The sequence below is a fragment of the Desulfatibacillum alkenivorans DSM 16219 genome, from assembly GCF_900142135.1.
GTDB lineage: Bacteria > Desulfobacterota > Desulfobacteria > Desulfobacterales > Desulfatibacillaceae > Desulfatibacillum > Desulfatibacillum alkenivorans.
On the sequence record NZ_FQZU01000001.1, the window covers coordinates 276,995 to 392,337 of the forward strand.

Annotated in this window: 84 protein-coding genes and 1 tRNA gene (2 of these 85 running past the window's edge); 31 read left to right on the forward strand and 54 right to left on the reverse strand. The window is 56.1% G+C overall.

The window, feature by feature from the left end:
- Positions 1–867, forward strand: the 3' portion of a protein-coding gene (locus tag BUE18_RS01110; RefSeq protein WP_073472020.1) for an amidophosphoribosyltransferase. Its footprint begins 534 nt before the window's first position; the window shows 867 of its 1,401 coding nt (coding positions 535–1,401); its start codon lies off the left edge, out of view; its stop codon occupies positions 865–867.
- A 52-nt stretch (positions 868–919) separates the two neighbouring features.
- Positions 920–4,120: a carbamoyl-phosphate synthase large subunit gene (gene carB / locus BUE18_RS01115; RefSeq protein ID WP_073472021.1), complete on the forward strand. Its 3,201-nt coding sequence runs from the start codon at positions 920–922 to the stop codon at positions 4,118–4,120.
- Between the two features lie 70 nt (positions 4,121–4,190).
- Here carB and BUE18_RS01120 read toward each other — a convergent pair whose 3' ends face one another.
- Positions 4,191–5,210 carry a hypothetical protein gene (locus tag BUE18_RS01120; RefSeq protein ID WP_073472023.1) on the reverse strand — a complete coding sequence of 340 codons (1,020 nt, stop codon included), beginning with the start codon at positions 5,208–5,210 and terminating at the stop codon, positions 4,191–4,193.
- Positions 5,211–5,437: 227 nt separating this feature from the next.
- On the opposite strand from BUE18_RS01120, the gene BUE18_RS01125 reads away from it, so the two are divergent.
- Positions 5,438–5,773 carry a hypothetical protein gene (locus tag BUE18_RS01125; protein ID WP_073472025.1) on the forward strand — a complete coding sequence of 112 codons (336 nt, stop codon included), beginning with the start codon at positions 5,438–5,440 and terminating at the stop codon, positions 5,771–5,773.
- 404 nt (positions 5,774–6,177) lie between these two features.
- Here BUE18_RS01125 and BUE18_RS01135 read toward each other — a convergent pair whose 3' ends face one another.
- Positions 6,178–7,965: an ASKHA domain-containing protein gene (locus BUE18_RS01135; protein WP_083610688.1), complete on the reverse strand. Its 1,788-nt coding sequence runs from the start codon at positions 7,963–7,965 to the stop codon at positions 6,178–6,180.
- A 274-nt stretch (positions 7,966–8,239) separates the two neighbouring features.
- Here BUE18_RS01135 and BUE18_RS01145 point away from each other — a divergent pair, with 274 nt between their 5' ends.
- The gene (locus BUE18_RS01145) at positions 8,240–8,431 is read left to right on the forward strand and encodes a hypothetical protein (RefSeq protein WP_073472032.1); all 192 of its coding nucleotides are present in this window, start codon (positions 8,240–8,242) and stop codon (positions 8,429–8,431) included.
- 170 nt (positions 8,432–8,601) lie between these two features.
- Here BUE18_RS01145 and BUE18_RS01150 read toward each other — a convergent pair whose 3' ends face one another.
- From BUE18_RS01150 to BUE18_RS01160, 3 genes are all read right to left on the reverse strand, one after another.
- Positions 8,602–9,252 (reverse strand): cobalamin B12-binding domain-containing protein, encoded by a 651-nt coding sequence (locus tag BUE18_RS01150; protein WP_073472034.1) that lies wholly within the window; start codon positions 9,250–9,252, stop codon positions 8,602–8,604.
- 73 nt (positions 9,253–9,325) lie between these two features.
- Positions 9,326–10,090: a GntR family transcriptional regulator gene (locus tag BUE18_RS01155; RefSeq protein ID WP_073472035.1), complete on the reverse strand. Its 765-nt coding sequence runs from the start codon at positions 10,088–10,090 to the stop codon at positions 9,326–9,328.
- Positions 10,091–10,378: 288 nt separating this feature from the next.
- A complete protein-coding gene (locus BUE18_RS01160) occupies positions 10,379–11,404 on the reverse strand; it encodes a TRAP transporter substrate-binding protein (RefSeq protein WP_073472037.1) in 1,026 nt (341 codons plus the stop codon).
- Between the two features lie 329 nt (positions 11,405–11,733).
- Here BUE18_RS01160 and BUE18_RS01165 point away from each other — a divergent pair, with 329 nt between their 5' ends.
- The 5 genes from BUE18_RS01165 to BUE18_RS01185 are packed head-to-tail and all read left to right on the forward strand — an operon-like array spanning position 11,734 to position 17,464.
- Positions 11,734–12,009 carry an HU family DNA-binding protein gene (locus tag BUE18_RS01165; RefSeq protein WP_012609173.1) on the forward strand — a complete coding sequence of 92 codons (276 nt, stop codon included), beginning with the start codon at positions 11,734–11,736 and terminating at the stop codon, positions 12,007–12,009.
- Positions 12,010–12,037: 28 nt separating this feature from the next.
- The gene (gene holB / locus BUE18_RS01170; protein ID WP_073472038.1) at positions 12,038–13,030 is read left to right on the forward strand and encodes a DNA polymerase III subunit delta'; all 993 of its coding nucleotides are present in this window, start codon (positions 12,038–12,040) and stop codon (positions 13,028–13,030) included.
- Positions 13,031–14,167 carry a PSP1 domain-containing protein gene (locus BUE18_RS01175; protein ID WP_073472040.1) on the forward strand — a complete coding sequence of 379 codons (1,137 nt, stop codon included), beginning with the start codon at positions 13,031–13,033 and terminating at the stop codon, positions 14,165–14,167.
- Positions 14,168–14,213: 46 nt separating this feature from the next.
- On the forward strand, positions 14,214–16,145 hold the full coding sequence (metG, locus tag BUE18_RS01180) for a methionine--tRNA ligase (RefSeq protein WP_073472042.1): 1,932 nt from the start codon (positions 14,214–14,216) through the stop codon (positions 16,143–16,145).
- A gap of 2 nt (positions 16,146–16,147) precedes the next feature.
- A complete protein-coding gene (locus BUE18_RS01185; RefSeq protein ID WP_073472044.1) occupies positions 16,148–17,464 on the forward strand; it encodes a penicillin-binding transpeptidase domain-containing protein in 1,317 nt (438 codons plus the stop codon).
- A 452-nt stretch (positions 17,465–17,916) separates the two neighbouring features.
- On the opposite strand, the gene BUE18_RS01190 is transcribed toward BUE18_RS01185, so the two are convergent.
- Positions 17,917–19,305: a sigma-54 interaction domain-containing protein gene (locus BUE18_RS01190; protein WP_073472046.1), complete on the reverse strand. Its 1,389-nt coding sequence runs from the start codon at positions 19,303–19,305 to the stop codon at positions 17,917–17,919.
- 270 nt (positions 19,306–19,575) lie between these two features.
- Between BUE18_RS01190 and BUE18_RS01195 the strand changes: the two genes are divergently transcribed.
- From BUE18_RS01195 to BUE18_RS01220, 6 genes are all read left to right on the forward strand, one after another.
- The gene (locus BUE18_RS01195; protein ID WP_073472048.1) at positions 19,576–21,210 is read left to right on the forward strand and encodes an alginate export family protein; all 1,635 of its coding nucleotides are present in this window, start codon (positions 19,576–19,578) and stop codon (positions 21,208–21,210) included.
- Positions 21,211–21,443: 233 nt separating this feature from the next.
- The gene (locus tag BUE18_RS01200) at positions 21,444–22,382 is read left to right on the forward strand and encodes a 4Fe-4S dicluster domain-containing protein (RefSeq protein WP_073472049.1); all 939 of its coding nucleotides are present in this window, start codon (positions 21,444–21,446) and stop codon (positions 22,380–22,382) included.
- A complete protein-coding gene (gene nrfD, locus BUE18_RS01205; protein WP_073472051.1) occupies positions 22,375–23,538 on the forward strand; it encodes an NrfD/PsrC family molybdoenzyme membrane anchor subunit in 1,164 nt (387 codons plus the stop codon). The genes BUE18_RS01200 and nrfD overlap by 8 nt, the downstream gene beginning before the upstream one ends.
- 4 nt (positions 23,539–23,542) lie before the next feature.
- A complete protein-coding gene (locus BUE18_RS01210; RefSeq protein ID WP_244549255.1) occupies positions 23,543–25,681 on the forward strand; it encodes a tetrathionate reductase family octaheme c-type cytochrome in 2,139 nt (712 codons plus the stop codon).
- A complete protein-coding gene (locus BUE18_RS01215) occupies positions 25,678–26,154 on the forward strand; it encodes a flavodoxin family protein (RefSeq protein ID WP_073472052.1) in 477 nt (158 codons plus the stop codon). Before BUE18_RS01210 ends, BUE18_RS01215 begins: the two co-directional genes overlap by 4 nt.
- A 158-nt stretch (positions 26,155–26,312) precedes the next feature.
- The gene (locus BUE18_RS01220) at positions 26,313–26,966 is read left to right on the forward strand and encodes a DUF1638 domain-containing protein (RefSeq protein ID WP_073472054.1); all 654 of its coding nucleotides are present in this window, start codon (positions 26,313–26,315) and stop codon (positions 26,964–26,966) included.
- A 547-nt stretch (positions 26,967–27,513) separates the two neighbouring features.
- On the opposite strand, the gene BUE18_RS01225 is transcribed toward BUE18_RS01220, so the two are convergent.
- Positions 27,514–28,245, reverse strand: a complete 732-nt coding sequence (locus BUE18_RS01225) for a TM2 domain-containing protein (RefSeq protein ID WP_073472056.1) — start codon at positions 28,243–28,245, stop codon at positions 27,514–27,516.
- A gap of 390 nt (positions 28,246–28,635) precedes the next feature.
- Here BUE18_RS01225 and BUE18_RS01230 point away from each other — a divergent pair, with 390 nt between their 5' ends.
- From BUE18_RS01230 to BUE18_RS01250, 4 genes are all read left to right on the forward strand, one after another.
- The gene (locus tag BUE18_RS01230) at positions 28,636–31,131 is read left to right on the forward strand and encodes an efflux RND transporter permease subunit (protein WP_073472058.1); all 2,496 of its coding nucleotides are present in this window, start codon (positions 28,636–28,638) and stop codon (positions 31,129–31,131) included.
- The gene (locus BUE18_RS01235; protein WP_073472059.1) at positions 31,124–31,993 is read left to right on the forward strand and encodes an MBL fold metallo-hydrolase; all 870 of its coding nucleotides are present in this window, start codon (positions 31,124–31,126) and stop codon (positions 31,991–31,993) included. Before BUE18_RS01230 ends, BUE18_RS01235 begins: the two co-directional genes overlap by 8 nt.
- Positions 31,994–32,221: 228 nt before the next feature.
- On the forward strand, positions 32,222–33,865 hold the full coding sequence (gene ilvD, locus BUE18_RS01245; RefSeq protein WP_073472063.1) for a dihydroxy-acid dehydratase: 1,644 nt from the start codon (positions 32,222–32,224) through the stop codon (positions 33,863–33,865).
- 330 nt (positions 33,866–34,195) lie between these two features.
- Positions 34,196–34,522, forward strand: a complete 327-nt coding sequence (locus BUE18_RS01250) for a hypothetical protein (RefSeq protein WP_073472065.1) — start codon at positions 34,196–34,198, stop codon at positions 34,520–34,522.
- 111 nt (positions 34,523–34,633) lie between these two features.
- On the opposite strand, the gene BUE18_RS01255 is transcribed toward BUE18_RS01250, so the two are convergent.
- Positions 34,634–34,726 (reverse strand) — tRNA-Ser (locus tag BUE18_RS01255).
- Positions 34,727–35,612: 886 nt separating this feature from the next.
- On the opposite strand from BUE18_RS01255, the gene BUE18_RS01260 reads away from it, so the two are divergent.
- A complete protein-coding gene (locus BUE18_RS01260; protein WP_073472067.1) occupies positions 35,613–36,716 on the forward strand; it encodes an NAD-dependent epimerase/dehydratase family protein in 1,104 nt (367 codons plus the stop codon).
- Positions 36,706–37,710 (forward strand): lysophospholipid acyltransferase family protein, encoded by a 1,005-nt coding sequence (locus BUE18_RS01265; protein WP_073472069.1) that lies wholly within the window; start codon positions 36,706–36,708, stop codon positions 37,708–37,710. Before BUE18_RS01260 ends, BUE18_RS01265 begins: the two co-directional genes overlap by 11 nt.
- 988 nt (positions 37,711–38,698) lie before the next feature.
- On the opposite strand, the gene BUE18_RS01275 is transcribed toward BUE18_RS01265, so the two are convergent.
- Together BUE18_RS01275 and BUE18_RS01280 are read right to left on the reverse strand one after the other, a co-directional pair.
- Entirely contained in the window at positions 38,699–39,406 is a 708-nt protein-coding gene (locus tag BUE18_RS01275; RefSeq protein ID WP_073472072.1) for a glycosyltransferase family 2 protein, read from the reverse strand.
- Positions 39,403–42,252 carry a 6-pyruvoyl-tetrahydropterin synthase-related protein gene (locus tag BUE18_RS01280; RefSeq protein WP_170868228.1) on the reverse strand — a complete coding sequence of 950 codons (2,850 nt, stop codon included), beginning with the start codon at positions 42,250–42,252 and terminating at the stop codon, positions 39,403–39,405. The genes BUE18_RS01275 and BUE18_RS01280 overlap by 4 nt, the downstream gene beginning before the upstream one ends.
- A 471-nt stretch (positions 42,253–42,723) precedes the next feature.
- On the opposite strand from BUE18_RS01280, the gene BUE18_RS01285 reads away from it, so the two are divergent.
- From BUE18_RS01285 to BUE18_RS01295, 3 genes are all read left to right on the forward strand, one after another.
- The gene (locus BUE18_RS01285) at positions 42,724–44,259 is read left to right on the forward strand and encodes a tetratricopeptide repeat protein (protein WP_073472075.1); all 1,536 of its coding nucleotides are present in this window, start codon (positions 42,724–42,726) and stop codon (positions 44,257–44,259) included.
- A gap of 88 nt (positions 44,260–44,347) precedes the next feature.
- A complete protein-coding gene (locus tag BUE18_RS01290; RefSeq protein WP_073472077.1) occupies positions 44,348–45,238 on the forward strand; it encodes a FecR family protein in 891 nt (296 codons plus the stop codon).
- A 139-nt stretch (positions 45,239–45,377) separates the two neighbouring features.
- Positions 45,378–57,599, forward strand: coding sequence for a right-handed parallel beta-helix repeat-containing protein (locus BUE18_RS01295; RefSeq protein WP_170868229.1), 12,222 nt, complete (start codon positions 45,378–45,380; stop codon positions 57,597–57,599).
- A gap of 128 nt (positions 57,600–57,727) precedes the next feature.
- Here the strand turns inward: BUE18_RS01295 and BUE18_RS01300 are convergent, their stop codons facing one another.
- The 27 genes from BUE18_RS01300 to BUE18_RS01430 all read right to left on the reverse strand — a co-directional run bounded on the left by BUE18_RS01300 (position 57,728) and on the right by BUE18_RS01430 (position 90,801).
- The gene (locus BUE18_RS01300; protein ID WP_170868230.1) at positions 57,728–59,185 is read right to left on the reverse strand and encodes a glycosyltransferase family 2 protein; all 1,458 of its coding nucleotides are present in this window, start codon (positions 59,183–59,185) and stop codon (positions 57,728–57,730) included.
- Between the two features lie 144 nt (positions 59,186–59,329).
- Positions 59,330–61,462, reverse strand: a complete 2,133-nt coding sequence (locus BUE18_RS01305; protein ID WP_139264576.1) for a hypothetical protein — start codon at positions 61,460–61,462, stop codon at positions 59,330–59,332.
- Positions 61,455–63,599, reverse strand: coding sequence for a hypothetical protein (locus BUE18_RS01310; RefSeq protein WP_073472084.1), 2,145 nt, complete (start codon positions 63,597–63,599; stop codon positions 61,455–61,457). Before BUE18_RS01310 ends, BUE18_RS01305 begins: the two co-directional genes overlap by 8 nt.
- Positions 63,592–66,198 (reverse strand): spermine/spermidine synthase domain-containing protein, encoded by a 2,607-nt coding sequence (locus BUE18_RS01315; RefSeq protein ID WP_073472086.1) that lies wholly within the window; start codon positions 66,196–66,198, stop codon positions 63,592–63,594. Before BUE18_RS01315 ends, BUE18_RS01310 begins: the two co-directional genes overlap by 8 nt.
- Positions 66,199–66,260: 62 nt before the next feature.
- On the reverse strand, positions 66,261–66,620 hold the full coding sequence (locus BUE18_RS01320) for a MerR family transcriptional regulator (protein ID WP_073472087.1): 360 nt from the start codon (positions 66,618–66,620) through the stop codon (positions 66,261–66,263).
- A gap of 53 nt (positions 66,621–66,673) precedes the next feature.
- Complete coding sequence (pheT, locus tag BUE18_RS01325) at positions 66,674–69,079, reverse strand: phenylalanine--tRNA ligase subunit beta (protein WP_073472089.1); 2,406 nt, start codon at positions 69,077–69,079, stop codon at positions 66,674–66,676.
- 68 nt (positions 69,080–69,147) lie between these two features.
- Positions 69,148–70,152 carry a phenylalanine--tRNA ligase subunit alpha gene (gene pheS, locus BUE18_RS01330; protein WP_073472091.1) on the reverse strand — a complete coding sequence of 335 codons (1,005 nt, stop codon included), beginning with the start codon at positions 70,150–70,152 and terminating at the stop codon, positions 69,148–69,150.
- Between the two features lie 168 nt (positions 70,153–70,320).
- The gene (gene rplT, locus BUE18_RS01335) at positions 70,321–70,671 is read right to left on the reverse strand and encodes a 50S ribosomal protein L20 (RefSeq protein WP_073472093.1); all 351 of its coding nucleotides are present in this window, start codon (positions 70,669–70,671) and stop codon (positions 70,321–70,323) included.
- A 65-nt stretch (positions 70,672–70,736) separates the two neighbouring features.
- Complete coding sequence (rpmI, locus tag BUE18_RS01340; protein ID WP_073472095.1) at positions 70,737–70,934, reverse strand: 50S ribosomal protein L35; 198 nt, start codon at positions 70,932–70,934, stop codon at positions 70,737–70,739.
- Between the two features lie 123 nt (positions 70,935–71,057).
- The gene (infC, locus tag BUE18_RS01345) at positions 71,058–71,582 is read right to left on the reverse strand and encodes a translation initiation factor IF-3 (protein WP_244549256.1); all 525 of its coding nucleotides are present in this window, start codon (positions 71,580–71,582) and stop codon (positions 71,058–71,060) included.
- Between the two features lie 234 nt (positions 71,583–71,816).
- On the reverse strand, positions 71,817–72,545 hold the full coding sequence (locus tag BUE18_RS01350) for a dolichyl-phosphate beta-glucosyltransferase (RefSeq protein WP_073472098.1): 729 nt from the start codon (positions 72,543–72,545) through the stop codon (positions 71,817–71,819).
- A gap of 15 nt (positions 72,546–72,560) precedes the next feature.
- On the reverse strand, positions 72,561–74,321 hold the full coding sequence (gene msbA / locus BUE18_RS01355; RefSeq protein ID WP_073472100.1) for a lipid A export permease/ATP-binding protein MsbA: 1,761 nt from the start codon (positions 74,319–74,321) through the stop codon (positions 72,561–72,563).
- Positions 74,318–75,004, reverse strand: a complete 687-nt coding sequence (locus BUE18_RS01360) for a lysophospholipid acyltransferase family protein (protein ID WP_073472101.1) — start codon at positions 75,002–75,004, stop codon at positions 74,318–74,320. Before BUE18_RS01360 ends, msbA begins: the two co-directional genes overlap by 4 nt.
- Positions 75,001–76,149, reverse strand: a complete 1,149-nt coding sequence (gene lpxB, locus BUE18_RS01365) for a lipid-A-disaccharide synthase (RefSeq protein ID WP_139264577.1) — start codon at positions 76,147–76,149, stop codon at positions 75,001–75,003. Before lpxB ends, BUE18_RS01360 begins: the two co-directional genes overlap by 4 nt.
- A 29-nt stretch (positions 76,150–76,178) precedes the next feature.
- Positions 76,179–77,117: a Gfo/Idh/MocA family protein gene (locus tag BUE18_RS01370; RefSeq protein WP_073472105.1), complete on the reverse strand. Its 939-nt coding sequence runs from the start codon at positions 77,115–77,117 to the stop codon at positions 76,179–76,181.
- A 9-nt stretch (positions 77,118–77,126) separates the two neighbouring features.
- A complete protein-coding gene (locus BUE18_RS01375; protein WP_073472107.1) occupies positions 77,127–77,954 on the reverse strand; it encodes an LpxI family protein in 828 nt (275 codons plus the stop codon).
- A gap of 52 nt (positions 77,955–78,006) precedes the next feature.
- Entirely contained in the window at positions 78,007–78,795 is a 789-nt protein-coding gene (lpxA, locus tag BUE18_RS01380) for an acyl-ACP--UDP-N-acetylglucosamine O-acyltransferase (protein ID WP_073472109.1), read from the reverse strand.
- Positions 78,796–78,798: 3 nt separating this feature from the next.
- Positions 78,799–79,239, reverse strand: coding sequence for a 3-hydroxyacyl-ACP dehydratase FabZ (gene fabZ / locus BUE18_RS01385; RefSeq protein ID WP_073472111.1), 441 nt, complete (start codon positions 79,237–79,239; stop codon positions 78,799–78,801).
- The gene (lpxD, locus tag BUE18_RS01390; protein ID WP_073472112.1) at positions 79,236–80,267 is read right to left on the reverse strand and encodes a UDP-3-O-(3-hydroxymyristoyl)glucosamine N-acyltransferase; all 1,032 of its coding nucleotides are present in this window, start codon (positions 80,265–80,267) and stop codon (positions 79,236–79,238) included. Before lpxD ends, fabZ begins: the two co-directional genes overlap by 4 nt.
- A 4-nt stretch (positions 80,268–80,271) precedes the next feature.
- Complete coding sequence (locus BUE18_RS01395) at positions 80,272–80,790, reverse strand: OmpH/Skp family outer membrane protein (RefSeq protein ID WP_073472114.1); 519 nt, start codon at positions 80,788–80,790, stop codon at positions 80,272–80,274.
- 46 nt (positions 80,791–80,836) lie between these two features.
- Positions 80,837–83,494: an outer membrane protein assembly factor BamA gene (gene bamA / locus BUE18_RS01400; protein WP_073472116.1), complete on the reverse strand. Its 2,658-nt coding sequence runs from the start codon at positions 83,492–83,494 to the stop codon at positions 80,837–80,839.
- Between the two features lie 8 nt (positions 83,495–83,502).
- The gene (locus tag BUE18_RS01405) at positions 83,503–84,189 is read right to left on the reverse strand and encodes an ABC transporter ATP-binding protein (RefSeq protein ID WP_073472117.1); all 687 of its coding nucleotides are present in this window, start codon (positions 84,187–84,189) and stop codon (positions 83,503–83,505) included.
- A complete protein-coding gene (locus BUE18_RS01410; protein WP_073472119.1) occupies positions 84,182–85,429 on the reverse strand; it encodes a lipoprotein-releasing ABC transporter permease subunit in 1,248 nt (415 codons plus the stop codon). The genes BUE18_RS01405 and BUE18_RS01410 overlap by 8 nt, the downstream gene beginning before the upstream one ends.
- Positions 85,430–85,441: 12 nt before the next feature.
- Entirely contained in the window at positions 85,442–86,956 is a 1,515-nt protein-coding gene (gene lysS, locus BUE18_RS01415; protein WP_073472121.1) for a lysine--tRNA ligase, read from the reverse strand.
- Positions 86,957–87,236: 280 nt separating this feature from the next.
- Positions 87,237–88,577, reverse strand: a complete 1,341-nt coding sequence (locus tag BUE18_RS01420; protein WP_483188856.1) for a two-component system sensor histidine kinase NtrB — start codon at positions 88,575–88,577, stop codon at positions 87,237–87,239.
- Between the two features lie 22 nt (positions 88,578–88,599).
- Positions 88,600–89,811: a type II secretion system F family protein gene (locus BUE18_RS01425; RefSeq protein ID WP_073472124.1), complete on the reverse strand. Its 1,212-nt coding sequence runs from the start codon at positions 89,809–89,811 to the stop codon at positions 88,600–88,602.
- A gap of 57 nt (positions 89,812–89,868) precedes the next feature.
- Complete coding sequence (locus BUE18_RS01430) at positions 89,869–90,801, reverse strand: radical SAM protein (protein WP_073472126.1); 933 nt, start codon at positions 90,799–90,801, stop codon at positions 89,869–89,871.
- Between the two features lie 390 nt (positions 90,802–91,191).
- Here BUE18_RS01430 and BUE18_RS01435 point away from each other — a divergent pair, with 390 nt between their 5' ends.
- Positions 91,192–91,851: an OmpW/AlkL family protein gene (locus tag BUE18_RS01435; protein ID WP_073472128.1), complete on the forward strand. Its 660-nt coding sequence runs from the start codon at positions 91,192–91,194 to the stop codon at positions 91,849–91,851.
- An 820-nt stretch (positions 91,852–92,671) separates the two neighbouring features.
- Here the strand turns inward: BUE18_RS01435 and BUE18_RS01440 are convergent.
- The 5 genes from BUE18_RS01440 to BUE18_RS01460 all read right to left on the reverse strand — a co-directional run bounded on the left by BUE18_RS01440 (position 92,672) and on the right by BUE18_RS01460 (position 98,030).
- Positions 92,672–94,702, reverse strand: coding sequence for a PrsW family intramembrane metalloprotease (locus BUE18_RS01440; RefSeq protein WP_073472129.1), 2,031 nt, complete (start codon positions 94,700–94,702; stop codon positions 92,672–92,674).
- 202 nt (positions 94,703–94,904) lie between these two features.
- Positions 94,905–95,780 (reverse strand): methylenetetrahydrofolate reductase, encoded by an 876-nt coding sequence (locus BUE18_RS01445; RefSeq protein WP_073472131.1) that lies wholly within the window; start codon positions 95,778–95,780, stop codon positions 94,905–94,907.
- Positions 95,781–95,877: 97 nt separating this feature from the next.
- Entirely contained in the window at positions 95,878–96,750 is an 873-nt protein-coding gene (locus tag BUE18_RS01450; protein ID WP_073472133.1) for a Rossmann-like and DUF2520 domain-containing protein, read from the reverse strand.
- A 23-nt stretch (positions 96,751–96,773) separates the two neighbouring features.
- Positions 96,774–97,565 (reverse strand): 3-methyl-2-oxobutanoate hydroxymethyltransferase, encoded by a 792-nt coding sequence (gene panB / locus BUE18_RS01455; RefSeq protein WP_073472134.1) that lies wholly within the window; start codon positions 97,563–97,565, stop codon positions 96,774–96,776.
- Between the two features lie 66 nt (positions 97,566–97,631).
- Positions 97,632–98,030, reverse strand: a complete 399-nt coding sequence (locus tag BUE18_RS01460) for a molybdenum cofactor biosynthesis protein MoaE (RefSeq protein ID WP_073472136.1) — start codon at positions 98,028–98,030, stop codon at positions 97,632–97,634.
- A gap of 283 nt (positions 98,031–98,313) precedes the next feature.
- On the opposite strand from BUE18_RS01460, the gene BUE18_RS01465 reads away from it, so the two are divergent.
- Entirely contained in the window at positions 98,314–99,225 is a 912-nt protein-coding gene (locus BUE18_RS01465; RefSeq protein WP_073472138.1) for a LuxR C-terminal-related transcriptional regulator, read from the forward strand.
- Between the two features lie 460 nt (positions 99,226–99,685).
- On the opposite strand, the gene BUE18_RS01475 is transcribed toward BUE18_RS01465, so the two are convergent.
- The 8 genes from BUE18_RS01475 to BUE18_RS01510 all read right to left on the reverse strand — a co-directional run bounded on the left by BUE18_RS01475 (position 99,686) and on the right by BUE18_RS01510 (position 103,575).
- Positions 99,686–100,303 carry a LysE family translocator gene (locus BUE18_RS01475; RefSeq protein WP_073472141.1) on the reverse strand — a complete coding sequence of 206 codons (618 nt, stop codon included), beginning with the start codon at positions 100,301–100,303 and terminating at the stop codon, positions 99,686–99,688.
- On the reverse strand, positions 100,290–100,637 hold the full coding sequence (locus BUE18_RS01480) for a putative signal transducing protein (protein ID WP_073472142.1): 348 nt from the start codon (positions 100,635–100,637) through the stop codon (positions 100,290–100,292). The genes BUE18_RS01475 and BUE18_RS01480 overlap by 14 nt, the downstream gene beginning before the upstream one ends.
- A gap of 14 nt (positions 100,638–100,651) precedes the next feature.
- The gene (locus tag BUE18_RS01485; protein ID WP_073472144.1) at positions 100,652–101,230 is read right to left on the reverse strand and encodes a transglutaminase-like domain-containing protein; all 579 of its coding nucleotides are present in this window, start codon (positions 101,228–101,230) and stop codon (positions 100,652–100,654) included.
- A 1-nt stretch (position 101,231) separates the two neighbouring features.
- On the reverse strand, positions 101,232–101,567 hold the full coding sequence (locus tag BUE18_RS01490; protein WP_073472145.1) for a hypothetical protein: 336 nt from the start codon (positions 101,565–101,567) through the stop codon (positions 101,232–101,234).
- A 57-nt stretch (positions 101,568–101,624) separates the two neighbouring features.
- Positions 101,625–101,888: a Txe/YoeB family addiction module toxin gene (locus tag BUE18_RS01495; protein ID WP_073472147.1), complete on the reverse strand. Its 264-nt coding sequence runs from the start codon at positions 101,886–101,888 to the stop codon at positions 101,625–101,627.
- Positions 101,885–102,127: a type II toxin-antitoxin system Phd/YefM family antitoxin gene (locus BUE18_RS01500; protein ID WP_012610904.1), complete on the reverse strand. Its 243-nt coding sequence runs from the start codon at positions 102,125–102,127 to the stop codon at positions 101,885–101,887. The genes BUE18_RS01495 and BUE18_RS01500 overlap by 4 nt, the downstream gene beginning before the upstream one ends.
- Positions 102,128–102,197: 70 nt before the next feature.
- Positions 102,198–102,968: a TetR/AcrR family transcriptional regulator gene (locus tag BUE18_RS01505; protein WP_073472149.1), complete on the reverse strand. Its 771-nt coding sequence runs from the start codon at positions 102,966–102,968 to the stop codon at positions 102,198–102,200.
- 415 nt (positions 102,969–103,383) lie between these two features.
- The gene (locus tag BUE18_RS01510) at positions 103,384–103,575 is read right to left on the reverse strand and encodes a twin-arginine translocase TatA/TatE family subunit (protein ID WP_073472150.1); all 192 of its coding nucleotides are present in this window, start codon (positions 103,573–103,575) and stop codon (positions 103,384–103,386) included.
- 303 nt (positions 103,576–103,878) lie between these two features.
- Here BUE18_RS01510 and ileS point away from each other — a divergent pair, with 303 nt between their 5' ends.
- From ileS to holA, 4 genes are read left to right on the forward strand one after another with little or no spacing between them, the layout of a single operon-like run.
- Positions 103,879–106,677, forward strand: coding sequence for an isoleucine--tRNA ligase (gene ileS, locus BUE18_RS01515; RefSeq protein WP_073472152.1), 2,799 nt, complete (start codon positions 103,879–103,881; stop codon positions 106,675–106,677).
- 35 nt (positions 106,678–106,712) lie between these two features.
- Positions 106,713–107,213, forward strand: coding sequence for a signal peptidase II (gene lspA / locus BUE18_RS01520; RefSeq protein ID WP_244549257.1), 501 nt, complete (start codon positions 106,713–106,715; stop codon positions 107,211–107,213).
- Positions 107,214–107,238: 25 nt separating this feature from the next.
- On the forward strand, positions 107,239–108,006 hold the full coding sequence (gene lgt / locus BUE18_RS01525; protein WP_073472155.1) for a prolipoprotein diacylglyceryl transferase: 768 nt from the start codon (positions 107,239–107,241) through the stop codon (positions 108,004–108,006).
- On the forward strand, positions 108,006–109,466 hold the full coding sequence (gene holA, locus BUE18_RS01530; protein ID WP_073472157.1) for a DNA polymerase III subunit delta: 1,461 nt from the start codon (positions 108,006–108,008) through the stop codon (positions 109,464–109,466). The genes lgt and holA overlap by 1 nt, the downstream gene beginning before the upstream one ends.
- Before the next feature lie 200 nt (positions 109,467–109,666).
- Here holA and BUE18_RS01535 read toward each other — a convergent pair whose 3' ends face one another.
- From BUE18_RS01535 to BUE18_RS01550, 4 genes are all read right to left on the reverse strand, one after another.
- The gene (locus BUE18_RS01535; protein ID WP_139264578.1) at positions 109,667–111,793 is read right to left on the reverse strand and encodes a tetratricopeptide repeat protein; all 2,127 of its coding nucleotides are present in this window, start codon (positions 111,791–111,793) and stop codon (positions 109,667–109,669) included.
- A 103-nt stretch (positions 111,794–111,896) separates the two neighbouring features.
- Positions 111,897–112,739, reverse strand: coding sequence for a prephenate dehydrogenase/arogenate dehydrogenase family protein (locus BUE18_RS01540; RefSeq protein WP_139264579.1), 843 nt, complete (start codon positions 112,737–112,739; stop codon positions 111,897–111,899).
- Positions 112,740–112,753: 14 nt separating this feature from the next.
- Entirely contained in the window at positions 112,754–113,836 is a 1,083-nt protein-coding gene (aroC, locus tag BUE18_RS01545; protein ID WP_073472163.1) for a chorismate synthase, read from the reverse strand.
- A gap of 10 nt (positions 113,837–113,846) precedes the next feature.
- Positions 113,847–114,377: a shikimate kinase gene (locus BUE18_RS01550; RefSeq protein ID WP_073472164.1), complete on the reverse strand. Its 531-nt coding sequence runs from the start codon at positions 114,375–114,377 to the stop codon at positions 113,847–113,849.
- Between the two features lie 660 nt (positions 114,378–115,037).
- Between BUE18_RS01550 and BUE18_RS01555 the strand changes: the two genes are divergently transcribed.
- A protein-coding gene (locus BUE18_RS01555) for a polymorphic toxin-type HINT domain-containing protein (RefSeq protein WP_073472166.1) crosses the window boundary here: on the forward strand, positions 115,038–115,343 show its 5' end (the start). Its footprint extends 1,806 nt past the window's final position; only the first 306 of its 2,112 coding nucleotides appear in the window; its start codon is at positions 115,038–115,040; its stop codon lies beyond the right edge, outside the window.

Below are 115,343 nucleotides of genomic sequence, written 5' to 3' on the forward strand. Positions count from 1 at the left end.
ATCGGAAAGAAAGCCGGCGCCTATGCAGTCGCCTCGGAAAGCAGCTCCTTTCCAAACCTGGGCTTTGAGCTGGATTATTTCATCGGGCCTGGAGAGGCCGTGTTTATCGGCCCGGAAGGCTGGGAGCAAAAGCTGCCGCCGGGCGACAAGATGCAGGTTTGCTCCTTTTTATGGGTTTATTACGGATATCCCGCTTCGTCCTACGAAAATATCAATGTGGAGGCCGTGCGATACAAATGCGGCGCCGCCTTGGCGAAAAACGACGACGTAAGGCCCGATTACGCGGCCGGCATTCCCGACTCCGGCATCGGCCACGCCCTGGGCTACGCCAATGAAAAGCGCATCCCCTACCAAAGGCCTTTCGTCAAATACACCCCCACATGGCCCCGCTCTTTTATGCCTCAAAATCAAAAGGTCAGGGACCTTGTGGCTCAGATGAAGCTCATTCCGGTGGCGGAGCTCATCAAAGGGAAAGCCCCCTTGTTTTGCGACGACTCCGTGGTGCGGGGAACCCAGCTTAAAGGTATCATCCAGGGCATTTTCAGGGCCGGCGCCCGGGAGGTGCACATGCGCCTGGCCTGCCCCTGCCTTATCTTTCCCTGTGACTTTCTTAATTTTTCCACGTCCCAGTCCTCCATGGATCTTATTGGAAGAAGGGCGGTCATGGCCATGGACGGAAGCCTGGATAAGGTTCACGACTACGCCGTCTCCGGCAGAGGAAAAAAGCAGGCCCTCAATGAATGGATCGGCGGGGAGATCGGCCTGAACTCCCTCAAATACCAGAGGCTCGAGGATCTGGTGGAGGCCATCGGCCTGCCCAAATCCCGTCTTTGCACCCATTGCTGGGACGGCTCCAGTTATTTTTAATAATGCGATTTCAAATTCAAATATACTAATCCAAAGAAAAAGGGAGGCTCGTATGCCCAAACGGGATGACGTAAACAAGGTTCTCATTATCGGATCAGGCCCCATTATCATCGGCCAGGCCTGTGAGTTCGACTACTCAGGAACGCAGGCCTGCAAAGCCCTGCGGCAGGTGGGATACGAAATCGTCCTGGTCAATTCCAACCCGGCCACCATCATGACGGATCCGGGAATGGCGGACGCCACCTACATCGAGCCGTTGAACGTGGAAAGTCTGACTCGCATTATAGAAAAAGAGCGTCCGGACGCGCTTCTGCCCAATTTGGGCGGGCAGTCGGGCCTGAATCTTTCGTCCGAACTGGCGCAGCAGGGCGTCCTGAAAAAATACGGCGTAAAGATTATCGGCGTGCAGGAAGGCGCCATCAAGCGCGGCGAGGACCGGGACGAATTCAAAGCCGCCATGAATAAGCTGGGCATTGAGATGCCCAGGAACACCGTGGTCACCACCGTGGAGGACGCGCAAAAGGCGGCCGCCGAGTTAGGCTTCCCTGTAGTGGTCCGGCCCGCCTACACCATGGGCGGCACCGGCGGAGGCATGGTTTTCAATCGGGAGGAGCTGGAGGTCATCGCGGCCCGCGGGTTGTCCGCCAGCCGGGTGGGCCAGGTGCTTATTGAAGAGTCCGTCCTGGGCTGGGAGGAATTGGAGCTGGAAGTGGTGCGCGACGCCAAGAATCAGCGCATCACGGTCTGCTTTATCGAAAACGTGGACGCCATGGGCGTGCACACGGGCGACTCCTACTGCACCGCCCCCATGCTCACCATATCCCAGGAGCTTCAGGACCGTTTGCAGAAATACTCCTACGACATCGTGGAGGCCATCGAGGTCATTGGCGGAACCAACGTGCAGTTCGCCCACGATCCCGAAACCGGCCGGGTAGTGGTCATTGAAATCAACCCCCGGACCTCCCGCAGTTCGGCCCTGGCGTCCAAGGCCACGGGCTTTCCCATCGCCTATGTTTCAAGCCTCCTGGCCGCCGGCCTGACCTTGGACGAAATTCCCTATTGGCGGGACGGAACTTTGGAAAAATACACGCCTTCCGGGGATTACGTGGTGGTGAAATTCGCCCGCTGGGGCTTTGAAAAATTCCCCGACGCCCAGGATCAGTTGGGCACCCAGATGCGGGCCGTGGGCGAGGTTATGTCCATCGGCAAGAATTACAAGGAGGCCCTGCTCAAAGCGATCCGCTCCCTGGAAACCGGGCGCTACGGCCTGGGATTCGCCAAGGACTTCAACGGCGCCTCCCTGGAAAAGCTCATGGATATGCTGGCCCAGCCTACTTCGGAGCGTCAGTTCATCATGTACGAGGCTTTGCGCAAGGGCGCTTCCGTGGAGGACCTGCATAAAAAGACCTTTATCAAGGCCTGGTTTATCGAACAGATGAAGGAACTGGTGGAGCTGGAGGAGGAAATTCTCAAGTACAAGGGCCGGAGCCTGCCGGACGAACTGTTTTTGCAGGCCAAGAAAGACGGCTTTGCGGACAAGTATCTGGCCCAGCTGCTTGAGCTTGACGAGGCGGCAATCCGCGAAAAGCGCCTGGGACTCGGCCTGGCCGAGGCCTGGGAGCCGGTGCCCGTCTCGGGCGTGGAAGACGCGGCCTATTATTTTTCCACCTACAACGCCCCGGACAAGGTGGACTCGGCTCCCGGCCGGAAAATCATGGTCCTGGGCGGCGGCCCCAACCGCATTGGCCAGGGCATCGAATTCGACTATTGCTGCGTGCATGCGGCCTTTGCATTGCGGGACGAAGGATTGTCGTCCATCATGGTCAACTGCAACCCGGAAACCGTTTCCACGGATTACGATACGGCCGACCGCCTGTATTTCGAGCCTTTGACCTTGGAGGACGTGCTTTCCATTTACGAGAAGGAAAAACCCGAAGGCCTGATCGTTCAATTCGGAGGCCAAACTCCGTTGAATATCGCCGGAGAACTGGCAAAGGCGGGCGTTCCCATTTTGGGGACCCAGCCGGAATCCATTGACCTCGCCGAAGACAGGGACCGCTTCGCCTCCATGATGGCCGGGCTGAACATACCCATGCCCGAGGCCGGCATGGCGAGCAACCTGGACGATGCGCTTCAGGTCGCCTCCAAAATCGGCTATCCCCTCATGGTCCGGCCCTCCTATGTATTGGGCGGCCGGGGCATGGAAGTGGTGCACGATGAGGAAATGCTCAAACACTACGTGGCCAAGGCCGTGGGCGTCACGCCTGAACGGCCTATCCTCATTGACAAGTTTTTGCCCCACGCCATCGAGGCGGAGGCCGACGCCCTGTCCGACGGCGAGGACGTTTTCGTGCCGGCCGTCATGGAGCATATCGAGTTGGCCGGCATTCATTCCGGGGATTCCGCTTGCGTGATCCCTCCCATCAGCATTCCGGCCAAGCATCTGGAGACCATCAAGGAGTACACGAAGAAGATCGCCAAGGCTCTCAAGGTGGTGGGGCTCATGAACATCCAATACGCCATTTGCGAGGACAGGGTGTACGTCCTGGAGGCCAACCCCAGGGCTTCGCGGACCGTGCCCATCGTCTCCAAGGTGTGCAACGTGTCCATGGCCAGGCTGGCCACCCGCCTTATGCTGGGGCAAAAACTGTCGGACCTGAATCTGACGGAGAAGACCGTGCCCCATTTTGGGGTTAAGGAGTCGGTCTTTCCCTTTAACATGTTTCCGGAGGTGGATCCGGTCCTGGGGCCGGAAATGCGTTCCACCGGCGAGGTGCTGGGCATCGCCGATTCTTTTGGCAGGGCGTTTTACAAAGCCCAGGAGTCCACGGGAACGGCCCTGCCAACGTCCGGAAACGTCCTTTTAACCGTCACCGACGACAACAAATCCGAAGCCCTGGAAGCTGCAAAAAGGCTGAAAAGCATGGGATTCGGCATTTGGGCCACCAGAGGAACTTGCAATTATTTTAAGGAAAACGGCCTGGAAGCCAAATTGATCAACAAAATGCACGAGGGACGGCCCAATATCGCGGACGCCATAAAGAACGGTGAAATCCAATTGGTGATCAACACCCCGAGCAACCGGCTGAGCCAGTACGACGATTCCTATATCAGAAAGACGGCCATTAAATTCAAGACGCCGTACATCACCACCACGGCGGCGGCCATCGCAGCGGTCCGGGGAATTGCGGCCCACATTGAGGATCAGACGGAAGTCAAGCCTCTTCAACAATACCATCAGGACATTTGCTGATCTTTTGCACAAACCAGGGAAGGGGGGGGCTTTCCGCCCTTTCCCTCGTTTGTGATTTTTGACGAGGCTGTTAATCGTCGTACATTTTGATGTTTGGATAGAATTTTTTTGCGCATTCCGGGCAGACCCCATGGCTCAGTTCGACCTCGGAATGCTCCAAAAGGTAGGCCTCCAGACGATTCCAATAGCCTTGGTCGTCCCGGATGCTTTTGCAGTGGGCGCATATAGGCAGAAAGCCTCGGAGCGTTTTCACTTCGGAAAGGGCCTGCTGCAACTCCTCGATCAACTTGTCCCTTTCGGCCTCGGCTATTTTTCTTCTTTCAATTTCCTGCTGGGCCGCGCCCAACTCCACCTCGATTTCCGCCACCTGCTTGAGAATGGCCAGGACCGGCCGGTTTTCAATGGAGATGCCCTTTTTTTGGTTTTGCCAGTACAGATATCCGTATAAAAAGGGCAGGGCGAATAAAGATATAATAAATCTGCTGATTAGCGTGCCTTGAAGAATTCCGGTGTAATGGGGCGTTCCCGCAAAAGCGCCCGTGGAAAACAGGATGACGTCCAGCCACATGACTCCCAGCAAGGTGGTGTAGGCCCTAAGCCCGAGCTTTAACCCAAATCCGGGACGCCCAAGATACTCCCAGGCAATGCCTAAAAAAATCAGGTCTATCAAAGTGGTTATGACCGAGGCCGTATTTATCCTCAAACTGGGCAAGGGGATGTACGCCAGATGGGGCTTTCCGATCAACGCCATCTGGACGTGCAGAGCCACGGCGATTAACGGAACAAGAATGGAAACCCCGGCCACCGTGGAAATGGCGATGCGCGTTGCGCGGGGGCCGTCAAAAACATAGACGACAAAAACCCCCAACAAAAGCGAGGTGTAAAAAACCGTGGACCCGATAACAAAGGTGACTCCCCCAACCTGAACGCTTAAACCCGCGTCCGTAACCCAGGACATGATGGCGGTTATCCCTCCGATGATAGCGTAAAAATGCACAGGTCCGAATCGGTGGCGCAGGGAATGCGCCCATAGAACCAGAAAATACACCACCATGGCTTCCGCTATTAAAATAAGTGCTTCGTTTCCCATTAATCTCTGCTTTCTTCCAAGAACAAACGGCCAAGTTCCTTTTTATGCAATGACTATGCCGGATAGCAAGCCGCCTAAAGAGCGCCTTTTTGCTTTGTTGCTTGCTTTTCAAATCCTCCTTGCCATCTATTCGATAATGATTATTTTTTACTTACCTGGGCCGGGATTTTAACCTTTATGCGCCCTGTCTGTTCTTATACAAGATAAAGGGCCGGGAGGAAAATCCCATGAAAAACGAATTGCAGGAAGTCATCAAGAGCATCGGCGAGGAGTATGCGTCGGCCATCAGCCAGGATTCCACCTATTTGCTGGAAGTGGACCTGGCCGGAAAGGCCGAGAAACTGGGCTACGGCAAGGTCCGGGATAAATACCGGGGGGCGACGGCCTTTGCGCCCTTGAAAGATTCGGCGCCGGGCATGAAAGTCATGTTTGACGGGCGGGGATTCTCGCGCCACGCTCAGTTTGATTCCGGGATGATCGTCCCGGAGCATATCGCCAAGGAAGCGGGCTTGCCGCACAAGGCGTATATTCCTCATGAAAGCATGATTCGCATAATCGGATAGTTCCCATTGATATAGAGGGGACGAGGCATTTTAAAATGGGCGCGGCGGCCTTGGGCTTCCCGCCCATTTTTTTTGTTTGTAAGCCAAGAAGGGGGTCGCCCATCCCCGAAAACGGGGATGGGCGTCCTGGATGGAGAGAGGAGATCAGACTTTTCGCTTTTGGGGGCAGGGTTTGGGGACCCTGTGCGAAAAGTTCGTTCTGCCGGCCATGTAAAACAAGCGCAGGCCAAAAGTGTGAACGAAAGGGGGGGGATTGCGTTCTTTCGTCTTTGGCCTGCTATGTTTATTACGGCCTTGTATCTAGTCCTGCTGACAATGCAAGAACCAATACCGCCCGGCTAATCGCGGGCCGGGCCTTTTGCGCGCCCATTGAAATTGGCGTTTTTCGCGGGCGCGCAAAATCTTTATTCTGCAAACGCTTTGTTTTGGCCTCTATAAAGTCTGCAAGCAGCTTGATTATGGTCTTGCAGATGGTTGAGGCCGTGCGCCGCCGAGTTTCCAAAAGCATAAGGAAGCGCCGGGCTTGAACCCGCGTTTCCGGATTTCGCCCCGTGGCTTTGGGGGGGTGGAAAACGCAGGGACAAAGCGAAACGCCGGTTAAAGCCCGGATGCTTCTTTATGTTCAAGTGCTTAGCGGAGGAGGCGATGCGATCCGCCCGAAGCCTGTACTGCAATGATCCCAGCATCATACCGGCTCCGGCGCCTGCAGCGGCGCCCGCCCAAATTGGTCTTGCGCGGGGAAAATTGGGCGTTAAGCCGATTTCCGCAGCACTGGAAAGGTGTATATCGCTGCCGTAAGCTCCGGCCAGGAACACATGCTCAATGGATTCGGGGGCGGCTCCCGCCGCTTCCAAGAGGCATTCAATCCCGGTGCGAACAGCGCTTTTTGCAATCTGAATCTGCCTGACGTCTTTCTGGGTCAGCACGATATCCCGGCCGGACCCGCTTTGAGACCTGGGAACCAGGACGAACTCCAAGCCCTCTTCTCCCTGGCGCACGCCGCCGGCTTTTCTTTTAAGGCGGCCCATTTCATCCATGACTCCCAAGCGAAGCAGGGCGGCCGCTGCGTCCAATGCGCCGGACCCGCACAATCCGATGGGTTTGACGTTGCCGATTGTTTTTATAATCAGGCTATTGCCGGATAGAAAAACCCTTTCAACGGCGCCTTGCGCGGCCAACATGCCGTCTTTAATGCCGGCGCCTTCCAGAGCCGGGCCGGGCGGGCACGAAATGGTGTACAACCGATCACGCTGCGGCAGGTACAGGGCGGCTTCCGCGTCCACGCCCATGCTCAGGGCGAGGGCGGGCTTATCGGACCGATCCAGCCCCAAAGCCATGATCAGGGCGGTCAGGTCGGCGCCTGCCGATCCTCCCGGGGTGGGAGGCAGGAACGCCTTGGCCTGAGGCGAAACGTCCAACTCCAGGTCTTGGGCGGGCAGGATCACGGCCGGACTCGCAACCGAGCGGCCGGTTTCCGCTAAAAGACCGGGAAGGGGAAGCTCCCGCAACAACCGAATCATCCCAGGAGCGCCCACAAGGCAAATGCGCTTGATGTCCAAACGGGAGGCGCCGGCCTTGACGGCCGCGCCCTCGGCCAGAGCGTTAACTCCGGCGCGCAAAAAGCGGGACAGCATTTTAGCCCCTTGGGGATTGGAGGCCGCTTCGTTCAATTTTCCGGCGGCGTCCTCGCCAAAAGCAGCCGAAGGATTGATCATTCCCGCGTCAGCCAATTTTTCGCCCGTTTTCAAATCATACAAGCAGCCGCTGATCTGCGCGGCGCCCAAGTCCACTGCCAAGCCCAGACACGTCCCGTCTTCAGCAACGGGGTCGAAATCCTCCGGACGGACCAAAGGCGCCTTGGGGGGCTTCAACTCCCGGGGGCGGAGGGGCAATATCGAGGAGGCAGGAACGTAAACCCGCACGTCTCCCTGGACAATGCACTGGCAGGCCAGGCGAATGCCGGCGTCCAACTCATGCTGCGCCAGCAGGGACCGCTCCGCGTCAGTGATCCCGGACAGCCCCGGCCCGTTTGCCACGACCTTGCAAAGCCCGCAAGACCCGGTCTCGCAGTCAGACGCCAGGGCGACTCCGGCCTCCACCAGGGATTCATGCAAACCGGCGCCGTAAAAGGCGCAGGTTCGCAACCCCATGGGCTGGATTTCTATTTGGCATTCGGAGGCTATTTGGTTCATGACTCTGCCGGACCTGTCCGTTTTAAAAAATGTTCACAGGCCGGCTCTTTTCAGGATTCCCCCAAAAAAAAGGCCGTTTTCACCTGCTTATATAAAGTTCCGGACTCCCCTTTTTCCGGCGGGATCTTGGCGGAAGAGGGCCTGAAAGGCCTCACGCCGGAAAAAGGGAGCCGGTGGTTTTGCAAATGCGGCAGGTTGGTTAAGTAGGACGTACGCTTAGGGGATACACGACGTTTTATTTTCGGAACCATCCGGATGCAGCTTGGAGGACGGCATGGCATTTGGTTTCCGCCGCAATGCAAAATTGGCGTCTTCGTTTTTAAAGAGCTTGGGCAGCGCGTATTGGCTGCCTCTTGTTCGGATGGAGCGCCGGTCTTTTCTCTTTTTTAGATCCGTCGCCTTTTCCATCCTGGCTTTGAAGTTTGAAATGCCCCTTTCGGGTTTTTCTTCGTTCAAAGCGGTCTAATTATATAGTTCTATAGGGAAGTTTGTCAAAGAAAAAATTCCGGCGCCCAATTTTTTTTTGTTTCTGCTTCTATATCAAATGGTTAAATTGCTGGAATTCCGGCGTTGAAAGGCGGGATCGAGGGGTTTTCAACTGGATTTTTCATTCTCAGAGATCCAGGAGGACAACAATCAGGCCTTCACGGCGTCCTGGCAAAACCGGACCCCGGCCATGGCGTCCTGGGTCCAAAAGTCCGCTCCCACCATGTCGGCGAAAATTTGGTCCGCGATGCCGCCTCCTATTATAAAAAGCGGAATAGAGGCCCCTTGCGGGACTTCGGATCGGATCAGGGAGATGGTTTCCTTCATGGCGTCGATAACGCTGGTCAACAGGGCGGAAATTCCGACGATTTGGGGTTTATGTTCAATAAAACTTTCCAGGAAGGCCTGGGGCGAAACGTCCACGCCCAGATCAATGACGTGGAACCCGTAGCATTGGAGCAGGGTGATGAAGAGGTCTTTGCCCAGGTCGTGGATGTCGCCCTGGGCCGTGCCGATCAGCACGGTCACGGCGCTTTTTCCCGAATGGATTTCCCGGATGTGAGGGGCCGTGAGGTTGACTACGTCCTTGAGTATCTCGGCGGCGATGATGAGCCCCGAGATGAAGTATTCCTTTTTTTCGTATAAAAGGCCCACGCCCTCCATGCCTTTTTGGCATTCGTTGAGGATTTCCATGGGATCGTCCCCTCGCTCCAGACGGGCGACCACCTGGTCGTGGACCTCTTGCTCTTTCAGAGCGGTTACCAGTTCGGGAAGGGATTGGTTTAATATGTTGTTCGGCATGATTTGGACCTCGTTGAGAATCGTTGCTGCGCCAGGCTGTTCCAGCCTTCGGGACGGGCGCTCATCCTTGCTGTTACCACGGCCCTACGGCCGCCCTGAACTGGACGCGTTCGCTATGGCAGACAAACCAACCCCAGCTTACGGGCTGGTCTGCAAAATCAAAAAACAAATGCTCCAGGCGGATGGCCGGCGACCCTGTGGGCAGCCGGAACCATCCGGCTTCCTGATCGCTGAGCTGGGTTGCGTTGATGGCGACCTGGCCTTTTTTCAAGCCGCTTTGATTCAAACCGGTGAACAGCCCTTTTAAAGAGGTGACCTCCATTTCATCCTCCACAATGGGCCTTTTGGGATCGCACACCAACTGCTCCTGATGATACAAAACAGGGTCTTTATCCAGATAGATCAGCCTGCGGATGTAAATAATCCTGTCTCCGGGCTCAATGGCCAGATGGGCCGCCGCTTCCGGCGAGGCCTTCACGGCGTTCAGCTCCAGCAAGCGCACGCTGGCCCCGTCCTCTTTCAGGATGTCCACAAACTCCGTCAGGGAGAAATTAACCGAACTCAAGGCAATGGGCTTGACAAAGGTGCCCTTGCCCTGGGTCGTATCCACCATCCCCTGGTCAATGAGCAGGTTGATGGACCTGCGGACGGTCATGGGGCTGATGTTGTATTTCTTGCAAAGCTGCGCCTCCGAAGGCAGGCGGCTCCCCGGGGGGAACTGGCCCGAGGCTATCTGGCTTTTTAAAAGGTTGACGAGTTGAACGTAGGCGGGTTCGTATGAGTTTCTGTCTATGCTGCCTTTTAGGTTAAAGGCTTCTTTGCGTTGGTTCCTTGGCATAATGGTTGCCTATATAACATCATAAGATTCCTTGTCCATGGAAAAGTATGGAAGAGAACCTTTGGCGCCGATAAACGTTATCAATTGCAATATGTAGTATTATTAAGGAATTGTACTTTAAGATAATTGGCTATGATGGGGGGTAAGCGCTCTCGTTTGCATATTTCATTGGTTTACCAAGCATGGAGGTCATCCCCGCGAAAGGGATAAAGGGTGAAAAAAGCCGGGCGCGGCGCCTAAAAAGGAGCGCCGCAGGCCCGGCTTATTAATCAGATTTTACACCCTGCTCTATCCGGAATGCGCCTTGCGAAAGTCCGCCAGGTGTCCTTTGACTTCCTCCAGGACTTCTTCGGGGTATTCCTCTCCGGCCAGTTCATCCCAGATAGCCGTCGCCTTCTCCCGGACGATGGCGAAGTCTTCTTCCGTCATCTTGGTTTCTTGCAGGCCGTATTTGATCAGGGCCGCCAGGGATTTTTCATTGTCCTTGCGAACGGCTTCGCAATATTTTTTCTCCACGTCAGGACGGCGCCTGAAAAATTCCTCTTTATATTCGTCGGGCAGGTCCTCCCATACATCCATGGACAAGAGGATCAGGGACGGGGAATAACGCACCTTGATGGGATTCACATAAGGAATCTTGGCGTATAACTGGCTGCCCACCACAAAGGCGGCGGGGGCGATGGCGGCGTCCACGATGCCCTGACGCACGGACGTGGCGGCTTCGGGGACGTTCACCTTGACCGGATGGGCGCCCAGGCTGGTCAGCAGGGCTTCTTCAACCGGACCGTACCAGGTGATGAACTTGGCGGAGCGAAAGTCGTCCAGGTTGGCCAAAGGGGACTTGGTGGAATACATCTGGTCGAAATCCTGGTCGTTCCAGGCCAGGGCCATGTATCCGTCGTCAGCGAGCAGTTGGTCGAACTGGGAGCGCATTTTTTCCTTGATATAGTCCACTTCCTCCCAGGACCGGAACAAAAAGGGCAGTTCCACAACGGACATGGGCTTGCACGCCAGGGTCACTCCCTGACCGGACAGGCCGACCCCGTCCAATTGGCCGATGCGCAATTTTTTGATGATGTCTTCATCATCGCCCATGACGCCGCCCCAGTAAATCTTGATTTTTATGGAGCCGTCGGTCACCTCTTCCACGGCCGGCAGCACATGGATTTTGATCTGCTTCGCCCAGCCCACTCCGTCGGGCGCCAGGGTGGCGAACTTCCAATAAGTCGGTTGCTCCTCAGCATTCGCCCCGGGGACGAACGCCGCCGCAATCAAGGCCGAAAACACGCATAATAAAACAGCTTTCTTCAACATACTCTTAGACCCCTCCTTCCAGTGCTGTCCTTTACCGGACGTTGATAAATCGTCCTTTTCGTACCCGCTGCCGCAAGAATTGTCAATAAAAAACCATGCTTTGCTTTACACAGATAGCAAGGTGTGAGAGAATGGATTCCGTATTTTTAATCTTTGGTTTTTCCATGGCTTGACTTTTTGGCCATTTGAAATTAAGCATTAAGAATTGTTAGGCTAATTAGCCCCGCGGCGGGCGCCGGCCTTGTTGGCGGCCCCCTGCCTTGCAAGAACGGCGCTGGCTTATGAACGGGGCGAAATTCCTTGCGCAAGATGATTTTCCAGGAGGCGATATGAACAAGCTGGAACTGGTGTCCACGTTGAAAAACAGGGCTGGCATATCCAAAACCGATGCCGCCAAAATCGTTCAGATATTCTTTGATTCCATGGCTGACGCTCTCGCGGAAGGCGAGCGGGTGGAAATCCGGGGTCTGTGCAGCTTTTTCGTCAAAGAGTACAAAAGCTACACCGGCCGGAACCCCAAGACCGGAGAGCCTGTAAAGATAAGCCCGAAAAAGCTCCCGTTCTTCAAGTGCGGAAAAGAACTCAAAGAGCGGGTGGACTATTGATCAGAAGCATTTAGGCAGCGCCCTGCAAATGGATCCGGTTCGGCATCAAAAACGGGCTTTGGGTTTTTTGTCGGGAATCCTGGCAAAGAACAATGTCGCCCATGCCCTGGTTTTCACCGGCGACGCGGGACTGGGCAAAAGGCAGGCGGCTGTGCACTTTGCCATGGCGCGCAACTGCGAGGGGACTCCCGACCCGGAAAGCGCCATGTTTGGAAGCCAGGGGCCCTGCGGGGTCTGCGGCTCCTGCCGCAAGATTCTTTCCGGCAATCATCCGGACGTTCTCTTTGTTGAAAAACGAGGCGCGTCTATAAAAATCGAACAAATCCGGGATCTTCTATCCGTGTTGGCCATGCGGCCTTCCGAGGGGAAGACCCGGGTTGTTTTGATTTCGGGCGCCGGAGACATGACCGCTTCGTCCTCCAACGCCCTGCTAAAAGCCTTGGAGGAGCCGTCGGACACCACTTGCTTTGTTCTGCTGGCCGGGCAAAAATCGGAGTTGCTTCCCACCGTGGTTTCCAGGTGCCAGGAAATCCGCTTCTCTCCTTTGCCGGTTTCCTTTCTTATTGAAAGCCTGGAAAATGACGGAGTCGACCCGGATCTGGCCCATGCCTGCGCTTCTATAGCCTCGGGCAGCCTGGCCAAAGCCCGGGCTTTGGCCTCGGACCAGGGGCTTGCCCGCAGGAATTGGCTTGTCAATCAGCTTTGCGCCCTGGAGGACCAGGGCATGGGACAGGCCTTGCTTTTGGCGGAGTTTCTGGCCAAGGACAAAAACGCCGCCCAGGAAGACTTGAATTGGATTCGCACCTGGCTGAGGGACCTTTTGGTCAGCCGGTATGCGCCTCAGCGGGTGATTAACAGGGATCTCATGGGCCTGGTAAACAGCCGGAGCGCCAAAAGCGCCCCGGAAGTCTTGCTGGAAAAGCTCCAGGCCGTTGCGGATTGCGAAAATGATCTGACAAGAAACGTAAACACAAGGCTTTCCATGGAAAACCTGTGCATGCGTTTGTCGTCAGGAGGATAGATGGGTAAGGTAGTCGGGATTAGATTCAAACCCCAGGGTAAAACCTATGATTTTGACCCTGGCGTATACGTCCTAGCCAAGGGCGACAAGGTGGTGGTGGAGACCGAGCAGGGCCTGGGCTTCGGAACCGTGGCGACAATAGCCCGCCAGGTTTCGGAGGAAATGCTCAAGCTGCCCTTAAAGAAAATTCACCGGATCGCCACCCAGGAGGACCTGGACCAGTACGAGTCCGTTCTTTTGCTGGAAAAAGACGCCTTTGATTATTGCGAAAAGGCCATCGGCGAGCTTAAATTGGAAATGAACCTCTTTTCCGTGGACGCCTCCTTTGACTCCTCCAAGCTGACTTTCTTTTTTACGGCTGACGGGCGTGTGGACTTCAGGGAGCTGGTCAAGATGCTTGTGCGCCATTTCAGGGTGCGCATTGAACTGCGTCAGATCGGGGTTCGGCATCAGGCCAAAATGTGCGGAGGATTAGGCCGATGCGGCAGAGAAACCTGTTGCACCTCGTTTATGAGCGGTTTTGTCCCGGTTTCCGTCAAAATGGCCAAGGTCCAGAATCTGTCCCTCAATCCCACAAAGATTTCCGGATTGTGCGGGCGGCTTATGTGCTGTCTGACCTTTGAGCATGAAACCTATAAAGAGCTCAAGGACGGCTTTCCCAAACTGGGAAAAAGGGTCAATACGCCTTCCGGCAAAGGCAAGGTGATTCGCCACAATCTGTTGAAAGGGCTGGTATCCGTGCGCCTGGAGGAGGGGGCCGAAATCGAATTGCCCGCAGATCATTGCGCTCCTCCTGACGAGCCTGCGCCCCAAATCGCCGCTCCCGCGCCTGAAGAAAATGATCAAAAGCCGGCCAAAGCCGAAGATGCTCAGGCGGACCCGAAGCCGGACAGGCCTGAAAAGAAAAGAAGGCCTCGGAGAAAGAAAAAACCCAGGCAGGCAAAGGGAAATCAGAGCCAGGATCCGTCTAAAGAGGACAAGCCGAAGCAAAAGCAGGGAACTCCCCATCCAAAGCAAGGCAAAGGCAAGCCCCGGCGTCCAAGAAACAAAAAACGAAACAGGCAAAACCCGGACAAAAAGAATACGGCGAATGCAGACAAGCCGGCCCCCAAAAACAACTCCGGAGGCGATTCTTAAACCGGCGCCTTTTGACATATAGCCAAAAAAGTAAGGAGGAAGCATCATGGCTTCACCATTTTACATAACCACCCCTATTTACTATGTAAACGCCCGCCCCCATTTGGGGCACGCATACACCACCATTGTGGCTGATACAGCCAAACGCTACCATCAGCTCCGGGGCCAGGACGCCTATTTTCTCACGGGCACCGACGAGCACGGCGACAAGGTGGTGGAAGCCGCGGAAAAGGAAAATAAGGAAGTCAGGGACTATGTGGACATGATTTCCGGCCTGTTCCGCAACCTGTGGCCTGAACTCTTGATCAGCAACGACCAATTCATCCGCACGACGGACGCGGATCACATCAAGGTCGTCCAGGAAGTGCTGCAGAAAATCTACGACAACGGAGACATTTATTTTTCCGAATACGAAGGCCTGTACTGCTTTGGATGCGAACGGTTCTACCTGGAACGGGAGCTGGTGGACGGAAAATGCCCGGACCACGAAGTTGAGCCCAAGAAAATCAAGGAATCCAATTATTTCTTCAGGATGAGCAAGTATCAGGACTGGCTCATCGACCATATCAAGAAGAATCCCGGATTCATCCGGCCCCAGCGCTACGCCAACGAAGTGCTTTCCTTTCTTAAAGAGCCCCTGGAAGACCTGTGCATCTCCCGGCCTAAAACGCGTCTGACCTGGGGCATCGACCTGCCCTTCGACGAAAACTACGTCACTTACGTCTGGTTCGACGCCTTGTTGAACTACGCTTCGGCCTTGGGATATCCCGAGGGGGAGAAGTTTCAAAAATACTGGCCCGGCGTGCAGCACGTGGTGGCCAAGGACATCCTGAAGCCCCACGGCATATACTGGCCCACCATGATGAAGGCGGCCGGCATTCCCGTGTATAACCACCTGAACGTCCACGGCTACTGGAACGTGGCGGACAGCAAGATGTCCAAGAGCCTGGGCAACGTGGTGGAGCCCCTGGAGTTGTCCAAGAAATACGGCATTGAGCAGTTTAGGTATTTCCTCATGCGGGAAATGACCTTTGGCCTGGACTCCAGCTTTTCGGAAGAGGCTTTGGTCGGACGCATTAACTCGGACCTGGCCAACGACCTGGGCAACCTGTTCTCCCGGGTGGTTTCCATGGCCCACAAGTTCTGCAAGGGGACAGTCCCGGAAAATCATCCGGACCTGGCTTTCGACTCTGACTGGAAGCTGTCGGACGCCGCCATGGAGGCGGTGGAAGCCTACGACCTCGCCATGGATGAGTTCCAGTTTCACAAAGGACTGGCCGCAGTGTGGGAATTCATCAGCCGCATGAACAAGTACGTGGACTTCACGGCTCCGTGGGTCCTTGCCAAGGATAAAGCCGCCGCCGCCCAACTGGAAGCGGTGATGTACAACCTGCTGGAAGGCCTTCGCCTTGTGGCCGGCATGGTTTGGCCGGTGCTGCCCAACGCCGCGGAAACCATGGTCGAGCGCCTGGGCTTAAACAAGGACGCGTTCCTCAAGGACTCCGCAGCCCTGGGGGAATGGGGCGTGCTGAAGCCGGGAACCCAATTGCAAAAGGCCGTGACCCTTTTTCCCCGAATCGACGTGAAAAAGATGGAAGAAAAGGCGCCTGAGAAAAAGCAGAAAGCTCCCAAAACTCCTGAGCTGAAGCCGGAGATTGATATCGAGGACTTCGGCAAGGTGGACCTGCGCGTGGGAACCATCATCGAAGCGCAAGCCGTGCCCAAGGCCAACAAGCTCCTGCAACTCACCGTGGATCTGGGCGAACCCGAACCCCGCACCGTGGTCGCCGGCATTGCAAAGGCTTTTGAGCCTCAAGACCTGGCGGGCCAGCAGGTGATTGTGGTCGCCAACCTCAAGCCCGCAAAGCTCATGGGAATCACTTCCCAGGGCATGGTTGTGGCGGCGGTCAATAAGAAAGGAGTCATCGGCCTTTCCACGGTTAACACGCCTGTTCCTCCCGGAACCACACTGCGTTAGACATGGCTGTTGAAAAGCCTGAAATAGAAGCCAAGGGAATGTCCTGGAGGGAATACCAGGCTTCCCTCAAGCGCAAACGGGAAGCCAGGAAAAGGAGTTGGTTCGCCTTTAAGTGGGCGTCCATGTTCGTCCTGGCCCTGGTGCTCGCCATAGGCATAGCCTTCGGCGTGACGGAGTTTTATCCCCGTTTTGTAACGGAAAGAAAAGAAAAAGCTCCCGCCGTAGAAATGCTCTCCAAAGCCCAAATCAGGGATCTCATGCATGGGCAAAGGCTTTGGGACGTGGCCGAAGAGCCTCCAAGGATCGCTTTGGAGGGAAAAACCTACGAGCTCACCTCCACCCTGGACCTGGAGTTCCAACGCCATATGCTGGCGGAATTGAAGCCGGAATACGCCAGGGCCATTGCTTTTGTGGCCATGGAGCCCCAAACCGGCAAGGTTCTCACCATGGTCGGATACCACAAAGACCCAAAGGCGGGAAACCCCTGCACCCAGGTTCTTTTCCCCGCGGCCAGCGTTTATAAAATGGTGACGGCCGCCGCCGCCATGGATGACAAGAATTTCACTCCCCAGACCCCGGTCCGGTACAACGGCAAAAAGCACACCTTATACAAGTCCCAGCTTAAGGATGTTGACAACAAGTACACCCGGCACATCGACCTGGAAGAGGCCTTTGCCGACTCCATCAATCCGGTTTTCGGAAAGATCGGCGTTCTCGTAGGGCCGGAAGCCCTGACAGCCAAGGCTAAGGCCATGGGCTTTGAACAGGATCTGGGCGTGGAGTGCGATTTCACCCCCAGCCAGTTGGGCAAGCCCGAAAACAACTACCGGACCGCGGAAATCGCCTCCGGCTTCAACCGCGAAACCCTCATATCCGCCATGCACGGCGCGGCCATGGCTTCGGCAGTGCTCAATAACGGGGTCATGCCCCAGCCTTACATCATCGCCTCGGCGGAAAATCAGAAAAACCAAATCGTTTATGAAGGCGGCCTGACTCCCATGGGCCAGTCCATGAGCGAAAGCTCCAGCCTTGGCCTGCAAAAAATGATGGTGGAGGCCGCCTGCCATGGAACCGGGCGCGGCTGCTTCAGCAGACGGCAGCGCGGCAAGGCGCTGAGGGAAATCGTGGTGGGCGGAAAAACCGGCTCCATCAATAACGATACGGATTACGACATTCGCTACGATTGGTTTGTGGGCTTCGCCCATGACAAGGAAAATGAAAAACAGCTCGCTTTTGCGGCCATCGTCGCCCATGAGGATTATATCGGCAAAAAAGCCGGCGATTACTGCAAGGACGCCATCGAATATTATTTTGATTAACAGTCCGGATTCATTGCGCTCCAGTATGCATTCCCACGCGAGCATGGGAACGAGTTTTCCGCCCACGACATATATCAGCCGCACATTCCCAGTTCCAACAAACTCTCCCGGTTGCACTCATTGGCCTATCGGCCTCCGCAATGATTGCCCGGGCTGACCGGGTTAAAAAATCTCCTCCAAACAAAATCCGGCCATTCGCTAAACAGCCTCCGGCAATGCATACACGGCTGGCCTGGATATGGCCGGCGATGTCCTATCAGCAGTGTAGTTGCAGGCCCCCGTGCCTGCCATGGAAGCGTAACACGCGTCAAAAAGGCGCTCTCAGGGGGGCGCAGTTACAATGAGAATTGCATCCCTTCGGCCGGCGTCGCAAGCCGGGATCCAGCGTCATTCTTATACTTGCCCTGAAATATGATTACCTGTTTGAAGGCGATTTGGTATCAGTCTCACAGTTACTTGTTCACCACGCTTTTTAAATCCACGCCGTAGCGCTTCATCCGGTTCCAGACCGTCACGCGGGAAACACCAAGCAGCCTGGCCGCTTCGGTCTGGTTTCCGTTGGATTTTTCCAAGGCCTCGATCAGTTCGGTTCTGGCCCTGTCGTCCGGGCTCTGGTATTTCTCCGCGGGCGCCGGCTCCAGGCAGTCTACAAGGGGCGCTCCAGCCACGACCGGGGGCAGATGTCTGGGCTCGATCAGGTCTCCATGGCAGGTCACAAAAGCGTATTCAAAAGCGCTTTTCAACTCCCGCACGTTTCCCGGCCATACGTGATTCACGATCATGCGCAGGGCCTCGTTGGATATGCCCGTAATGTTCTTGCCGCTTTTCAAGCGCGCCCTGGTTAAAAAATGGGTGGACAACAGGGGGATGTCCTCCCGCCTCTCCCGCAACGGCGGCAAATGGACGGGGATGACGTTCAACCGGTAATACAGATCCTGCCGAAACCGGCCCTCCCGAACCATTTGGCCGAGATCCCGGTTAGTGGCTGAAATCACGCGAACGTCAATGGGGATGGGCTTGCTGGACCCCACCCGTTCAATGACCTTTTGCTCCAGCACCCTAAGCAGCTTGACCTGTGTGCTCAACGGCAGGTCCCCGACCTCGTCCAAAAAAATCGCGCCCCCATGCGCCGCTTCAAATCGGCCTGTGCGTTTTTTATCCGCTCCGGTGAAGGCGCCTTTTTCGTGCCCGAACAACTCGCTTTCCAGCAATTGCTCGTTCAAGGCTGCGCAGTTGACCGCCACAAAGGGCTTTTGGGGATCCCGGCTGTTGTGGATGGCCCGGGCCGCCAACTCCTTGCCCGTCCCCGATTCTCCGTAAATAATCACGGGCGCATCCGATCCCGCTGCATCCCGGATCAGGGAGAATATCCTGCGCATGGGCTCGGACTGACCGATCAGCCCGAAGAAACCGTCCTCCCTGCGCAACTCGCGCTGGTATTCCTGGATGCGATTGTCCTTCTCGATCAATTCCGAAATGTCGGTGATGGTTTCCACCGCTCCGATGGTCTCGCCGTCCGAATCCTTCAGCAATGAGGCGTTTTTCAAGACGGGAAAGGTCTTGCCGTCCCTTCGTACGATGTTGCACCGGCGTTCGTTGATCCGTCCCGTTGCAAACAAAGCGCACCAGTGCCCGCCCCCGTCTTTTTGAGCGATTTCGCAGATATCGCAATTAAGCATGGTGCACGACTTCCCCACCATTTCGCCTGCCTTGAAGCCGCTGATTCTCTCCATGCCCTTGTTGATGCTCACCACCACGCCCTGGTTATCCACAATCATCACGCCGTCGTGGATCGTGTCCACCACGGTTTTCCAATAGCTGTTCCAGTCCTGTTTAAGCATGTTAATCCTGCCGTTAAAGGTTTAAACAACTGTTAAGGCTATGTTAACGTTTGTGTTGCCTGCAGTCAAGGGACTATGGCGCAAAAAACTGAGATTCATGTTTTTATTAATCATAATATCAAATTGTTATCGCTAATTAATTTTTCCGCAGAAGTGCTGGCCTGCTTTTTGTAATTCCAGAGGACAACGGCTGAGGCGGGAGTTCGCCTGCAGCCCAAGAAAGCCGGGCCCGGCTCAGATAGGGATCAATTTTACAAGGAGGTGTGGAATATGAAAATGCGAAAATTGTGGACGACTCTCGCTGCTGCCTTGTTGCTGATCGCCTTTATGAGCCCAGTTTCGGCCCAGGAAGACGAAGTGCAGGACATAACCAAAGAAACCATTGTAGGGCCGGGAAGCATTGAAGTGAAAACCGGCAAGGACGTGCTCATGAGTTTTGGCGCCACGGCGCGCTTGATTCCCACGGCGGAGTCCAACTGGGATTTCGGCCTGAGCGATAACACGGACAGCTTTTTGTTGGGGGGATTAAACAAGGATTTTTTCCGCACCCACGGCAATGAATCCGGTTGGGTGAAGGACAATTATATTCGGACGGAAGCCAAACTCCATTTCAACGCGCTGCCCAAGGACCGCAAATGGAGCTTTTACGCAGCCCTGGAATACGACCGCCCCCTGGATACAGCCACGGTGGATTCCCGAGGCGGCATGACCAATGACGACAGCAACTTCGGCCTGGAGCGTTTGCACGTCTCTTACGCTCTGCCGAGCAAGACCCGCTTTCATGCAGGCTGGGACGTCTGGCATCTGGACGCCATGGAAGGGGCCGGGCTGGTTTACGGGGACGATAATCCCGGATTCTGGCTAACCAGGGATTCCGACAAACTGGACATAAACGTGGGCTTTTTCAAATTGTCCGACAACGACATCGGCAGCGCCCCTAACTTCCTTTCCGACGACGGCGACAACGACCGCACGGTGTACGCGGGATATCTGGCCTGGAAGCCGGACAAGATCAATAAGGTCAAGGTGCTGTACGCCTTTGACCGCATTCGGGACGTGCCCGCCAATGATTTGCTGAATTACCTGGCCGGGGCGCCCTTTGGAATCGCCGGCGGAATTCCCGACACCGACTCCCATCACGCCGGAATCTTATATACGGGAACTTCCGGGGGATTCTCCTGGATGGGCGAGGCGGTCTATCAGTTCGGCCAGGCCAAGGACGTGGGGCTGCAATACGATGACTACGACATCAACGCCTACGCCCTGGCAGCGGATTTCTCCTATGATTTCAAGGAGCAGGCCGGTTTTCAGGTCAAGCCTCACCTGGGGATAATGTACACCTCGGGAGACGACGACCCCTCCGACGACGAACTGGGCGGCTATGAAGGCGTCACCAACGCCCAGCGTTTCGCCAACGCCTGGGGCGGCGAGAACACCATTATCGGCGACACCAACATGGTTCTGGGCTCCCTGATCTACGGATATTTGCCCGAGCTCTATGGAAACGGAACCCCGGTATTCACCGGCGGCGTGCAGAACTACACAGGCTTCGGCGGCGGCCGCGGCGACAACCCCGGCATGACCTTGTACAGCGCCGGCATAACCATCGCCCCAAAAAAGTTCCTGATCTTCCGGACCAACGTCAACGTGTTCAACTGGAACGAAGATTTTGAAATCTACAACCTGGTCAACCCGTTAAAAGGACCGTCCCCGGTGAGCAGCGGTTACGTGGGAACGGAATGGGACAACGAAGTCACCTTTGCGACTTCCAAAAACAGCTTCATCAAAGGACAGGCGTCGGCTTTTTTCCCCGGCGACGGCATTGAGGAGGCCACCGAAGCGCTTGGCGCGAAAAGCGACGATACCGCGACCAGGCTGGCCATGGAGTTCATCATCAACTTTTAAATGAGAGCATGGCGAGAACAGAAAACAAAGCCATCCATTTCTGTTCGAGCCTCCCCGGGCAAGGGACGGGCATCCGGCAATGCCCGTCCCGCCCAATAAATAAAATGGATCTATTTGTTGTTTATATGAGATTATGAAACAAATATTTGAAACGGATGTCCGGAGCAATGGCGCTTCGGACGCAATGAGCTGAACCTGTAAACACGCCGAGTTGAACAGAGAAGGAGGTTGGAGTGAACATTTCGCGCCGGTTTTTTATGAAAACGTCTGCGGTCGCTGTGGGAGGAGCAGTGACGGCAAAGGCGGGAACCGCGAAAGCGGAATCCCGCAACAGGGCGCCGGCTGATCCATTCGGGTGCCTGGTGGATTTGACCCAGTGTGTGGGCTGCAGAAAATGCGAGCAGGCCTGCAACGAGGTGAACCATCTGCCCGAGCCGAAAGTCGCCTTTGACGATACCCGGGTTCTGGACTGCAAGCGCAGGCCGGACCAAAACGCTTTTACGGTGATCAATCGCTACTATCCGGGGAAAAAAGACGAGCAAAATCGTCTGGTTCCTACCTACGCCAAGATCCAATGCATGCATTGCCAGGACCCCGCCTGCGTGTCCGCGTGCATTGTGGGCGCCCTGACCAAGCAGGAAAACGGGGCGGTCATCTACGATAAAAGCAAGTGCATCGGCTGCCGGTACTGCATGGTGGCGTGCCCCTTCGGCATTCCCGCTTACGAGTACGACCAGCCCTTCACCCCCGAAGTTCGCAAATGCACCTATTGTTTCGAGCGCATCAGCGAGGAAGGCGGCAAGCCCGGCTGCGCCAGCGTATGCCCGGTGGAAGCCATTACCTTTGGGAAGCGCGACACGGTGCTGGCCCTGGCCAAAGGTAAAATCAAAAAGGATCCCGGCCGCTACATCAATAAGGTTTACGGAGAAGAGGAAGTGGGCGGCACAAGCTGGATGTACATCAGCGAGCATCCTTTTGAAAAGCTGGGCTTTCTTTCCTTGCCCAAAAAGCCGTTGCCCACACTGCCCGAAACCATTCAGCACACCATATTCAAGTTCCTGTGGGCGCCCGTGACCTTGTTTGCGGCCCTGGCCGGGGGGATGTGGGTTTTTAATCGGAAGCAAATGACCGGTGAGGACATCTCGGAGGAAAGGGGGGCGGACAATGAGTAATCACGCACAACCAAGACCCATAAACTCCCCCTTCTGGACGCCAGGGGTTTTTGTCATGCTGGCCTTTATGGCGGCTGCGGCGCCCTTTATCCTGGCCCGGTACATCAAGGGGCTGGGGTTTGTAACCAACCTGACCGACATCTACCCGTGGGGCCTGTGGATCGGCGTTGACGTCGCCAGCGGCGTGGCTTTGGCCGCCGGCGGGTTCACCACGGCGGCCCTGGCGCATATTTTCGGCAGGCATCATTACGAGGCGGTCACCCGGCCGGCCCTGCTGACCGCCATGCTGGGCTACACCTTTGTGGCCGTGGGATTGTTCGTGGATATCGGGCGGTCCTGGGCCATCTGGAAGCCGGCGATTTTCTGGCAGCCCAATTCCGTGCTGTTCGAGGTGGCCATGTGCGTCATGATCTACCTCACGGTGCTTTACATTGAATTTTTCCCCATTGTTGCGGAGCGCCTTCGCGGCAAGTTCCCTATCGTGGATTCTCTGGACAAGATTATTGACAAGTTCATGTGGCTTTTCATCATCCTGGGAGTCGTTCTTTCCTGCATGCATCAATCGGGCCTGGGGTCCCTCATGCTCATCGCGCCCACCAAGCTGCACCCTCTGTGGTACACGCCCATCCTTCCCCTGCTTTTTCTCACCTCGGCCATATCCCTTGGCTATCCCATGGTGGTTGTGGAAACCATCATCGCTACATCGTCCCTCAAGCTGGATCGCGAAATGGACGTTTTAGGACCCCTCACCCGAATCACCCTGCTGCTGCTTGGAATTTACGGCGGCCTCAAGATCGGCGACATGCTGGTCCGCGGGACCTACGTTTACCTATGGGACGGATCGGCCCAGTCTTTCGCCTTTATGGCGGAAGTGCTCCTGGGCGTCATCATACCCTGGTGCATGCTCTGGATTCCCAAGGTCAGAAAAACTCCGGGGCTGCTGTTTACAGCCGCAGCCATGGTTGTCGGGGGCGTGGTGTTAAACCGCATCAACGTATTTATTGTGGGATACCAGCCGCCCTTTGCACAACACTCCTACTATCCGGCAATCGGAGAAATTCTGGTGACCGCCGGCCTGGTTGCGTCCATCATGTTCCTGTACAGGTTAGCGGTGACCTTCCTGCCTGTTCTTAGCGCCCGGAGAAAGGAGGCTTGATGCCATGCGGACTCTATTTAAACCCCTGTTGATTATTTCCGCCTCCCTGATCCTGATTGCAGGAGGCTTGTTCTTCATAAACTACGACGCCGGGAGCACGCTCTCCCAGGCTTTTGCCGCGGCTCCGGAAAAAGCGCCTACAAAGGTCCCCACTCCGCCCAAACCGCCTGAAAAGGTTAACCCGGACGGCACTCCCTGGTCCCCGGCCGCGCAAGTTGCGGCCATGGAGCGGGCCAAGGAAGTCCCTCCCTTCATAAAAAATGTCAAGGACGAAACCGCCTGGGAGCGCAAGCAGCGCCTGGGTGATGACGCTCCTACGCTGAAAGATCAGGACCACGCCTACGTGGTGCTGAACAGCCCCATCGTCAACAAGGACCAGGACATGTACGAGCCCGTGCGGTTCATGCACAAGAAGCACGCCGCCGTAACCGGCGACTGCCTCAAGTGCCATCACGCCAGCGCGGACGAGCCCGGCGCGGCGGAAACCGCCAAGTGCTCCGCCTGCCATCAGGAGGCCTTTAACCCGGAGTTTCCTGAACGCCCGGGCCTGAAGGCCGCGTATCACAGGCAGTGCATGACCTGCCACGAAGAGCAGGAAAAAGGCCCCCTGGGCTGCACCGACTGCCATGGCAAGAACGTCCCGGATCACTCCAAGCTGGTCAAGCTGCCCAAGAACCCCAGCCCCACCCAGGTGACCACCGAATGCCTGCGCTGCCACGAAGACCAGGGCGAAGACATGCTTAAAAGCGCCCACTGGCTGTGGAAAGGCCCGTCCCCTTACACCGTGGACGGCGAAAAACGCGTGGACTCGGGCAAGGCCACCAACACCATCAACAACTTCTGCATCGCCCTGCCTTCCAACTGGCCCCGATGCACAAGCTGCCATGCGGGCTACGGCTGGAAGGACGAGACCTTTGACTTTACAGATAAAAGCCGCATTGACTGCCTGATCTGCCACGATACCACGGACACCTACGCCAAGGTTCCCACGGACGCCGGCATGCCTTATCCCCAACTGGATCTTGTCAAGATTGCGGAGCACGTGGGCAAGCCTTCCCGCAAGACCTGCGGGGACTGCCACTTTCAGGGCGGCGGCGGAGACGCGGTCAAGCATGGAGACATGAACGCCATCCTGTACTACCCGACCCGAAGCTGCGACGTGCACATGGGCGACCTGGACTTCCAGTGCCACGACTGCCATAAAACCCGGAACCATAAGATTTCCGGCCGCTCCCTGTCCCTGCCCGTGGCCGAAGGCGCCCGAAGCTGCGAGGATTGCCATACCAGCCAGCCTCACCACGGCAACGATCTTTTGGATCATCACCTGAACCGCCACGGCGAGCACATCGCCTGCATGACCTGTCACAGCCCGGTTTACGCCAAGTGCAAGCCCACCAAAACCTGGTGGGACTGGTCCGAAGCCGGGGACAAAAAACGCAAGGTGAACAAAGACAAATACGGCATGCCCGACTACTTCTGGAAAAAAGGCGAGTTCCTTTGGGACGAAAGCGTTCAGCCCACTTACGCCTGGTACAACGGCACGGTGGAGCGCTACTTGATCGGCGACGAAATCGACGACGACGGCGTGACGGAAATCACCCGGCCCGTGGGCGGAATCAAGGATTCCAAGTCGCGCATCGCGCCTTTCAAGATCATGGCAGGCAAGCAGCCCGTGGACAAGAACAACAAGACGCTTTTAACGCCCAACCTGTTCGGCCCCAAGGGATATTGGAAGAACGTGGATTGGGATCAGGCCTTTAAAGTCGGCGCGGAAGCGGCGGGCATCGAGTACTCCGGCGAATACGACTGGGAGGAAACCAAGATGTATTGGTCCCTCAACCATGAAGTCACGCCCAAGGAAATGGCGCTCTCCTGCGTGCAGTGCCACGAAAGCCTGACCCAGGAGCGCTCGTGCGACCGGTGCCATCAGGACAAGCGGGATGTGGACTTCAAGGCCCTTTCGTACAAGGGAGTCGACTTCAAGACCATGGCCGCCAGGGGCCGCGACACCCTGGATCTGGTGGAAAAGACCGATTACATCAACTTCAAGGCCCTGGGCTACAAGGGCGACCCCATCATCTACGGCGGCCGCTTTAAGCAACTCCCCCTGGGCTGGCATAAGGACGGAAAGGAAGAAAAATGAAATCATTAGTGGTTTACTCAAGCCAATCCGGCAATACGGAAAAACTGGCCAAAGCCGTGTACGAAAATCTTGACGGCGAGAAGGACATATTCCCCCTGGCCCAGGCGCCCGAAGCCGGCGACTACGATCTGATCGGCGTGGGCTTCTGGCTCCAGGCGGGCAAGCCCGACCCCAAATCCCAGGAGTATCTGGCGAGCCTGCCTGAAGGCGCCAAGGTTTTCCTTTTCGCCACCCACGGCGCGGCCAAAGGCTCGGCCCACGCCAGCGGGGCCATGGAGTTCGCCAAATCCCTGCTGAAAAACGCAGAGGTTGCGGGAGCCTATTCCTGCCAGGGCGAGGTCAACCCCAAGGTCCTGGAGAAGGTCAAGGCGAAACCCGAGCCGCCTCCGTGGATCGGCGACGCCCCTGCAGCAGCAGGGCATCCGGACGCCAAGGACCTGGAGGAACTGGCGGAAATCGTCCGCGCCTTATAGCCGAACAGGCAAAGGCGAAACATAAAGGCTGTACATGGGGAACTCGGCGTTACCTCCAATCTCCTCCCCATTAAAAGGGCTGGCGCTCTTTTCCGGCGATCGAGCGCCGGCCCAAACATAAAGGCAGCCAGGGAGCAATCCCGGAAGGAGGTTTGATAATGAGCGAGTCTTTCAAAGGCATAGCCATCGTGGCCTGCGGCACCCTGAGCCCGGAGCTTAAGCGTCTGCAGGAGGAAGGCTTTTTGGATACGGAATATTTGTACTTCACCAAGCCGGGACTTCATCAAAACGTCCATGAACTGGAGAAGCAGTTGCGCAACCAGGTCGCCAAGGCCAAGGAAAAGACGAACAAGGTCATTGTGGTTTACGGCGGCAAGTTTTGCTACGTGAACGCGGACGAGCCCACCAAGACCATGCAGAACATCATCGAAAGCCTGGGCGGCAGCGTAAAAAGAATTCAGGCCACCCACTGCATGGACATGATAGCCGGCGAGGAGGAACGCGCTCAAATCGCGGACGAACTGGCCGGCGGAGAACTGGTCTGGTGGATGACGCCCGGCTGGGTCAAGTTTCGGCATCAGGTTTTTGACGGCTGGGACCAGGCCCTGGCCAATGAGAATTTTCCCCGGCATTCAGGCGGCGCCATCGTCCTGGACGGCATCGGATTCATGGACGAGTATATGACGGAAAAACCGGAGGAGTTTTTGGAATACTGCGACTGGATGGGCATTCCCATGCAAAGCAATCCGGGAAACCTGGACCGGCTGAAGAGTCTTTTGTTGGAACAGAGACAGCTTTTGGATGGGGAATAATTCCAAAAGGAAGCTACATCCCTGCAAGGGGTGAAGAAGGCCTTAACGGGGAAATTCATTTGTTGGGTTTCGCACCTATGTTTTTGGCCTTGATAACTACTCAGGCGAGAAACGGACAGCCTTTGCGGGAAACGTTCTGCAAGCTCTACCCAACCTACTATTTTTATGGGTAAAATTTAGGTTGGGTAGAGCGTCGAACCAGGCATATTGGATTGGAAAAACGCGTCTTGCCTAAACGCATTGTAAGGTTTATGCGGCCGCTGCGAAACCCAACAAAAATGGACGGTCTTGGCAGCCAGTGTTCTCAGTGAACCCACAAGTTTCGTAGAATGAAGCATCATGAATAAGGGCGGCTTTGGGGGCCGTTAACACGTCTCCCCGGCCCCGGGACCGTCTTTGTTCACAATGGAAAAATCCGGGCCTGAAAATGCTGTGCATCAAGGACTTGCCGCCGGGCCAATATACTTTCGCCGCTCCTGAAAGGCGTGCCCGGCGATCCTCGACAGCGCGGCCATGGTTCATGGGGTCCAGGTCCGGATTTTTTCCGTTATTCCGGCAATGCATAGTCTCTGGGCTTTTCCATCTTCGATTGCTGGCCGTAGGCGTCTATAGTGTACATTGTCCTGCCGCTGGGGTGGTAAGCTCTGATCATCAATTCTTCATAAGTGTTCGGGTCGATTACAATCTTAACTCCCGCTGTGGCCGAATATCCGTATTGAATAAGATTTTCCACGGAGGCCGCTCCCTCAGGCTTTTCCGCAAAGTAGGCCTGGGCCGCATAATATGCGGAATGCGCTGCAGTTTCCGCCGTCTTGTCGTAGGCCTTCATCCGATATGAAATAAAGTTTGGAACGGCGATGGCCGCCAAAATGCCTATCATAAAAACAGCATAGCCGACCACGGGAATAACAATGACCGGGGCCAGGTTATTGACTTCCGGATACTTTTCCCGGAGCTTTTCCGTGTCGGTTGCTGCATAGATAATTAATTCGATTATCATGCCGATAAAAGTCAGGCCGGTCCAAGAGAACAGAAAATAAAAAATTCCCATGCCATATCTTTTCAGATAAAACTTGTGTCCGCCAAGCGCTCCAAAGAACAATGTGATGAGAATCAGGGACGGCTTGTCCAGGCCGGATTTTTGCTTTGCATGGCAGTGGGGGCAGTTAGGCAGTTTGGATGGAATAAGGTTTCCGCAATTTTCGCAATAGTGTTCATTGGCGCCTCTAAGAGAAGGCTTAGCGTCCAGCGCAGGGGGCAGATCAGCGACGGTTTCCATTTTTTTTCTCCTTCTTGAATGCAGCATCTTTAAGTTCGGATGGTTGAAATAATCATTACAAATGCAGGTGCATTCCCTCTCATAACGCTTTTTGGCGGCATATTAAAGTAAATTTGTCAAAAAATACGAAGAACAGGCTTCTGAAACTGATGGTCATCAGCAGGAAATGTCTGCGGATTCATTTGATGAGCGGCAATCGGCCTTGACGCCCTATGCTGTATTATTGACGCAAAGCGTCTTGGAACTCCTTGTTAGAGCGCCGGGTTTATGTTAAAAAAACCTCCACCTTTCGTTGCATTTTTTCATTAACCAAAATATCTCCGTACGCCGCAACAACAACAACGGCCTTGGATTTTACCAGCGGTGGAGAAAATACAGAAAAGAGAATTCATGGCAAACGCAAAGGCGCCAATCGAGGGGGCGTTTGAGCAAAGCGGGCATTTTTTTTACAGACATGCAAAAATGACCCTGGCGATTGTTTTCGCCTTTATAGCCTTGCTGGCTTTGCAGATTCCACGCATTACCGTGGACACATCGGCCGAAGCTCTGCTGCATAAAAATGATCCGGACCGGATCGACTTCAACAAATTTCGGGATCAATTCGGGCGTTCCGAGGTGGTGATCATCGGCGCCCGGGGCGGGGAGGTGTTTTCCCCGGAGTTTTTTGAAAGGCTCCGCAGCCTCACCGAGGATTTGGAGGAAAACGTCCCCTACGTCAAGGAGGTTACGAGCCTTATCAACGTCCGCAACACACGGGGCGAGGCAGACGAATTGATTGTGGAGGACCTGACCGAGGAATGGCCGGAAAGCTCCGAGGATTTCGCGGCTTTGAAAAAGCGGGTGCAGCAAAATCCATTATACATCAACCATGTGATCTCCCGGGATTTAAAGACCGCCGCCGTCGTCATCGAGACGGAAGCGGTGGTTGTGGAAGACGGCCAGGGGGACGACGCCTTTGAGGTTTTTGACGAGGGCTTTTCCACGGATTCGGACGATCCCTTTGATGCGTTTGAGTCCGGGGCGGCGCAGCCGTCCGGCGAAAAGCCCGAACTGCGGTATTTTTCCAACGAGGAAAACCTGCAAGTGGACAGGGCGGTCAAGGAGATCGTCGCCCGGCATGAAACCAGGGATTTCGACCTGGTCTATTCGGGCGGGCCCGCCATTGCGGTTGTATTCAACAAGGCGGTCATGGACGACACCCGGCTGTGCATGATGCTTGCCATGATGTCCAGCATGTTCTTTCTGGTGCTGATTTTTAGACGGGTTTCCGGGGTGTTTTATCCCTCCTTCATCGTGTGGGCCTCTTTAGTATGCACCATGGGGCTGTTCCCTGTTTTCGGGGTTCCTTTCAAGCTGACGGCGTCCATCATCCCTGCTTTTCTGGTGGCCGTGGGCGTGGCCGATTCCGTGCACATCCTGGCTATATTCTACCGGAGGCTGAACGAGGGGGCCAGCCAGGAGGACGCTATCGCTTACTCCCTGGGCCACTCAGGCCTTGCCATTGTCATGACCAGCATGACCACGGCGGCCGGGCTGCTGTCCTTTTCCATGGCCGAACTCACGGCCCTGGCGGAGTTGGGAGTCTTTGCAGCCATCGGCGTGATGCTGGCCCTGACCTTCACCCTGACCATGCTGCCGGCCATGCTGGCCGTTTTTCCCATTCGCGCGGCCAAGTCCCAGGCCAGGCAGACCATGCTCATGGACCGTTTTTTGCTCTTTTTCGCCAAAATCTCCACGGCCCGGCCCTGGCTCGTCGTCATCGTAAGCATGGCTTTGATGGCGGTTTCGGCCAGCTTTCTCCATGACCTGGTGTTTTCGGACAACATCGTGGAATACCTGCCGGACAGCACGGATGCCAAGCATCATATTCTGGACCTGGACCAACGTCTGGACGGCGTTCTGACCCTGGAGGCGGTGCTGGACTTCGGCCGGGCCGAGGCCTTGTACGAACCCGCCAACATGGACAAGCTCCAGACCTTTTGCCAGCGGGTGGAGCCTTTTGAGCTAAAGGGCCTGCACGTGGGCAAGATCATCTCCATCCTGGACGTGGTGCGGGAGATCAACCAGGCCTTGCACGAAAACGATCCGGCCTATTATTCCATACCGGACTCCCGGCAGGCCATCGCCCAGGAGTTGCTGTTGTTTGAAAACAGCGGGGCGGACGACCTGGAAAAAGTCACCGATACGCGGTTTTCCAAGGCAAGGGTTACTTTTAAGGCTCCGTGGGAGGATTCCGTGGTGTACGAGGCTTTTATTCAGGAAATATGGCGCGTGTATCACGAGGTTTTTGACGAGGATTCCGTCCAATTAACGGTCACGGGCGAGACCGCGCTTATGGCCAAAACCATCCCGGCCGCCCTGCGAAGCATGACCAAAAGCTACGCCATCGCCTTTGTGGTTATCACCATCATGATGATCTGGCTGGTGGGTCATGTGAAAACCGGAGTGGTTTCCATGTTTCCCAACCTGCTGCCCATTGTGCTGGTGATGGGCGTGATCGCCCACTCCGGTGTGATGCTTAACCTCAACACGCTCATGATCGGCAGCATCGCCATAGGCCTTGTGGTGGACGACACCATGCACTTCATGTATAACTTCAGGCGATATTTTGACAGCGGGATGGACCCGGAAAAGGCGGTGCGGTGCACCCTGTTGGGAACCGGCCGGGCCTTGCTCATCACCTCCCTGGTGCTGTGCTCCGGCTTTTTGGTGCTTTTGGCGGCCAGCCTGAGCACGTCCATCCAGTTCGGCATCTTCACGGCAATGATCATCCTGCTGGCCCTGCTGGCGGATTTTGTCCTGGCGCCCGCCCTGATGGTTCTTTTAACCCGCAAGGAGCATCAGGCCAGGCTCGCCCTTCAAGAAAGCGAGGAAACCCATGTCTGACAACGAAAAACCCCAGGTTAAGGCCAGTTTTCGCGGAACCAATTGCCTGGTCCTCAAGGACGGAAAATCCACCATCCTGGTGGACCCCTATTTCACCCGGGTGGACGCCAAAACCGTTTTCCTGAAGAAAATCCAGCCCAATCCGGCGCGTATAACCAAGGCGCTCAACGACGCCCAGGTGGACCGGGCCGACGCCATATTGATCACCCACGCCCATTTTGACCACGCCCTGGACCTGGCCCACGTGGCCAAAGCCGCCGGCGCCGTGGTTTACGGGTGCGAGTCCGTGGCCAACGTCTGCCGGGGCGGGGATTTGCCCGAAGATCAGATTTGCGTGGTGGACCCCAAAAAGCCCGTGGAGATCGGCGATTTTTCCGTGCGGTTCATCCCGGGAATTCATCTGGCCTTTCCCTTTATCCTGCGTTTGCTTTTAAGGCCGGGACGAAAAATCACCGCGCCCCTGCGGCCGCCCGCCAGAAGCAGCGCCTGGGCCGAAGGCCAGGTGCACGCCCTGCATTTCACCCATCCGGCGGGAACTTTTTTCAACCAGGGCAGCGCCAACTGGGTGGAAGGCGCCCTAAAAGGATATGAAGCGGACGTGGCCTTTTTGGGCGTGGGCGGCCTGGATCTCCACAAGGCCGATTACTGGGACAAATGGTACGCGGAAACCGCCGGATACGTGAATCCCAAGCAGATCTACTGGACCCATTGGGACGATTTTTGCCTGTCCCTGGACGAAAAATGGCGATACCTCAGGCAGGTGGACACGGTCCTGGCCCACTTCTCCCACAAACTGAAAAAAGAGGGCGGCCCGCCCGAGGAAAAAATGCCCTGGCTGGAATGGATCGACGTTTTTGCCTGATTAAAATGACTAAACTCTCAATACGCACCAGCACCCCCCGGCATGCAAAATACGCCGAAAATGAATGGTAGGGCGCGGGGCTTGCCCCGCCCGCCCACTGCGAAAGTTTTAACTCCAAACGCAATGCATCCCATAACAAGGTAGTTGCGCCCCCTGTGGGCGTCCATGATTCTCAGAAGCCAAACGGAAATTTGACCCCATTCAAGATGAGGAAAGGAGTTTTGATCCATGAAAAAGCCCAAGAGCCATTCCATTTTCGACGACAGCGACTTTCCCATCAGCATTGTGCGCAAGACCATCTTCCAGGGCACCGGAACCGACATGGACGAGGCCGGGCAAAAGCCTTTGATCGCCGTGGCAAGCTCCCAGACCGACATCAACCCCGGGCATATGCATTTGCAAAACCTGGCGCTGAGGGTCAAGGAAGGAGTGCACGCGGCCGGCGGCCTGCCCTTTGAGTTCAACGTGCCCGCGCCCTGCGACGGAATCACCGAGGGCCACGAAGGCATGCGCTACGTCCTGGCCCAAAGGGATTTGATTGCGGACATCATCGAAACCCACGTGCGCAGCATGCGCTACGATGGCATTGTGTTCATCGCCGGATGCGACAAAATCATCCCCGGCATGCTCATGGCCGCAGCAAGGCTGGACCTGCCTTCAATTTTTCTGACCGGCGGCCCCAACTCCTGGAATATCCGCCACACGCCTTTGATGGACGGCAGCGTCAACCATCAGTCCTACGACGACCTGGAAGCCAAGGTGTCCTGCGCCACGGCCGCCACCTGCGGCTCGTGCGAGGTCATGGGCACGGCAAACACCTTCCAGTGCATCGCCGAAGCCCTGGGCATGACCCTGCCCGGATCGTCCAACGTTCCGGCCTTTTTGTCCGAAAAATTGACCTTCGCCCGGAAAACCGGCAAGCGTATCGTCTCCCTGGTGGAGGAGGGCGTCAACGCCCGGCAGGTGCTGAACAAGCAATCCCTGCAAAACGCCGTGATGGTGGATCTGGCCATTGGCGGCTCCACCAACTCCACCCTGCATTTGCCCGCCCTGGCCCGGGCCATGGACCTGGAATTGCCCCTGGAAACCTTCAACGAATACGGTGCGAAAATCCCCACCCTCACCAGCATCGCCCCCAACGGCCCCCATGGAATTCTCGACCTGTACATGGCCGGAGGCGTGCAGGGCGTCATGAAAATGCTGGAAGACGATCTGAATACAGATGCCTGGACCGTTGCAGGCGGCCCCTTGAAAGACGTTCTGGCCTTTGCAGCGGTCAAGGACCCTGCGATCATCCGGCCCAAGGACAATCCCTACCTGGCGGAAGGCGGCACGGCGGCCCTTTTCGGCTCCCTGGCGCCGGAAGGATCGGTGGTCAAGCAATCCGCCGTCATCGAATCCATGCGGGTGTTCACGGGCAAGGCCCGGGTCTTCGAGTCCGAGCACGACGCCCTCAAAGCCGTCCGCGAAGAAACGATCCGGGAGGGAGACGTGGTGGTCATCCGCAACGAAGGCCCCAAGGGAGGGCCGGGCATGCCCGAAACCCTGGCCGTCACCATGGGCCTGGACATGGCCGGATATAAGCAGGTGGCGCTCATCACGGACGGGCGATTTTCCGGCGCCACCTCAGGCCCGTGCATCGGGCATGTATCCCCGGAAGCGGCGGCGGGAGGCCCTATCGCCCTGGTGGAAAACGGGGACGAAATATCCATAGACATCCCGGCCCGCAAGCTGGATCTTCTGGTGTCCGAAGACGAGTTGGAAAAAAGGCGCGCCAATTGGAAGCCCGTGCAAAGGGAAATCCCGCCGGGATACATGCGCCGGTACGTGAAACTGGTCTCCTCCGCCGCCAAAGGCGCGGTGTTGGAGTAGCCGGGATGGCCAACGGCATGTAATGCCGGAGAGCAGCCAAGAATGGAGTAGGGTGCAGGGTTCCCGTGCCCGTTGTACATTGAATTGTAGTTTCAGGGCTTGCCCTGCTGTTTTTTAGCGTCCCCCCTGTGGACGCCCACGGGACGCACGACGCGCGTCCCTTGCAGGCATGGGGGCCTGCATCTGCACTGCCATGAAGACGTTGGCGCCATCCATATCGCATAATACCAGGGCGGCCAATAATGGCGTAGGGTACAGGGTTCCCGTGCCCGTTGTTTATTGAATTGTAGGGTGCGGGGCCTGCCCCGCCCGTCACGGAGGAAATCAAACATGCCTATGCCGCAAGATGCGCCTATTTCATTCAAGGCGTTTCGATTTATAAAATTGAGCCTGTATTTGGCCACCGCCGCGGTTATTGGACTTCCTTTTTTGACTGTGTGGGAGAAAATGGCCTTTATCGAGCCGTATCATCATGTCTTGTTTAGACTCTGGCTTGGATTAATCATCCTAAACAGCCTGTGGATATGCCCCCGGTGCGGAAAAATGCACGCCCTCTCCCGCAAGTTTGCCTTCACGATAATTCCCTTCACCAGCAAATGCTTGAATTGCGGCCTGAAAATGGACGGAACCGGCGTGGACACAAGGCTTCACCTTTAGGGTGGAAAGTTGTCGCGCGAAGCGCCATTTGAAGTTTTTTGTGGAGCTTTTTTTCAAAAAAGCGATACGCCGGAGGCTATTTAGTTTTTTAGGATTTTATCGTCTTGAAAATGGCGGAGAGGGTGGGATTCGAACCCACGATCCCGCTTGTGGCAGGATACTGCTTTTCGAGAGCAGGGCCTTCAGCCGCTCGGCCACCTCTCCGCATGGGGGAACAAAATTTGAAGCAAAACGTTTATCCCTATTGGCCCTTTCTGTCAATGGAAAAGCGCGTTTGCTGATTGAACCTGGGTGCGAACCCATGCAGTTCAATCTCTGATGTGGAATTCCAAGTGTGTTTGACGAACGGACGCCCTGTCCGATTTCATATTAAAAAAAAGAGACTCAACCAAACCCGTACGCCCGCCGGAACCCCCCAATCTTCAAATCTTTCCCGGCCGCGCCTACCGTCCTATCGGATCCAGGCAAAAAACTGCCTTGCCTGGGCCGCCCATTTCAATCGGTGTTGGATGAAGTAGTTTGCAGGTAATAAGTGATAAGTCCAAGGATTTGTTGTAATTCCATGTACATTCCCACGCAGGGCATGGGAACGGGGTCCCAATCATCGCCTTATTCCCGCCGAACTTGCCTGATTTCCACTGGCCGGATCGGCCGCACTTATTGGCCTGCGGCCCCCGGTATTGCATGCCGCGGCTGGCCGTTTCAAATTACCTCTGAAAATGAATTTGATTTGTAGTTTCAGGGCTTGCCCTGCCCGGGACAAGCTCTGCGCGTCCAACAAGCACAGCAAGCTGTGCGCCTACATTGTTTCAAGAATCCAAAAAGGTTTAATTCGGCAGGATCGTCATGGGTAACCCAGGCAAAGCAGTACCTTGCCTGGGCGCGCCAGCGTATGCATCTCGGCCTTGCGGACACTATACGGCTATCATGCCGAGGCCGGCCTTTCAAAATCGGCGTTGCTCAGAAATGGAGGTATTTCAACAGTCGTGCTGTTTTTATCCGCTCCGGGATTGCAAAAGCGCGCGGATTTGTTTATGATGCAAATTCCATGTTTTACGGTTAGACTATTTCGGAGGGGAAAGGAAGGGGAATGGCCGGAAAAAAACGATCTGTCCTGATCACCGGGGTCTCCCACTCTTGGGGACGGAACCTGGTTCCCTTGTTGGAGCAGGACCCGGAGTTCGACCCGATTATCGGCATTGATTTTGAAAAGCCCAAAAAACCGTTCAAGCGCCTTGAATTCTTCCAGGTGGATTTGCATACCCCGCTTTTGGCGGAATTGCTCCAGGTGGCCCGGGTGGATACGGTCTGCCACCTTCTTTTTCTGGACTCCTACACGTCCAATGAAGAGCATTTCGACCAGAACGTCATGGGAACCATGGATCTTCTGGCGGCCTGCTCGGCGGCCGAGACCAAGCGCCTGATCATCAAAAGCAGCACCAAGGTGTACGGCGCCCAGGCCAGCAATCCCAATTACATCTCGGAAGACGCGGACCTGAAAGGCCAGCATCAGCACCGTTACATCCAGGACCGGGTGGAGTTGGAAAAGATGGTCCGGCGGTTCTCCCGGAGCAATCCCATCCCGGAAATCGCGGTGCTTCGGTTCGCCAACATCCTGGGCCGCACCGTGGATACGCCGGTCATGCGGTATCTGGACTCCAACATCGTGCCCACCTGTCTGGGCCACGATCCCTTGTTCCAGTTCACCCACGAACAGGACGTGCTGGCCGCCTTGTACCAAGCCATCAAAAGCGACGTGACGGGCGCCTTCAATATTTCCGGGGACGGGGTGTTGCCCCTCTCCCAGATTTTGCGCATAGGCGGAAAAGTGCCCCTGCCCCTGCCAAGCCCCCTCATGCGGGCGTCCAGCATGATTTTACGGCCCGGCGGCAGACAGGGCCTTACTGATTCCATCCCCATCGAGACGGACTACATCATGTACAACTGCCTGGGCGACACCGCGCGCATGAAAAAGGTCTTGAAGTTCAAGCCCCATTTTTCGTCCAAGGAAACCGTCAAGGAATTCTTCGAGCACTTGCGCATCCGCAAATATCTGCCGTCCCGGAACAAAATCCAGTCAGACCCCCAGTCTTCGGAGCGCATGCAGGCCTGGATCCAGGCCCGGCAAAGGGCGTCCAACTATCTTTCCAATTTGATCGAAGACTTCAACAAGGAAGAGGGTTATGACCAGTAAGGGTTTCGAGGGGAAATGCCAGGGGGTTACCGCCAAGGGCGCGCAGTGCAAAAACAAGGCCTTGGAAGGCCACGATTATTGCGCTCTTCACATAGACCAGGAGGAAGCGGCGTCCGGACCGGATCTGTTCGCCGGGAATGCTGAAACGCCTTCCGAACAGTGCATAGAGGCCTTTAAGGAGGCCATGGAGTTCATCCGCCGCAGGCGTGCCGGGGATTACGAAATCGACGCCTGGGGCCGGGACGACGAGCTTACACAGCGGCTTATGTTCATTGGCCGGTTTATCTACAAATATTACTGGCGCGTGACCGTCACCGGCGTGGAAAACATCCCCGCCGAAGGCCGGTGCCTCCTGGTGGCCAATCATTCCGGCGTGCTGCCCTACGACGGCGCCATGACGGTCCTGGCCGTCCAGGAGGAGCATCCCCAGCCCCGGCTGGTGCGGGCTTTGGTCCTGTCCCTGGTCTTTAAGCTTCCCGTGACCGGGCCGTTGCTGCTTCGCCTGGGAGGGGTTCAGGCCTCTCCGGAAAACGCGGAACGGCTTCTGGAGCAGGACGAACTGGTGCTGGTCTTCCCCGAAGGCATCAAAGGCATCGGCAAGCCCTTTTCCAAACGATACCAGCTCGCCCGGTTCGGCCGCGGCGGATTCACCCGTACGGCCCTGAAGACCAAGTCTCCCATCGTGCCCGTGTCCATTGTGGGCGCCGAGGAAATTCATCCTAAAATCGGGAATATCAAGCCTCTGGCCTCCCTTATTGGAATTCCCTACGTGCCGCTAACCCCGACCTTCCCATGGCTGGGGCCTTTGGGGCTGATTCCCCTGCCCACCAAGTGGCATATTCATTTTGACGCGCCCATCCGCCTGCAGGACCTGGATCACCGCCCGTCCGAAGAGCCCCTGCTGGTTTCCAAGGTCTCCAACCAGGTGCGGGACACCATCCAACGGAGCATTTACGACATCCTGAAAAAACGCCGCAGCGTGTTTTTTGGATAAAAGCGCTAAAAAGACCAAATTGCATCACTGAGGAACTGCATAACTACGTAGAAACCTGCCTCCAGCGAACTGCAAACTGCAAAAAAACTGCCTCCGGCGAACCGCAAACTGCAAAACAGCGAGAGTTGCCAGCCTCCGGCGGCGAACTTTTTGTAAAAAGTTCGATCAAAAACTTTTCAATGGCTCTGCGCGCAATAGGCGTTTCTCGGGTAGGGGCGCTGCTTGCCGCACCCGTTGTCCGTCATGCCCGAGCGCCGTTGCCGGAAGTCCAGCGTCTTCATTTTTGAGGGCTCCGCCATTGCATGCCGCGACTGGTCGTTTCAAATTACCTCTGAAGATGAATTTGATCTGTAGTTTCAGGGCTTGCCCTGCTCGGCACGCGCTTTGCGCGCTTTAAAAACGGCGCCCACAGGGGGGCGCGCTACAATGTCTCATGGATCCTAAAAGGTTTAAATCCTGCATGATGGTCATGGGTAACCCAGGCAAAGCAGTATCTTACCTGGGCCCGTAAGCGTATGTTGTTAGTCCTTGTCGCCGCAGGACGCCAACAAAGTTGAAAAAACCGAAGCCCTTTCGAAATCCAAGAAAAATCCCGCCTTTCAACTAACTCCGTTCGCCCGCCGGCCATCCTCAATTTCTACCATCTTTCCCGGCCGCGCCTTTTGGCGCCAAGCAATCCAGGCAATACACTACATTGCCTGGGCCACCCCAGAACGGCGCCCTCCCCCCGGCATTGCATGCTGCGGCCGGCCGTTTCAAATATCCTCTGAGGATGAATTTGATCTGTAGCACCAAGGCTTGCCCTGCCTGGGACGCGCTTTGCGCGTTCATAAAGCACCGCAAGCTGTCCGCCTACATTGTCTCAATTATCCAAGAAGGGAACATCCTTGCAGGAGGGGCGGGGGCGGCCCCTGCACAGGAGTACCGTGCCGGGGTGCGCAGCACATGTTGTCAAACCTTAAATAAGACAGGAACCAATGATTTGTATCTATTTTTTCCTGACCCACAATAAAAACAGGTTGCCGAATTTGTAAAAGCCTTCGTGGATGAGGTTGAAGCGGGACTCCCGCATGTCGTGGCAGGAGACCGGAACCTCGGTGATCCGATGTCCGTCCCGGGCGGCGAAATAGACGATTTTCACCACGTAAAAGGTCAGGTCGTCGGCGTAGGGAAGGTATTTTTTGATTACCGGGGTGCGGTAGGCTTTGGCTGCAATGGAGTAGTCGTGGAATCCGATGTTCAACAAAACCCGGGCGAGCTGGATGAACAGGTTGCTGACGGATTTGCGAATCCAGGGGCGCTTTTGGTCTCCCGTAACCTTGGAGCCTATGACGATGTCAAAACGGTCCAGCAGTTCCAGGGCCTGGGGGATGAACCCCATGTCGATGGAGAGGTCCATGTCCACGGTGACGACCCTGTCGTACCGGGCCGTTTCCACCCCTTGGGCGAAGGCTTTTCCCACGCCTTTTTCCGGCAGATGAAAGACCGTCAGGCGGGGGGCGAATTCCCGGGCCAGGCTTTGGGCGATTTCCACGGTGCGGTCGTTGGAGCCGTTGGAGCCGATGATCACCTCATAGGGAGCGGCCGGGGTCAGGGAGTCCAGAAAGGCCATCAACCGCCTGATGTTGGCTTCCATGATTTCCTCTTCGTTGAACACCGGGCAGAAGATGGTCAGGCCGGGCAGTGTGCTTGTCAAGAATTCAACTCCTTCAATCGGTCTCTGGCCTGGTTCGCCCAGGGCGAGTCGGGGCTTCTTTCCACCACGTTGGTGAAATCAAGCCGGGCCATATCAGGCTGGTTCAACTTCATGTGCGCCAATCCCAGGTGATACCAGGCCTCCGGGGCCAGGGCGGTTTGGGGGTATTGACGCAATAATTCTGTCATGGACGCGGCCATATTGTCAAAGTCCTGTTCATTGAAAAAGCTCAGCCCGGTCTGGTAAAGGGCGTGTTCGGCCCACAGCGCATCCTCATAACGCTCCCTGACAATCCGGAAGTCCAGGCGCGCTTCCTGGTTGTTCCCCTGGAGCATGAGGCACAGGCCCCGGTGATAAAAAGCCTCGGCCGCCAGGCCTCTTTCCGGCGCCATGGATAGCAGGCGGTCCAGGGACTCCTGGGCGTCTGCATACCGCCCTTCCCGATACAGGGACATGGCGTGATGATAGGCAGCCAGCCTGCCCCAAACGGTTCCGGGGAACTCCTCCACGGTCCGGTTGAAAGCCTGCCGCGCTTGGCCGAATCGCTTCTGCTCCATTTTGCACAGGCCCACATGATACCGGATTTCCGGCGCCCGCGGGCTGTCCGGATATTTTTCCAGGGCGGATTCCAGTTCTTTCAGGGTTGCGGGCCAGTTTTTCTGACGATAATAGCACATGGCCAGGTGATAGGCCGTTTCGCCGGCGATCAGGCTTTGGCCGTGGCGCTCGAGAACTTGCCGAAAGGCCGGAACGGCTTTTTCGTAGTCTTCGGCCGCAAAATATTTGAGGGCTTTGTTATACGGAACGGCCGGGAATTCCGGGGCCTCGCGGGAAAGAAACAGTCCCGCGCCCGCGGCCATGACAAGGAGTAAAGGAACGGCCGGATAGATGGCGTATTGGTTGAAAACCCTTCCCGCCGTTCCCGTAATCCCCCGGGAAAAGGGGAGGGCGCACAGGGCGATCCAAAACAGGGCGGCCAGGGTCAGGATTTTGCCGATCCAGTCCCATTTTGTGGGGCCGTATTCCAGGGTCACGTCCGGCGAGTTGGGAAAAAGCAGCATAAAGCCCGGGCCCGCCAGATAAATCCGCTCTCCGCCCGAGGCTTTCCAGCCCGGATGATAGGACGCCTTCACCAGCAGGGGCATGCCCGGCCTGGCGCCGGTCACGACGATTTTTTCGTGAAGCAGGGCCGCTTTTAAGGCGGGCGCCTCCGCGTTTTTCAATGCGACCTCAGGCAGGGAGCGCATGGGCGCGTCTCCGGCAGGAGCGAACAGGGTTTTTTCCGCCAGGCTCAGGCCGTCGGCGAAGACCGGGGTCACGTCCAGGTCTCCCAGGCGGAACCAGGTGTAGGCCTTTTGCATCCATCCTTCCAGGGGAAGCAGCACGGGACGGCGGCTCAGGGCGGTTACGTAGCTTTTGGGCGCATCCTTGATTCCGTAAACCTCAAAGGGCCGGGCCGAGAATTCGCGTTCATAGTCCGGGGCGGCGGCCAGGGCCCGTTTGGTCTCGGTTTCCATGGCGATGAACTGGGAAACGTTGAAGTACCTCATATGTTCTGCAGCGCGCTCCAGGTTGAAGCGGGAGTATATAACCTCCGGAATGGGCGTGGACGGACGCTGGCAGGTTTCGGACTGGATGTAAAACACAAAGGGCGCGGGAACCGACGCCTGGATGTAGACGCATTCCAAGGTGGACCTGCCCGAAAACAAAGGCAGGTTTTCATAGGCGCGCACCGATCCGACTCCCTGATTGATGGTGGAGTGCTCGTAGTGCACCCTTGGGTCGTTCCAGTCTCCTTTTAAATAGCCGTTCACCGCCTTGTATTCGGGCCACAGGACCTTGCTTTCCATTCCCCGGTAATTGGATGCAACCCACGAGCGGATAAAGGTTACGCGTCCGTCCACCCACAAAGCCGTGGAGAGCAGGGCGACGGCCGCCAGAAGAACGGCCAAGGTTTTCGAGTTCCGCACGATCAGCCGGGACCGGAACAGCATGGCGCCGCCGATGATCAAATACAGTTGGAAGAAGGGGATAAACCGTACGTCCACAACCCTGGCCCGGTATCCGGCGAAATACAGGGCCGCGCCGCATACTATCAACCCCCAGATGTAGGCCGTGGGGCGCAGGCAAAAGGGCGTTTCCCCGCCGTCTTCCTCCCGGCTTTTTTTACGGAGAAAAAAGGCGGCCAGGGCTGTGACGGCCGCAACAAGGGTCAGGGCTATGAACGGCTGGATGGTTGGGGGGAGGATTTCCTCCACCGCCTGCTTCCAGGAAAAAAAGATCCACAGAATATTGAACTTGGTGGTCCAGGGCAGGTTGGCCAAGAGGGGCGTGATCCAGAACCCCAGGAGGCAAAAGGCCAGGCCGTGGATTTTAAGCAGCGCGTTCAAATGCTCTTTAAACCGGATTCCGGTGAGCAGAAAAAAGCCGGAGCCGAAGCCCGCAAAAAGCAGGGCGTAAGCGTGGCTCAACCCCACCAGGGCCAACAGGCCTGCGCACAGGATAACGCGCCGGGCCGTTGCTTTTTCCATGGCCCGGTACACGCAGCCCAGCCATAAAACCGCCAGGGAAAAGCCGATGCTGTAGCAAAACTCACCCGCCAAGGTGCTGGGAATGTTGCCGCCCCACATCTTGTTGCCTTCGTTAAAGAGAAAAACAAGGCTGAACGCCGCGCCGATAATGGGAACGGGAAAAGGCTGCCTTAAACAGCGCAAAAAAATGTACACGGAAGCCGGCAGCAAAAAGACGCCCAAAACCGTGACCAGCTTGAACGCAACAGGCAGTCCCAAAAGGGGCGCAAGGGCGGCCGCCAGCAGAAAAGGAGCCGGAAAATAATATTGCAGCATGGGAAATCCGGCAAGGTTGCCGTGGCACCAACCAGATATTTTTCCCGAAGGAACTAGTTGTTCTTGCAAAAAATACGCAGTAAAGTAATGGGATGAAGTGTCTCCGCCGGCCGTGATGGAGTCAAAGAAAATCAGGTGCGGGGCGTAATAGAGGCCCAAAAAAACCCACAGAAGGATGAGGAAAAACAAATCCCAAAAAATTAAATACGTTGAGCGTCCCAGTGTGACGGGTTTAACACCTTTATAATCATGAAAATGCTTGACACCAAAGGGTTCTCCCTCTAAATACTGAAGAATACGTACTTTGTCGGCTTTAGCTGTCATAACCAATATTTTCCATACTTAAAATCCTGTGAGGGACTTATGCGACAAACGGGCTTACACGCTTTCCGTTGCTTATCGTATTCTGTTTTTGTTGTTCTTGCACTGTCTTTTGCATTTGTCCAAACCTCCTATGCCCAGGAAAACCCCATGAGCCTGTATGTGGACGGGGTTGAAGCCTTTGAGGCGGGAGATTACGACCAGGCCCTGTCCTACTTGGATAAAGCCATTGCATTGGACCCTCAGAATACCGAATTTAAATACTACAAAGCCGTGGTTCTTTCCAAGGCCGGAGAATCCGGCCAGGCGTTGGCTATTTGGAATGCCTTGGTTAAACAATATCCAAAAGAATATCGCAAGGCGCTTTTTGATATTGCTGCAGTCTATACCAAAAAACGTCAATACGAAAATTCGTTGCAGGTCCTGGAAAAAGCCATCCATCTGAAACCCAAGGGAGCGAGGGCCTACATGGAAGTGGCCGTGGTGCAAAGGGAGCTGGAGCAATACGATCTTGCTTTAAGCAACCTGCAAATGGCCAAATCCCTGAATCCCCAGTACGGCCCGGCCGTCGACCTGACCACCGCCGCCATTTATCTGGAGCGGGAGGAGTTTGACAAGGCCGAGAACTTGTTCAAGCAGGTGGCTGACCAGGATTCGGGCACGGATATCGGCGCCGCGGCCGTCAAATCCCTGGAAGCGGTGGAGCAAACCCGCCGGGCCCGCAAGCCCTGGTACGTAAACGGCCAGTTCACCTGGGGATACGACGACAATGTCACCCTCCGTCCCTTGGATTCCGAGCTGCTGCAATTTCCGTCGGACGAAGAAGACGCCTTTCAATCCCTGTATGCGGAAGCCGGATACCGGATTATCAATCGCCAGGATTGGCGCGCGGGGCTTAGCTTTGCTTTCAACCATCAGGGATATCAGGACCTCGCCGAAAACAACACCATGTCCTACAACCCCACGGCGTTTCTGGAATATTACAAAAGGAAGAAATACACCTTCCGCTTTTCCTATGACTATGCCTACTACTACGGGGGAGGCCAGGTCCGGGATTTGCAGGACGCGCAATGGTACCTGCTTTTCGACGCAGATGACGACAAGCTCCAAACCCACCGTCTCATGACCAACTTCACCCTGCTTGAGCCTTACGGCCTGTCCAGCGTGGTCAATTTCGCCTGGATGCAAAAGGATTACTGCGATTTCACGCCCGACGCGCACGTGTATCAGCCCGGAATCACCCAGAATTGGGCTTTGCCCAATATTCCCGTGGTCTTGAGGGTGGGGTATCAATTGTATTGGGAGGATTCGGAAAACGCCACCTATTCCTATTACAGCCACACCGGCCTGGGCGGTCTCTCCGCGATTTTGCCCTGGGACCTTACGGCCGACCTTCAATATACGCAAGTCCGGACCCATTACGACGAAAGCCCCCAGCTGTTCGGATCGCAAGTGTTGTGGAAAGGGGACAGGGCCGACACTCTTCACGGATTCAGCGTCAACCTGACCAAAAAGATCAACGACATCTGGCGGATTCAGGCCAACTTCTATCATGGAGACAGCGACTCCAACATAGTCCGCAAGGACCCCTGGTACATCAAGGGCGGCAAGCTGTACAACAAGTACTGGGATCCCTATGAGTTCAGAAAGAACATATTCAGCCTGTCCGTGGCTTGCAATTTTTAAATCACCGGGCCGCCGGCGCGATTGTGGGCGGACTTGAAGCATGGAATTCGGGAAATAAACCGAACTATTATACAGAGGACATTCGGCTATGAGAATGGGAAGACTTTTTATCGTCATTTTGGTAATGTGCGGCCTTTTTATGGCCTTTGGCGCCGAGTTCGCCGGCGCTGCGGAAAAGCCCATAGGAAGGATTACTCAACTCTCCGGAAAGGCCTTTGTGGACCACGAGGGCAGAAGCATCCCCGCCCGCATAGGACGCAGCCTTTACCAGAAAGACGTCATCCGTACGGAGGACAAGGCTTCTTTGCGCCTGACGCTTAACGACAACTCCATCGTGAGCGTGGACGAAAATTCCACCCTGGATTTGGCCGAATACGAGTTCGAGCCCGAGAAAAAAACCCGCAAAGCCTTTTTTAACATGGTGCGGGGCAAGATCCGGGTTTTCGCCAACCGTTTGACCGGGTATCGGTCCAGAGACTTTAACGTCAAGACCCCCACGGCTATCTGCGGGGTGCGCGGCACCATTTTTATTGTGGAGGTGGTGAATAACCAGTTGACCATCGTCCAGTGCTACTCCGGCGCCGTGAGCGTGGCTGAGCTGCAAAATCCCGATCAGTACGTCACTCTTACCAATCAGATGAGGACGGACATTGTGGGCGGGTCTCTGCCCACCACGCCCATCGCCATGACCCAGGAGGAAATCGACGCCTTGCGGGATGCCGGCGTGGATATCATGGACAGCGGCGAGTACGGCGGCGAAGGCAACGGAACCGGCGAGGGCGACGGTTTGGAGGGCTCCACAACCGCCGCCAGCACCACGGAGGCCACAACGACGTTAGGGTCGACCACGACGACGACATCCACGACGACGACCACAACAACCACGACGACAACGACGACAACGACCACAACGACTTCAAACCCCACGTCCACAACCATATTGCAAAAGTTGCCTGGACCTCCGGGGCTGCCCGGTTAAGTCGCCGCCCGCCCTGCGTTAAGGGCGCGCTAAGTGGCGCCGTAAGTTCAAATACATAGTAAATCACAGGCGCATACGGGGCCGGGAAGGATCCCGGCCCTCATTGTTTGACCTGGGCTTTTTTCAAGGGGAAATGATTATGAAGGCTATATCCTCCATCCTATCGGCGTTTTTGACTTTGGCCTGTGTCGCCATGCTGGCCCTGCCGGCAATGGCTACGACAGTCGCCAGCGAAATCTACCCGGCGGCAGCCTACGACTCCAGGGCCGGGGTCAACCAGCACCTTTTGGTTTACCTGGTGGACGGCGAGGTTTCTTCGCCGTACACCCGCTCAGGCAGCCATATTGCGGGCCAATTTGTGGACTCCCTCTCTGGCGCCGCCATAGGAGACCCTTTCCCCATCACCGAAGCCTCAGCGGCATTTGAGACCTTCCCTGACGGCGCCATGCCGGACGTCGCATTTGTGCAAACATTGACCGGCGGCGTCTACTGCGTCGTCTGGGCGGAAGACCTCCGCAACACGGATGCGCAAGTGTATGCGCAACTGGTGGACGCGGACACCGGGGCGCTTATCGGCTCCAACCGCATGGTGTCCTCTTCCGACAATTTGGAGACGAAAGTTTTTGCAGCCGTAGCCGCAAACAATCAGGGATCGGATGCATCCCGGTTCATGGTCGCGTGGTCCGAACTCAACCCCGTCTCCGGCGGGTACGACATCACCGGCGCTCTGATGACGGCGGATGGGTCGGTTGACACCCCGGTCGCCGTGTCAGACGCCGCCGGCGACCAGTCTTGGCCTGATGTCGCTTATGACTCGATCAATGAACGCTACCTTGTCGTTTTTAAGAGCTACCAATCCTCCCGTTATCGCATTCACGGGCAATATATGGAGGACGGCGGCGGAAGCGCTCTGGCCCCCATGGGAACTTCCACCTCCGCAAATTTCGCCATTTCCGATTCAACCGGAGATTGCGAAGCCCCTGCCGTCGCCTACGACGGCTACACCCAGAAGTTCGCCGTTGTTTGGGAGGACGCCAGAAATAATTCGGAAACCATGTATGACATATACGGGCAGGTGGTTGTTTCGACCACACGCCAGATGGCGAATGACTTGGCCATTTGCCAAAACCCCTACTGGCAGGATCTTCCGTCCTTGGATTCGGGAGATTTGGGCGGCGTGGGCATTGTGTGGCATGATTATCGGTTCAATCCCACTGGTGGTTCGAAAAACCCCACGGGATCGATTTTCGGCCGGGCGCTTTCTTTAGCCGACTATTCCCTGAGTCCTGAAAGGGAGGTGGCCATTGCGTTGCCGGAAGGCGATGCCGGCCATCCCGTTATCAGCAGCGCAGGGCTTGACGGCTCCCTGATTGCCTACCCGGCTGGCAGCTCCCCATCCAGCATCGAGTGGGTTAATATGGGGACGTCCCAACTCACTGAGACCCCGGACGACTTCCTGATCGCCCGCTGGGCCATGAATGAAGGCGCGGGGGCAACCGCGAATGATTCCACCCCCAACGGCTATGACGGAAATATCAACAAGGCCCAATGGGCCGTGGACAAAGACGGCGCCCAAGGCCGCGCCCTGTATTTTGACGGCGCCAGCTATGTCTCCGTTCCCAATTCCTCCAGCTTTAATAACGCCATAAGCTCCGCCGTCACCCTGGCAGGCTGGATTAAGCTGGATACGGACCAGAACAGCTATCAACCCATGATTGCCAAAACCGTATCCGGCAATCAGGCTTTTTGGCTGGGAACCTATTACGGAAGCCCCAAATTCAGGATTTCCACCGGCGGATCGACCTGGGACGGCGAGATTTACGCCGACAGCATCTATCTGACTCCCCAAAAGTGGTATCACCTGGCCGGAACCTATGACGGCGAGACCATGAATTTGTACCTTAACGGATCCCTGGTAGGAAGCTACTCCCTTTCCGGGACTGTTTACGCAAGCTCCGCCTCCTTAACCCTTGGCGCGGCCGACGGAATGTTTCTTGAGGGCGCCCTGGACGACGTACGCGTTTATGGCAAGGCTCTTAATTATATCGATATCGCAGAGACCGCCGGCCTGGATGCCCTGATTCGCGGCTTCGTTTTTCAGAACAACCCGCAAACCCAGAGCGAAGATCCGCTGTCAGGCGTGGCCATTGAAGCGGTGAGCAACAAGGACGGCGCTTTCTACACCGCCGTTAGCGACGCCAACGGGTATTATAATCTGTTTGTACCGACCGGCTGCTACGAACTCACCATGAATCCTGTGGGCGCATCCCCGTACATTCCTTTCCAAGCCGCGGACTATGCCGAGCCCGCCGGCGCTCATGAAGGCGGCAGCATTTACGATTATGACCTGACTCCCGGCGGCCCGGTCAACGGCGGCGTATTCACCATCACCGGCGGCATCCAGGATTATTATTCGAACCCGGCGGGCGGCGTTGTTTTTTACCGCAATGACGACCTGAACATTTATTATGAAGTGCAAACGCAGGACGGCGTTTACACCCTGACCAATCTGCCTGGCGGGGAAGGCGTTATTGGCGTCCGGCCCTGGGACGATGAATTAGGCGCACAAGCCATGACCGTGGATATTTCGGCGGACTCCGTAGTTACCTTTACGCTGACCGGCGGCGTCCCTGTGTTCGGCACGGTCTCGGACGAGGACGGATACCCCCTGGAAGGGGTGGCTGTCACCTATTATGCGCCCTATCAACCCTTAACGCTTACCGAATACACCGATGAAAACGGCGAGTTCAACATTCTCGGCGCCCCGGATTCCGGGCCGGGATACGTTATCGCCAGCCCGGACCCGGATACGCGTTATTGCGGCTCCGGCAGACAATACGTGTCTTACGACAACCTGCACGGCGGCATGGCGGCGGGTTTGATTCGCTTGCAAAAGGGCGTGATGGTCAGCGGTAATGTATATGACGCCGCAACCGGGGATTTGACCTCCGGCGTGAATGTGGAGGCAGGCGGCCTTTCCATGCATTCGCAAGGCCGTACATGCGGCGGCGCCTACTCCCTGGTCATTCCGGAAGGGACTCACGCCATATACAGCGGCGGATTTTTCTACGACAATGCGGAACTTGCTTGGTGGCCTTATACGGAGCATCCTGAAAGCCTGATAGCCGGCAACCCGGTCACCGTAACGGTTTCAGCAGCCGACGTCATGTCCCGCACCATGGTTGTCTCAGCGCCGGACATGTACGTGACGCTCATTGACGATGGCGGAGCCCTTGAGGTGACCGTGGTGGACGAGAATTCCTCCTGGGCCGGCTCGGGCGGAGAATTTGTCTGTGCGGCTTACGTGCCGGGAACCCTGTCCGGAACCTTCGACCCCAATGTGACGGTGCAGAATCCCGTCTCCACCATGGTGTTGACCCCAACCATGGGCGCCCCCACGTATATGGCGCCTTTTCCCCTGGGACAGAGTTACGATTTGTACCTGGCCTGGGTCCAGAGCGACGGATACGGCGGGACAACCACCACCATCCTGGACAGGGCCTTTAACGTGCCCATCACACCCACTTCGGCCATCACCTTCACCTTGCCCGCGGCGTGCAATAGCGTGGCTTACGGCGAAGTCACGGCGGGCTACACCACATACAGCGGCGCTTTGGTGTACCTGACGGATGTGAACGGAGATATTGCGGGCTGGGGAACCAGCGGCATGTCCGGCTTCATGTTTTATAACGTCCCTGTGGGCGCGGATTACACGGTGACCGCCTATGCACCGGAAGACGGCGCCACAGACTCGAATACGGGATACGAAGCCACCGAGGGCGGCGCCGATAATTTCGGCTACCTGGAACTCACGAAAACCGCCACTCCCGCTTTGGCGCTGATCGAAACCCATCGGGTCAACGCAGACGGGGACGTCTTCGACGGATCCCGCACCTCGGGCGGCGATTATCATTACCAGGTCAGAAACTCCGTCTGGTTCGAACCGCCGTACGGCGTTCTGCTGAATGTTGACGACATCAGCGCCTCCCTGGAGCCGGGAAGAAGCACGGAAAACGTCATGGCTTCCGAAGATGTTATGAACGATGGAATGTGGGCAACCTACAACTACATCCCGGAAAACAACGATAACGTGTGCGGACCCCAATGCACGGAAATCTGCTCCAACCCTGTATATAATTGGGGCGGGGAGCATTCCTCCATCTATTTTAACAGCGACATGTCGGACGGCCTGGAATACTCCATGGTGGACAGCGCCCAATCAACCTGGGCCGGCGGCATTGTGGTCACCAGGACTGCAGACGTGACTTCCGGCGCAGGCAATTTTGTGCAAGTAGTCACCGTTTCCGCCAAGGTCACGGACGGAACGCCCGGGGACGTATACACCGGAACGCTGCAACTCAGGGTTTATAATACGGATCACATATTGGGAAATGCCGATGTGCGGGACTGGACGCCCGGCGTTGACGAAAACGGTTATGATGTGGACGACGGATTCAACAGCGCCTGGGGATTCGCCTATTACAACATTGAAAACCCCATCATAGGCCATGAGTACTCCTACTCCAAATATGTGGACGTTTCGGTCAACGGGAACGTGGCCAACGACGTGTTTTACATGCCCAGAACCCGGGTGCGTTTGACCGAGTATCTGGGCGCGCCCAATTATTCCGTCGATCAGTACGGAATTTACCTGAGCGAGTCCGGGACGCTGGGAGACATGCATCTCATGTCTAACGCCACTCCCATGGAGTTTTTGCCCGGCTACCTCAGGAAACTCCACCGCCGGGAAGTGCAGCATGAGATGAAAATCGGCGAGATCGGCGCAACCAGGCCCGAGTTGACGGCCTCCTATCCCCAAAACGGCGACATGGGCATTGCATCAACCGCGGTAATTTCCATGACCATAGACAAGCCCGGCATGTGGGGCGGGTACTTCCTGAACGTTGTGGACCAGTGGGGCAACCTCATTGCGGACACGGACCTGGGACCCTATCCTTATAATGTCAGTTTCGTGGACTCTGTCAGCCAAAACGACACCATGAATTTCGCACCGGACGGCGGCTTTGCTCCGGGAACGGCCTATGGCGTTACGGCGATGTTGCGGGACTCCACTTACTACCGCATGCCGACCATAACGGATAAGGACCTGATCAACTTCTGGTTCGCCACCGCACCCGAGCCTGGAGACGTCACTCCTCCGGAAGTGGTTTCCACCAGGCCGTATGACGGAGAAACCGGCGTGCCCACCATGATCACGGACAAGATGGACTCGTACCAGATCGTGGTCAGCTTTTCTGAAGCGGTGAAGTACATGAGTACGGAACTGACCACCATGTACGTTTTGGACGGCCCTGGCGGATCATCCCTGGGGACGATTCCCATCACCAGCAAGTGGATGGGGCATCGGTTCGCCATCTTCCCGAACGGCGAGCTGGCGGACAACACCTGGTATCGCATTGAACTCTTTAAAGGTAATGCAACAACTGGCATTCAGGATCTTTCATCCAACCTGATTGACGCCAATTACGTTTTTGAATTCTCCACAGGAGACTACGACGCCCAGGGCCCTGTCCTTAGCATGCCTCTGGACGGCGCCACGGACGTGGCGGTCAAGAATCCCTCCATTGTGCTGTACGCGGACAAGGAACTGGACCCGTCCACTCTGATCCTGGGAACCACCCTGCACCTGTACGCCGGGGACGAAGACATTTCCTCCCTGTTTGAAGTGCAGTACTTAAAGGCCCGTCAGGGCGTGCAGTTTTTCCTGAACGCAGAAAACCAGTTCACGGTGCTCCCCAACGATACCGTGATCACTCTGATCGTGGATACGGAACTGCCCGACGCCGTCACCGACGCGGCGGGCAACGCACCCGTGGGAGGAACAGCTTCTCAGTCCTTCTCATTCAGGACCGTACCTACATTCGGCAATTCCATGCCGTCTTTCTACAATATATTAACGCGCGTTGGGCCGCAGTATCCCCAGGTGTATAACACCGTCAACGGCTACTACGTCAACGCATCCGCCAATATTGCGGACGACGGATACGACAACCTTACTTACGGCGCTAACCGAAAGTTGGAGAGCTCCGTGGATCCCATGTACGGGCGGGTTATTACCATGACCATCGGCGATTTTTCCGCCGCCATGGAAGGCTACACCGAATCATATTGGAATTATCAGACGTGGGCCTATGACATGCCTCCGGGCGCCAACCTGATTCCCGGCGATTACGACCTGGAAATCACGGCGTACGACACCGCATGCCATTCCGCGACGCTCACGCAGCCTGTCCGGGTTTATCAGTTCTTGCCCGGCCTGGAGAGCCCGGCGGACGGAAGCCTGGTTGTAGCCCCGGTGACCGTGGAATGGTCTCCCATAAACGGCGAAGCCGCAGGCTACTACATCCAATTTTCCCATAACAGCTTTGCCTCGTGGTTCGCCAGCTACTTCATCCCGGAGGACGGCAGGACCGGGAACTACACGTTCACCATTCCTGAAGATGCGGATCTTGGCGGCGTGGGCGCAACCGTGCAATGGCGAGTGATCGCCGTCGCCAGTCTGGATCAGCCTTTCAGCCCATTGGGCGGCTCCATAGCGCCCATGCAGGAATTTACGCTCGGCGAGGATTCGGATCCCCCGTGGCTGTCTGATAGCTCGCCCTACGGCGGCGAAACCGGCGTGGAGCCCACGGCCGGCATCTATCTGACCATAATGGACGATGTTTCCGGCGTGGACGTAAGCACGCTCGACGTGCAGTTGAACAGCATTTCCTTAACGGGCTTGACTGTCGACGATTCCAATCCCAATGAGGTGTACGTTTCCTACACGCCCGAAACCCCCTGGTACGCCGAGGATTACCATACGTTAAAGGTGTATTGTCAGGACTACCAGGGCCAGAACATTGATCCTTACCCGACGGTCATCACGTTTACGGTGCGGGCCAACCGGGGCGAGGCGGACCCCATCATGGTGCCCACGGATTTCGCCACAGTGCAGGACGCTTTGGACTCGGCCACCTATGGAGACCATATCCTAGTTGAAAACGGCAGCTACAGTGAAAGCCTGTCTTTGACCGGCCGCCACACAGGCATAACCCTCACCGGTTCGGGCTACCAAAAAACCACCCTGCAGGGTCCGGGAACCGCGCCGGTCATCAACGTGGAGAATTCCAGCGAGATCATCATCCGCGACATGACCATTACAAACGGCACTTACGGCATCAAGGTGAACAATGCCGATATTGTGGATATTATCAACTGCCGGATCGCTGGAAACACCACAGACGGCGTCAACATAACCGGCAGTTCCTATTATGACCTCACCAATAACCTGATTTACGGCAACTTGAACTGGGGCGTTTACCTGCACAGCACCGTCGGCATGAAAGCCGGCAGCCCCTTGGAAGCGGAGCTTCTGAACAACACCATCGCGGATAACTACCAGGGCGGAATTTACGCCTACAGCAGCAGCGTCTACGCTTATTACAACATTGTGGCCGATAATACCGGAAACGGCGTTTACGATGATGTGGCCGATTTCTATTGGGATTACAACCTGGTTTACGGCAACGGCGTAAACTACACGGACGTGACTCCCGGCGCCAACGACGTCAACGAAGATCCTTTGTTTGTGGATACCGGCAATCTTGCTGTTTTGGATAATGATTACCATCTGCAGAATGGATCTCCAGCCATGGACATGATTCCCAACGCAGCTCCGGGGTCTGAGCCGCCGCCCGCGGCGCCGGGTGAAGACCTGGACGAAAACATCCGGCCTCAATTCAATCCGGGCGGGGATTACGACGCAGGCTGCTACGAGATGACCGATGATTCGGCTCCGTTCATCGAATGGGCGGTTCCCGGAAACGGGGATACGGGCGCCTCGCCCGCCGGCCCCTGGCATCTGGAATTGAAGGATTACGGCTCCGGCATTGATGAGACGACTTTGTACGTGGGAGTCAACTCGGGCTACCTGGTTGCAGACGTCGTCACCTCATCCACAGTGACCGGATCCTTGTTGGTTGACATCTATCCGCAGTCGTCTGCTGGGTTGGAAGAATCCGTCTGCATTGACGTTACGGTTTCGGATAAGGCGGGCAACTCCATGAATCAGGCGTCCTATTGCTTCACCACCAGGGGCAACACGGGCCTGTACGTCAATCCGGGAGACTCCATCAGCGAAATCCTGCAAACCGCGGTCAGCGGGGACGTGGTTTACGTCAATCCCGGCGAATACGTGGACAACCTCGTGGCGCCTTACATTCAAAGCGGCGTCGTTCTGACCAGTACGGGCGGCCCGGAGGTGACGAAAATCACCAGCGCCTGGGCGCTCACCCAGGTGACGACTGGCGAGGGAACGACTTTTGTGAATGCGCCGGTGGGACCGGTCGTGTCCATTGAGGATGTTGACTCGTTTACAATCAGCGGCTTCACCCTGGAGTCGGGATCGGACATTGTGCAGGTGCATTCCGATGCGGACAACGTTCTGATTTCCGGCAATGTCATTTCCGGCTGCGTCGGCCATGTGGGCGGCGGCGGGGCCATCATGTGGCTCTCCGGCAGCGGTATAGACCTGACCTCCGAAGGAAACTGCCGTATCGAGAATAACCTCATCATGCACAACGGCTGGGGGATCACTGTCGAGGATAACAACACGGAAAACCCGTATGATCCGGTTATTGTCAACAACACCGTGGTTTCCAACTCCGTCTCCGGCGTTTACGTGGTGGACGGCGCCCCCGATATTTTTTACAACATCATTGCCTATAATAGAAATTACGGCCTTGAGGTGGATGACGGCGCGGTCAATGATTACAACTGCCTGTACTCCAACACGGCGGGCAACTCCATCGGAGTGACCCTGGGCGCAAATACCATCCAGGACGATCCTCTGTTCATAGATCCTGCGCACAATGACTACCAGGTGGAGGGCTACTCGCCCTGCGTGGACGCCTTTGATGAGTCCGAGGCCTCGGCCTCCCCCGAAGCGCCCAATGTGGACATCCTGGGCGTTTCCAGGCCTCAGGGACAGGGTTACGACCTTGGTTGCTACGAAAAAACGGACGGCAACCCTCCGTACCTGTTGTGGGCGGTCCCGGACGACGGCGACATGGACGCCAATCCCTCCGGTCCATGGCGTTTTGAACTGGACGACAATGAATCCGGGGTGAATCCCCTGTCCGTGACGGTTCAGGTGGACTACGGAGACATTCCAGGCGTGTTGAACGCTTCGGAAACCCTCAGCGGCACGGTGCTTTGCTCGTGGACGCCTGACAGCCCGCTGGACGCCAATCACAACGTTAATTTCAAGATCTGGGCCTATGACTACACCGGCAACCAGTTTCATACCACCCTGTACTTCCGGACGCGAGGCCCCATCACCATCACGGTGCCCACGGACTACCCCACCATCCAGGAAGGCCTGGATGCAGCCGCCAGCGGCGACACGGTGCAGGTCCTGGCAGGTACATACACCGAAAACCTGGAGATAACCTCCGCACACAGCGGCGTCGCCTTGGTGGGCGCAGGCGCGGACCAGACCATCATCCAGGGCGAATGGGTGGACTTTGACGGCCTCTTGAGGCCGGCCGGACCCACCATTGACATTATGGATGCAGACGGCTTCAGCGTAGAGTATTTTACCCTGACCGACGGCGCCTACGGCGTGTTCATTGACGTGGACGCGGACAATATTGTCATCAGCAAGAACATCATCAGCGCCAACTACAATGACAACGTGCTGATTTACGCTGGCAGCTCCAACATTCGCATTGAAAACAACCTGGTTCAGTTCGCTGCGCGGGGTTCCGGCATCGCCATAGAGGATTACAATACCAGCGACGGGCTTACACCTGCTCCGAAAATTGTAAACAACACGGTGGTTTCAAACACGTTGCACGGCATTTCCGCCGATGATGCGGCGCCGACGTTCTTCTACAATATTTCCGCTGAGAACGGAAGTTACGGATTCTATTATGGAAGCTCCGTCGTCACCCGGGCCTACAACTGCGCCTGGGATAACGGAACGAACTTCCCCACAATCCTTGGAACCGGAGAGATTGAAGAAGATCCCTTGTTTACGGATTCCGCAAACGGCGATTATACACTCTTGCCCGACTCCCCGGCCATCGACGCCATTCCCCGGAATGTTGCGGAAGGCGGGACGGTGACCGCGCCGGACATGGATCTTTTGGAAAGGCCCCGTCCTCTGGGACCCAACAGCGATTACGACATGGGCTGCTATGAGGAATACGGCCTGACCATTACATCCACGCCGCCGGATTCGGTTTTGGAAGGCGGCCAGTACACCTATCAGCCTGCCGTCTACGGAGACGTGGTGAGCTGGGCCTTTGGACCTGACGATCAACGCCCGAACGGAATGACCATCGACCCGTTGGATGGCGAGATCGCCTACACGGCTGGCGATGACGACGCCGGAACCTACACCGTGCAGATAGCAGCCACGGACGTTCACGGCAGGACCACCTACCAGACCTTCACCCTGACGGTAACGGCGGTGAGCAACGGGCCGGGGGCTCCTGTCGCCGTCCTGGACCCGCCGTATTACGCTATGATCAACCGGACCTTTGACCTGGAATTCACCGCCAGCAATCCCGAATCGGCGACTTTGGAATATTCCATGGTTTCAGGACCCGCCGGCATGGACTTCCCGGACGTATATACACCCGAACTGGAGTGGACACCAACGCAGGGCCAGACCGGGGTGTATCCCTTCCAGGTTCAGGTCAGCGATGGAACGACCACGGTGCAGGGCGACAACCTGACCGTAACGGTCCTGGATCCGCTGAAAGCGTCGCCTGCCAAGGCTTCGCCCTTGATCCTGGTGACCGGCGCCGTAACCACTACGGTGGCCGTCAATTGCCGGATTGAAGGCGGCTTGGCGCCCTATAGCGTGGACGTTGGAAACCCGGATTACGGAACCATAATCAATCTGGACGCTCAGGCCGGAACCTTTACCTTCATGCCTTTGGACAAGGGAAAAACGTCCTTGTGGGTGTACGATTCCGCCGGATTCTCCCTTACCGCCGGACCGTATGATGTGCAGAAGATGCAGGTGGAACTGGCCGCCGATCCTCAGTACGCTCCGGCCGGACAAGGCGTGGATATGGGCGTCAACGACCCGCAAAGCGACATTTACGGCATGGGTTTCTCCGTGCCTGGCTCCTCCACCAGCGCTCCCGTAACCTTTACCATCGGAACGATCAACTCCGGCGCTCCGTACCTGGCCGAGGGATCTTCCTCCGTGGTTCAGATCGGGCCTGATGGAACCACCTTCGCCATTCCGGCTACCTTGCAGTTTCCCTACACCGGAGACGGAGACATTAACAGCCAACTGGTGTTTACCTTTAATCCGGAAACCGGCCGTTGGGAGTATGTGCCCGACGAAGGCAACGACGGCAGCTTCATCACGGTGAACCTGCAGCATTTGTCCCTGTACACCTTGGCCGAGCCCAGCGAGAACGAGCTTGACCTGGAAGGCGGCACGACTGTAGACGCCTACCGCATGGTCAGCTTCCCGCTGTATCCTGCCGCCGAATCCTCCATTGTGGATTTGCTCGGGGACGACGCCAACCTCGGCGCCTATGACGATACCCTGTGGCGCATTTTCGCCTTTGATCCCCTGGATCAGGCCAGCGGAGACGCCAATGAGTACTACATAGAGGGCAATGAGGCTGACTTTGACCGCCAGTTCCCCATGGAGCCCGGCCAGGCTTACTGGCTGATTTCCCGCAACGGCGGAACCGTGACCGTGCCCGGCCTTAAGATGGAAACGTCGCAGGATTACTACACGACGCTCCAGGCTGGCTGGAACATGATCGGCAACCCCTACGACCACTACGTCAACTGGAGCGTCACCCTGGCCTCCACCGACGGCGAGGACTATTACTACCCCACCAGCACGAACTCGCCGCTTTACGGCAAGGATCTGTTCACCTACGATCCCGACAACGCCGCCGCCGGCGATGACGGCTATGTGGTCGTTACGCAAATGGATCCCAACGGCGGTTACTGGATCCATAACCCGGCGGGCATGCCTATTAGCTTCCGGATTCCGCATTACGCGCTGGACAACGTAAAGAGCGCCGCCGTAAGCAAGACGGAATCCAGCTTCCTGGCCAGCGTTAAGCGCAAAATCAGCCGCGCCATCCAGGGCCAGGCCTGGGCCGGCGACGAGGACGAACGTCCGCCCAAGGCGCCTGGAACCAGCGGGGCTAACGCAGGCTCCAGCAGCGATTCCATCGGCGTTGCCGAAGGCGACGGCGGCGGAGGCGGCTGCTTTGTGGACGCAGCGTCCAACAGCGGCGCGGCCTTGCCTCTGTGGCTGCTCATGGCAACGGGCCTGCTCGCGGCAGCCCTGCTGCGCAGGCGCAACGCCTAAAAGCCGTCACCCTTAACAATAAAAGGGAAGCTCCTCCAAAGGGGCTTCCCTTTTTTAATTGGCTGAATTAATGGAGTTTTGAATCTTTGGGATGTGTAGAGTGGGTAGAGCTTGCGAAACCCAACAAATCATTTTGTGATTCTTTTCGTTAGGATCAACCTCAACATCCTGAATGCCGTCCGGGCGGAGTTTTTGTAGTTGCCGGAGAGCTTGGACCCTCCACCCAGCCGGGGGTGGTACGATATGGGAACTTCCGCGATGCGCAGGCCGTGATCCATCAACTCCAAAGCGACTTCCGGCGCAAATTCCGGGCCCTGGCCTATGAGGCTGCTTTGAATGTCCAAAAACGCGTCTTGCCGCATTACCCGCAGGGAGCACCCCACGTCCGTGAATTTCGCCGGATGCCAAGGCCAAAGCAGGGACAGGAACAGCCCCACGGTGCGATTGGCCATGCGCACAAGATACGGCATAAAAGCGCCCGGCTGCACCAGGCGTTCGCTGGTGCGGGAGCCGAACACCGCGTCGTGGGAAGCCAGATAAGGCAGCAGTTTTTCCAGGTCCGATGACTTAAAGGAGCCGTCCGCCTCGGCAACGGCGACCGCCTGGGCCGTACACAATTCCAAGCCCTGTTTGATGGCGTCCCCATAGCCTCCCATGGAGCGGGTGACGACGCAAGCTCCGGCCTTCCGGGCTTTTTCGGCGGTCAAGTCTTCCGACATATTATCCATGACGATGACCTGTTTGCAGACCCTTTTAAAATCCAGGACAACCTGTTCGATGCATTCCTCTTCGTTCAATGCCGGAATGACGACGTCCACATCAGGCAGGCCTTTGCCTTTTCGCCAAAATAAGTCCCTGGCTATCCAAAGATCTTCCGTCGTGTTGACGTTGACGTAATCTCCGGTAAAACGGCAGCCCAGGATCGGGCCGGGCAGGGCGTTGATCAATTCATAAGGCGAGGCCTTGGCTCCACGGCCGCAATAGTCCCGGCATAAATGGGCGAGTTCGCCTTTGGCGGCGGCCAACCCCAGGCCGAAAAAACGGCCCTGGCCGCTGTCGTCCTTTTCCCGGATGGAGCTGACCCGGCGGGTGGATTCGTCGTACACCAGCGAAAAATTGCGCTGGCAGTCTTCCTGATTTCGGCAGGGCTTGAAAGCGCACAGGGCGGAAAAATCGTTATGTTCGGCAAGAGCTTGGGCGAAGGTTTTATGGTCCGCGCCTTCGTAGAATTCGTCCCCCAGGGCGGCGATAAAGACCTCATCCGGTTGGACGTATTCTGCTATGGCGGCGAAGCCTCCAAGCAGCCCGGCCTGCATCTCTTTGGGAGCCGCTTCCGAAACAATCATCTTTGCCCGGATGGAGGAAAAAGACCGGACGGCCTGCTTTACGATCTCCGGCGCGCCTCCTGCAACCAGATGCACGATTTCAGGACGAAGCGCCTGGTCGATCAGCCGGATGTTGCGTTCCAACAGGCTGACGCCTCCCACCGTACTGAGGGTCTTGGGCGGCGCCGACGGTTTTTTCCCAAACCGGCTGCCCTTGCCCGAGGCCATGACAAAAGCCTTGCGAACCATGGGTGTCGTCATGCTATCCATTCCGAAAAATCATGTTGGTTGTAGGCGTACTCCATCCTCGCCCGGGAATATACCACTCAAACAAGGGGTTTTGCAATCGCGCTTTAGCCGCATGAGACGTTGGCCCGGCAACAGTTTGCATTCAACAAGATGCCATTATTCCCTTTTCATGCGGGAGTGGGATATGAAAGCCCGGATGTCCTGGATGGGCTGCAGGGGCAGGATGCCGTCCTTCCACCTGTCGTAAGGCTCATAGTGGACGGGCAGGGGGGCGGGACCGTTCGCAATGTATGGCCGCGACTTGCAATCAAAATAATACTTCAGGATGGCGGGGACGCTGTTTGAAAAAGGCGCCTGATAATGAATCTGGTCGTCCCATGCCGTGGCTTCAAACCGGCGTTCGCTGATTCCCGCCCGCAAGGGCCCGGGCGCCAGGCCTTTATGCACGCCGTCGGTAAAGGCGGCAAGCACGGCCGCTGCCATGCAGATTCTCGCCAGGGCGTTCTTGTCCAGGCTTTTCAAGCCTGCAGAGTCCAGGATAATGCGGATCAGGCAGATCCAAAGGGGGACGGCCAGAACCGAGGCCATGGCTGCAAAGTGGACGGTGCTGAAGGTTCCGTCAGGCTCTCCGAAAAAGCGCTGCCCGCCGGAGATCATCATAAAAAAGGTTGCGATGAACAGATACAGGGCCAGGCCGAACAGCCTGTGCCGCCGGGCTTTGGCGGGTAGGATTCCAACAAAAACCAGCATGGCGCCTAAGGCGTTCAGGTAATGAAATATGGAAAGGGTATGCTCCCGGAACAAGGCCATGAACAGGTGCCGGCCTTCTCCAAGTTTTACCAGCGCCCCTCCGGAATCCAACATGGCGAAGGGCTGGTGGATGAAAAACATGGTCAAGGGAATGCGAAAAATAATGATAAATGCGGCGATCACGCCCGCAATCCCGGCGGCAACGGCGGCCTTGTTTTGCATGCGTGCGGGTGAAAAAATCATAACTCCGGCCAGGGCGCACAGGCCGGCCAATCCGAAAAAAGGCTCGTAGAAAAACGAAAAGGCGTGAACCCCGCCGACCAACAGGGCGAACCTGGGGCCGCCTCCTTTTTGATACAGCCGAAAAAACAAAAGCGCGCACACAAAGCAGATTATGCTGCGTTCCGCGATGGTCCACGCTCCGGGGAAGGGGTAGCAAATCCCTATGAGGCTCAGGTTGGTTATCACGATGGCGCAGGCCAGCAAGGCGGAGGAGAATTGCGTCGCCCTCAGCACCCTGTTTAAAAAGGCGTACACCAGATACAAAAACAAGGCCTGGGAGGCGAAGCAGAACCCGGCCATGAGCGCGAAGTAGCCGCCCATGGTCTGGTTAAGACCCACAAACCAAAGCCTTGGCAGCATGGTTTCGAAGATGAATCCTTCAAAGGGCACGTAATGCACGTAGGGCTTCATGGTGTCGTATACGGCGTCCAGGCCCGGCGCCACGTGGATCCACCAGTGGAAATCCAGCAAAAACAACGGCGTGGACATCCCGGCTTCGAGGTTAACTTCCGTAATCAGGCTGAGGGCGAAAATCAGCAGGCACGCGCGGTTGAAGGTCTTCAGCCAGGGGCTTTGATTTTTCGCCAGCATAAAGCCCAGGGCGATCAACCCCAGGTACACGATGACGCCGGCTATGAGGACTATCTTGGAGCAGGAGGGGTAGCTGTTCACCAATTGATTGGACAGGTTCAGGAAAAACCACAATGCCATCAAAGGGCTTAAAAATGCGGTCAGAAAGCCCGGCCTACCGCGGCCCATGACCCCGTACCCCGCGCCGACCGCCAATAGTCCCGCGGCAAGGCTTAAAGGCCAGAATGACGAAACCCGCGGCGCCAGAGCCGCCGCCGCAATCTGGCACAAAAAGGTTAGAAAGCCTTCGGCCATTTCCTCCAGGCTGTCCGGCTCCCTTGTAAATATTTTCGCCCAGAGCATGGCCATAAACGGAATCGCCAGCACAAAGCCGGGAGCTTGGGCCGGGGAGAAAATGAAGTTCAGCGCACTTGCCGGAAACATGAAGCTGCAAAGCAGCAAAAAGTCCCGCGCGTCCGCGTTCCAATGATCCGAGCCGCTCCATATCCTTTTTGCCGCCCATACACTCGCTGGAACGCAAATCAGCGTCATCAGAATAGTCTTTTGCCCGGCGGACGGCTCAACCCCGGCGGCCGTCAAACCGGCCCAATAGGCCGCGCACAATCCCAGACAGGCAAAGTTCCCAAGCCATAGGGCGAAGCGCATATGTTGTCTGGCGTCAGTCACGGCCGAACTCCTGCTTGAGGAAAAAGCCCATGGTCCGCGCTATGGGAACCTGAATGTCCGGATTGTTCTTCCAGGCGGAATAGGGCTGCAAATGGATCGCCAGGGGCGCCGGGCCTGCCAAAACGGCTTTCCGGTTTTTATAGGTGTAATAATAAGACAAAACATCCCCCAAGCCGTAATCGTAAGGCGCGTTGTAATGCTCCTGGGCCTGCCAGACCGTGGGGGCGAATTCCCGTCCCGCCATCTGGATTTTCAGGGTTCCGGGGGACTTGCCGTAAAACAGGCCCGTCGTGCAGGCCGCCGCAATTAAAAGGCCGGCCAGGGCCTTGGGAGCCCAAGAGGGCAGGGGGGCTTCGCCCCATAAATCCAGGGCGATCCTCCCTACGCAAATGAGCAGGGGGATGACAAGCACCGAGGACAGCGCGGCGAAATGCACGGTGGAATAGGTTCCCTCCGGGTCTCCGAAATAACGCTGGCCGCCGGAAATAAACATAAAAAACGTAATCAAAAACATGTACAAACCCGGCGTAAAGGAGCGGCTTTTCCAAGGCTTAAAAGGCAGTAAGCATAAAAAAGCTGTGAGCGAGGCCAGGGGCCAGGTGTAATGCAGGGTGGACAAAAAGCGGCCGCGGTAAAACACGGCGAAAATGCTTACCTGGCCGTTTGGATCCATGTGCTTCATGCCCGATTGGATCAGGGTGAGCGGTTGAAGGACGAAAAAATCCCATAAGGAAGGCCGGACGATCAGCAATATTACGATCAAGGCGCCGAATCCGCCCGTCAGGATGTATTTTTTTTGCGGAATTCTCTGCGGCGCCAGAATCATCACGCCCAGCAGCCCGGCGATGGCGCCCAGGCCCAGCAGGGTTTCGCACAGGAACGAGAGCATGTGCACGGCCCCCAGGCAGACTGCGGCCCAGGCCTTGGCGCTTTCCCCGGCTTCAGAGGCTTTCCAAAAGAACAAAAAGGCCAGAACGCAGATAAAAAAAGCCGGAGCGCGTTCCGCAATGCTCCATCCGCCGGGAAAGGGATAGGACGTTTGCAGCAGCGCCAGGTTGGAAACTGCGATCAGGCAGGCTGCGCAAGCGGCCTGAAACGGCTTCAAACGGCCGATCGCATAAAACGCATAGCCCATCAAGGCCGCGCACAATACTTGGGCCAGAAGGCTGGATAAGGCGAAAACAAGCCCATACCCGGCCGTGCTTCCGTTCAGGATTTCAAACCACAGCCTGGGCGCCCAGGCGGCCCAGGCCACTCCTTCAATGGGCGCGTAGTGGACGAACGGCTGCATGTTTTCGTACATGGCGTCCAGCCCCGGCGCCACATGCACCCACCAGTGGAAATCCCAATCCTCCGGAGGAACGGTCAGGACCGACCCCAGGTTCAGATCGAAAAGCAGGCTTACGGCCAGCATGGCCATGCACAGACGATTGATCCGCAGGCCGCCTTGAAACTTCTGCGAAACCAGGATTCCCGCCATCAGCAGGGCGGCGGCCAGGCCCGCCCAATATAGGATTTGAGACGGCCCGGGAAAGATTGCAGCCATCTGGTCCGACGCGCTCACAAACAGCCACAAGGCCATGATCGGGCTGATTAACGCCGCTTGTTTGATGGAGTACACGTCCTTGCCCAAAGCCTGAAAAATGTGCCAGCCAAGAATCAGGGCCGCCGCCGCCATAAAGGATACGGCGTAATAAGGTCCTGTTCGGATTAATAGGCTTAACGCGAGAATCTGGCAGAAAATCGTGGTCAGCAATTCCAGGTTGGGTTCAGGCTCGCCGCCCAGTTTGGGCGCCCACCGAAACACGGCGTAAAGAATAAACGGCGTAAGCAAAAGCGGGCTGAGCACGGAGTTCTGCGTGAGAATCACGTTTAATGCGGCCGCCGGAAACAGGACCGTCACAACCAAAATCCAATGGCGGCGCTCCCGGCTCAGCGTTTCCAAACCTTTGAAAAACAAGAGCCCTCCCCAGGAGCAGGCCAAAAAGGCGCCCATGAGAAGGAGGATGGATTTCTGGCTGTTCGGGGTTCCGATTGCGGCGTAGGCAAGGGTGAGACCTTGCGCCAGGGCGATAGCCAGGCACCAGAAATTTATAAGGCAAAAGGCTTTGGGGAAAATCCGTTTCAGATCATCCATCGGCTGATTGTGCTTCCCCATTCAAGGCCAGGCCAAAGGCCGCGCCTATCAGGTAGATCAGGCCCGCCAGCATTAGTACGCGGGAGAATCCAAAGCTCATGGCCGCCATGATGGCCAGCACCGATCCCAGGACCGTAAAAAAACCGTTGACTGCCCAGGCCCAGGCTATCATTGGAGGCGATTTTTCCGCTGCAGCGCGAATCCCCAAGGGAAAGAAAAGGCCCAGAACAACGCCCGTGGGGCCGATCAAAGCCCAGGCCGCGGCCATGCGCAGGGGCAAAGGCAGTCCCGTCAAAAGGCCGGTCAGGGCATCCGGAAAAAATGCGTTGAAGCAACAAAGGATTAACACGCCCGCTCCTGCAGTCAACAGCCTTTTCCTGGTCCAGGGGGGAAATCGCTCCGACAGCCAGGCGCCCAATCCCGCGAAAAAAAGCATTCCGGCCAGGACCACCGTCACGGCGTATGTCGGGCGTCCCAAAAAGAGAATGAGCTTTTGCATGAGGCAGATTTCAATGAAAATGAATCCCAGGCCGAGCGCCGCGAAGTAAACAAAGGTCCTTGCTTTGCCTTCCAGGGGCGCTCCCCTTTTATTCCACGCCCATACGGGAAGCAGGATGAACAGGGCCGCCAACAGGCTCACCTGGATGACCGCAGCTGTCAGGATCATGTGCCCGGCGGGGAAGTCCGGCAGAAATTTGGTTTTCATTTCCCCCCTGGCGCCATGGCCCCACCACGAAGCTACATTGGAGATTTTGTAGTAATTGAAGAAAAACGGCTTGTCGTCCGAGGGCGGATATAGATTGAAGGCCGATTCCTTTAGAAGCCGATTCAATTCCCTGCCGTCCGACATCAGGGCCTGATGGAAAAGCCGCCTGGATCGTGCAAACGCATCCAGGGGAAACTGCTCCTCCCCTTTTTCCAGATAAGGCGCAAACACCACTCCGGCAAAGCCCTCTTTGCGGCCGAATTCAGCCAGGGCTGCGCATTCCTCGGGGGTGAAGGGGCTTTTTTTAATCATGGTGGAGGCCCAGTTGTTGGCCTGGAGAATGGCGATATGCCGCCAGGGTTCTTTAACGCCGGCGCGCTCCAGGGCGGTCCGGGCTGTGACGGCCAGACGCAGGGTTTCCCGGGGCGGCCCGAACAAGGAGAATATGGGCCGGGAGTAGCAGACCATTCCGTTTTCAGACAGGCGGTCCAGCATGTTTTCAATCGCCTCCACCGTGTACAGGTAGTTTTCGCTCAGGGTGTAAGCTCCGGTGGAAAGGGCGGTGAGCGTATCCACCCCGGTCAGTTGAATGACGTCGTACTCGTCTCTGGATCGGTCCAAAAACGACCGGCCGTCCTGGTTGATCAATTCTACGCGAGGGTCGGAGAACAGATGGCCGATGTAGCCTGCGTATTTTTTTGTGACCATGCGGATCATGGCCGGGTTGATTTCCACAGCGGTGACGGACGCGGCGTCGTGAAAGAGGGCGGTCATCACGTCGATGCCGCCGCCCACGCCGATGACCAGCACGTTCGGCCTGGTTTTGCCCTGGGTTTTCAAAGCCAGGTAAGCCGAGGAAATTTGCGAATCGTCCAGGGAGGGGAATTTCTTAAGGTCGCCGGCGTCCTTGTACAAAAAGGTCGGCCCGATGCCGTCCTGGGTGACCATGCGCATGGGGACTTCCTGATAATCCACCAGCCCGAACTCCCCCCCGCCCAGCATATGCATGCGGTGCTCGGGCCATATGTCCAACTGGGCGATGGCGCTGTGCAGAATCTCGCGCCGCCGCATGTCCGGGAGCGAGCGTTTGTAAACCAGATGCCTGCCTCCGAAAAAAGGAATTTCCAGGGAATAGACTTTGTTGAGCCGAGGGTCTTCCTGATACGCGATGGTGAGCCTTTGCTTGGAAAGATCCATGGGAATTTCCCAGAACAAACGCCCTGAGTTGAAACCCAAGAAGGCCAGCAAGTAAAGGACCGTCAAAACAGCCGCCGCCCATTTTCCGGCTTTTTTTTCTGCGGACAGGCACACGGCCGCCAGCCCTGCCAGAAAGGCCGAAGCCATGGCCGCACCGTTCACGCCTGCCGCGTTCAATAAAAGCGGAGCCGCCGCGGCGCCCAGGGCGGCGCCCAGCATGTCAAATCCATAGAGCTTGCCCGCCTGCCTGGAATACGCCTGAAAGCAAACGGCGATGACGTACCCTGCAAAGAAAAAGGGGACGGCCAGCAATCCCAATAGGGCCAGAAATGTGCAGAAGTTTTTCCAATCGCCCAATAGCTGCATGGCTTCTATATGCAGGCGGGAGCCCATAAAATACGAGGCCGGCAGGGCGGCGGCGAAAGCCAGGGCGCTTGGAAACAGGCCCCTGGTCATGGCGGAAAAACCTTGGTTTTGGTTGAATCTTATGGCGGCGACGGCGCCGGAGGCCCCAAAGCCCAGCAAGGCCACGGACACGACCAGATAAGCGTGGTGGTGCCACATGATGATGGAAAAAAGGCGGGTGAGGGCGATCTGATAGGCCAGGGCCGAGGCCGATATAAAAAATACGCCGGCCAGGACGGGACGGGCTATCCCGGGAGTCTGTTCAGAATGGGAGTCCGATAATGGTTTCAAGGCCTAGTAACCATGCGGGAAAAAAAAGGAGCGGCGGGCGAGAGCGAAGCGCGCAGCGCCCGTCAGTCCAGCATTCGACGGATGGCGAGCAGTTCGTCCCTGATTTCCTCCAGACCCGGGGCGGACTTCGCGCCTGCCGAAGATTCTTTGACTTCCTTGGCTTGTTTGGCCTCTTGGGCCAGGGCGGCTTTGGCGCCCGGGATAGTGAATTTTTGGGTGTACAGCAAGTCCTTGATGCGCAGGATCAGGTCCAGGTCGGCCCGTTTGTACACCCGGTGCCCTGACAAGGATCTGCCGGGGCGGATTTGCTTGAATTCACTTTCCCAAAAACGTAACACAGAAGGTTTAAGCCCTGCAATGGAGCTGACTTCTCCAATCCTGAAATACCGCTTATCAGGGTCCAGCACGAATTCTTCACTCATGGACACCCCTCCATGGGAAAAAGCAGGACTGGCTTTCAGGCCTTGGCCGGAACTCAGGCAGCCCCAAAGGCTTCCATCAGCTCCTTGCCTATCCTTTCATGCACCTCGTTCACTTCCTTGTCTTGCAGGGTCGTGGAGTCCGACCTGTACGTAATGCGGAACGACAGGCTTTTTTTGCCTTCGGGCACGGGCTCGCCTTCGTAGACGGCCACAATCTCCAACGCCCGGATCCATTCCTGATCCATTTTGCGGACATGGGCCAGGACGGCTTCGGCTTCCACTTTCTTGTCCAGGACAATGGTGATATCCCTGTCCGTGGCGGGAAACCTGGGCGGCGCCTGATAGGTCAGTGCATCCGGGACGGCGGCCAAAAGGGCTGCCGCGTCAAACTCGGCGACGAACACGTCCTGCTTGACTTCAAACTTTTTCAGAACCTCGGGCTTGACCTTGCCGAGCACGCCCACGCGTTGGCCCTGGCACACGATTTGCGCGCACTGGCCTTTGACCAGATAAGGCGCGGAATCGTCTTCAATCCTGGAGTATTCGGCGTTTTCGATATGGAAGTCCGCCATCAAAGCCTCGCAGCAGCCCTTCATCTCGAAGAAGTCCGTGCGCACCGCCTTGCCTTGCCAGGAAGGGGCGGTTGCGGCGCCGGAAAGAACCAGGCACAGGCACTCGATTTCCGTGGGCAGTTCCCGGCCTTTTTCCGCGATGAAGGTCTTGCCGATTTCAAACAGAGCCAGGTCCTTGTTTTGATAATTGATGTTTACCGCCACAGAGGCGAAAAGCCCGGGCAGCAAAGACGTGCGCATGACCGCCTGATCCTCGGTCAAAGGATTGAGGATGGGCAGGGTCCGGGTTCTTTTGTCCGATTCGGCCAGCATGAGGCGTTGGGGCGTGTCAGCGCCCACAAAGCTGTAATTGATGGCCTCGCGGAAGCCCTGGCCGCCCAGGGAGGTCCTTAATTTCAGTCCGAAATCCCGGATGGGGTCGGACGGATGGATTTCCATGGTCGCGGCCGGCCAGGTCGTGGGAATGTTGTCGTACCCGAACAGCCTGGCCACTTCCTCCATCAAATCCTCGGGACGGGAAACGTCCACGCGGTAGACCGGGGCCAGCACCTTCATGGCGTCCTGGTCGATGGGCGTGACTTCCATGTTTACCGATTCCAGATATTTTACGATCTGGCCGAAAGGAATGTCCGTGCCGAGTATTTCGTTGGTCCGGGAGGCGGAAAGGGTGATCTCCGTTTTTTCCACGGTGACCGGATGAGCGTCCACCGCGCCCTTGGCGCAAACGCCGCCGGCGGTCTGCAGCATAAGCTGGGCGGCCCTTTGGGCGGCGAACAGAACGCCTTCGTGATCCGTGCCGCGCTCGAACCTATGGGAAGCCTCGGTGTGATACCCCAGCCGTTTGGCGGTTTTTCTGACGCTCATGGGGCTGAAATGGGCGCTTTCGATCAGCACGTTGGTCGTGCCGTCGTTGATTTCGGAGTTGAGTCCGCCCATGACCCCGGCCAAGGCCACGGCCTTTTTGCCGTCGCAGATCATGAGCATGTCGTCTTCCAGCTCATTCTCCTTGCTGTCCAGGGTGGTGAACTTCTCGCCCTTGGCGGCCAGACGAACCACAATCCTGCCTTCTTCCAGCAAATCGTAGTCAAAGGCGTGCAAAGGCTGCCCGGTTTCCATCATCACGTAGTTGGTTACGTCCACGATGTTGCTGATGGGGCGAATGCCTATGGCCAACAGGGCCTGGGCCAGCCAGTCCGGGCTGGGGCCGATCTTGATGCCCTTGATCACCCTGGCTGCGTACCGGGGGCAATGATCCGGGGCCAGAATCTCTACGGCGGTGACGTCCTCGACGGCGCCGCCTTCTTCAGGCAGGCTGGCGTCGGGCAGGGTCATTTCCACGCCGTAGATGGCGGCCAGCTCCCGGGCCACGCCGATCATGGAAAGGCAGTCAGACCGGTTGGGGGTGATCCCCAGTTCAAAAATCGTATCGGAAAGAATAAGGGCCTCGGCCAGGTTTTGGCCGGGAGTCAGGGAATCGTCCAGTTCCATAATGCCGCCGGCGTTTGCGCCGATTTCCAGCTCTTTTGCAGAGCAGAGCATGCCTTCAGAAACCTGTCCCATGAGCTTGCCCTTGGAAATGACCATGCCGTCGGGAAACTCGGCGCCCTGGAGAGCCAGGGGGGCTTTCAGCCCGGCCCGGGCGTTGGGCGCGCCGCACACGACTTGCAAGGTTTGGCCGCCGGCGTTCACTTGGCAAACCTGCAGGTGGTCGGATTTTTTCACGGGTTCCGCGGACAGAATTTCGCCTACCACCACCTTTTGCAGGTGGGCGAACCTGTCATGCACCCCTTCCACCTCCAGACCGGCCATGGTCAGGGCATGGGCGATTTCCTGGGGATCCGCATCCACGTTGACGTATTGTTGGAGCCATTTCAGACTGACTAACATAATCTTTCCTAATCCGTTTGGGAAATTTCAAAAAAAATTAATCTGACAAGGACGATTTCGGCTTGGAACTAAAACTGGTTCAAAAAGCGTACGTCGTTTTCGTAATATTTACGGATGTCGTCAATGCCGTATTTGAGCATGGCGATGCGCTCCACCCCCATGCCGAAGGCAAAGCCGGAGATTTCGGACGTGTCATACCCCACGAACTCGAACACACGGGGGTGGACCATGCCCGAACCCAGGATTTCCAGCCAGCCGGTGTGAGAGCACACGCGGCAGCCGGAGCCTTTGCACATGACGCATCCGATATCCACTTCGGCGCTGGGCTCGGTAAACGGAAAAAAGCTGGGCCGGAATCGAAGCGGCGTTTTATCGTCGAAAATTTGGTGCACCAGGGTGGTCAGCACCCCCTTGAGGTCGGCGAAGGAAATGCCTTTGTCCACCACCAGGCCTTCCACCTGGGCGAACATGGGGGTGTGGGTGATGTCGGAGTCGCACCGGTAAACCTTGCCCGGGGCGATAACCCGCACGGGCGGCTTCTGCTTTTCCATGGTGCGGACCTGCATGGGCGATGTATGGGTTCTCAGCACCACGTTGTCCGACACGAAAAAGGTGTCCTGCATGTCCCTGGCGGGGTGGTCTTTGGGAAAGTTCAGGGCCTCGAAATTGTAATAATCCAACTCCACTTCCGGCCCCTGGGCGATGTCAAAGCCCAGGCGAGTGAAGATATCGCAGATTTCCAGGTTGATGGTGGTGAGGGGATGGAGTCCGCCCACCTTCCTGGGCCTGCCGGGCAGGGTGACGTCCACCACGTCCCCGGCCTCCTTGCCGGAACCGAATTTCTCCACGGCCTTGGCAAAGGCGTCCTGGAGATCATTTTTCAATTCGTTTGCAAGACGCCCGATCAGGGGTTTTTCGTCGGCCGGAACCTTGGCCATCCCCTTCATGAGATCATTGACCAGGCCCTTGCGGCCCAAATACCGGATGTTCAGTTCATCAATGGCTTTGGCGTCGCCGGCCGACTCAATGTCGGCCAGAGCCTGGGTCCTTAATTCTTGGATTTGTGTTTTCACTGTAGCCTTTTTGCAAATAAACCTCCCCGCGGGGCGCCGCGGGGCGCATGATTACAGGAATGGCGGCAAAATGGAGCTAAACGCCCCGAAGGGCGTCACCAAACAAAACCAAAGCCCAAGGGGAGGACCCGTCATGAGAACTGCGGCGGGTGAGACCTTGGGCTTTGCTTATGCCTGTTTTGCTGCCAGGCTGGTGATTTCAGCAAAACATGCCGGATCGGAAATCGCCAGTTCGGCCAGAACTTTGCGGTCCAGGGCCACGTCGGCTTGTTTCAGTCCATGGATGAATTTGCTGTAGGACAGGCCGTTCATACGGGCGCCCGCGTTGATTCTGGCGATCCAGAGTGCGCGGAAGTCGCGTTTCTTTTGACGGCGGTCCCTGTAAGCGTACATAAGAGCCCGGTCCACGGTGTCCGCTGCGGTGCGGTAGAGCTTGCTGTGTCCTCCGCGGAAGCCCTTGGCCAGCTTGAGTACTTTTTTACGGCGTCTGCGCGCCTTAAAACCTCTTTTTACACGCATGTTTCTTCTCCCTTGCGCGGAAAGCAAACAGCCTTCCGGCGGGTCAGTCTGTTAAAAAGAACTCTCTACCAGTAAGGAAGGAGCCTTTTGATGTTCTTCATGTTGGCGTCGTCCAGAATGTGGCTCTGGCGCAAGTCCCTTTTACGCTTCCGGGATTTTTTGGCCAAAATATGGCTTCCGAAGGACTTGGAATATTTTACTTTTCCCGAGCCCGTCTTCTTGAACCGTTTGGCTGCCGCCCGGTTGGTCTTGATTTTTGGCATGCTTTCCATCTCCTTTGGGGCTCCCGTCATGGGGAGCCGGGATATTTCTCATAAGCGCCTAAACACTAATAAACGCCCCGCCGTATTAGTACGGGGCGTCAGGAATAAGGCTGCTCTGTATATTTACTTCTCTGACTTGGGCGCCAGGACCATTATCATGGTCCTGCCTTCAAACTTGGGGAATTGTTCCACAACCGCAAATTCGGCGGTGGCGTCTTGTACGCGCTTGAGCATTTCGCGTCCCCGGTCTGAAAAGGCGATCTCACGGCCCCGGAACATAACGGTCACTTTCACTTTATCGTTGTTGGCTAAAAAGCGCTTGATGTGACCGATTTTCGTGTCCAGGTCGTGATCCCCCGTCTTAGGCCTGACCTTGATTTCCTTCACGGAAAAGGAAGAGGCCTTTTTCTTGGCTTCCTGGAGTTTCTTGGTCTGCTGATACTTGAACTTGCCGTAGTCCATGATCTTGCAGACCGGCGGGGAGGCGTTCGGCGAAACTTCCACCAGATCCAATCCCGAGGCTTCCGCTACGGAAAGGGCTTGATGGATCGGGATCACCCCCACCTGATTGCCGTTTTGGTCTATCAGGCGAACTTCCTTGGCTCTAATCTTTTTATTGATGTTTACCCGCTTGTTTATACCTGTCACCTCCCACCTGATTAAAGTTTGCTCAAAAAACATACTCCATAGTGCAAGATGGTGTGGTAGATACAATACACCATGCCATAATGCAAGAGGAAAATAGTGCCCCGAGCCCCTTGGCCGGGCGGTCTATGGAGTGCGCTTCCCCAAGATGCGGGGGCCTTGTTTCATGACTTCCCGCATTAAACCCTAAGGATGTCAGAAAAATGCTCTTTTGGCAAGCAAATGATTATTTTTCCGCTAATTTTTTTCCGAACCGTGCACCTTGCGAATCCGAAACAGCTCCTGAAACACAAACAGCGACTTGGCCAGACTGTCGTAAACGATCCGGGAATCCTCCACATGAGACCAGACCACCGGGAATTCCCCCACCTTATAGCCCCTTTGACGGGCCAGCCACAAAATCTCGGGGTCGAATATCACGCTGTGAAGCTTCTGGCGCGAAAAAAGATCCTGGGCCGCCTCTTTGGTGAACATCTTGAACCCGCACTGGGTGTCCGGATGGCTGATCCCCAAAACCAGCCTTTGGATGATTTTATACACCTTGGCGGAAATGGCCCTGGGCAGGCTTTGGGCCTCCTTGACCACGGCGCCGGTCATGGCCCGGGAGGCGATGGCCGCATCAAACCCCTTGTCCAGAAGCTCCATAGGCTTGACGATTTCCTCAATGGGCACGGCGTAGTCCGCATCCATGAACAAAACCCGCTCCCCCTGGGCGCGCAGCATGCCGTATTGCACGGCATAGCCCTTGCCCCGGTTGGGAAAATACTCCAAAACCCGGATTTCAGGCCCGCCTTCCCGGGAATAGCCCCTGGCCACGGCCACGGTGTTATCCTTGCTGCCGTCGCTCACCACCACCACTTCGCTGGAATAGTCCTGGGCGGAAAGATAGTCCACGGTTTTTTCCAAAGTCCGCACAATGCGGTCTTCTTCATTATATGCAGGAATGACGATTGATAATTTCGGCATTCGCCATGTCTCCTATCAAGCCTTGTCTTCGCTGAACTGCATGGAGTAGAGCTTGTGGTAGGCGCCCTTTTTCTCCAAAAGCTCGGCGTGGGCGCCTTCTTCCACCACTTGGCCGTCCACGATGACCAGAATGCGGTCCGCATGCATGATGGTGGAAAGCCGATGGGCGATCACAAAACAGGTCCGGCCTTCCATGAGGTTTTCCAGGGCCTTCTGGACCACCCTTTCCGCCTCGGTGTCCAGGGCGGAGGTTGCCTCGTCCAGAATCAGGATGGGCGCGTCCTTTAATATGGCCCGGGCGATGCACATGCGCTGCTTTTCGCCGCCGGACAATCTGGCGCCCAATTCGCCGATGGTCGTATCCAGGCCTTTTTCAAAACCCTGGATGAAATCCCAGGCGTAAGCCCCCTCCGCCGCTTTACGGATCTGCTCCTCAGTGGCTTCGGGCTGGCCGTAGGCGATGTTGCTCCGCACCGTGTTGTTGAACAGGATGGGCTCCTGGGTGACGACGGCGATCTCCCTGCGCAGCCGGGCCAGTTCCACGTCCCGAATGTCCACGCCGTCGATCTTGATGGCGCCTTCCGCCACGTCGTAAAACCGGGGGATCAGGTTGACCAGGGTGGTCTTGCCGCCGCCGCTCATGCCCACCAGGGCGATGACCTCGCCCGGCTTGACCTCCAGGTTGATTCCCCGGAGCACCATGGCGGACTCGTATTTAAAGCCCACGTTTTCAAAGCGCAGGGTGTGCGGGGTCCGGGCCAGGGGCGCGGGGTTTTTCGTCTCCACGACGTCCGGCTTTCTCTCAATAATGTCAAATATGCGGTCCACGGCCGCCATGCCCTCCTGGAGGGCGTTGTTCAGGTTGGCCACCTTTTTTACGGGGTCGTACAATAAAAGCACGGCGGTCATGAAGCCGAAGAACATACCCGGGGTGTATGACGGATCATGGATGACCTTGTGGCCTCCGTACCAAATAATAAAGGCGATGCCCACTCCCGCCAAAAACTCCATGACCGGCGAGGACATGCTCCGGGCCAGGGCCTGGCGAATTTCCAGTTTTAACACCCTTTCGGTCTTTTGATAGAACCGCTCCTTTTCCGCTTTTTCCATGCCAAATGCTTTGACGATTTTGTTGCCTGCGAAGGTCTCGTGCAAAAACGCGGAAAGGTCGCCCATGGTTTCCTGAATGCCCGTGCTGGCTTTGCGCACCTTTTTGCCGAACCAGACCACCGGATAGTAGGCGATGGGCAGAATCAGGATGGCGCCTGTGGCCAGTTGCCAGTCCAGGTAGAATATGACGCCTATAAGCGCCACGACCGTGAAAAAATCCCGCAGCGCCGCCGTCACCGCCGAGGACACCATGGTCTTGATGATGTTCACGTCAAAGGTGATGCGGCTCATGAGCGAGCCTGTTTTTTCCGCATGGAAAAAGGAGATGGGCAATTCCATGATGTGATGATACAGGCTGTCGCGCAGGTCCTTGATGATTTTTTGGCCCACGTAAGTCATGAAGTATTCCTGCATGAATCTTCCGATTCCCTGGACCAGAAACAGCACAACAACGGCGACCGGTATCACCAAGAGCATTTTTTCGTCTTTGTTGACAAAGATGTCATCCAGCACGGGCCTTACCATCAAGGGGATGGCGCCTTTGGCCCCCGCCATGAGCAGCATGCCGAACATGGCCAGGCCCAGACGGCCCCAGTTCTCCTTGATTAAGGCGTAAAGTCTCCTGTGCCGGTTGCGCACCTGGAATCGCTTGATATGGGACTTCACTCATCCACCTCGTGTCCGCACAATTTTTCCGCCAGGGCGGTGATGCGGTTTAGTTCGTCTTCAGCTTCCCTCCTTTTGGCCTCGAACTCCTGGGCCGACATTTTAGGGGGAACCATGATGGGTTTGCCGTACACGACCACGTTGTCGGAAAAAGGTTTGGGAAGGATAAACCGGTCCCAACTGGCGAAGACCTTCCTGCGGGTCGCCGAGTAGGTGACGGGGATAAGGGGCGCGCCGGTTTTCCTGGCAAGGGAGATGGCGCCCGGCTGCAAAACCTGCCTGGGCCCCTGGGGGCCGTCCGGCACTATGCCGGCGGGCTGGCCGTTCTGCATTTTTTTGACAATGCCCTGCAAAGCCCTCACCCCGTGCCGGGTGCTGGAGCCCCGGACGCAGTCATGGCCCTGGCGCTCCAGGACCTGGGCGATGTACTCGCCGTCCTCGGAGGCGCTGACCATAATGGCGGCGTTCCAGCCTTTAAACAAATAGCTGACCATCAGAATTCTGGAATGCCAGAAAATCAGGATGAAATCCCTTTTGCTCTCCACAATGGCGCGCACGGGCTCGTACCCTTTGACGCGAATGCGGCAGGAAAGGAACAGGGCGTCGATGATGGTCTTGCCCAGAATCCCGACGGCCTTCCATTTAATCTTTTTGGATCTTTCCGGCGTGAATTCCTTGGTCATGAGGATTTTTCTCCCAAAAGCTCCAGGGCGAGAGAGGCGGCTTTATCGGAAGCCCCGGGTCCGCCCAGGAGCTTGCGGACTTCCTTCAGGTCCCGGTAGATCTCCGACAATTTGCGGGGATTCAATAAAATTTCCAATGATTTGGCCGCGATGTTCTCCGGATTGGCCTTGTCCTGGATTAACTCGGGCATGATTTCCTTTTTGCCGATGAGGTTCGCCAGGCCCACGTAGTCCACCTTAAGCATCGCCTTGCCCACCAGATAACTCAAGGGGGAGACCCTGTAAATGATCACCGTGGGCGCCAGAGCGAGAGCGGCTTCCAGGGTGACGGTGCCGGATGCGGCGATCACCAGTTGGCTTTGCTCCATGACCTCCCTTGCCTGGCCCTGCCGGACTTCCACGCAGGAATCGTCTTCCTTAAGGATTTTTCCCATGATGTCTTCGACCAAAGACGGGTCCACGGTGGGGGCCATGGGCAGGACGAATTGAAGGCCGGGGCGTTGCTCCCGCATGATTAACGCCGCCTCAAGCATGGCCGGAAGCAGCCCGGCGACCTCTCTGTTCCGGCTGCCAGGCAGCAGGCCGATGAGGTTGGGATTGCGCTTTGCCGTGGGCTCTTTATCCGCACCTTCGTGATCCAACAGGGGATGGCCCACATAGGTGACGGGCACGTTGTGGGCGTCGTAAAACTCTTTTTCAAAAGGCAGGATGACGGCGATGCGGTCCACCAGTTTCTTGATCGTCTTCACCCGTCCCTGGCGCCAGGCCCAAATTTGGGGGCTGATGTAATACAGGATTTTAATGCCCAGGCTGCGGGCGGTCTTGGCGACCATCATGTTGAACTCGGGAAAATCGATGAGGATGAGCAGGTCCGGCTTTATTTGACGCAGGATTTCCCGGGAGAACATGACCCCGTGCATCAGGGTTCCCGCCCTCTCCAGAATCTCCGTAATCCCGACCACCGAAAGCTCCTTGGCGTCCACGACAATGCGCACGCCTTCTTTTTCCATGGCCTGGCCGCCGACGCCGTAAAAGTACAGATTGGGATTGCGGGCTTTCATGGCCTTAACCAGACGGGCGCCGTGCACGTCTCCGGACGCCTCTCCGGCGATTATCATTACGCATTGTGTATCAGTTTCCTGCACGGCGACTTTCCCGCTCTGAACAAAACCGGCTATTTTTGATCCTGTTTGACCTGAGCCATGATGGTAAGGGCGGTGGCCAGAGCGTCCCGGCCGACCTGGCCGGTTACCTGGGGCGCCTCTCTTTTGATGGAGCTGTTTATAAAAGCTCCGATTTCCGCGGCCAGGGCGTCGGCCGTTTCAAAGGTGGACTCTTCCGCACCAAGGCCCAAGCCTTCCTCGCCCTTGTCTTCGGGTTTGGTTATAGCCACCCTTCGATTGGCGAAATCCACGGAAATGCATGCGTCCTTTTGAAAGATCCTGAGCTTGCGCATGTCGTTCTGGGACATGCGGCTGGCCGTCACGCTGGCCACGCATCCGTTTTCAAACTCCAACCGGGCGTTGGCCACGTCCAGATGTTCGGACACCACGGAAACGCCGGTGGACCGGATGTTCTGCAAACGGGCGCCGGCCAGGCTTTGGATGATATCGATGTCGTGGATCATGAGGTCCAGGACCACGCTGACGTTCAAAGCCCTGGGCTTGAAGGACGACATGCGCTGCGCTTCAATGAACAAGGGTTTTTTGACAACGCCGTCCAGGGCCAGCACGGCCGGGTTGAACCGCTCCAGATGCCCCACCTGGATGATAAGGCCCTTGTGTTCGGACAGGTCGATCAGAGCGTCCGCTTCTTCCAGGGTGTTGGTCATGGGCTTTTCAATAAGAACGTCGGCTTCGTGCTCCAGGAAATCCTGGCTGATTTGAAAATGACGCCCCGTAGGCACGGCCACGCTCACGGCGTTCACCTTGCCCAGCAAGTCGCGGTAATCGTAAAAAGCCTGCGTCCCGCAGTCTTTGGCGACCCTGTCGGCTGCTTCCCGGTCCGAGTCCACCACGCCCACCAGTTCAGCTTCCGGGTGCGCGGCGTATTTTTGGGCGTGAAACTTGCCGAGATATCCCACGCCAATGACGGCTGTTTTAAGTTTGGCCATGAAAAAGGTCTACTCCTGATTATTATTTATCGCCACGATGGCTATGTTGTGACTATCCGCCAATTCAACCATGGCCTCCCGGTCGAACACAACGGCGGCTCCGGCCGCCAGGGCCAGGGCCGTGCACCCGTTGGGTATCATGTTTTCGATGGTTTTGGCGCCTGCCGCCGGCAGGTCGAACCGGTGGTCCTGGTTGGGCTTGGGCATTTTGACCACCACGGCGTCACTGGCTTCAAGCTCTCCGGCCCTTTTAATGGCCGCGTCCGTGCCTTCAATGGCTTCCACGCAAATAACGCTTCCCCGGGTGAGTATCAGGCACTGGCCGATATCCAGCGGGCCGATTTTTTGCAGCAGTTCATGGCCCAGTTTGATGTCTGCCGCTTCCTGCTCCGTGGGCCGCCGTTGGGTCCAAACGCCTTCGGGCGCCAGCAGATGAGGCAGAATGCTGGTGGCTGCAATCACCTGGATGCCGTGTTTTTCCACGGCCTGGGCCACGGCCCGAAGCACCATGTCGTCTCCGGTGGCGTCAATGGAGGCCAGGGCCTCCAGGGCCAGGGCGTCGGGTGCGAAGTCGGTCATGAGCCTGGCTTTGGTGATTCCTCCCAACATAACGGCTTTGGTCACGTTGTTTTGGAGGAAAAAATCCATGATTTTTTGCAGCTCGCCGATTTTCACCCACAGGATCCCGTCCGTTTCCTGGGCCAGATCCTCTTCGGTTTCGTTCGTGTGGGCTGCGGCGTACACCTGCATGCCGGCCTTGCGGGCCGCCCGGGCGAAAAGTAAGGGGAACTGCCCGTTCCCCGCTACAATGCCTATATTGGATGATTTTTCTGACATGATCAAGCGACTCCCAGCTTGGGGGTGCACACGCGCCGGAAGACCGGAGCGGTTAATCCCGGCCCGGCTTGCCCCGGGTGACCCCGCGCTTGGAGGATTCCAGGAATTGGAGGAACGTTTGCACTTCCGGCAGATCAGGAACTTCCGCCTTAACGCGTTCAATGGCCTCGTTCATGGTCAGGCCGATGCGAAAGATGATGCGGTAAGCCTTTTTCAGGGCGTCCAACACCTCGGGAGTAAAGCCGTGGCGCTTGAGGCCGACCTTGTTCAGGCCGTGCAGCCTGGCCCGGTCGCCGGCCGCCAGAACGTACGGAGGAATATCCTTGGGCACCGCGGATTTTCCGCCTACAAAGGCGTAGTCGCCCACGCGGGTGAACTGGTGGATGGCCACCAGACCGCCAATGGAGGCGTAATCGCCGATTTCAACGTGTCCGGCCAGGGTGGCGGCGTTGGAGAAAAGCACGCCTTTGCCGGTTATGCAGTCGTGGGCGATGTGGGTGTACGCCATCAAAAAGTTGTCGTCCCCCAATTTGGTGAGCCCGCCGCCGAAGCCGGTCCCGCGATGGATGGTCACGAATTCGCGCACCAGGCAGCGGTCGCCGATCACTACATGGGATTCCTCTCCGGCGAATTTGACGGATTGGGGCGTCGCCCCGATGGCTGCGTGATGAAAAATCCGGCAGTCAGCCCCTATGGTGGTGAATTCGTCAATGGTCACCATGGAGCCAATGACGGTGTTGTCTCCAATTTTTACGTTATTACCGATTACGGTAAACGGCCCAATGGAGACGTTTGCGCCTATTTCAGCGCCTTTATGAACAATAGCCTGTTCGTGGATCATCAGTTATTTTCCCCAGCCCGCCATGAGTTCGGCCTCTACGGCCAATTGACCGTCTATGGTGGCTGTTCCCTTCATCTTCATGATGTTTCTTTTTTGTTTGTAGTCCCTAAGCTCAAAAATAATCTGGTCCCCAGGGAGGACCGGCTTACGAAAACGCACTTTGTCTATGCCCAGGAAGTAAATCGGCTCCCCGCGCTCCCGCTCCGGATGGGTTTCAAAAGCCAGCACTGCGGCCGTCTGGGCCATGGCCTCCAGCACCAGGACGCCGGGCATGATAGGTTCGCCGGGGAAATGCCCCTGGAAAAACGGCTCGTTAATAGTGACGTTTTTCAACCCTTTTACATGTTCACCCGGGACCAGCTCCAGGATTTTATCCACAAGCAGAAAGGGATACCTGTGCGGGATGATTTCCATGATTTGCCGGACGTCAAAGAGCGAGGTCATGAGATTTTATCCTCTAAGTGTTTGATGCGTTTGGCAAGATTCCTGATTTCCTTGGCCAATTCCGGCAATTGGGGGATGATCCGCTGCACCCGCAGCCACAGTCGGTGGGGGATGCCCGGACTTCCTGAAATAAATTGTCCGCCTTCCAGGTCCTTGGCGATGCCGGCCTGAGGCCCTATGACGGTATCGTCGCCAATGGTGACGTGGTCGCTGATACCCGCCTGTCCGGCAATGACCACGCGCCGGCCCAACTTGGAGCTGCCTGAAATGCCGGCCTGGGCCACCAGCAGGGTGTCGTCCCCCACCTGGACGTTGTGGCCTACGTGCACCAGATTGTCGGTTTTGACGCCATTGCCTATATAGGTGCTTCCAAAGGTCGCCCTGTCTATGGTGTTGTTGGCGCCGATTTCCACGTCATCGCCTATGCGGACGTTTCCAATCTGGGGGATTTTTTCATATCTTCCCCCGTCAGGCGCAAACCCGTAACCATCCGCGCCGATTACCGTCCCTGCGTGGATGATCGTCCTGTCGCCCACTTGGCAGTTATCCAGGATGGTCACGTTGGGGTATAGGGTCACGTCGTCGCCGATTTTCACCCCATCGCCTAACACGACATTGGGCATGAGGATCACATTGGAGCCCACGGCGACGCCGGAGCCTATGACAACCCCGGGGGCGGCGGAAAAATTTTCGCCGCTGGAAAAATTTTCGCCCACATGAACGCCGGGGTGAACGCCCGGGGCCGGCTTGGGAGGCGGATTGTACAGGGCGATGGCCCTGGCGAAACAAGCGTAGGGATTTTGCACCCTAATGAGGTTTCGATCCGCATCCGGAGCGTTGGCCGCAACAATCACGGCGCCCGCCCGGGTTTCGGCCAGCCGCTTGAAATATTTGGCGTTGGCCGCGCAGGTGATATGCTGCGGCCCCGCCTCTTCAAAAGGCATGACGCCCGAAATTTCCAGGGCCGGGTCCCCCTGAACGGCGCCTCCCAAATATTCGGCCAAGTAATCCAGGGTGTAAGTAGTCATGGCTTTATTTTTTGTGCCTGGCGTTGATTTCCTTGATAACCTGGTCCGTGATGTTCATGCCGTCCAGGTTGAACATTACCCCGCCTTCCTGACGTTCTATGATCAGAGTGTATTGCTCTTTTTTTGCGATTTCGTCCACCACGTCCAGGATGGCCTTGTGGAGGCCGGTGGTCAGGGTGTATTCCAATTGCTTGAGTTCATCCAGGTATTTTTTCTGCAGAACCTGAAAGTCGCCCGACTCGATGCGCAACTGGCGCATTTTCTCTTCTTTGACTTCGTCCTTAAGGAACTTGGCCTGGCTTTCCAATTGCTGCTTCAGGTTGTTGAGAGAGGTTTGGCGCGCTTCCAGATCGGCCGTTTTCTTCTCGGTTTCAGTCTTTAGTTGACTGGAATAGTCCATGCCCATTTTGGAGGTTTCCATAATTTTTTGGACGTCCACGATTCCGATTTTGTTGGCCAGAGCGCAGGGAATTCCCATTGCAAAGACAAGAAGTAAAGACAAGATTGCTAATTTTGTACGCATCAAACAGCCTCCTTAATTATAATTGCGTTGCATCGTTTTTTTCTAACTAAAAAGCGCCGCCCATGGTGAATTCCCAGCGGCCGTCAGAGTCTTCGTCTCCCTGAGGATCGATGATGTAACCCCTTTCCAGGCGAATGGGGCCGACCGGAGAGTACCAGCGAATTCCAAAGCCCCAGCTTTCGCGCAGCTTTTGCAGGTTCACGAGTTCTCCGTTATTGTACACGTCGCCTGTATCATAGAACGCCAGGCCGATAAGGCCGGCTTCCTTGACCAGGGGGAAGTGGAATTCCAGGTTGAACTGGACGAACTTGTTGCCGCCGATTAAAGCGCCGTCATCGTCCTCTGGGCTCAGGTCCTCCCATGTGTACCCGCGCATGGAGTTGATTCCGCCCAGGTAAAAGCGTTCGTAGGTGGGCAGGTAGCCGTGGCTTTTATTCTCTTCCACAAAGCCCGCTTTGCCGTGGGCGAAAAACACCGTATCCCAAAACAAGGGAAATAACCAGCCGGATTCAGCCACATACTTGGTGAAAGCAAGGTCGCCTCCCATGGGGCCGCCTGCGTACTGGACGCTGGCCTTATGATAAGAGCCCTTGGTGGCGTTAAAGGATTTGTTTCTCGAGTCGTAGGCAATGGTTCCCATGATGCTGGATTCCACGTTTTCGCCTTCCACCGCCCATACAAGATCCGACGCGTAAACGCTGATGTCGTTGATGTCGGATATGTCGTAGGCATAAGACACGTAGGCGCGGGTGTAATTCCAGATGGGGTAGCCCAGGCTGAGGGTGCCGCCCACCCGGTCGCGGGTGTAGGTGTCATAGTCCCTGGTCCAATTATAGAGGTCCGCGCCTGCTGTCAAGCGGGAATCGAAAAGCCAGGGCTCGGTGAAGCTCATGGAAAACTTGCTGGAGCTGCCGCCCATCTGGGCTTTGAGGTCCAGGGACTGGCCGCGGCCGAAAAGGTTTTTCTGGCCGATGGAGACCATGCCGAAGGCGTCGTCCGTGTTGCTGTAGCCGCCGCCGAACATGAAGGCGCCTGTGGGCTTTTCCTTCACGTTGATTTTAAGGATCATCTTGTTTTCGTCGCTGCCCTTGACCGTGTCCACCTTGACGTCTTCAAAAAAGTCCAGGCGAACCAGGTTGCGCACGCCGCGCTTCATCAGGCTGCCGTTGTATAAGGCCTGCTCCTGGATGGGCAGTTCCCGGCGGATGACTTTTTCACGGGTTTTCGTGTTGCCCGTGATGATGATCTTTTCGTAGTAAACTTCCGGACCCTTGGTAATATTAAAGGTGATGTCCACCTCAAGCCTTTCCCTGTCCGGGCGAATGGCGGGATAGATTTCAGCGTAGGCGTAGCCCTGATCCATGTACAGGTCCGAAAGGGTCAGGATGTCCTTCTGCACGGTTTCGCGGCTGAAAACCTTGCCGGTTTCCTTGCCGGTGAGCAGGGGCTCCAAAATATCGTCCTGGGGCAGAATCAGGGATTCGCCGTCCGGAGTGGACAAGGAGATGCGGCCCACCTTGTATTGGGCGCCTTCCTTGATTTTCACCAGGATGTGGATCGACTCCCCGTCCACCTGAACTTCCGGCTCCGAGATGCTGGCCTCCACATAGCCGTGGTTATGATAAAACTGATTCAGCCTTGCGCCGTCCTGCCTCAGGTCTTCGGCGTTCAGTACGCCGGAGTCCGTAATCCAGGAGAAAAACCCCTTTTCCGAGGTTTTCATGACCTTTTTGAGCTTCCTGTCGGAAAAAGCCTCGTTGCCTTCAAAGGCGATTTCCTCGATCATGACTTTCTTTCCTTCCTCGATGTTGATTTCCAGGTCGGAAAGATGCTCTTTATAAGGGACTATCTCGTAAGTGACCTTTGCGTTATGATAGTTTTCCTCTTTGTACAGCTCCCTGACTTTATTAATGTTATCCTCAATCCTGCGGATATTGAGGATCGAACCGCGGGAGATGTCCATGGCGGCCAGGATGTCCTCATCCTCGATTTTTTTGTTGCCGACCAGCTTGATCATGTGGAGGGTGGGCTTTTCAAGGACCGTAAAGGTGATGATCACGCCGCCGGCGGTTTCCTGGGATTCCACGCGGATGTCTTCAAAATAGCCCATGGCGAAAATAGCACGGATGTCGTCGGCCATGGCGCCGGGGGAGTACATGTCTCCCTTTTTGGTCTTGATTTTCTCAATGATGGCGTCGCTTTCAATACGGCTGTTGCCCAGAACCTTGATGTCCATAACGGTTTTACGGCCCAGGACCTTGGAGGCGACGTCTTTACTCAGCTCGCCCACCTTGCCCATGAGGGTCTCCATGCCGTAGCCTTCCACATAGGCGGCCTTGATGGGCGACTGCACATAGGTGGACAGCACTTTGGCGTCCAGGCTGTAACGATTGCCCACCTTGGAAAAGCTGCCCCAAACCAGGTAATCGGCCGAGGCCTTCTTACCCAACTCCCTCAAGGCTTGAATATCCATGCGGGCGGGGTCGGTTCTTTCCGGGACCGCTACGGAGCCCACCGAGGCGACAGCGCCTTCCCGGTCCAGATTCTTTTCCAGTTCCTTGGGGATCTGAGTGCTCAGATACCCCAGGTTCTCCATGGTATGGATGGAAAAGGGGAGGATTTCCACTTTTGGTGCGGAGTCCGCCCACACCATAGGGGTTGCCAGAATGCAGAGAAACAGGGCGGCTAACAGGGGTTTTTTCATAATCACCTCTACTGCTCTAGGATCAGCTTGCCTTCGCTAACGGTCACTTGGCGTTGCATCATTTCAGCCAGTTGCATATTATGGGTGACCACTACCATGGTCATCTTTTTTTCTTGGTTCAATTCGCACAGCAATTCGTGGATCAGGGCGCCGGTCTTGACGTCCAGGTTGCCCGTGGGTTCGTCCGCCAGCAACAGAGGCGGATCCATGATCAGGGCTCTGGCCACGGCCACCCTTTGCTGCTCGCCGCCGGAAAGTTCTCCGATGCGGTGGTTCAGGCGATGGCTCATTCCAACCCGCTCCAGCATGGCTTCGGCTTTCTCCTCCGCCTGTTTGGCGTTCAGGCCGCTGATTCTCGCCGGCATGGCGGCGTTTTCCAGAGCGGTGAATCCGGGCAGCAAATGATGGAACTGAAAGACAAAGCCCACATTCTTGTTGCGAAACCGGGAAAGCTGAGCGTCCTGCATGGCAAAGACGTCCCGGCCGTTAATATGGAGCTCGCCCGCATCCGGCCTGTCCAGGGCGCCCAGGATGTGAAGCAGGGTGGACTTGCCAATGCCGGAAGCCCCCACCACAGCCACGCTTTGGCCCGCCGGCGCCGTAAAATCCAGGCCGGACAGGATGGTCAGCGTATTGTCGTCCGTTGCAAAACGCCGGACCAGCCCTTTGGCTTCTATGCACGGAACCTCAACCATACCGGATGATCTCCACGGGATCAAGGCGGGAAGCCCGCCATGCCGGATAAAGGGTGGCCAAAAGGCAAATCAGCAAGGCCGCTCCGGAGATCACCAGCACGTCGAACATTTCCATTTTGACCGGCAAACGGTCGAACAAATACACAGACCCGTCCAATTTAATGAACTGGTACTTTTCCAGGATGGTGCACAGCAGCGTCCCGATGCTTATGCCGAGGGCCGTGCCAACGATTCCGATGAACATGCCGTTTAGCATAAAAATTTTTAAAATGCTGCTTTTCGTGGCGCCCATGGCTTTCAGAATGGCTATGTCCTTGCGCTTTTCCGTCACCATCATGATCAGGGTGGTGGAAATATTGAAGGCCGCCACCAGCACGATCAAAATCAAAATCACGAACATGGCCCTTTTTTCCATCTTAAGGGCTTCAAACAGGTTTTTGTTCATGCGCATCCAGTCCGTGGCCCAGAACATGGGCCCCAGGGCGCGGGTGATTTCCGAAGCAATCTTGTCGGCCTTGTAAATGTCCTTCACCCGGACTTCCATGCCGGAGACCGCATCCCCCATGCGCAAAAACTTCTGGGCCTGCTTCAGGTCCATCCAGGCCAGGGTCGAGTCGTACTCGTACATGCCGCCTGAAAAAACGCCCACCACTTCCAGCCTCTGCATGGTGGGCATCATGCCCACCGGAGACAAGGTCCCGGACGGGGAGATGATGCTAATCACGTCCCCGGGGATGACGTTCAGGTTGCCGGCCATTTCCTTGCCCAGAATAATCCCCGGCCGTCCCTCCGGATTGGAGGCCTCATCCGGGACCAGACGGTCCCAGGCCCCCGGCGGTTCCACTTTATCTTTAAGGTCGAATATCTCGTTGCTCAGTACGGGGTTCACGCCCCTCAGCAAAGCGCCGGACGCGCCGCGCCTGCTGCGAATCATGGCCTGACTCTGGATGAACGGCGCCGCTCCCGAGACTCCGGGAACCTGCAAAATTTCCTTCCTGGCTTCCATATATTCACCCATGCCCTGGGCCATGCCGCCCGGCATGACGATGACATGGGGCGTGGAGCCCAGAATGCGCTCCTTGATATGGGCTTCGGCGCCGGTCATGACGGCGATGACGACGATAAGAGCCGTCACCCCCAAACCCACCCCGCACAAAGACAGGACCGTGATCAAGGACGCAAAGGCTTCCCTGCGTTTGGCCCTCAGGTAGCGGCCGCCGATAAATACCTCAAAGGCCATAATCTAAAGGAATCATCCTTCCTTTTTATTCGGCGCCTCGTCCCCGGTTTTCAGGGAAGCGGCATGGCGCATGTGCGGGAAGAGAATCACCTCCCTGATGGACGCGGCGTCGGTCAGCAGCATGGCAAGGCGGTCAATGCCCACGCCCTGGCCCGCGGTGGGCGGCATGCCGTATTCCAGAGCCTCCACATAGTCTTCGTCCATCCAATGGGCTTCTTCGTCCCCGGCTTCCTTATCCGCCACCTGTTGCAAAAAGCGGCCCCTCTGGTCGTCGGGATCGTTCAATTCGGAAAAGCCGTTGGCGATCTCCTTGCCGGCAATAAACAGTTCAAAGCGCTCGGTAAGATCCGGCTCCTTCTGGCTTCTGCGCGAAAGCGGCGATACTTCCACGGGATAGCTGTGGATGAAGGTGGGCTGGACCAACTCCGGCTCCACCAAGGCGTCAAAGAGCTTGGTGATGATTTTCCCCGTGCGCGCTTTTTTATCAATGGGCACGTTCTTGGATTCCGCAAAGGCGATGAGCTTGTCGCGGTCTTCCAGGACTTCCTTGTCCGCTCCGCCGATGGTTTGCAGGGCGTTGAACATGGAGATGCGCTTCCAGGGGCCTTCAAAGCTGATTTCCTGGCCCTGATACATAAAGGTCGTGGCGCCCAACACCTCTTTGGCCACGTGCTGAAACATCTCTTCGGTCAGGTCCATAAGGTCGTGATACGTGGCGTAAGCCCAGTAGAACTCCAGCATGGTGAACTCGGGGTTGTGCCGCGTGGACACCCCTTCGTTGCGGAAGTTGCGGTTGATCTCGTACACCCGCTCCAGGCCGCCGACCACCAGGCGCTTCAGGTAAAGCTCCGGGGCGATCCGCAGATACAGGGCCATGTCCAGGGCGTTATGGTGGGTCACAAAAGGGCACGCCTCGGCGCCGCCGGGAATGGGCTGCATCATGGGCGTTTCCACTTCCAGAAAATCCCGTTGGTCGAAAAAGCTGCGCAAGGCCCGGACGATCTTGCTGCGGCGGATGAACGTCTCCCGGGTTTCCTCGTTCATGATCAGGTCCAGGTAGCGCTGACGATAGCGCTTTTCCGGATCTTTGAGCTTGTTGTATTTTTCCGGCAAAGGCCTGAGGGACTTGCAAAGGAGCGTCAACTCCCGAGCCGCCAGGGTCCATTCGCCGGTCTTGGTCTTGAAGATGGTTCCCTTAAGGCCCACAAAGTCGCCCACATGCAGGGTTTTGAATACTTTAAAGGCCTGCTCGTCAACCTGATCCTTGCGGATGTAAGCCTGCATCTGGCCGGTTCTGTCCTTGAACCGCACAAAGGCCGACTTTCCAAACTTATTGATGGCCATGAGCCTGCCTGCCACGCCGAACACAGGGCCTTCGTCCGTCAGGCTGTCGGGGGCTTCTTCGGTTAGGGCCAATATTTCCGATATGGTGTTTTCTACGACATATCCGCTGGGATAGGGCTCTATGCCTTCTTCGCGAAGGGCTTCCATTTTCTCCCGGCGTATGTCCAGTTCCGTTTTTTTCACTTGTCTTTGTTCCTTGTCATTCCGGCGGTGCGTCCCGCCTTTTCATCCGGGCTGCAAGCTAATGAATCATCCTGGATTGCAGCATAGTCTATCGTCCATAAGCACGTTAGCTTCTTTAAACCGATACTGTTAAAACATAGGCTTTGCCAGTGTCAACCCGGATTATTGAGGCGTGCGCTGCATGAATTGCATAATTGCTTAAAAAACAAAGATTTGCAACAAAGAATCCTATCTTGAAAAAAGATTTCGCCATGTCTCCGGGTTTTGAAGGGTTTGGGGATCAATCCGGGGCCGAGACAGGGGGGGCGGCCCGGCGGGCCATGACGGAAAAGGTGCTGCCTTTTTCAGGCACGCTGTCCACGTCCAAAAGGAAGCCGTAGGCCTCCAGAATCCGGTATACAACGCACAGCCCCAAACCGCTGCCCTGGGATTTGGTGGTGAAAAAAGGCTCGAAAAGGGATTTCATGGTGTTTTCATCTATGCCTGAGCCGTCGTCCTTAACCCGAATGGCTATGGTCTCATTATCGACGGCCTCTGTGATAATGGTCACATGGCCTTCGCTTTCAATGGCCTGGGCCGAATTTAAAAGGAAGTTCCAGATCACCTGCCTTAAATGGGAGGCGTCCATGGCGATCCAGTGGGACGGGTCCAGTTTGACGTCGATGGTCAGCCTGTCCGCGGCCATGCGGTCCCGGCGGAAAAGCTCCACAATTTCGTTCAAATGATTGGCCAGGCAGATGGGGGTCGGGTTTTTGGGCACAGGCCTGGCGAACTGCAGAAATTCGTTGACCAGGTCCCCCAGGCGGTCAGCCTCTCTCAAGATAATGCGCATGAGCTTTTCGTTGGCCGGCTCCAGGACCAGGTCGTCGTGAAGCAATCGCACCGACCCCACAAGGGCGGCAAGGGGGTTTTTGATTTCATGGGTCAGGCGGGCCGCCATTTCGCCGATGGCCGCCATTTTTTCCACCCGCTGCATGTGCTGGCGGACGGAGCGCAGCTCCTGCCGGGTTTTGTATTCCTGTTCGGAGAGAAGGCTGCTGAGGCCTGCCACCAAAAAACAGGCTACGGTGGTCATCAAGATTTTGAAGACGATCTGGTTCCAGGGGACCTCGCCCGTGGAGATGCCCGCCCCTTTGTCAAAGGCTTCCAGAAGCCCGAAATACTCCAGGTCGATCAACAGGCCGTATTGGATGCTGCACAGGGCTGCAATAATAACGGTTCCGTTCCGCTGGAGAAAGAGGCTGGAGTATATGATAATTACCAGATATAAAAAGGAGAAAACGCTGGAATAGCCGCCGGTTACATAAATAACGAGGGTTACCAGCACGGTGTCCAGCGCCAATTGCACGTAGGAGAAGATGTGCAGGGGAATGGTGGAAAACAGCAGGGCGTAAAAAAAGGTCAGGAGATAGGTGCCTGCTATGATGCCGTACAATACCAGCAGGGGAGGGGTGGCGTCCAGGGGCGGGTCCTGCCACTGGGCCACGATGGTCGCTCCCAAAAGAAGGGTGGTGAAAACCACCCTCAGGAGCATGAGCCATTGGAGCCGGGGCCTTAACTCATGTTCGGATGCAGGCCCCGGCCCTCTTCTTTCTTGAAATGTTACCCGTGCGGTTGACAATGATCCGTCTCTCCGGAGGAGTCTAACCAGCCACGGCGCCGGCCATCTGGAACACGGGGAGATACATGGAGATAACCAGGCCGCCGACGACCACGCCCAAAAAGGCCATCATAAAAGGTTCGATCATGGAGGTCAGGTTGTCCACCGCCTGATCCACTTCGTTGTCGTAAAAGTCCGCGATTTTTTCCAGCATGGTGTCCAGGGCGCCTGTTTGCTCGCCCACCGAAATCATCTGGACGACCATGGACGGGAAAACCCCCGTTTCCGCCAGGGGGTCCGCCATGGTGCGGCCTTCGGTGATTCCCGCCCGGACCGAAAAGATAGCTTTTTCAACGGTTTTGTTGCCCGAGGTTTTGGCCACGATATCCAGGGAGTCCAGAATGGAGACGCCCGAGGACATCATGGTGCCCATGGTGCGGGTGAACTTGGCCACCGCCACTTTTCTGAGCAGTGGACCGAAAACCGGGGCTTTGAGGATGACGTCGTCAAACAGGGCCCGTCCCTTATCCGTGCCCAGAAAGCGTTTGAACGAAAAGATGCTCAGAACAAGGGTGACGATAATGTAGACTATGTTTGATGTTGTAAAGCGGCTCAGGTCGATGCACAACTGGGTTGGCGCCGGCAGGGCCTTGCCAAAGTCGGCGAACATTTTTTCAAATGTCGGGATGACGAAAACCAGGATGACGCCGACCACGATGGCGGCCACGATGATAACGATGACGGGATAGGTCAGGGCGCCCTTGACCCTGGCTTTAAGGGCGGCCGCCTTTTCCATGTAGGCTGCAAGGCGTTGCAAAATGGTGTCCAGGATGCCGCCGATCTCGCCGGCGGCAACCATGTTGACGAAAAGGTCGTCGAACTGGTTGGGATATTTGCGCAAGGCGTCCGCCAGGGTGGACCCTCCCTCCACCGAGCTTTTGATATCTCTCAGGGTTTTCTTGAAAGTCTTGTTTTCCTCCTGGCTGTGGAGGATGTCCAGGCACTGAATCAGCGGAAGGCCGGCGTCAATCATGGTGGAGAACTGCCGGGCGAAAATAATGACGTCGTCCTGCGACACCTTGGGCTGGAACAACTCCACCCCTTCAAACAAGTCCTTTGGTTTTTTCTTGATTTTTGAAGGCGTGATTTGAAGACGTCTAAGATGCAGCCGTACGGCGTTTTCGTCCGGCGCCTCGATTTCGCCCTTTTGAGCGATGTTTTTCCTGTTTTTACCTTCCCAAAGAAAAATCGGCATGGTTTTCCTCCCATCATGGATGGAACACGAAGCAATCGGGGCTCCCCGTTAGTGCTTCTATCCCTGGACAGCCCTGTAAAACATCCCGCGAGTCTGGGGTTGCAAAACGACCTTTCCCGCCTGTTCGAGACCGGCCAGGTGTTTTCTCACCTGGGCCTCGTGCATACCCAAGGCCTGAGCCAGATCCTGGACTGTGCAGGGCCTGCGGCGGATGGTCGCCAAAATTTGCTCTTCCTGATTATAGATTGCTTTGGCCTCTTTGGAGGCGGCCGCCGCTTTTGCTATGATTTCTCCGCCCAGCATTTCCCGGGCGCGCTCCAAGGTTTCGGGCGAGGCCGGATTCACCCAATCCTCGGTTCCGGGGCGATCCAGGGTGTTGATCTGCACCTTGTCAGGTTTTATCCTGTCAATGGCGCCCCGGATAAGCTCCAGTTCCTTGTCGCCGTCATTAATGCCCTGGGCCAGAAAGACCTCCACCCATAACTGGCCCGAGTATGCGTTGCGGAAGGCCTCCAATCCATCCACCATGGCCGGAACGGTCAGGCGGGGATGGGGCCGGTTGACCTGTTGAAACTTTTCCTGGCTTCCAGCGTCAATGGAGGCGATGACAAGGTCCGTCATGGCGGCGTCTTCCCGCACGTCCTCCAAATAAAACAGGGCGCCGTTGGTCAACAGCGCCAAATTATAATCCGGGTGGTTTTGCTTGATGTAAGCCGCTATCCGCCCCAGCCCGCTATGCAGCGTGGGCTCTCCGGAGCCGGAAAAGGTGACGTAGTCCAACGCGGGGGCTTGTTCCAGGCAATGGCGGATTTCATCAAGCACTTCCTGAGTCGGAACGTATTCTTTTCGCTTGACTGTCAAGTGGGTGGTGGAGCCGCATTCGCAATAGACGCAGTCGAGCGAACAGGTTTTTGGCGGTACCAGGTCCACCCCCAGGGAAATGCCCAGGCGCCTGGAAGGGACGGGACCGAAAATATGTTTGTATTGCAACAGCCTGTTCTCCAGAAAACTAACATGCTGAAATAAATCAGCAGAAAGAATATTGTCCCGATCCGTTTTATGAACATAACATAAGGGAATCATAATGACAAGGAAATGACCCAGAGGGGATTAAATCAGTTGTTTTTTCTTTTCTTCCATCCCAAAAAACGGTATCCTCAGTCCCATACCCGGAAACAGTTTGAATAAAATCCGCGCTTCAATGGCTTGCTTTCCCAGGCGCTCAATAAAAAAAGGGTGGATTTTCCATGGCGTTTTGTACTAAGGACTGTAACAGAGTTTGACGGGAAAAATAAGGTATGCAACTTGCGCTCTTCATCCTGCGGAAAGAGGCTGCGGGAGAGTGCAACAATTTTCACATCAGGTAAAAGGAGGAACACTATGAAAAAGATCTCTGTGGTAATGGTTGTTGGCATGATCGGCCTGATGCTCATGGCTGGCTCTGCAATGGCCGCGGACACGGCGGGCAAAATCGGAATCGGCCTGGAACTGGGGTATAACCAGATTTCCGACACCAGCATTCCGGATGCTCCCGGAATTGACGGGGAGTTTGACGGCGCTTTTATTTTTGGCGCCAATGCGGATTATTTCTTCACGGATTTTTTCAGCCTGGAAATGTTCCTGGGCTACACCGCGACCGATATGGACGCCTCGGGTTTCGGAGTTTCCATTGACGTGGGTGAAGTGACCCAGGTGCCTTGGACCCTCACGGCCCGCCTGCATTACCCCAATGACTCCATTGTCAGCCCCTATATCGGCGCGGGCGTGGGCTACTACTTCAACGACTTTGACATTTCCAGCACCATGGTGAACAATGCTGCTCCCCAGACTTATGGAATTGACCTGGAAAATAGCTTCGGCTTCCACGTCAACGGCGGCGCTGAAGTTTTTGTGGACGAAAACGTGGCCTTTGATCTGGATCTCAAATACACGTGGAACAATGCTGATTGGGATGAAAACGTGAACGGCGTCACCATTACCTCCGGCGACATTGACATGGACGCCTTCACCGCCACCGTGGGCGTGAAGTACTACTTCTAATTCCATGGTTGCAGGGACAGCCTGAAAAGGCGGTCCGCCAGCAGTTTGAAAATGACAAGCCCCCGGCGATTAAATCCATCGCCGGGGGCTTTTGCTTTTTGCATCTCATACCAAAGAGCCATCAAGCAAGTAATCATCTTTCAGAGCAAGTCTATGAACGACGCTGGGTTCCGGCTTGCGGACGATCCTGAAAGGCGGATCGCCCTTGCCGGGATGACGGCCTTATAAGGCTGACAGATAGTTTTCGGGGCGCAAATCCATTTGTTGGGTTTCGCGCGTATGTTTCAGGCGTTAACCACTATTCCGGCGGGGGATGGACATCCCTTCTTTGAAAAAATTCTGCAAGCTCTACCCAACCTACTATTTTTTTGATAAAACGTAGGTTGGGTAGAGCGCTGTAATAGCTATTTGAAGTAAAAAAGTGCATCCAGCCAAGATCGATTTTTTAACGTTCACGTCGCCGCCGCGAAACCCAACAATGCAGCACGGCTGCTACGGCCGCCATACTCCGTCATCCCCGTGGAGGGAGCCGGCGGGATGAGTTGGGGGGACATGACCTTATCTCGGAGATAGCGAACCTAATCAGCAAGGACTCCGATGAGATAAGGATCGTGTCCCCCCAACTTTGCACTCCCGGAAACGGGGACCCAGGGTCATTGTGGAATAGCGCCTGGTTATGGTCCAAAAGCCCGGAAGGTGAATGTGTAAGTTGCTTGAATGACAGTAATCTTGGATGATTGGCGGAGTACATCCGAACTTTATGCAGATTGGCCGGAGGCAATCAATGCGCCGGAGAAAACTGCGGCTGACCGCGACAAAATCAGGGTAAAGGCCGGGGCGGCCATTTGCCGTGATAGGCGTAGTACATTTTCGCCCCTTTGACCCCCCAGAGCAGCCGAACTCCAAAGAATGCGCATAATGCGAAAACCCGCAGGGGAAAAGGCTCCCAGCAATAAATCAGCTGCCGCAGCATGATGATGTCCGCTGCCAAAGAGACCGCGGTCCCGCCCCACAGCTCGTTCCACAAAAACCAGTATTCCGGAAAAATAAAGGCGGAAACAATAAAGCGGCCTCCTTTTTCCGGGGGCGTGTGCAGCTTTTTTTTGCGTTCAAAAATATCAAAAGGATTAATGATCAGATAGAACAGGATTTCCTTTACGCCAACCCCTTCAAACGGCCCAAGGGGGCTAAAGATCGGGGGCGTTTTAAACGCCTTGAACAGGCTGAAAGCCAGGGCGTCGTTGATCAGTTTGCTTTCCGAAGGGTCGGCGCTTAGTTCTGCGGCGTCTGCGCTGCATTTTTCCACATTGTCATTGTATTCAACGGAAAGGGGCGCGGTGGAAATTTTTACGTGGACGCCGTCTTCATGCTCTTTGATGGCGATGCGAATGGCGGCTCCGGACTCCCGGTCGGCGGCCATGGCTGTCTGCGACGGCAGTAAGCCTGATACAAAACCAATATCAGACCGGCGACGGCCCCAGATGACGACGCCGTCATTTTCCAGGTCGGCGGAAGTCTGCTCGATCTTTTGCTCCTCCAGCAATCCGAAGGCCCTTTGCTCAACCCTTTTAAGCTCCGCCTCGGGCAGCACAGTTTCCCGCTCCAGCCAGCAGACATCCTCCTTTGGATAATCGACGGCTGATGGGGCATTGCCAAGCTCGGGATCCGGAGACGAAGGAGGAGCCTCTGCTGTAAAAGGGACAGGGGCGCAGGACTCTTTTTCGGCAATGATTTGGGTTGATGGGTTAGCTTTTGCATCCGCCTTAGGGGCGCAGGCGGGCTGAGGTTGAACAAAACTTTCGGACAACCGGGATTCTTTGGGATACCACCATTTGGCTTCCACCCGGGCGCACATCTCCCGGTTCAAGGTTTCCAAATGGGCGTTCATGGGCTGCAATTCAAAGGCCAGCATTTTGGTCCTTTGATTTTTGGTGAATAAAGCCTTGAAGCGCTTGGCGCGTTCAATATCCTCCCGCGTTTTTTGACGGCTTTTGAAGACGGAGCCGAAAAAACGCTGGATCAACGGCAGGTTTTTTTCCTTGGTTATGAATCTTCCGCACGATGGGCACTGGTGCAGAGATATTCTGCCGATTTTATATTCCGGCTTATCCGCTTCGTTCAGACACGCCGGACACTTGACGCCTTTTTGCGGGATGGGTTTTGCCATGCGGACCGCCTCTTCCAAAGATATCCGAAAGGGCGAATTCGCAGTGGTGTATTCCACCAGCATCATGGTTAACGCGTAGCAAGCGCCGATCATGATCGCCATAACGAACAGGTTGGGATAATTGGAGACCAGCCAGTCATAAGCGGCGTGGGTCAGCACTGCGTAGGCGAAGGCCGCTGAAAGCATCTTGAGTCCCGCCCCATGACGCAGGGCGGTGTACACGCCCAGACCCATGGGAACGCTGAAAAGCATATGCATGGGCGTACACAGGATGGACCTTATGTGAAAAACCGCCAGGCCGGTTCTTGCGGAGTAGGCGTAATTTTCCACCAGGGAAAAGCCGAGCGCAATGCAGCACATATATACCAGGCCGTCCACGGGCTCGTTCATTTTTTTATAAAAAAACCAAAGCCCGGAGCAAAAGGCCGCCAGTTTGGCGAACTCCTCCACCAAACCCACTATCAGGGGGCCGTGTATACTCTGCAGGCTGATTTCCACTCCCCAGGATGCAACCAGCACATACAGAAGCGAGGCCAGAGCAATGGAGACCCCGCCGCCCCAGGCGGTGACGGCGATGAGATAACGCCACGGCTCTTTTTCATGGAGTTCATACTTGCGGAGTCTTGCGATAAATAAGAGCCCTACCACAGTGGAGAGGGCGATCAATATATAATGATAGGGCATTGAACAGGCCTACGGCGGGAGCATGACTCCGCCGCCTTTCCCGCCAAGAGAAGCTGTTTTTATGAGCGTCATGGATGCCGGAATACTTTGGCATATTTTCGGCGGATTTTCCACACAAAGACAATAATAAAACAGCATTAACAAGGATGGAAACGAAACAGGCCGGACGCCTGACGGCGCCCGGCCTGTTGGATAAGATCGGCTACAGAAGGTTTTCTTCGCGCAGGGCGGTGATAATCCGGGTGGTGGAGGGCGCCCGGTTCATGGTGTAAATATGCAGGCCGGGCACGCCTTTTTTCAACAGGCCCCGGCATTGATCCAGGGCGAATTCCACGCCGTAGTCAAAAACCGCCTGGGCGTCGGCGCCTTCCAACTTCTCAAGATTGGCGGCCATGCCGTCCACAATGGTGGTTCCGCAGATTCTTGCGAGCATGCGGGTGAGCTTGACCGTGTACACCGGCATGATTCCCGGAATGATGGGAACCTGGATTCCGGCGGCCCGGCATTTATCCACATAGGCAAAGAACACGTTCTCGTCGTAGCAGTATTGGCAGACCACGTATTTGGCGCCGTTATCCACCTTGCGCTTTAAGTATTCGATGTCCTTGTCCAGGGATTCGGCGTCTATGTGGCCTTCGGGATAGCCCGCGCATCCCAGGTCGAAATCATACTTGGATGCGATGAATTCGATGAGGTCGCAGGCGTAGGGGAAGCTGTCCGGGTGAGGCTGAAAGTCCTTTTCCCTGGGTTCGTCCCCCCGGATGGTGAAAATGGTTTCCACGCCCAATTCCTTATAGCGGTCCAGAACCTGAGTGATGTAGTCCGGGCTCAGGCCGAAGCCCGCCAGGTAGGCCACGGTGGCGATGTCCCGGCCCATGAGATTTTTCACCGCCTGATAAGAGCCGTCCTTGGTGGACCCTCCGGCGCCGAAGGTCATGGTCATGAAATCCGGGTTTAGGGGCTTCAAGGCGTCGATGGTCTTGTCAAAGGCCTGGCCCGCCTTTTCGTCCCGGGGCGGAAAAAATTCAAAGGAAACGACGGGTTTTTGAGAATCTTGATACAACTTGGAAACACGCACGGTTTACAATCTCCTTCCTTAATATATAGGGATTCCGTCTCCCGGCGACTGAAATGGCTGTATAATTAAGGATAAGTCCCTGGTTAAAAAGGATGCACTATTTTAAGACGGCCTTTAATTCATCCGCCCGTTTTTCGTCAATGGAGCCTTTGGCCAGGGCGATGTCCACGGTCTGGGCGCCCAGGGTCTGATACAAGGCCAGCATTTGGGGCGTCTTCGCCCTGATTTCCTCCACGTGCCGGCGGACGATGCCCACGTCCCCCCGGGCGATGGGGCCGGTGAGGGCGTTGGGAATGCCCTGGACCTCGATGTTTTTCAAGGTGCCCTGGATGAGCGGCATAAGCCCCGCCAAAGATTCCTTGGGCTCGATGCCCGCGCCCTGATTCAACTCAAAGGCCAAATTCAGCAGGGCCACCAGATAGTTGGAAGCCGCCACGGCGGCTGCGTGATACAGCATTTTGGAGTTGGTGTCCACTTGGGCGCACATGGCTCCCAGATCCTCGGCCGCCTGTCTTGCCATATCCCGGGCCGGCGCGTCCCCTTCCACCGAAACCAGGATGCCCTCGAAAAGATTCACTCCCGGTTTGGCGGCCGCAAAGCTCTGGAGGGGATGCATGGAGCCGGCGTAGGCGCCGCAATCCCGGGCGGATGCAAGGAGCTCGGAGGACAAGGCGCCGCTGCAATGGAGGACCACGGCGCCATTTTTAAAGCCTTTTTTGGAGGAAATGTCCTGACAAACAGGACCGATGGCGTCGTCCGTGGTGGTGATAAATACCATGTCTCCGGCAAGGGCGGCGTCCTCCACCTTATCGAAGACCTGGCCTGCCCCCACAACGGCGGCGGTTTTCTCCGCCGAGGCCCTGGTTCTGCTGGCCAGTCCGGCCGCGGGGTAGCCCAGGCGATGCAGCAGGTCCGCCAGGCAGGTCCCCACGGTTCCGCAGCCGATGATGGAAAATGCGGGCTTTGTCATGGTTTGGCTCCTCCCTGGAAAGATTATTTAAAACTGTGTTCCTTGGTGGGAAAAGCCTGGCTTTTGACTTCGTCCACGTATTCGGTGATGCCTTCCCGGGCGATTTTCGCCAGTTCCTTGTATTTTTTGACAAATTTGGGCACATGGCCTTCGTTGACGCCCAGGGCGTCGTGGATCACCAGAACCTGGCCGTCGCAGTGGACCCCGGCGCCGATGCCGATGGTGGAGATGGACAGGGTTTTGGTTATTTTTTCTGCAATTTCAAAGGGAATGCCTTCCAGAACCACGGAAAAGGCGCCCGACTCCTGCACAATGCGGGCGTCTTCCAACAGCCTCTCCTCCTGGCGCTGGACCTTGAAGCCGCCCATCTGATGGACGGACTGGGGGGTGAGGCCGATGTGGGCCTGGACCGGAATGCCGGCCTCGGAAATGGCTTTGATGCGGTCGGCCACGGCGGCGCCGCCTTCCAGCTTGACGGCTGCAGCGCCCGCTTCCTTGATGAAGCGGCCGGCGTTTTTCACGGCGTCCTTCACCGAGGTCTGGTAGCTCATGAAGGGCATGTCCCCCACGACCATGGCCCTCTTGGCGGCCCGGGCCACCAGGGTGGTGTGGTAGACCATCTGGTCCATGGTGACAGGCAGGGTGCTTGACTCCCCCTGGACCACCATGCCCAGGGAGTCCCCCACAAGGATCATGTCCACGCCGCATTCGTCCACCATGCGTGCGAAAGGATAGTCGTATGCCGTCAGCATGGTGATTTTTTCGCCTTCCGCCTTCATTTTCGCCAGAACGGTAACCGTGACTTTTTCAGCCATATCTCGAACCCCCTTGTTCAAGTGTGATTGTTAGGTTTTTGTTGGCGTACAGGACAAAATCCTGTTTTACGGTACTTCCACTAGCCGGAGTATTTTTTCTTCTTTAATCGCATCCACAATATCAGCGCAGCCTGAAAAGGCAATATCCCGTGTGACCGCCGACACAGCAACAAATAACACGTCATCCCTGGCATGGATCTCGCCTGTGCGGTGCACGATAAAAACCTGGTTGAGGCCATATTTTTTCAGGATATTTTGGCCTATTTGTTGCATGCCTTTCTCAGGACTTGGGAGGACAGGCTCCAACAGCACCCGGGAAAAATCCCGCACCACCTTCCCAGGCCGCTTGACCTTGCCGTGATGCATCACAATGGTTCCCGTGGAATCGTCTTCGGCTTCCCGGAACCGGTCCATGAATCCTTGAAGGTCGAACGGCTCTTTGGTGGTGAATGCTGTAACGCCCATTATTTGTAACCCCCTCCCGGGCTGCGGCCCTTGTGGTTGGTTTGGTGATTTGATTCTATGGACATTTTACATCGGAATGGCTTTTTGTGCAATCCCGGCAAGCGCGAAACTTGCCCATTGATTTTTTGGATAAAAATTTGCTTTCCTAATGTTGACACCTATTATCACCAGATGATACCATGCCTACAGAAAATGCCATCCGCCCGGACATTACACCGACAATGGCGGGCACAACTTGAGTACCTTTCAAATTTACTGCGTGGATTCATAAGGAGGTTCACACATGTCAGACAAACCTAAGTATGAGGAATTAGAACAAGAACTGAATGATTTGAAGGCGCGCGTCGCCGGCGACAAATTTACCATGGCTTTTAAAGTCGCGCCTTATTCCATGGCCATCGTCCGGCTCATCGACGGGCTTATCATCGAAGCAAATGCTCGATTTTGCCAGATGACTGGACTGATGCGTGAGGAATTACTGGGACGCACAACCCTGGAATTGGGGATGTGGGACGATCCCAAGGAACGGGAAGTTATCAGGAAGATTGTGGAGAGAGATGGCAGTATCCGCAACTTCGAGATAAAAGACCGCTTCGGCGGCAAGTTGAAACACGGCCTGTACTCCGCGGAAAAGATCATCGTCAACGGAGAATCCTGCATGGCCACCACGGTTGTGGATGTCAGCGAGTTGAGGGAAGCCCAGGAAGCCCTGGCCCAATCCACTCCGGCCGGCCCCGCTCCCATGACCAACCCTGAGCTGGAAGTGAAAACCAGGGAGCTGGAAGAAGTCAACAAAGCTCTCCGGACCCTTTTGGATCAAACCAAAAATGACGCCAAGAACTTCGAGCAACGCATTCTGGCCAATGTGGAAGACCTCATCCTGCCTTACGTATCCCGCCTCAAGAACACCCCCTTGGACATCAACCAAAGGGTTTATTTAAATGTTGTGGAAACCAATTTGACGGACCTGATTTCGCCCTTCATGCGCATGATCGGTGAAAAGCATAATGAACTGACTCCCAGGGAAATTGAAGTGGCCAATCTGGTGCGCATGGGCACCACCAGCAAGGAAATCGCCAAGCTGCTCAACATTTCCAAACGGGCCGTGGAATTCCACCGCGACAGCCTGCGGACCAAACTGGGACTGAAAAAAAGCAAGAAAAACCTCCGGGCTTACCTTGCTTCCCTGAACTAAAAAAATTCTGCATCCCAAAAGCAGAGCGGCCGGCCGCCTCCCCAAGGGGCGTCCGGCCTTTTTTTTACCTCGACAGGCCGCTGTCCGCCCGCCGGACATTCCGGAATGCAATTATCTCTCCGGGCCGCTCCTTTTGCGCTGGCGCGTCCAGGAAAGCAAGTTTCCTGGGCCACCCTGGCAGGCCCAAGATGCAAGGGCGTGATGTGGGCTATATTGCCGCAGTATATTTGTTTAAACCTGGGATAAATGCGCAAGCCAAAGGGGCGGTCGAGGCCCGAGGCGCATCGGGTGGCCCAGGCAGAGCGGTATCCTGCCTGGGTGCGGAGCACAAAAGGCGCGTCCTAAAGTGATGCTTGAGATATAAAATGCATCGCGTCCCGAAAAATAATGCTGAAGCGCGGCCGGCTATCGCATCGTCAGTTGCAAGGCCTGTGCAATGGCGAAATTGTGTAAGTTGAAATTAGTCGGTAACAGCCAGTCTCACCCCGAAAAAAACGAACACCGCCCCGGCCGCCCGTTCTATGCGAGTCCTGAATCGCTGGTAGGCTTCCCGAGCCCGGTCCAGGGAGAATACCAAGGCCGCAAAAGAATACCACAATGTCGACACGGTGCATATGGTCAGCGCGCAGAGCCCTCCCAATTCCAGGGAAGCCTGGGCAGGAACCGCCGCCGCGAACAGGCTGGCCATAAAGGCCGCTGTCTTGGGGTTTAATATATTGGTGTTGAACCCAAGCCGAAAGCAGCCAAAGGACGAAAGACGCTTTTTTTCCGCCGGAGCGCCGCTGTTTTTCCTTTTGCCCCGCAACAGGTTGAAGCCCAGATAGATCAGATACAGCCCGCCGGCGATCTTAAAGGTGTAATAAAGCGCCGGAACCGTTGTGAAAATCAGTGAAACCCCAAAAAAACCAGCCAGGGCCCACAAAAGCGTGCCGAACACGATTCCTCCGACCACAAACAGGGCTGACCTGCGGTTTTGGGCCACGGCCGTGTGCACGGTAATGAAAAAATTCGGCCCCGGCGTTACGGCGGCCACGGCCCAGATTACGGCCACAGGCAGCAATACTTCAAGGCAACTCATTGTCGCTCCTTATTTTTTTGCGCGGAGGGATGAACCAGGAAAGCAGGAGAAATTCCATAATAACCCGGACCTTTTCCTTCCACGGGTATGCAGTCCTCCCCCGTTCTCCCGTTTGATGAGGTTCTATAACCAGATCCGTGATAAGGTTCCGCGCCTTTTCGTACATTTCCTCCGGGACGAGCACCGTCTTTTTGTTGTACAAATAGATGGACGGGCCGATTTCCAAAGACCCGAAATGATCGTTATGGATATAAAACGGGATGCCTTCCCCGTTAAACAGGCTTTTGATAAAGGCCGTTTCAAGCTCGCCATTCGGGCTGAACACTTTGATCATTTTTGCAGGCCTCGCTATTCCTTTATATAGGCGATGTCCGGCAGGTTGGCGGCCACGGCCTCCCATCCTGTATGTTTTTCCAGGCATTCAATCACCACGGGAGCGGGGTCGGGCCAGATCTCCCAAAAATCCATTTCGCCTTCCTCGGTCACGGGAAAGGCCAGCTTTTCCCGGGGCGGGCAAAATTGGGCGTCGCACCCCGGCCTTTGTCCCCGGGAGTCGATCCGATGCCACCCGAATTCGGGCAAGAACACCGCGTTCAGACCGTGAAGGGTGAAGCCCTTGCCGTCGTCCCGGCATAAACGTTGATAGCACAATCCGGCCGGAATGCCGTTGGCCCGGAGCAGGGCGGCCAGTAAATGACTTTTGGCGAAGCACCATCCTGTCCCGTGCTCCAAAACCTCCGAGGCCTTGACGGTCGTGACCTCCGCCTTGCAGTCCCCGCTGTGCTTGATATTATCCCGCACCCACTCAAAACAGGCCTTGGCGATTTTTACGGGATCGGAGCAATTTCCTTTAAGTTTCATCGCCTGTTCCAAAACGGCCGGATGATTCCAGTCTATGATGTTTGTCGCTCTGAGGTATTTTTTCATTTTATCCTTCGATTTCCAGTCCAGCAATTCTTCCCTTAAGAATGGAAATGCTTTTACATTGGACAAGTCGATGCCCGGCATTGGTTTCAATGCGCAGCAAATAGAACCCGTATTCATCCATAGTCAAAAGATCAGTCTGTAGAATTGTGGGGGAACCGTTAAAAGGTCCCTCATGAATTTCATAACGCTTGAGGTCTTCAAATTTAATGATACGAATTTCCCACCTTTGGCTATCCCAATCCTCCGGATAGTCCACCTCAAAAAGCAATTTTGATTCCGATGGAATTTCCAAAGCTTTGTGGATGACCGTGTCGTGCCAGCAAATCTTCTCAATCATTGTTTTCATCGTATTTAAATTGGCGGAAGATAGGATTGCTTGAGTATTTTCATTGAGTTATTCATAGTGGCTCCACATGCGGACTACTTTGACTATACGAGATTCCTCAATGACCTGATAAATCAAACGATGCTGGATGTTGATTCTGCGAGAATAGGAGCCTTTCAGATCGCCAAGGAGTTTCTCATAGGGAGGCGGCGTCTGATAAGGATTGTCGGAAAGGATGCGAAACAGCGCCTCCGCCTTGGGTTTTAATCCTGCGGCCGAAATCTTTCTGGCGTCTTTTTGGGCTTGTTTTGAAAAGACAATGCGCCATTTCACCAATCAAGCTCCTCGGAGCATTCTTCAATCGGGGTATTCATGCCTTCCAGAATGGATTCCCTCATGCCTGGAATGCTTAGTAAGTACAAAGTTTCCTGGATAGACCGCCAGTCATCTTCCGATATTAAAACCGCATTGCCCCTCTTGCCCGTAATGAGAATAGGGTCGTGGGACTCGGTCGTTTCGTCTATTAGGCGGTAAAGATTGGCCCGGGCTTCTGTGGCGGATAACGTCGGCATAATGCACCTCCTATATTTCTTATAAAAAGTACGTCATAACGTACGCCTTGTCAAGCACGAAGGATGCCTCTTATATTTCAGGTTGAATTTTCCCCCTGCCCATGGCCAGGGCCTTTTCCACGTGGGGCCGGAACATGCCTACCAGGGTTTCCTCCACCCATTCGCGGTATTCAAAGGAATGGAAGTCCATGCGCATGACCTGGGCCTGGCAAGAGGTTCCCACGTACATGAACAAGAGGCTGGTAAAGCTGTATATAAGTTGGTCCGCTTCCTTTTCCGAAATCCAGGCGGGAAATTTTTCCACAAAGGATTTGCGGACCATGCCGAAGACTTCCGGGATATAGTGGTATCCCGGGATTTCTTCAATATTGGAGGTTTGGGCCAGGTTTTGGGTGAGCACTCCCAGGGGCTCCAGGTTAGCGAAAGCCCGGGTGAGAGCCCGTCCGATAAAGACTCCCGTGATTTCCAGGGGATCGACTTTTTCCAGGCCTTCGGCCAGCCAGTCCCGGGTTTCCTTGAACTCCTCGAACATTTCCCGGGCCACCTCCCCGAATAAATCGGCCTTGGTGGGAAAGTAATAGTGGATCAGGGGATGGTCGAATCCGCCCTCCCTGGCGATCATGCGAATGCTTGCCGCATGATAGGGGTGCTTGGAAAAAACCGTGCGCGCGGCCTTGAGTATCTTCTCCCTCGCAACTTCGCCCTTTGCCGCGGCCTTGCGCTTTTTGGGTGAAAGTCCCTTGGCTGCGGAAGGCGGTTTCCCTTTCGCCCGGCCGATTTTCCTTTTAATGGAGCCTTTCCCGCCGGGGGCTGCGGCGCTATGTTCAGTTTTTTCATTCATAGGAGTTTTCTAGTAAGATAAGACGGTTATGTCAATTGAAACCTTTACCGATTGTTCAGGGTTCAGTGACGCGCCGCGTTAATTACACCCCTTGGATCGCCCATCCTTTTTTCCGCCTTACCGCGCCTAAGGCAATGCCCAAGCCCTATGACGCAAAAAAGGACGCACCAGTTTGTCCCCGTCGGCTGCGTCAAAACTTTTTTATTCCAACCACGGTTTGTTTGATGAAAAAACTATTATTTTTGCGAAAAAACGCCTGATAAACCTGTCAATGGCCGGTTTTGAAAAAACGGCGTCCAGGCTATGGCGGCGTCGCTCCTTAAGAAAGGAAAGGTTTGGCGTGCAGTCGCGGCAGGCAATGCCAGGCGCTCGTTGGAAGGGCGCCTTGGCATGGGCTGAATGGGTTGACAAGGGACTATTCTTCGATTTTTTCTTTTTCTTCCGGTTCGGCTTTTTCGTCGATCTCTTTTTTGGACGTGGCGTTCTTGAAATTGCGGATGCCTTTGCCCAGACCGGCGCCGATTTCCGGGATTTTCTTTCCTCCGAACAAGATAATCACAATGCCCAGTACGATTAAAAGTTCTGTGGAGCCGATTCCACCCATCATAACGTCCTCCTTGGAACAGCGATCCGGTTTTTATCTGTTCCTGAAAAGCGGCCAAATTAATCAGGCGGCGCCCTTGGCGCCTCCCCTGAGAATCATCTTAATACCACCGGGTTTATAGGGTGTCAATTATTTAGGGCGTTTCTTTGCTTAACGGGACTTGACACCGGGGCCTCCCTGGCATAAAAAATATGGTTCTTTGAACGAGTATTGGCAAAGCCGCGAAGGCGCGGCGGTTCAAAACCCTTCATCCAAGATATCTTGAGCGATATCTTAAGCATACATTAAAAGGTCCCGGAGGATGTGATGGACTACAAAAAAACCCTGAATTTGCCTAAGACCTCTTTTCCCATGAAGGCCAACCTTTCCCAGAAAGAGCCTGTCATGCTGGAAAACTGGGATAAGGCCGACATGTACAACTCCCTACGCAAAGAAGCTGAGGGACGTACGCGCTTTATATTGCACGACGGCCCTCCATACGCCAACGGCAATATTCACATCGGGACCGCCCTGAACAAGATTTTGAAGGACATTATCATCCGTTCCCGGAACATGGCCGGATTCGACGCCATTTACGTGCCCGGCTGGGACTGCCACGGCCTGCCCATCGAGCATAACGTGGACAAGGAGCTTGGCAAGAAAAAGGCGGACATGACCCAGGTCCAGATCCGCCAGGAATGCCGCAAGTACGCGGAACGCTTTATCGGCATCCAACGCGGGGAGTTCAAGCGTTTGGGCGTCTGGGGCGAGTGGGACAACCCCTACCTGACCATGAACTACAAGTACGAAGCGGACATCATGCGCGAATGCGGCAAGTTCGCCGACAACGGCGCCTTGTTCCGCGGCAAAAAGCCCGTGTACTGGTGCAACCGCTGCCAGACCGCCCTGGCCGAGGCCGAGGTGGAGTACGAGGACGAAAAAAGCCCGTCCATCTTCGTGAAGTTCGCCGCGGACGACGATTTCGCCCAGGCCATTCCCGAACTGGCCGGCAAAAAGGTCTTTGTGGTCATCTGGACCACCACGCCCTGGACCCTGCCCGGCAACCTGGCCATCTGCCTGCACCCGGATTTTGAATACTCCGCCGTGGAAGTGAACGGAGACGAAGTCCTGATTCTGGCGAGCGACCTGGTGGAATCCAATATGAAGGATTTCGGCATCGAGGATTACAAGGTTCTGGCGACCTTCGCCTCTTCGCTCCTGGAAAAGAAAACATGCCGCCATCCCTTTTACGACCGCGAATCCCTCATGGTCCTGGGCGCCCACGTGACCCTGGAAGCGGGCACCGGCTGCGTGCACACCGCCCCCGGCCACGGCCGCGAGGACTATGAGGTCGGCCTGGCTTACGGCCTGGAGCCGTACTCCCCGGTTAACGACAAGGGCTGTTTTGAAGACGACGTGGAATTTTTCGCCGGCCAGTTCGTGTTCAAGGCCAACGAGAACGTCATCGCCAAGCTGGAGGAGAACAACGCGCTCATCCTCTCCAAAGGATTGGAGCACTCCTATCCCCATTGCTGGCGCTGCAAGCAGTCGGTCATCTTCCGGGCCACGCCCCAATGGTTCATCTCCATGGACAAGACCGGCTTGAGAAAAGCCGCGCTTACGGAGATCGACCAGGTCAAATGGGTTCCCCACTGGGGCCGCGACCGGATTTACGGCATGATCGAAAACCGCCCGGACTGGTGCGTTTCGCGCCAGCGCTCCTGGGGCGTGCCCATCGTGGCTTTTTACTGCGCGGACTGCGGCGAGTTGCTGGTCAACATGGATGTCGTGGAAAACGTGGCCAAAAAAACCGAAGAGCAGGGCGCGGACGTATGGTTTGCGGAATCCGCCGCGGACCTGCTGCCCGAAGGAACCAAGTGCGCCAAGTGCGGAAGCTCCTCCTTTGAAAAGGAAACCGACATCCTGGACGTGTGGTTCGACTCCGGCGTCAGCCACGCAGCGGTTTTGGAGGCCCGCGACTATCTGCGCTGGCCCGCGGACATGTACCTGGAAGGCAGCGACCAGCATCGCGGCTGGTTCCACAGCTCCCTGTTGTCCGCCGTGGGCACCCGGGGCAAGGCGCCTTACAAGGCGGTCCTCACCCACGGTTTTGTGGTGGACGCCAAGGGCCGTAAAATGTCCAAGTCCGTGGGCAACGTCATCGCCCCCGGCAAGGTGATCAAATCCCATGGCGCCGAAATCCTGCGCCTGTGGGTTTCCGCCGCCGACTATCGGGACGACATCCGGATTTCCGACGAAATCCTCAAGCAATTGTCCGACGCGTACCGGCGCATCCGCAACACATGCCGGTTCATTCTGGGCAACCTGGGCGATTTCGATCCTCAAAAAGACGCCGTGGAACAGGACATGATGCTGGAAATCGACCGCTACGCCATGCACAAGCTGCAAGGGCTCATCCGCCGCTGCAGGGCCGCATACGACGAGTTCGAGTTCCACGTGATCTATCACGCGCTGCACAACTTCTGCGCCGTGGACCTTTCGGCCTTTTATCTGGACATCCTCAAGGACAGGCTGTACGTGTCCCCTCCCGGCTCCCACGCCAGGAGAAGCGCCCAGACCGTGCTGTACAAACTCATCGACGCCATTGTAAAGCTCATGGCGCCCGTTCTTTCCTTCACTGCGGAAGAGGTTTATGAGTATATGCCCCAGGTGGAAGGCAAGAAGCAAAGCGTGCACCTGGAATTGTTCCCCGAAGTGGATCCCGATTGGCAGAACGAGAAGCTGGCCGCCCAATGGGAGCTTATCCGCAAGGTTCGCGGCGAAGTGACCAAGGCCCTGGAAGAAGCCCGGGCCGCCAAGGTCGTTGGCCATCCTTTGGACGCTTCCGTAACCCTGTACGTGGACGAGGACCTGTTCAAGTCCCTGTCCCCCTACGAGCACGAGCTCAGGCGCTTGTTTATCGTGTCTGAAGTCGTCCTGACCACGGATGCGGCGCCCGAAGACGCCTTCAAGAGCGAAACCCTGGCCCTTGCCGTGGGCGCCAAGGCCGCGCCCGGCGAAAAATGCCAGCGCTGTTGGGTTTACGACACCACCGTGGGAGACGACGCCGAACAGCCCACGGTGTGTCTGAGATGCCGTGACGCCCTGGCTCAAATGGAATCATAAGCCGGGACCAGCGAACGCGAATGGAAAACATGGCCTTGAAAAAATGGCTGCGGTTCATCGCCGTGGTCCTGCCTATTGTGATTGCGGATCAGGCCGTCAAAATGGCGGTCCTGGTCCGCATTCAATACGCCGACAGCGTGGAGATGATCCCGGGCTTCTTCTACCTGACCCACTTGTACAACACGGGCGGGGCCTTCGGCCTGGGAGCGGACGCGGCCTCGTGGGTTCGCATCCTGCTTTTTCTGGGCGTATCCAGCATCGCCGCAATCATCGTGCTTGTGCTCTACAAGAAGACGCCTTATGAAAGCCGATGGTTTTCCCTGGCTTTGTGCTGCATTTTCGCCGGGGCTATGGGCAACCTCATAGACCGGCTTTTCAGGGACGGCAAGGTGGTGGACTTTCTGGAGTTTTACATTCCGGCGGTCCCCATGAACCTGTTCAATCCCTGGCCTCCGTTCAACATAGCCGATATGGCCATTTCCATTGGGGTGGCCGTGCTTATGCTGTATTTTCTCACGGGCAAGGACCCTTTGTGATTCCCGCCCGGCTTGGGAGCCGTTCATGCATCCTGTTCTGATCCAAATCGGACCGCTTACGCTTCACTCCTATGGATTCATGATCGCCGTGGGTTTTCTGCTGGGCATGTTTCTGGCCTCCAGAGAAGCCCGGCTGCAAAATGAATATCCCGAACGCATCATGGACCTGTGCTTTTATCTGGTCCTGGTCGGCGCCCTGGCTTCCCGGGTTCCTTACGTCATATTCAATTGGCATGAGTTCGCCGGCAATCCTGTGGACATCATAAAAATCTGGAAGGGCGGCCTGGTTTTTTACGGCGGGTTCATAGGCGCTCTGGGCGTGTTCGCCTTTTTTGTCAAAAAGTACTCCATGGACGCCTGGAAGACCATCGACATCCTGGCGCCTTCCGTAGCGTTGGGACACGCCTTCGGCCGTATTGGCTGTTTTTGCGCCGGATGCTGCTACGGCAGGCCCACGGACCTGCCCTGGGCCGTGACCTTCACCAACCAGCAATGCCTGGCGCCTTTGAACATTCCCTTGCATCCCACGCAACTGTATTCTTCCCTGGGCTTGTTCTGCATCTTCGCGCTATTGTTTTTCATCGTCAGGCCGCGCAAAACCTTCCATGGCCAGGTTTTTTGGACGTATATCCTGGTTTACGCAATTTTCAGGTTCTGCATTGAGTTTCTGCGCGGGGATGACCGGGGGGCTTATTTTTTGGGGCTGCTTTCGCCGTCTCAGACTGCGGCGGTCGTCCTGGTCGTCCTGGCCGTCGTCTTTTTGCTGAAACTCCGTAAACGGAAGATCGCCTGATGGAGATCAACCACGCCAATTTGAATTCCGTTCTAAAGCCAAAAGACGGCTTTGCCCCGGCCTACCTGATTTACGGGGACGAAATGCTGTACAAGGAGGCCTTCGCCAAACTCCTGGACGCCATGGTCCCCAAGGAGCAGCAGGGGCTTAACTACGATCCCCTGGACGGCAGGGACGCCCCGGCCTCGTCCGTCGCCGCCAGCCTCCAGACCTATCCCATGTTTCCGGGAACCAAGGTCACAGCCTGGCTGGACTCCAAAGTGTTTTACTCCCAAAAGCAAACCATCGCCCTGTTGGAAAAGGCGGAGGACGCTTTCAAGAATAAAGGCGTGGCGCGGGCCGCACGCTTTGTCCTGGATTATTTGAGCATCAGAAAGATCAGCCTGGAAGACCTTAACCGGGCCGACCCCGTAGCCAGCCTGAACCTGCCCGAGGATCACAAGGGCCTGGCCGGAGACTGGCTGGAGGAATCCCTGGCCCATTGCATCGACGAGGGCAAAAAGGTCCCCGTCTACCTGGACGAAGGCGAAATGATCGTCCAGGTTCTGGAGCAGGGATGCGGGGATAACCACCTGATCATCACGGCCGACCTGGCCGACAAACGCAAAAAGCTTTTCAAGTACATCAAGGACCACGGCGTGGTGGTGGACTGCTCCGTGCCCAAGGGCAACGTCCAGGCGGATAAGCAGGCCCAGGCTCAGGCCCTGACCGTGCAGATGAACAAGGTGCTGGACGCCCGCGGCAAATCCATGGAGCCCCGGGCTTTTTCCATGATCCAGGAACGCATCGGCGCGGATTTGCGCACCTTCACCAATACCCTGGAAAAGCTGGCCTCCTACGTGGGCGACCGGCCCGTTATCACGGCAAGGGACGTGGAAGCCGTGGTCTCCCGCACCAAGGAAGACCCCATCTTCGCGTTCACCAACGCCCTGGCTTCCAAAAACGCCCAGGAATCCCTGGCCTTGCTGGATCGACTCCTTGCCGGGGATTTTCATCCCCTGGCCGTAGCCGCGGCAAGCGCCAACCACTTGCGCCGGTTTTTGGCCATCAAAACCTTTTTGGCCGGCCCCTTTGGAAACCGCTGGAACAAGGGCATGAATTTCAATGCCTTTAAAAGCACGGTTATGCCGGCGATCTCTGATCACGACGCCCGCACCCAGGCGGTTTTGGACGCGTGGGATGATCAATTAAAGGTGGAGGAAAAGGAAGAACCGGGCAAGAAACCCAGGAAAACCAGGAAAGCCGCCAAAAAACTCACCACAGACCTGTTTGTGGCCCCCCCAGGCCGTAATGCCTATCCCATCTATTTGGCGTTCAAGGAATCGGAAAACTTCACCATGGACGAATTGACAAACGCCATGGATCTCCTGATCCAGGCGGACCGGGACATCAAACGCTATCCCCCGCATTACGACAAAATGATCATGGAAAAGGTCATCCTGGGCATTTGCGCCCGCTGATTCATTTTAGCGGATGGGCGGCTCGCGGGCGCTTGGCTGGTTTTTTTGTTGGGTTTCGCGGGGCTCTACCCTACGTCGCAACAAGAAAAGCCGTAGGGTGGTTCTGCTATGGTAAAATATCTAAAATCCAATATGTTACAACTATGTAGGCAATCCTCGAAGCCGCCGAAGCTGTGCAGGTTCACCCAACAAAATTTGGTCTAACGAAAACCATCCCAGACAAATTTGTTTTCATACGGCGTGAGAAACGCAGCCAATTGCTCACGCCCTCCCGAAAATGACCCAATGCACTCGCCTAATTCAAATCCTTCCGCCGGAGCAGGGCGGGCTTGGGAGCGCGAAAGCAATAATCCTACTTTTCCGGAATCCTGCTTCATTATAAAATAAAGCCGCCAAACAGGCGCAGCGTCTTTGGCATTCTCTTGCTGAAATGATTTTAAAGCCCTGCCAAGGCGCTTGGCGCTCCTTATTTTGTCCCCTTGCTCCAAATACACCATCCCCAACCCCAGGTTGGCCCTGGCTGTTTGCTGTTTGGAACTCAAGGCTCGCTGGAAGTATTTCTCCGCCCGGGTCCAATCTTTTTCCGAAAAGGATGCCTCGCCTAATGTTACGATGGCTTCTGAGTCATTGGGATCGTATTGCAGTATTTCCTCACAGATCGCCCTGGCCTGATGCGCCATGCCCTGTGCTATGAGCAAACCGCCCAGGTTCTTGTATTTGGCGGCCATTTCCCGGCTGGCGCGAGCAATCTCTTTGGTTTTGTGGCGGGCCTGTTCCTCCATGCCCATCGCCTTCATGGCGGCGATCAGGTTGGCGCCGTCCTCCGCATACAGCTTTTCGGCGAACCGGGCCATCTCGTAATGCCGCATGGCATGGTAGATGTCGCCCTTTTGCTCACTGCTTTTAGCCCTTGCAATCCTTCTGGCGTGAAAATCCTTATACAGCGCCAGGGTTTTACCCAGGGCGGGGACCGCCTCGGCGTATCGTTGCGAGTAAAACAAGGTTTCCGCCCAATGGCGCATGGGACGCAGGAGGTTGGGCGACTTGACCGCGCAATCCTTCCTCAAGGCCTTGGCGTCCGCCCAGACGTGGTTTCGTTGCCAGGTCCAGAAACTGAAAACCGCGGCAAGGCAGCACAGCATGGCGACCGCCCGTTTGTTACTCAAATAGGTGAAGGAGAGAAAGCTGACGAGCAGGCAGGCGAACAGGGACGGCAAATACAACCTGTGTTCGGTCATGAGATGCAGAGGCAGGACGGAAGACTCGATAGCCAGGGTTCCGAGAATCCACAATATGCAAAACGCGGCGATGCGCCGTTTTTTGGCGTTTAAGACAGCCCAGATAATGCAAGAGGCGATTACAGCCATGAACAATAAGGTCCAAGGCGGGGCCAGCAGGGAGTTGGAAAGGGGAATGTCGTGATCCGCATTCAGGCGCGAGGGATGAGGAAACATAAACAAGGACAATAAAGTCAGCACCGCCCGGGGCTGGGTGAAGAGCCTTTGGGCCGGCGTGAAGTCCATGACCACGAATCGCTCCGTCAGCCAATTCATGGGGGCGAAATCCATAACCGCAAGCGCTGAAAAAACTCCCAGCAGAGCCATGCCCGCCATAAGCGCCAGGCTTCGAATCAGGCTTTTCCGGCTCATGTCCTGTATGAAAAAGCAGTCGTACAGCACAATCAAAAAGGGCAGGGCGGCCATGTTCTCCCTGGACCCGATGGTGAACACGAACAGGACTCCGGCAGCGGCCCAAAGCGCAATCCTCTTTCCACCCGAAGAAGCCAGGCGCGCCTTTACGTAAAAAAGCATGCATAAAAGGGCTGTCAGGGCGGGCAGAATGCACTTGCGTTTGACGATGTAGGATACCGCCTGGGTTTGCACGGGCTGAACCAGAAAAATCAAGGCTGCAAAAAAGGCGATCAGCGCGGCTTTGTGTGCGTCCAGCCCTGCGCCCGGCAATTGAAGCGTCGTCTTAAGCAGCAAAAAGAGGAAAAACGCGGCAAAAATATGGATGACGACATTTGTAAATCGGAACCAAAAAGGATTGGGGCCGTGGACGTAATAGCTCAGGGCCAGGGAAAGCTCGGAAAATGGATGGGTGGAATTGGCCTTGACTAATTGAATGACCGAATGCAGGGAAGGGGTGAATGCTTTCAGGTTCGGGTTGGACGCAACCATGGGAAGGTCGGCCTGCACAAAGGGGCCGGGCAGGGCGCTGGAATAGCATAGCAATGCGACGGCGGCGAAAAACAGAAGCACCGCCCAGGATCGCCGTCCCGGCTGCTCCGGAAAACCTGCTAAAGTTTTGGCGGATGATTCACTCATCAGGTTGACGACGGCCGCTTGCGCCCCCAAGGCCGCGGGGAGGATTTTACAGGCGCGCGTCCGTCCGGATGTCCTTCGCTAATAGTAATTGTCCGGTCCGTCTTTACACCGCCCGTTCCTTGAATTTGGCCAAGGTCTCCAGGCAGGCGTCGCTTTCGATCATGCCCTGCTCCGGGAAGGTTCCCAAAAACGCGTCAATGGCCGCCATGATTTCCGGGTCATGGCAGATATTATTTTTCACCTCATCGGCGGAGGAGAGAAACTGGTCCAAGACCTCGGACGCCATGGGATTTTTGCAGATGAGGTTCCGGTAAAGCTCCGTGTCCTGGGCGAACATGCGGCCCAAAAGCCCCAGTTTCAAACGGAATATGGGCGTGGCGTACGGCCGGATTTCCTTGGGATCCACCCCCAACTGCAACAGGGTTTTGCCGAAGGAAATGGTCATGAAATGGGTCAGGGCCTGGACGACCGCCATGTTGCGGTCGTGGGTGTCGCCGTCCGTGATGGTCACCACGGCGCCTTTGGCTTCCAACTGGCTTTCCAGCCAGGGGAGCCAGGGGCCTTCGCCCATGGGGCAGACGATGACGTTTTGGCCGGCCATGCCCGCCGTGCTGGGGCCGAACAGGGGATGGGTTCCGATGACCTGGGCCTGGGTGGACTCCTTCATGGCCTGGTTGATGTCGTGCTTCATGGAGCACATGTCCATGAGGAGTTGGTCTTTGTTCATGAGGGGGCCGACTTGATGGGCCATGTCAATGGAGGCGTCCAGGGGAAGGCTGATGATAACCACGCGGCATTGTTGGGCCAGGTCCCTCCAGGTTAACTCGGTTTTTCTTCCCGAAACCAGGACCGTATGGCCCAGGCTTTCAAAATACTCTTTGAACCACTGGCCCATCTGGCCTGTGCCTCCAATAATGCCTATGGTCGTAAACCCCGGTATTTCCACATCCACCTCTTAAATCAATCTGCTTTTTTTGCAAACAACTCCAAAGCCCTTACCTGGGCCTGTCTCAATACGAAGTCGGCCAATACCAGATTCAGCATAGCCTCGCATACCACGTTCACCCTGGGGATGGCGGAGATGTCGTGCCGGCCTCCAACCTGGATGGTATCCTCCTTGCCGTCCACATCAATGGTTTGCTGGGGAACGCTGATGGACGGAATGGGCTTGACCGCCACCCGAACTACAATATCCTGGCCGCTGGAAACGCCGGCCAGGGTTCCGCCCGCGTTATTTGTTTCAAAGCCGTCTTCCCAAATCGGATCGTTATTGACCGAGCCGGTCAGCCTCGCCGCTTCAAAGCCCGCGCCTATTTCCACGCCCTTGACCGCACCGATGCTCATCATAGCCTTGGCGATCTGCGCGTCAATCTTGTCAAACACAGGCTCCCCAAGCCCGGCCGGAACGCCTGCGGCCTGCACCTGCACCACGCCGCCCAGGGAGTCTCCGTCCTTGCGCACGTCGTTCACCCGGGCTTCCATTTTTTCCGCCGCTTCCATGTCCGGGCAGGCGAAAGGATTCTTGGCGACGGCTTCCGGGTCAATGGTTTTCGCCTTTACGCTGCCAAGCTCCAGGGTGTAAGCAAAGGTCTTGATCCCCACTTGCTCCAAAAGCAGCCCGGCCACGGCGCCTGCGGCCACCCTGCCTGCGGTCTCCCGCGCGGAAGCCCGTCCGCCGCCCTTGTAATCCCGGATGCCGTATTTTTTCTGATACGAAAGATCTCCGTGCCCCGGCCGGAACAGGTTTTTAAACCGATCGTACGAGGACGACTTGGCGTCCTTGTTCTTGATCATGAGGCTGATGGGCGTGCCTGTGGTGAGTCCTTCAAACACGCCGGAAAGAATATGCACAAGGTCTTCTTCCTTCCGGGTGGTGCTGGCCGCGGAAGCGCCCGGCTTGCGCCGGTCCATCATGACCTGGACGGCTTCCTCGGTCAGGGGAATTCCCGGAGGGCAGCCGTCCACAACCGCTCCAATGGCGGGTCCGTGAGATTCTCCCCAGGTGGTGACGCGAAAGGCTTTTCCAAAAGTGTTACCTGACATTGTTACATCCTTAGTCTGAGTCCCGGCCGGCGGCCAAATCCAGAATCCTGCGGCAAATTTCGTCCACGCCGATCCCTTCCGTGGAGACCGTCAGCATGGCCGCCTTTTTATACAATGGCATGCGTTGTTCAAGCACGGTGTTGATTTCGTCCAGGACGCCTTGATCCGTTAGGGCGGGACGTTGAGTCTCCGTCTTATCATCACCGGCAAGGCGATTGCAAATAACTTTCGGGTCCGCGGTCAGCCAGACCACCAAACCGCTGCCTTGCATGGCCTGTACATTGCCGGAATCCAGAATGGCGCCGCCTCCGGGCGCAATGATATGCCGCTCCATGCCGGACAGCCGTTTCAGGATCTCCTTTTCCAGCCTGCGGAACTCCTCCCAGCCCCCGGCCTCCACGATTTCCGCAATGGTGCGGCCTTGCTCCCGCTCCAGCATTTCGTCCGCGTCCACAAAGGGGCGGTCCATGGCTGCGGACAGCGCCTTGCCCACAGTGGTCTTGCCTGTGGCCCGGTATCCTATAAGATAGATGTTTTTCATAATATCATTTTTAAGGAGTTAGTTTTTAATTGGCTAAGGTGCGAAGGCGAGCTTTGAAAGGTCCGATTTTGTTGGGTTTCGCATGCTCAACCCAACCTGCGCCGCGTAAAAGTAGGTTCTAGGCCGGGCTACCAAGTCCGGCTTTGCGCTTTTCATGGGCGAAATCGCTTGTGGACTTCAAACCCGGCATTAACCTTGGTTCAAGCGATGTCATTTTTCCGCCGGCCCAGGGTTTCCACATTCCTTCCAGGCCGCGCCTCATGCCGCTTTACGACTCTGGCTGGGCGCCGCTCCGCCAGGGCCGCCCCAAAAAAAGCAAGAATGCCTCCAATTGCCGCCGTCTCGTTCCCATGCTGTCAGCCCGCGTCGCGCAGCAGCTTTTTTGCGGCGCGGCTGTCGCGCGGGAATGCATAGGGGAGCTGCAAACCTTCTCAAACGCCAAACCTGGATTTGACCCCATTTCCCTTCAAACTTTCTCAAACGTCAAACGTAGATTTGACCCCATTTCCCTTGCGGGACGACCCGCTGAATCTAATGCACATGGCTGGATGAGTCAAATACTTTGTCCCGAATGCCCAGGAGCGAGAGCAAACATGCCTTTATACCTATGACAATCTGCATCGCCTGACTTCCGAGACAGGCTCGGGCGGTACGGACAACATGGCTCTCACTTACGACGCCATGGGCAATATTCTGACCAAGTCCGTAGGCTCCGACGTGTTAACCTACGCCTACGAAATGAACGGCTCTGTGCAAACCCAACGGCTCAGTTCAGTTGCCTACGGAAGCAATCCCGCCAAATCTTTCGTCCATGACGCCAACGGCAACATGACGCAAGGTTGGGATTTTTCCGATCCTGCAAATCCCGTTCAACGCACCATTCAATACAATGCCGACGACAAACCCATTTCCATCACCATGGGATTGGACACAACCCTATTCACCTATGACGCCAACGGAGACCGG

Excerpts from the sequence above, each read along its gene's own strand:
- BUE18_RS01120 (WP_073472023.1), bottom strand. The coding sequence starts at position 5,210 with ATGGGAAACGAAGCACTTATTTTAATAGCGGAAGCCATGGTGGTGTAT.
- BUE18_RS01485 (WP_073472144.1), bottom strand. The coding sequence starts at position 101,230 with ATGAAAAAATACCTCAGAGCGACAAACATCATAGACTGGAATCATCCG.
- BUE18_RS01145 (WP_073472032.1), top strand. The coding sequence starts at position 8,240 with ATGGCATTTGGTTTCCGCCGCAATGCAAAATTGGCGTCTTCGTTTTTA.
- BUE18_RS01220 (WP_073472054.1), top strand. The coding sequence starts at position 26,313 with ATGAGCGAGTCTTTCAAAGGCATAGCCATCGTGGCCTGCGGCACCCTG.
- BUE18_RS01195 (WP_073472048.1), top strand. The coding sequence starts at position 19,576 with ATGAAAATGCGAAAATTGTGGACGACTCTCGCTGCTGCCTTGTTGCTG.
- BUE18_RS01295 (WP_170868229.1), top strand. The coding sequence starts at position 45,378 with ATGAAGGCTATATCCTCCATCCTATCGGCGTTTTTGACTTTGGCCTGT.
- BUE18_RS01150 (WP_073472034.1), bottom strand. The coding sequence starts at position 9,252 with ATGCCGAACAACATATTAAACCAATCCCTTCCCGAACTGGTAACCGCT.
- aroC (WP_073472163.1), bottom strand. The coding sequence starts at position 113,836 with ATGTCAGGTAACACTTTTGGAAAAGCCTTTCGCGTCACCACCTGGGGA.
- BUE18_RS01160 (WP_073472037.1), bottom strand. The coding sequence starts at position 11,404 with ATGTTGAAGAAAGCTGTTTTATTATGCGTGTTTTCGGCCTTGATTGCG.
- BUE18_RS01225 (WP_073472056.1), bottom strand. The coding sequence starts at position 28,245 with ATGGAAACCGTCGCTGATCTGCCCCCTGCGCTGGACGCTAAGCCTTCT.
- ileS (WP_073472152.1), top strand. The coding sequence starts at position 103,879 with ATGGACTACAAAAAAACCCTGAATTTGCCTAAGACCTCTTTTCCCATG.
- holA (WP_073472157.1), top strand. The coding sequence starts at position 108,006 with ATGGAGATCAACCACGCCAATTTGAATTCCGTTCTAAAGCCAAAAGAC.
- BUE18_RS01490 (WP_073472145.1), bottom strand. The coding sequence starts at position 101,567 with ATGATTGAGAAGATTTGCTGGCACGACACGGTCATCCACAAAGCTTTG.
- fabZ (WP_073472111.1), bottom strand. The coding sequence starts at position 79,239 with ATGACCTCGCTCTTTGACGTCCGGCAAATCATGGAAATCATCCCGCAC.
- BUE18_RS01230 (WP_073472058.1), top strand. The coding sequence starts at position 28,636 with ATGGCAAACGCAAAGGCGCCAATCGAGGGGGCGTTTGAGCAAAGCGGG.
- BUE18_RS01535 (WP_139264578.1), bottom strand. The coding sequence starts at position 111,793 with ATGAGTGAATCATCCGCCAAAACTTTAGCAGGTTTTCCGGAGCAGCCG.
- nrfD (WP_073472051.1), top strand. The coding sequence starts at position 22,375 with ATGAGTAATCACGCACAACCAAGACCCATAAACTCCCCCTTCTGGACG.
- BUE18_RS01310 (WP_073472084.1), bottom strand. The coding sequence starts at position 63,599 with ATGGATGATCTGAAACGGATTTTCCCCAAAGCCTTTTGCCTTATAAAT.
- metG (WP_073472042.1), top strand. The coding sequence starts at position 14,214 with ATGGCTTCACCATTTTACATAACCACCCCTATTTACTATGTAAACGCC.
- BUE18_RS01480 (WP_073472142.1), bottom strand. The coding sequence starts at position 100,637 with ATGATCAAAGTGTTCAGCCCGAATGGCGAGCTTGAAACGGCCTTTATC.
- BUE18_RS01155 (WP_073472035.1), bottom strand. The coding sequence starts at position 10,090 with ATGCCAAGGAACCAACGCAAAGAAGCCTTTAACCTAAAAGGCAGCATA.
- rplT (WP_073472093.1), bottom strand. The coding sequence starts at position 70,671 with ATGCGTGTAAAAAGAGGTTTTAAGGCGCGCAGACGCCGTAAAAAAGTA.
- BUE18_RS01125 (WP_073472025.1), top strand. The coding sequence starts at position 5,438 with ATGAAAAACGAATTGCAGGAAGTCATCAAGAGCATCGGCGAGGAGTAT.
- BUE18_RS01260 (WP_073472067.1), top strand. The coding sequence starts at position 35,613 with ATGGCCGGAAAAAAACGATCTGTCCTGATCACCGGGGTCTCCCACTCT.
- BUE18_RS01265 (WP_073472069.1), top strand. The coding sequence starts at position 36,706 with ATGACCAGTAAGGGTTTCGAGGGGAAATGCCAGGGGGTTACCGCCAAG.
- BUE18_RS01500 (WP_012610904.1), bottom strand. The coding sequence starts at position 102,127 with ATGCCGACGTTATCCGCCACAGAAGCCCGGGCCAATCTTTACCGCCTA.
- lgt (WP_073472155.1), top strand. The coding sequence starts at position 107,239 with ATGCATCCTGTTCTGATCCAAATCGGACCGCTTACGCTTCACTCCTAT.
- BUE18_RS01165 (WP_012609173.1), top strand. The coding sequence starts at position 11,734 with ATGAACAAGCTGGAACTGGTGTCCACGTTGAAAAACAGGGCTGGCATA.
- BUE18_RS01135 (WP_083610688.1), bottom strand. The coding sequence starts at position 7,965 with ATGAACCAAATAGCCTCCGAATGCCAAATAGAAATCCAGCCCATGGGG.
- BUE18_RS01475 (WP_073472141.1), bottom strand. The coding sequence starts at position 100,303 with ATGAGTTGCCTTGAAGTATTGCTGCCTGTGGCCGTAATCTGGGCCGTG.
- rpmI (WP_073472095.1), bottom strand. The coding sequence starts at position 70,934 with ATGCCAAAAATCAAGACCAACCGGGCGGCAGCCAAACGGTTCAAGAAG.
- BUE18_RS01370 (WP_073472105.1), bottom strand. The coding sequence starts at position 77,117 with ATGGCCAAACTTAAAACAGCCGTCATTGGCGTGGGATATCTCGGCAAG.
- BUE18_RS01405 (WP_073472117.1), bottom strand. The coding sequence starts at position 84,189 with ATGGTTGAGGTTCCGTGCATAGAAGCCAAAGGGCTGGTCCGGCGTTTT.
- BUE18_RS01425 (WP_073472124.1), bottom strand. The coding sequence starts at position 89,811 with ATGCCGATTTTTCTTTGGGAAGGTAAAAACAGGAAAAACATCGCTCAA.
- lpxD (WP_073472112.1), bottom strand. The coding sequence starts at position 80,267 with ATGACTACTTACACCCTGGATTACTTGGCCGAATATTTGGGAGGCGCC.
- BUE18_RS01550 (WP_073472164.1), bottom strand. The coding sequence starts at position 114,377 with ATGAAAAACATCTATCTTATAGGATACCGGGCCACAGGCAAGACCACT.
- BUE18_RS01290 (WP_073472077.1), top strand. The coding sequence starts at position 44,348 with ATGAGAATGGGAAGACTTTTTATCGTCATTTTGGTAATGTGCGGCCTT.
- lpxA (WP_073472109.1), bottom strand. The coding sequence starts at position 78,795 with ATGATCCACGAACAGGCTATTGTTCATAAAGGCGCTGAAATAGGCGCA.
- panB (WP_073472134.1), bottom strand. The coding sequence starts at position 97,565 with ATGGCTGAAAAAGTCACGGTTACCGTTCTGGCGAAAATGAAGGCGGAA.
- carB (WP_073472021.1), top strand. The coding sequence starts at position 920 with ATGCCCAAACGGGATGACGTAAACAAGGTTCTCATTATCGGATCAGGC.
- BUE18_RS01215 (WP_073472052.1), top strand. The coding sequence starts at position 25,678 with ATGAAATCATTAGTGGTTTACTCAAGCCAATCCGGCAATACGGAAAAA.
- BUE18_RS01320 (WP_073472087.1), bottom strand. The coding sequence starts at position 66,620 with ATGAGTGAAGAATTCGTGCTGGACCCTGATAAGCGGTATTTCAGGATT.
- BUE18_RS01285 (WP_073472075.1), top strand. The coding sequence starts at position 42,724 with ATGAGCCTGTATGTGGACGGGGTTGAAGCCTTTGAGGCGGGAGATTAC.
- BUE18_RS01395 (WP_073472114.1), bottom strand. The coding sequence starts at position 80,790 with ATGCGTACAAAATTAGCAATCTTGTCTTTACTTCTTGTCTTTGCAATG.
- BUE18_RS01465 (WP_073472138.1), top strand. The coding sequence starts at position 98,314 with ATGTCAGACAAACCTAAGTATGAGGAATTAGAACAAGAACTGAATGAT.
- BUE18_RS01190 (WP_073472046.1), bottom strand. The coding sequence starts at position 19,305 with ATGCTTAAACAGGACTGGAACAGCTATTGGAAAACCGTGGTGGACACG.
- BUE18_RS01360 (WP_073472101.1), bottom strand. The coding sequence starts at position 75,004 with ATGACCAAGGAATTCACGCCGGAAAGATCCAAAAAGATTAAATGGAAG.
- ilvD (WP_073472063.1), top strand. The coding sequence starts at position 32,222 with ATGAAAAAGCCCAAGAGCCATTCCATTTTCGACGACAGCGACTTTCCC.
- pheT (WP_073472089.1), bottom strand. The coding sequence starts at position 69,079 with ATGTTAGTCAGTCTGAAATGGCTCCAACAATACGTCAACGTGGATGCG.
- BUE18_RS01210 (WP_244549255.1), top strand. The coding sequence starts at position 23,543 with ATGCGGACTCTATTTAAACCCCTGTTGATTATTTCCGCCTCCCTGATC.
- BUE18_RS01450 (WP_073472133.1), bottom strand. The coding sequence starts at position 96,750 with ATGACAAAGCCCGCATTTTCCATCATCGGCTGCGGAACCGTGGGGACC.
- BUE18_RS01510 (WP_073472150.1), bottom strand. The coding sequence starts at position 103,575 with ATGATGGGTGGAATCGGCTCCACAGAACTTTTAATCGTACTGGGCATT.
- BUE18_RS01300 (WP_170868230.1), bottom strand. The coding sequence starts at position 59,185 with ATGACGACACCCATGGTTCGCAAGGCTTTTGTCATGGCCTCGGGCAAG.
- BUE18_RS01235 (WP_073472059.1), top strand. The coding sequence starts at position 31,124 with ATGTCTGACAACGAAAAACCCCAGGTTAAGGCCAGTTTTCGCGGAACC.
- BUE18_RS01350 (WP_073472098.1), bottom strand. The coding sequence starts at position 72,545 with ATGCCGAAATTATCAATCGTCATTCCTGCATATAATGAAGAAGACCGC.
- bamA (WP_073472116.1), bottom strand. The coding sequence starts at position 83,494 with ATGAAAAAACCCCTGTTAGCCGCCCTGTTTCTCTGCATTCTGGCAACC.
- BUE18_RS01250 (WP_073472065.1), top strand. The coding sequence starts at position 34,196 with ATGCCTATGCCGCAAGATGCGCCTATTTCATTCAAGGCGTTTCGATTT.
- BUE18_RS01440 (WP_073472129.1), bottom strand. The coding sequence starts at position 94,702 with ATGCCCTATCATTATATATTGATCGCCCTCTCCACTGTGGTAGGGCTC.
- BUE18_RS01375 (WP_073472107.1), bottom strand. The coding sequence starts at position 77,954 with ATGTCAGAAAAATCATCCAATATAGGCATTGTAGCGGGGAACGGGCAG.
- BUE18_RS01505 (WP_073472149.1), bottom strand. The coding sequence starts at position 102,968 with ATGAATGAAAAAACTGAACATAGCGCCGCAGCCCCCGGCGGGAAAGGC.
- BUE18_RS01280 (WP_170868228.1), bottom strand. The coding sequence starts at position 42,252 with ATGCTGCAATATTATTTTCCGGCTCCTTTTCTGCTGGCGGCCGCCCTT.
- BUE18_RS01460 (WP_073472136.1), bottom strand. The coding sequence starts at position 98,030 with ATGGGCGTTACAGCATTCACCACCAAAGAGCCGTTCGACCTTCAAGGA.
- BUE18_RS01185 (WP_073472044.1), top strand. The coding sequence starts at position 16,148 with ATGGCTGTTGAAAAGCCTGAAATAGAAGCCAAGGGAATGTCCTGGAGG.
- BUE18_RS01410 (WP_073472119.1), bottom strand. The coding sequence starts at position 85,429 with ATGGCCTTTGAGGTATTTATCGGCGGCCGCTACCTGAGGGCCAAACGC.
- holB (WP_073472038.1), top strand. The coding sequence starts at position 12,038 with ATGGATCCGGTTCGGCATCAAAAACGGGCTTTGGGTTTTTTGTCGGGA.
- BUE18_RS01435 (WP_073472128.1), top strand. The coding sequence starts at position 91,192 with ATGAAAAAGATCTCTGTGGTAATGGTTGTTGGCATGATCGGCCTGATG.
- BUE18_RS01175 (WP_073472040.1), top strand. The coding sequence starts at position 13,031 with ATGGGTAAGGTAGTCGGGATTAGATTCAAACCCCAGGGTAAAACCTAT.